General features: G+C 34.1%; 96 protein-coding genes and 1 tRNA gene. 69 read left to right on the top strand and 28 right to left on the bottom strand.

Annotation, left to right across the window (positions count from 1 at the left end):
* The 3 genes from A9G48_RS11650 to A9G48_RS07455 all read left to right on the top strand — a co-directional run.
* Positions 1-690 (top strand): DUF6708 domain-containing protein (locus A9G48_RS11650; protein ID WP_176702006.1); only part of this gene is annotated, 690 nt, incomplete at its 5' end.
* Positions 691-781: 91 nt separating this feature from the next.
* Complete coding sequence (locus tag A9G48_RS11645; protein ID WP_155268310.1) at positions 782-928, top strand: hypothetical protein; 147 nt, start codon at positions 782-784, stop codon at positions 926-928.
* Positions 928-2,169, top strand: a complete 1,242-nt coding sequence (locus tag A9G48_RS07455) for a hypothetical protein (protein ID WP_034944363.1) — start codon at positions 928-930, stop codon at positions 2,167-2,169. Before A9G48_RS11645 ends, A9G48_RS07455 begins: the two co-directional genes overlap by 1 nt.
* 431 nt (positions 2,170-2,600) lie before the next feature.
* On the opposite strand, the gene A9G48_RS07450 is transcribed toward A9G48_RS07455, so the two are convergent.
* Positions 2,601-2,686 (bottom strand) — tRNA-Leu (locus A9G48_RS07450).
* A 7-nt stretch (positions 2,687-2,693) separates the two neighbouring features.
* Entirely contained in the window at positions 2,694-3,059 is a 366-nt protein-coding gene (gene secG / locus A9G48_RS07445; protein WP_034944360.1) for a preprotein translocase subunit SecG, read from the bottom strand.
* 183 nt (positions 3,060-3,242) lie between these two features.
* Between secG and thiI the strand changes: the two genes are divergently transcribed.
* The 4 genes from thiI (at position 3,243) to trmL (ending at position 7,463) form a co-directional block, all read left to right on the top strand.
* Positions 3,243-4,703, top strand: coding sequence for a tRNA uracil 4-sulfurtransferase ThiI (gene thiI, locus A9G48_RS07440; protein WP_034944353.1), 1,461 nt, complete (start codon positions 3,243-3,245; stop codon positions 4,701-4,703).
* 127 nt (positions 4,704-4,830) lie between these two features.
* Positions 4,831-5,550: a response regulator gene (locus A9G48_RS07435; RefSeq protein WP_034944350.1), complete on the top strand. Its 720-nt coding sequence runs from the start codon at positions 4,831-4,833 to the stop codon at positions 5,548-5,550.
* Between the two features lie 34 nt (positions 5,551-5,584).
* Complete coding sequence (gene cpxA, locus A9G48_RS07430) at positions 5,585-6,958, top strand: envelope stress sensor histidine kinase CpxA (RefSeq protein WP_034944836.1); 1,374 nt, start codon at positions 5,585-5,587, stop codon at positions 6,956-6,958.
* A gap of 19 nt (positions 6,959-6,977) precedes the next feature.
* Positions 6,978-7,463, top strand: a complete 486-nt coding sequence (trmL, locus tag A9G48_RS07425) for a tRNA (uridine(34)/cytosine(34)/5-carboxymethylaminomethyluridine(34)-2'-O)-methyltransferase TrmL (RefSeq protein WP_065568601.1) — start codon at positions 6,978-6,980, stop codon at positions 7,461-7,463.
* Between the two features lie 193 nt (positions 7,464-7,656).
* Here the strand turns inward: trmL and efp are convergent, their stop codons facing one another.
* Entirely contained in the window at positions 7,657-8,223 is a 567-nt protein-coding gene (efp, locus tag A9G48_RS07420) for an elongation factor P (protein ID WP_034944346.1), read from the bottom strand.
* A gap of 33 nt (positions 8,224-8,256) precedes the next feature.
* Between efp and epmB the strand changes: the two genes are divergently transcribed.
* The 6 genes from epmB to nudC all read left to right on the top strand — a co-directional run bounded on the left by epmB (position 8,257) and on the right by nudC (position 12,903).
* Positions 8,257-9,282 carry an EF-P beta-lysylation protein EpmB gene (epmB, locus tag A9G48_RS07415; protein ID WP_034944345.1) on the top strand — a complete coding sequence of 342 codons (1,026 nt, stop codon included), beginning with the start codon at positions 8,257-8,259 and terminating at the stop codon, positions 9,280-9,282.
* Between the two features lie 332 nt (positions 9,283-9,614).
* Positions 9,615-9,755, top strand: coding sequence for a 50S ribosomal protein L34 (gene rpmH, locus A9G48_RS07410; protein ID WP_034944344.1), 141 nt, complete (start codon positions 9,615-9,617; stop codon positions 9,753-9,755).
* A gap of 11 nt (positions 9,756-9,766) precedes the next feature.
* Positions 9,767-10,123 (top strand): ribonuclease P protein component, encoded by a 357-nt coding sequence (gene rnpA, locus A9G48_RS07405; protein WP_065568602.1) that lies wholly within the window; start codon positions 9,767-9,769, stop codon positions 10,121-10,123.
* 47 nt (positions 10,124-10,170) lie between these two features.
* Positions 10,171-10,413, top strand: coding sequence for a membrane protein insertion efficiency factor YidD (gene yidD / locus A9G48_RS07400; RefSeq protein WP_034944834.1), 243 nt, complete (start codon positions 10,171-10,173; stop codon positions 10,411-10,413).
* Positions 10,413-12,038: a membrane protein insertase YidC gene (gene yidC, locus A9G48_RS07395; protein WP_034944342.1), complete on the top strand. Its 1,626-nt coding sequence runs from the start codon at positions 10,413-10,415 to the stop codon at positions 12,036-12,038. Before yidD ends, yidC begins: the two co-directional genes overlap by 1 nt.
* A 61-nt stretch (positions 12,039-12,099) precedes the next feature.
* Positions 12,100-12,903 carry an NAD(+) diphosphatase gene (gene nudC / locus A9G48_RS07390; protein ID WP_065576018.1) on the top strand — a complete coding sequence of 268 codons (804 nt, stop codon included), beginning with the start codon at positions 12,100-12,102 and terminating at the stop codon, positions 12,901-12,903.
* A gap of 398 nt (positions 12,904-13,301) precedes the next feature.
* Here the strand turns inward: nudC and hemB are convergent, their stop codons facing one another.
* A complete protein-coding gene (gene hemB, locus A9G48_RS07385) occupies positions 13,302-14,309 on the bottom strand; it encodes a porphobilinogen synthase (protein WP_034944324.1) in 1,008 nt (335 codons plus the stop codon).
* Positions 14,310-14,493: 184 nt separating this feature from the next.
* Here hemB and rpsU point away from each other — a divergent pair, with 184 nt between their 5' ends.
* From rpsU to A9G48_RS07310, 15 genes are all read left to right on the top strand, one after another.
* Complete coding sequence (rpsU, locus tag A9G48_RS07380; RefSeq protein WP_034882800.1) at positions 14,494-14,709, top strand: 30S ribosomal protein S21; 216 nt, start codon at positions 14,494-14,496, stop codon at positions 14,707-14,709.
* Positions 14,710-14,852: 143 nt separating this feature from the next.
* A complete protein-coding gene (dnaG, locus tag A9G48_RS07375; RefSeq protein ID WP_065576017.1) occupies positions 14,853-16,634 on the top strand; it encodes a DNA primase in 1,782 nt (593 codons plus the stop codon).
* Between the two features lie 80 nt (positions 16,635-16,714).
* A complete protein-coding gene (rpoD, locus tag A9G48_RS07370; protein WP_034944320.1) occupies positions 16,715-18,556 on the top strand; it encodes an RNA polymerase sigma factor RpoD in 1,842 nt (613 codons plus the stop codon).
* 73 nt (positions 18,557-18,629) lie between these two features.
* Positions 18,630-19,601, top strand: a complete 972-nt coding sequence (locus tag A9G48_RS07365) for a bile acid:sodium symporter family protein (protein WP_065576024.1) — start codon at positions 18,630-18,632, stop codon at positions 19,599-19,601.
* A gap of 68 nt (positions 19,602-19,669) precedes the next feature.
* Positions 19,670-21,184 carry an inorganic phosphate transporter PitA gene (gene pitA / locus A9G48_RS07360; RefSeq protein WP_065576016.1) on the top strand — a complete coding sequence of 505 codons (1,515 nt, stop codon included), beginning with the start codon at positions 19,670-19,672 and terminating at the stop codon, positions 21,182-21,184.
* A 65-nt stretch (positions 21,185-21,249) separates the two neighbouring features.
* Positions 21,250-21,702, top strand: a complete 453-nt coding sequence (gene uspA, locus A9G48_RS07355; RefSeq protein WP_034944314.1) for a universal stress protein UspA — start codon at positions 21,250-21,252, stop codon at positions 21,700-21,702.
* 177 nt (positions 21,703-21,879) lie between these two features.
* Positions 21,880-22,635 (top strand): SDR family NAD(P)-dependent oxidoreductase, encoded by a 756-nt coding sequence (locus tag A9G48_RS07350; protein ID WP_034944310.1) that lies wholly within the window; start codon positions 21,880-21,882, stop codon positions 22,633-22,635.
* A 142-nt stretch (positions 22,636-22,777) separates the two neighbouring features.
* On the top strand, positions 22,778-23,107 hold the full coding sequence (locus tag A9G48_RS07345) for a hypothetical protein (RefSeq protein WP_034944307.1): 330 nt from the start codon (positions 22,778-22,780) through the stop codon (positions 23,105-23,107).
* Positions 23,108-23,447: 340 nt separating this feature from the next.
* Complete coding sequence (gene thrA / locus A9G48_RS07340; protein ID WP_065576015.1) at positions 23,448-25,904, top strand: bifunctional aspartate kinase/homoserine dehydrogenase I; 2,457 nt, start codon at positions 23,448-23,450, stop codon at positions 25,902-25,904.
* Complete coding sequence (gene thrB / locus A9G48_RS07335; protein WP_034944300.1) at positions 25,905-26,843, top strand: homoserine kinase; 939 nt, start codon at positions 25,905-25,907, stop codon at positions 26,841-26,843.
* Positions 26,844-26,953: 110 nt separating this feature from the next.
* Positions 26,954-28,243 (top strand): threonine synthase, encoded by a 1,290-nt coding sequence (gene thrC, locus A9G48_RS07330; RefSeq protein WP_034944298.1) that lies wholly within the window; start codon positions 26,954-26,956, stop codon positions 28,241-28,243.
* 230 nt (positions 28,244-28,473) lie between these two features.
* Positions 28,474-28,926, top strand: a complete 453-nt coding sequence (gene nrdR, locus A9G48_RS07325) for a transcriptional regulator NrdR (RefSeq protein WP_034944295.1) — start codon at positions 28,474-28,476, stop codon at positions 28,924-28,926.
* 11 nt (positions 28,927-28,937) lie between these two features.
* A complete protein-coding gene (gene ribD, locus A9G48_RS07320) occupies positions 28,938-30,047 on the top strand; it encodes a bifunctional diaminohydroxyphosphoribosylaminopyrimidine deaminase/5-amino-6-(5-phosphoribosylamino)uracil reductase RibD (protein ID WP_034944828.1) in 1,110 nt (369 codons plus the stop codon).
* 786 nt (positions 30,048-30,833) lie between these two features.
* Positions 30,834-31,649 carry a DeoR/GlpR family DNA-binding transcription regulator gene (locus A9G48_RS07315; RefSeq protein ID WP_034944292.1) on the top strand — a complete coding sequence of 272 codons (816 nt, stop codon included), beginning with the start codon at positions 30,834-30,836 and terminating at the stop codon, positions 31,647-31,649.
* Position 31,650: 1 nt separating this feature from the next.
* On the top strand, positions 31,651-32,619 hold the full coding sequence (locus A9G48_RS07310; RefSeq protein ID WP_034944289.1) for a sugar kinase: 969 nt from the start codon (positions 31,651-31,653) through the stop codon (positions 32,617-32,619).
* A gap of 227 nt (positions 32,620-32,846) precedes the next feature.
* Here the strand turns inward: A9G48_RS07310 and hemW are convergent, their stop codons facing one another.
* A complete protein-coding gene (gene hemW, locus A9G48_RS07305) occupies positions 32,847-33,980 on the bottom strand; it encodes a radical SAM family heme chaperone HemW (protein ID WP_034944286.1) in 1,134 nt (377 codons plus the stop codon).
* 192 nt (positions 33,981-34,172) lie between these two features.
* Here hemW and A9G48_RS07300 point away from each other — a divergent pair, with 192 nt between their 5' ends.
* The 21 genes from A9G48_RS07300 to yfbR all read left to right on the top strand — a co-directional run bounded on the left by A9G48_RS07300 (position 34,173) and on the right by yfbR (position 56,890).
* Positions 34,173-35,045 carry a D-hexose-6-phosphate mutarotase gene (locus A9G48_RS07300; RefSeq protein ID WP_051825077.1) on the top strand — a complete coding sequence of 291 codons (873 nt, stop codon included), beginning with the start codon at positions 34,173-34,175 and terminating at the stop codon, positions 35,043-35,045.
* 184 nt (positions 35,046-35,229) lie between these two features.
* The gene (rplY, locus tag A9G48_RS07295; RefSeq protein WP_034944284.1) at positions 35,230-35,514 is read left to right on the top strand and encodes a 50S ribosomal protein L25; all 285 of its coding nucleotides are present in this window, start codon (positions 35,230-35,232) and stop codon (positions 35,512-35,514) included.
* A gap of 187 nt (positions 35,515-35,701) precedes the next feature.
* Entirely contained in the window at positions 35,702-37,159 is a 1,458-nt protein-coding gene (gene zwf, locus A9G48_RS07290; protein WP_065568611.1) for a glucose-6-phosphate dehydrogenase, read from the top strand.
* Between the two features lie 16 nt (positions 37,160-37,175).
* Entirely contained in the window at positions 37,176-37,874 is a 699-nt protein-coding gene (gene pgl / locus A9G48_RS07285; protein WP_034944279.1) for a 6-phosphogluconolactonase, read from the top strand.
* Positions 37,875-38,240: 366 nt separating this feature from the next.
* Positions 38,241-38,687 carry a division/cell wall cluster transcriptional repressor MraZ gene (gene mraZ / locus A9G48_RS07280; RefSeq protein WP_034944276.1) on the top strand — a complete coding sequence of 149 codons (447 nt, stop codon included), beginning with the start codon at positions 38,241-38,243 and terminating at the stop codon, positions 38,685-38,687.
* A 16-nt stretch (positions 38,688-38,703) separates the two neighbouring features.
* Complete coding sequence (gene rsmH, locus A9G48_RS07275) at positions 38,704-39,642, top strand: 16S rRNA (cytosine(1402)-N(4))-methyltransferase RsmH (RefSeq protein WP_034944273.1); 939 nt, start codon at positions 38,704-38,706, stop codon at positions 39,640-39,642.
* Complete coding sequence (ftsL, locus tag A9G48_RS07270) at positions 39,632-40,015, top strand: cell division protein FtsL (RefSeq protein ID WP_051825074.1); 384 nt, start codon at positions 39,632-39,634, stop codon at positions 40,013-40,015. Before rsmH ends, ftsL begins: the two co-directional genes overlap by 11 nt.
* Positions 40,015-41,781, top strand: coding sequence for a peptidoglycan glycosyltransferase FtsI (gene ftsI, locus A9G48_RS07265; RefSeq protein ID WP_080715856.1), 1,767 nt, complete (start codon positions 40,015-40,017; stop codon positions 41,779-41,781). The genes ftsL and ftsI overlap by 1 nt, the downstream gene beginning before the upstream one ends.
* Positions 41,782-41,791: 10 nt before the next feature.
* Complete coding sequence (gene murE, locus A9G48_RS07260) at positions 41,792-43,342, top strand: UDP-N-acetylmuramoyl-L-alanyl-D-glutamate--2,6-diaminopimelate ligase (protein ID WP_081299257.1); 1,551 nt, start codon at positions 41,792-41,794, stop codon at positions 43,340-43,342.
* Positions 43,339-44,700 carry a UDP-N-acetylmuramoyl-tripeptide--D-alanyl-D-alanine ligase gene (gene murF / locus A9G48_RS07255; RefSeq protein ID WP_034944269.1) on the top strand — a complete coding sequence of 454 codons (1,362 nt, stop codon included), beginning with the start codon at positions 43,339-43,341 and terminating at the stop codon, positions 44,698-44,700. Before murE ends, murF begins: the two co-directional genes overlap by 4 nt.
* A 15-nt stretch (positions 44,701-44,715) precedes the next feature.
* Positions 44,716-45,798 carry a phospho-N-acetylmuramoyl-pentapeptide-transferase gene (gene mraY, locus A9G48_RS07250; RefSeq protein ID WP_034944266.1) on the top strand — a complete coding sequence of 361 codons (1,083 nt, stop codon included), beginning with the start codon at positions 44,716-44,718 and terminating at the stop codon, positions 45,796-45,798.
* 23 nt (positions 45,799-45,821) lie between these two features.
* The gene (gene murD, locus A9G48_RS07245; protein ID WP_065576013.1) at positions 45,822-47,156 is read left to right on the top strand and encodes a UDP-N-acetylmuramoyl-L-alanine--D-glutamate ligase; all 1,335 of its coding nucleotides are present in this window, start codon (positions 45,822-45,824) and stop codon (positions 47,154-47,156) included.
* Positions 47,153-48,304: a cell division protein FtsW gene (gene ftsW / locus A9G48_RS07240; RefSeq protein WP_051825073.1), complete on the top strand. Its 1,152-nt coding sequence runs from the start codon at positions 47,153-47,155 to the stop codon at positions 48,302-48,304. The genes murD and ftsW overlap by 4 nt, the downstream gene beginning before the upstream one ends.
* Positions 48,304-49,356 carry an undecaprenyldiphospho-muramoylpentapeptide beta-N-acetylglucosaminyltransferase gene (murG, locus tag A9G48_RS07235; RefSeq protein ID WP_034944260.1) on the top strand — a complete coding sequence of 351 codons (1,053 nt, stop codon included), beginning with the start codon at positions 48,304-48,306 and terminating at the stop codon, positions 49,354-49,356. Before ftsW ends, murG begins: the two co-directional genes overlap by 1 nt.
* A 174-nt stretch (positions 49,357-49,530) precedes the next feature.
* Positions 49,531-50,982 carry a UDP-N-acetylmuramate--L-alanine ligase gene (gene murC / locus A9G48_RS07230; RefSeq protein WP_255309151.1) on the top strand — a complete coding sequence of 484 codons (1,452 nt, stop codon included), beginning with the start codon at positions 49,531-49,533 and terminating at the stop codon, positions 50,980-50,982.
* A gap of 2 nt (positions 50,983-50,984) precedes the next feature.
* The gene (locus A9G48_RS07225) at positions 50,985-51,893 is read left to right on the top strand and encodes a D-alanine--D-alanine ligase (RefSeq protein WP_034944806.1); all 909 of its coding nucleotides are present in this window, start codon (positions 50,985-50,987) and stop codon (positions 51,891-51,893) included.
* A 12-nt stretch (positions 51,894-51,905) separates the two neighbouring features.
* Positions 51,906-52,751, top strand: coding sequence for an FtsQ-type POTRA domain-containing protein (locus tag A9G48_RS07220; protein WP_051825071.1), 846 nt, complete (start codon positions 51,906-51,908; stop codon positions 52,749-52,751).
* Positions 52,752-52,760: 9 nt separating this feature from the next.
* Positions 52,761-54,014, top strand: coding sequence for a cell division protein FtsA (gene ftsA / locus A9G48_RS07215; protein WP_034944257.1), 1,254 nt, complete (start codon positions 52,761-52,763; stop codon positions 54,012-54,014).
* An 81-nt stretch (positions 54,015-54,095) separates the two neighbouring features.
* A complete protein-coding gene (gene ftsZ / locus A9G48_RS07210; protein WP_034944256.1) occupies positions 54,096-55,235 on the top strand; it encodes a cell division protein FtsZ in 1,140 nt (379 codons plus the stop codon).
* Between the two features lie 66 nt (positions 55,236-55,301).
* Positions 55,302-56,216 carry a UDP-3-O-acyl-N-acetylglucosamine deacetylase gene (gene lpxC, locus A9G48_RS07205; protein WP_034944255.1) on the top strand — a complete coding sequence of 305 codons (915 nt, stop codon included), beginning with the start codon at positions 55,302-55,304 and terminating at the stop codon, positions 56,214-56,216.
* A gap of 80 nt (positions 56,217-56,296) precedes the next feature.
* On the top strand, positions 56,297-56,890 hold the full coding sequence (gene yfbR, locus A9G48_RS07200) for a 5'-deoxynucleotidase (protein WP_065576012.1): 594 nt from the start codon (positions 56,297-56,299) through the stop codon (positions 56,888-56,890).
* A gap of 179 nt (positions 56,891-57,069) precedes the next feature.
* Here the strand turns inward: yfbR and citG are convergent, their stop codons facing one another.
* The 13 genes from citG to A9G48_RS07135 all read right to left on the bottom strand — a co-directional run bounded on the left by citG (position 57,070) and on the right by A9G48_RS07135 (position 70,458).
* Positions 57,070-57,957 (bottom strand): triphosphoribosyl-dephospho-CoA synthase CitG, encoded by an 888-nt coding sequence (gene citG, locus A9G48_RS07195; protein WP_081299256.1) that lies wholly within the window; start codon positions 57,955-57,957, stop codon positions 57,070-57,072.
* A 109-nt stretch (positions 57,958-58,066) separates the two neighbouring features.
* Positions 58,067-60,955, bottom strand: coding sequence for a DNA translocase FtsK 4TM domain-containing protein (locus A9G48_RS12195; RefSeq protein ID WP_141672975.1), 2,889 nt, complete (start codon positions 60,953-60,955; stop codon positions 58,067-58,069).
* A 459-nt stretch (positions 60,956-61,414) separates the two neighbouring features.
* A complete protein-coding gene (gene rsuA, locus A9G48_RS07185; RefSeq protein ID WP_034944252.1) occupies positions 61,415-62,104 on the bottom strand; it encodes a 16S rRNA pseudouridine(516) synthase RsuA in 690 nt (229 codons plus the stop codon).
* A 21-nt stretch (positions 62,105-62,125) separates the two neighbouring features.
* Positions 62,126-62,857: a class I SAM-dependent methyltransferase gene (locus A9G48_RS07180; protein WP_065576011.1), complete on the bottom strand. Its 732-nt coding sequence runs from the start codon at positions 62,855-62,857 to the stop codon at positions 62,126-62,128.
* The gene (gene prlC / locus A9G48_RS07175; protein ID WP_034944247.1) at positions 62,844-64,871 is read right to left on the bottom strand and encodes an oligopeptidase A; all 2,028 of its coding nucleotides are present in this window, start codon (positions 64,869-64,871) and stop codon (positions 62,844-62,846) included. The genes A9G48_RS07180 and prlC overlap by 14 nt, the downstream gene beginning before the upstream one ends.
* Positions 64,872-64,966: 95 nt before the next feature.
* Positions 64,967-65,224, bottom strand: a complete 258-nt coding sequence (locus tag A9G48_RS07170; protein ID WP_034944245.1) for a BolA family protein — start codon at positions 65,222-65,224, stop codon at positions 64,967-64,969.
* 90 nt (positions 65,225-65,314) lie between these two features.
* Positions 65,315-65,587, bottom strand: coding sequence for an STAS domain-containing protein (locus A9G48_RS07165; protein ID WP_034944243.1), 273 nt, complete (start codon positions 65,585-65,587; stop codon positions 65,315-65,317).
* Positions 65,588-65,592: 5 nt separating this feature from the next.
* Positions 65,593-66,237, bottom strand: coding sequence for a phospholipid-binding protein MlaC (mlaC, locus tag A9G48_RS07160; protein WP_034944241.1), 645 nt, complete (start codon positions 66,235-66,237; stop codon positions 65,593-65,595).
* Positions 66,238-66,246: 9 nt separating this feature from the next.
* Positions 66,247-66,819 carry an outer membrane lipid asymmetry maintenance protein MlaD gene (mlaD, locus tag A9G48_RS07155; RefSeq protein ID WP_034944238.1) on the bottom strand — a complete coding sequence of 191 codons (573 nt, stop codon included), beginning with the start codon at positions 66,817-66,819 and terminating at the stop codon, positions 66,247-66,249.
* 10 nt (positions 66,820-66,829) lie between these two features.
* Positions 66,830-67,609 carry a lipid asymmetry maintenance ABC transporter permease subunit MlaE gene (gene mlaE / locus A9G48_RS07150; RefSeq protein ID WP_141670303.1) on the bottom strand — a complete coding sequence of 260 codons (780 nt, stop codon included), beginning with the start codon at positions 67,607-67,609 and terminating at the stop codon, positions 66,830-66,832.
* On the bottom strand, positions 67,609-68,424 hold the full coding sequence (mlaF, locus tag A9G48_RS07145; protein WP_065576010.1) for a phospholipid ABC transporter ATP-binding protein MlaF: 816 nt from the start codon (positions 68,422-68,424) through the stop codon (positions 67,609-67,611). The genes mlaE and mlaF overlap by 1 nt, the downstream gene beginning before the upstream one ends.
* A gap of 290 nt (positions 68,425-68,714) precedes the next feature.
* The gene (locus tag A9G48_RS07140) at positions 68,715-69,314 is read right to left on the bottom strand and encodes a methionine ABC transporter permease (RefSeq protein WP_442903340.1); all 600 of its coding nucleotides are present in this window, start codon (positions 69,312-69,314) and stop codon (positions 68,715-68,717) included.
* Between the two features lie 85 nt (positions 69,315-69,399).
* On the bottom strand, positions 69,400-70,458 hold the full coding sequence (locus A9G48_RS07135) for a methionine ABC transporter ATP-binding protein (RefSeq protein ID WP_034944229.1): 1,059 nt from the start codon (positions 70,456-70,458) through the stop codon (positions 69,400-69,402).
* A 273-nt stretch (positions 70,459-70,731) separates the two neighbouring features.
* On the opposite strand from A9G48_RS07135, the gene A9G48_RS07130 reads away from it, so the two are divergent.
* Complete coding sequence (locus A9G48_RS07130) at positions 70,732-71,580, top strand: MetQ/NlpA family ABC transporter substrate-binding protein (protein ID WP_218057835.1); 849 nt, start codon at positions 70,732-70,734, stop codon at positions 71,578-71,580.
* Between the two features lie 50 nt (positions 71,581-71,630).
* On the opposite strand, the gene A9G48_RS07125 is transcribed toward A9G48_RS07130, so the two are convergent.
* Positions 71,631-71,960, bottom strand: a complete 330-nt coding sequence (locus tag A9G48_RS07125) for a rhodanese-like domain-containing protein (protein ID WP_065576009.1) — start codon at positions 71,958-71,960, stop codon at positions 71,631-71,633.
* A 123-nt stretch (positions 71,961-72,083) separates the two neighbouring features.
* Complete coding sequence (gene pepN / locus A9G48_RS07120; RefSeq protein ID WP_065576008.1) at positions 72,084-74,717, bottom strand: aminopeptidase N; 2,634 nt, start codon at positions 74,715-74,717, stop codon at positions 72,084-72,086.
* A gap of 157 nt (positions 74,718-74,874) precedes the next feature.
* On the opposite strand from pepN, the gene pncB reads away from it, so the two are divergent.
* The 5 genes from pncB to A9G48_RS07095 all read left to right on the top strand — a co-directional run bounded on the left by pncB (position 74,875) and on the right by A9G48_RS07095 (position 81,100).
* On the top strand, positions 74,875-76,068 hold the full coding sequence (gene pncB / locus A9G48_RS07115) for a nicotinate phosphoribosyltransferase (protein ID WP_034944217.1): 1,194 nt from the start codon (positions 74,875-74,877) through the stop codon (positions 76,066-76,068).
* A gap of 165 nt (positions 76,069-76,233) precedes the next feature.
* Positions 76,234-77,637, top strand: coding sequence for an asparagine--tRNA ligase (gene asnS, locus A9G48_RS07110; protein WP_034944214.1), 1,404 nt, complete (start codon positions 76,234-76,236; stop codon positions 77,635-77,637).
* Positions 77,638-77,923: 286 nt separating this feature from the next.
* Complete coding sequence (locus A9G48_RS07105; RefSeq protein WP_034944211.1) at positions 77,924-79,054, top strand: porin; 1,131 nt, start codon at positions 77,924-77,926, stop codon at positions 79,052-79,054.
* A 299-nt stretch (positions 79,055-79,353) separates the two neighbouring features.
* Positions 79,354-80,505 carry a porin gene (locus A9G48_RS07100; RefSeq protein WP_034944194.1) on the top strand — a complete coding sequence of 384 codons (1,152 nt, stop codon included), beginning with the start codon at positions 79,354-79,356 and terminating at the stop codon, positions 80,503-80,505.
* A 136-nt stretch (positions 80,506-80,641) separates the two neighbouring features.
* Positions 80,642-81,100 (top strand): methylglyoxal synthase, encoded by a 459-nt coding sequence (locus tag A9G48_RS07095; RefSeq protein WP_034944191.1) that lies wholly within the window; start codon positions 80,642-80,644, stop codon positions 81,098-81,100.
* Between the two features lie 282 nt (positions 81,101-81,382).
* On the opposite strand, the gene A9G48_RS07090 is transcribed toward A9G48_RS07095, so the two are convergent.
* A complete protein-coding gene (locus A9G48_RS07090; protein WP_065568628.1) occupies positions 81,383-82,162 on the bottom strand; it encodes a class II glutamine amidotransferase in 780 nt (259 codons plus the stop codon).
* A gap of 1 nt (position 82,163) precedes the next feature.
* Positions 82,164-82,742: a D-sedoheptulose 7-phosphate isomerase gene (lpcA, locus tag A9G48_RS07085; RefSeq protein WP_034944188.1), complete on the bottom strand. Its 579-nt coding sequence runs from the start codon at positions 82,740-82,742 to the stop codon at positions 82,164-82,166.
* A 388-nt stretch (positions 82,743-83,130) separates the two neighbouring features.
* On the opposite strand from lpcA, the gene ribH reads away from it, so the two are divergent.
* From ribH to gorA, 11 genes are all read left to right on the top strand, one after another.
* Entirely contained in the window at positions 83,131-83,601 is a 471-nt protein-coding gene (gene ribH / locus A9G48_RS07080) for a 6,7-dimethyl-8-ribityllumazine synthase (RefSeq protein ID WP_034944187.1), read from the top strand.
* A 4-nt stretch (positions 83,602-83,605) separates the two neighbouring features.
* On the top strand, positions 83,606-84,025 hold the full coding sequence (nusB, locus tag A9G48_RS07075; protein WP_034944186.1) for a transcription antitermination factor NusB: 420 nt from the start codon (positions 83,606-83,608) through the stop codon (positions 84,023-84,025).
* A 21-nt stretch (positions 84,026-84,046) separates the two neighbouring features.
* Positions 84,047-85,108, top strand: coding sequence for a TrmH family RNA methyltransferase (locus A9G48_RS07070; protein WP_065576007.1), 1,062 nt, complete (start codon positions 84,047-84,049; stop codon positions 85,106-85,108).
* Positions 85,109-85,271: 163 nt separating this feature from the next.
* A complete protein-coding gene (nadR, locus tag A9G48_RS07065) occupies positions 85,272-86,207 on the top strand; it encodes a multifunctional transcriptional regulator/nicotinamide-nucleotide adenylyltransferase/ribosylnicotinamide kinase NadR (RefSeq protein WP_051825063.1) in 936 nt (311 codons plus the stop codon).
* A gap of 61 nt (positions 86,208-86,268) precedes the next feature.
* Positions 86,269-87,045, top strand: a complete 777-nt coding sequence (ubiE, locus tag A9G48_RS07060) for a bifunctional demethylmenaquinone methyltransferase/2-methoxy-6-polyprenyl-1,4-benzoquinol methylase UbiE (protein WP_034944185.1) — start codon at positions 86,269-86,271, stop codon at positions 87,043-87,045.
* A 14-nt stretch (positions 87,046-87,059) separates the two neighbouring features.
* Positions 87,060-88,601 (top strand): ubiquinone biosynthesis regulatory protein kinase UbiB, encoded by a 1,542-nt coding sequence (gene ubiB / locus A9G48_RS07055; RefSeq protein WP_065568631.1) that lies wholly within the window; start codon positions 87,060-87,062, stop codon positions 88,599-88,601.
* 72 nt (positions 88,602-88,673) lie between these two features.
* Positions 88,674-88,889 carry a twin-arginine translocase TatA/TatE family subunit gene (gene tatA, locus A9G48_RS07050; RefSeq protein ID WP_442903339.1) on the top strand — a complete coding sequence of 72 codons (216 nt, stop codon included), beginning with the start codon at positions 88,674-88,676 and terminating at the stop codon, positions 88,887-88,889.
* Between the two features lie 3 nt (positions 88,890-88,892).
* Positions 88,893-89,231, top strand: coding sequence for a Sec-independent protein translocase protein TatB (tatB, locus tag A9G48_RS07045; protein WP_051825061.1), 339 nt, complete (start codon positions 88,893-88,895; stop codon positions 89,229-89,231).
* Positions 89,231-90,001, top strand: coding sequence for a twin-arginine translocase subunit TatC (tatC, locus tag A9G48_RS07040; RefSeq protein WP_034944181.1), 771 nt, complete (start codon positions 89,231-89,233; stop codon positions 89,999-90,001). The genes tatB and tatC overlap by 1 nt, the downstream gene beginning before the upstream one ends.
* A gap of 46 nt (positions 90,002-90,047) precedes the next feature.
* Positions 90,048-91,472 (top strand): bifunctional D-glycero-beta-D-manno-heptose-7-phosphate kinase/D-glycero-beta-D-manno-heptose 1-phosphate adenylyltransferase HldE, encoded by a 1,425-nt coding sequence (gene hldE, locus A9G48_RS07035; RefSeq protein WP_034944178.1) that lies wholly within the window; start codon positions 90,048-90,050, stop codon positions 91,470-91,472.
* Between the two features lie 287 nt (positions 91,473-91,759).
* Positions 91,760-93,112 carry a glutathione-disulfide reductase gene (gorA, locus tag A9G48_RS07030; RefSeq protein WP_065576006.1) on the top strand — a complete coding sequence of 451 codons (1,353 nt, stop codon included), beginning with the start codon at positions 91,760-91,762 and terminating at the stop codon, positions 93,110-93,112.
* Between the two features lie 100 nt (positions 93,113-93,212).
* Here the strand turns inward: gorA and A9G48_RS07025 are convergent, their stop codons facing one another.
* A complete protein-coding gene (locus A9G48_RS07025) occupies positions 93,213-94,562 on the bottom strand; it encodes an MFS transporter (protein ID WP_034944171.1) in 1,350 nt (449 codons plus the stop codon).
* Positions 94,563-94,795: 233 nt separating this feature from the next.
* Between A9G48_RS07025 and A9G48_RS07020 the strand changes: the two genes are divergently transcribed.
* From A9G48_RS07020 to mnmE, 3 genes are all read left to right on the top strand, one after another.
* Complete coding sequence (locus tag A9G48_RS07020; protein WP_065576005.1) at positions 94,796-95,359, top strand: DNA-3-methyladenine glycosylase I; 564 nt, start codon at positions 94,796-94,798, stop codon at positions 95,357-95,359.
* Positions 95,360-95,371: 12 nt separating this feature from the next.
* Positions 95,372-95,986 (top strand): YdcF family protein, encoded by a 615-nt coding sequence (locus tag A9G48_RS07015; RefSeq protein WP_051825059.1) that lies wholly within the window; start codon positions 95,372-95,374, stop codon positions 95,984-95,986.
* A gap of 109 nt (positions 95,987-96,095) precedes the next feature.
* Positions 96,096-97,457, top strand: a complete 1,362-nt coding sequence (gene mnmE / locus A9G48_RS07010) for a tRNA uridine-5-carboxymethylaminomethyl(34) synthesis GTPase MnmE (protein WP_034944163.1) — start codon at positions 96,096-96,098, stop codon at positions 97,455-97,457.
* A gap of 100 nt (positions 97,458-97,557) precedes the next feature.
* Here mnmE and A9G48_RS07005 read toward each other — a convergent pair whose 3' ends face one another.
* The 5 genes from A9G48_RS07005 to A9G48_RS06985 form a co-directional block, all read right to left on the bottom strand.
* Positions 97,558-98,436: a DUF6216 family protein gene (locus A9G48_RS07005; protein WP_065576004.1), complete on the bottom strand. Its 879-nt coding sequence runs from the start codon at positions 98,434-98,436 to the stop codon at positions 97,558-97,560.
* A gap of 102 nt (positions 98,437-98,538) precedes the next feature.
* Entirely contained in the window at positions 98,539-99,660 is a 1,122-nt protein-coding gene (locus tag A9G48_RS07000; RefSeq protein ID WP_065576003.1) for a hypothetical protein, read from the bottom strand.
* A gap of 76 nt (positions 99,661-99,736) precedes the next feature.
* Positions 99,737-99,919 carry a hypothetical protein gene (locus A9G48_RS06995; RefSeq protein ID WP_065568639.1) on the bottom strand — a complete coding sequence of 61 codons (183 nt, stop codon included), beginning with the start codon at positions 99,917-99,919 and terminating at the stop codon, positions 99,737-99,739.
* A 30-nt stretch (positions 99,920-99,949) separates the two neighbouring features.
* Positions 99,950-100,834: a putative type VI secretion system effector gene (locus A9G48_RS06990; RefSeq protein ID WP_065576002.1), complete on the bottom strand. Its 885-nt coding sequence runs from the start codon at positions 100,832-100,834 to the stop codon at positions 99,950-99,952.
* Positions 100,835-100,863: 29 nt separating this feature from the next.
* A complete protein-coding gene (locus A9G48_RS06985; protein WP_065576001.1) occupies positions 100,864-101,748 on the bottom strand; it encodes a putative type VI secretion system effector in 885 nt (294 codons plus the stop codon).
* Positions 101,749-101,955 lie beyond the last annotated feature (207 nt).

Raw genomic sequence — 101,955 nt, 5'->3', positions numbered from 1 at the left:
TTCACAGGGATGGGAAGCTTATTAATTAGATTGATTGTTATTATTCTTTTCTTTATATGTGTATTGATAGCAAATTCTGGATTAGTTGCTGTACTTTTTGCTATATTTTATTTTGATACCTATAAAGCACTATTTATTTTTTTATTTTTTGTGTTTTTAATGTGCAGTCAAATATTTATTCAATTTTTTCTTACTTTTTTATTCTGTCCTGAAGATTGTCCTGTTCGCTTTAACCGTAAAACAGGTAAGGTTTATATTTATGACCATTTTCTGTTATATTGTGGTTCATGGGCTACCTTTACTCGCTCGCCCTTTAGAGCTAAAGAGATAACGGTTAAAGAGTTTAATTGGGCAGATATTCAAGGTTGTATGACCTCAGTATCAGTTCCTCTTGCTAGTGGCGGAATGGTTAGAAGCTATCGTCTAGAATGTGTGGTATGTGAGCCTAATACCACTAAAGTGATTGACCATTTTCTGTTGGCTGCTGATACCAGTTTAGGTTATGAGGAATGGATGTGGATAAATAGCTATATGGCTTTTTCTGATAATAATTTGGATGCCGAATTTATGCCAGAAGAAGAATTCACATGGTCAATCAAAGTCAACTGGCCAGAAGAAATCGACAAAAAATCCAAAGCCAGCTCGCTTGAAGAATATCAACAAATAGATGCCGAATATAAAAAAGTATAGTAAATCAATATGTTGATGTGATAAAAGTTAAATTTTTTGTAAAATAGACTAAAATACGTTCATAAGCAAGAAAATAATAAAGGAAATAAAAATGAGTAATTTAAAAGCGGTGATTTGTTTTGCTAATTCAACAGTTCATGGTGGGAAAGTTATTACCGTATCAATAGCTTTAAATGGTCATAAAAGCGTTTGTAGAAGCTCTTTAATCTTATCACTATTAGAAGTAGGAAAAAGCTAATGTCTATAGATTTAACATCACTGCCAAAGCCAATGCCCGAAGCTAAAAAGTTAAATTTAAGATTATGGGCGCTTTTGTTGATTGTGTTTATATTTATTGGCACTATCATTACAGTAGTTGCCAGTTTTTTTTATCGTATCCCAAATGCTCTATTTTTATCGGGAGCTTTTGTTTTCCCTGTGCTTATTTGGGGTGGGCTTTTTTTGTACCGTTTTTATGCTTATAGTTATCGCAAAATTTATAATAATGAATGGAATTTATATCGAGAACAGCGCAAAGAGGAGATGATAAATGATGGGCAAAGAGGTTTATCGGTTTTAGGGTATTCGCTTATCACAGAAAAAGGAACAATCGGAAATGCCGCTGCTTTGATAGATAATCGTTTTTTAATGACTTCAAAACACCATCCTACATGCTCGACTGTTGTTCCCCATACTTCTTTATTTTTAAATAGCGAAATAGATATCAATAACGTTAATGGTTACTTAACATTTTTATTTAATCAGTGGAAAAAAGAACTCAAAAATAAATTTTCCACCCTTTTAGCTCATGAAAATATTCATGTGCGTTTATTTATGGAGATTGGTAAAAGTGTCGAAATAGATAAATTACAAACATTATGGAATGAAACAATAGGAACAATTATTCCTCACCCAGCTAGTTTTGTATTTGAAAAGCCAAGCGATTCAAACACATTTATAGAGTCATGGCTAGATAATGAAGAATATTATAATGATTTACTTCTAATCTTCAATCTACATCTGTTCGATATCCCGACTAAAAATGAAGGTGAATTTGCATCATGGCTTTTTTTAGCCGGTGAAAATACCGATATTAGCGCCTTGTTAGAGGATGACTCTATATTAGTAAAAGTACACCGAAGTGAACAAACTTCATCGTTAAGCCAAACTATTGATAATGCTTTGTTATGGGGTAATGTCAATAATGCAAGTTATGATAGCGTATGGTATAACGGTGTATCTTCAGAGTTAAAAATTAATATTGCCAATTACTTTAATCAAATTGAGTTTAAACCAAAGAATATGTTGAATGTTGAAGGCTCTATTGGTTATGCAGGGCTTTGTTCATATTGGCTATGCTTGTCTTTAGCTATTGAAAATGCTTATAATTCTAAAAGTAACCAGTTGATAGTAATTGGGAAACCTCAAAAAGCTACTGTTTCTGCTGTTTCATGTTCGCAAAACAATAATAAAAGCAGTAGTGATAATGGAATTATTTAACATGGTTTTTATTGAGTAAGATAAAGTTTGCTAAAAGCGAAAGTTATGGTTTTAAATAAAGTGAATTTCGTGTGTGTGCATGAAATTTACTTTTAATGTTAAAAATATCCGAAATTAAAGTAGTTTTTAAGTTAGGTTAGATTTCACGTTTTTTAGACTTTTAGTAAACAAAATGAACCTAGTGTTCTTCTCTGACCAAAAAAGAATTAATCTCTATTCTCCATTATAAAACTAGCCGTTGCATCAATTGTGTTGAGGCTTCCTTCGACCTTTAGTTATATGCTACCGGTATATCTAATTGCAATTTTAAAACTTTTGTTATAAGTGTACTTCATTGATACTTTCAGGATGATAGCATAGCCTTCAAGACTTGTTACTGTTGGATTTGATATACTTTGCAGAATTTAAAAGAATATTACTGTTTATTGATTTGGTGCCGTGGGCGGGACTTGAACCCGCATGCCCTTAGAGCACTACCCCCTCAAGATAGCGTGTCTACCAATTTCACCACCACGGCACTGTTTTTATTCAGGAATATCTGATGTTGGATTTTTACTTGTTGGTTGTTGTGTGATCGGAGCTTTTTGTTCATCTGTATTTTGTTGTGTTGCTACCGGTGCACTTTCATTCGCTTCGATATTATGGAATTCGCTATTTTTACTTGAATTCCCCATATTTGATAATACGATGCTTATAACAAAAAATAGTACCCCTAAAATAGCTGTTGCATGAGTTAAAAAGTTACCACTTCCAGATGAGCCAAATAATGTTGCTGATGCACCAGCACCAAACGATGAACCCATATCAGCACCTTTTCCGCGCTGGATCAATACTAAAATAATTATCACAAGGGCAATAATCAAATAACCTGCAATTAAAAGTCCGTACATTTCAACCTGTCAATTTTTATGTGTTATACAACAAAATTTTATAGATGCGAAATATTAGCGAAAGAGTGACCAACAAGCAAGTATATTTTGCTATTTTCTGTATTTATCGTAATCAATTGTGTGTTTTTGAGGAAAAATAAGTATAATATTGCCATTTTTATATAGTTAGTACGCCTTAGTTTTATGAAATTTATAGTTAAGCTTTTTCCCGAAATTACCATTAAAAGTGATTCAGTTCGTTTGCGATTTATTAAGATATTAACAAGCAATATTCGTAATATTTTAAAGCACCATATTGAGAACGTTGCAGTCGTCCGTCATTGGGATTTTATAGAAGTCCGTCCGAAAGTTGGCAATAGTGAAAATCAAATATTAAATCTATTAATGCGTATTCCAGGTATTCACCATATCCTCGTTGTTGATGAGTTAACGTTTGTTGATCTCCATGACATTTATGAAAAAACATTAGATTATTATGCACCTTTGATTGAAAATAAAACATTTTGCGTGCGAGTTAAACGCCGTGGGCAACATCCTTTCTCTTCCATTGATGTTGAGCGCTATGTGGGTGGCGGACTTAATCAATTTGTTGCTTCAGCCAAAGTTAAATTAACGCAACCTGATATAACTGTTAATTTAGAAGTTGATAAAGATAAATTGTTGCTTGTGAAAGGTCGATACGCCGGTATTGGTGGTTTTCCTACAGGTACTCAAGAAGATGTTATTTCGCTTATTTCTGGTGGCTTCGATTCTGGTGTATCAAGTTATATGTTTATTAGACGTGGCTCAAGGGTACATTATTGCTTTTTTAATCTTGGCGGAAAAACACACGAAATCGGTGTTAAACAAATGGCTCACTATTTATGGGAGCAGTTTGGAAGTTCACATAAAGTTCGTTTTATCTCTATTGATTTTTCTAATGTTGTCGGAGAGATATTAGAAAAAGTTGATGATGGCCAAATGGGCGTTATTTTAAAACGTATGATGATTCGTGCAGCATCTAAAGTGGCTCAGCGCTATAAAGTTGAAGCGCTTGTAACTGGTGAGGCATTGGGGCAAGTATCAAGCCAAACGCTAACAAATTTGCGTTTAATTGATAATGTTAGTGATACATTGGTTTTACGTCCACTTATTACTCACGATAAAGAAACCATTATTAAGCTTGCTCGCCAAATTGGCACAGAAGACATTGCTAAAACAATGCCTGAGTTTTGTGGGGTAATATCAAAAAGCCCTACTGTTAAGGCCGTTAAAGAGAAAATTGAAGCGGAAGAGCAGAATTTTGATTTCTCGATTTTAGATAAGGCCGTTGAAGAAGCCGAAAATATTGATATTCGTGAAATTGCTAAACAAGCTAATACAGTTATTACTCAATTGGAAACGGTTACATCAATTAATCCTGAACATATTATTATTGATATTCGTTCCTATGAAGAACAAGAAGAACAACCACTTGTATTAAATGATGTCGAAATTAAATTAATTCCATTTTACAAATTAGCAACGAAGTTTGCTGATTTAGATCAATCTAAGCAGTATTTACTTTATTGTGATCGTGGTGTGATGAGCAAATTACAAGCACTTTACTTAATTGATCAAGGTTTTTCTAATGTTAACGTATTTAAAATCCAAAATAGACAATAATTTTGTATATTGTTGTTACCGTTTACATATATAATAAAGTTAATGGAGAATATTAAGTTTCATCAAAATAGGATAAATATTAAATAATAAAATAATGTAATGAATTAATAGGATTAAGAGGGTTGTAATGAACAAATTACTTGTAGTTGATGATGATCCAGAAATAGCCTCGTTATTATGTGAATTATTAGAAATAGAAGGATTTGAAGTTGTAACAGCAAACAATGGAGTGCAAGCTTTAGAAAAGTTTGACAGTACTATTGATCTTATTTTACTTGATATTATGATGCCTGAAATGAATGGGCTCAGTGTGTTATCTCAGCTTAGAAATAAATACACTGTACCTGTTATTTTTTTAACCGCTAAAGATAATGAATTTGATAAGATTATTGGGCTAGAGCTTGGTGCAGATGATTATATTTTAAAACCATTTAATGACAGGGAACTTGTTGCCAGAATCAACGCACTTTTACGTCGAAAGCGCTGGGATAATTTAGTCGGAGGCTTTGGGGAAAAATCTATTCAATATACTATTGATAAACTTACTGTTAATCGTAAACAACAATCTGTTTCTTTCGATGATAAGTATATTGAATTAACCGGAACTGAATTTCAAATATTGTTAAAATTACTTGAAAATGCAGGGAAGATAATTTCTCGAGATACCTTGAGCGAAACAGTTTTAGGTAAAGAGTTTATTCCATTAGCTCGTTCAATTGATGTTCATGTATCTAATTTGCGTAAAAAGCTTCCTCCACGTAGTGATGGTTTGCCGTGGATTAAAACTTTACGCTCTAAAGGCTACCTTTTTGTTGTAGACCAAAGTGATGAGCTCTTACATAATTAGGATATTATTTTAAATAAGGAAGGAAATTATGTGGATTTTTGATCGGTTAACTATCAGAATTTTCACTATTTTCTTGCTTACTATAGCTTTTTTTTTGATGCTGATTACGCTATTGCCAAATCTCGATTCTCGAAATTTAACTTATTTGGCAAATAAAGAGAAAGAGATTGGCAATATGCTTGCTAATCAGCTCGAAAAAGAGCTAACTAATATACCGAAAAATAGTTTTCGTTGGTGGATGCGTTTTATTGTTTTGATGGATAACCACCAAAAACCAGGTCAGTTTTTATTTATTGTTACACCAAATGGACAAATTATTACCGCTGATACTAAAAATATAGATCGTATTAGGAACTTTAGTGAAAAGTCACATAATGTTGATGATCCAGCTAAGAAAATCTATGATTCACAAGAGGTTATAGGTCCATTCCTAATTAATTATGCGGGTGCTAATTACCAATTATACGTATTGCAGCCTGCTTCAGATATCCAATCTCAATTTGTTAATTTAATTTTTGATCATCCTTTCTTGCTATTAATTTTAACTATGTTAGCAAGCTCGCCTTTTTTACTTTGGCTGTCTTGGAGTATTGCAAAACCTGCTCGTGGCTTAAAGCAGGCTGCTGATCAAGTTGCAAAAGGAAATTTACGAGAGTGGCCAGAACTTGAAAAAATAGGATCTACTGAGTATAAAGCCACAGGCGCAAGTTTTAATCATATGTTAAGAGAGCTTAAAAGGATGCAGGAGTTACAGCAACATTTATTTTCTGATATTTCTCATGAATTACGTACACCCTTAACTCGCTTACAATTAGCTGCATCTTTATTGCGTCGTAAGCAAGGAGAAAGCAATGAAGTTTCCCGTATTAATAATGAAGCATTAAAACTTGATGCGATGATTGGCGATTTGTTGTCTTTAGCAAGACAACAATATGACAATAATGAAATTCGTGAATTTAACACAATGAATGTGTTATTTAGACAAGTACTTGAAAATGCCTCTTTCGAAGCGGAACAAATTGGTAAAAAATTCTTGGTTATTAATCCACCAACAAATCATACTATTTTATGTTATCCTGTCGCTTTATGCAGTGCTCTTGAAAATGTTATACGTAATGCCTTTCGCTATTCAAATCATGAAATTGTGTTGAATTTTGTTGCTCAGCAACAACACATTACTATCACTATTGATGATGATGGTGTAGGGGTTGCTGATAATGAGTTAGAGCAAATTTTTCGACCTTTTTACCGTACAAGTGAGGCTCGAGATCGTGAAACAGGAGGAACAGGCTTAGGGCTAGCCATTGTATCTAATGCGATCACTCGTGATAATGGTACGGTTAAAGCTGAGAAAAGTCATCTTGGTGGACTTAGAATTGTGATAGTATTGCCAATTCATAAATATTAACTTTTAAAGAGATATAATTGTGTCAAATGCTGCGTTAAATATCGTTTTATTTGAACCTGAGATCCCAGCAAATACCGGTAATATTATTCGCCTTTGTGCTAATACTGGTTTTAATCTACATATTATTGAGCCAATGGGTTTTTTCTGGGATGATAAAAAACTAAGGCGAGCAGGACTTGATTATCAAGAGTTCGTCAATGTTAAACGTTATAAAAATCTCAATCATTTTTTAAACTCGAATCAAATTAATTTAGTCACGCAAGTTTATGCTTTAACAACTAAAGGGCAAAAGTCACATAGCGATGTAAAATATAAAGAAAATGATTTTTTGATGTTTGGACCTGAAACCCGAGGCTTACCTGCATCAATTCTTGATATTTTACCGCAAGATAAAAAAATTCGTATCCCGATGTTAGCGAGCAGTCGCAGTATGAATTTATCTAATTCAGTTGCAGTTGTGGTTTATGAATCATGGCGGCAATTAGATTATTTTGGTGCAAAGTGATTTAGAATTATGAAGTTATAAAATTTTTGTAACTAATTGTTTATTTGTTTCTGATGATAATAAGCTCAGCTGATTAATTTATGAGTTTAAATTAAAGATTATCTTCAATCTTTAAATAAAAAGAGAGGTTATATTATCCTCTCTTTTTATTTCTATATCATTCAGGTATAGAAATAATTATATTAACTAATGTTTATTTAACTCGCGAAACATATTCACCTGAACGCGTATCAACTTTAAGTATTTCACCAATTTGTATAAATAATGGTACACGAACTACCGCCCCAGTTGATAAAGTTGCTGGTTTACCACCTGTTCCGGCAGTATCACCTTTTAAACCTGGATCAGTTTCAATCACTTCGAGCTCAACAAAGTTTGGTGGCGTAACTGCAATCGGTTGACCATTCCAAAGTGTTAAAATACATTCAGCTTGATCGACTAACCATTTAGCATTGTCGCCAACAGCTTTAGTATCAGCAGAAAGTTGTTCAAAAGTCTCATTATTCATGAAGTGCCAAAATTCGCCGTCTGTATATAGATAAGTTAAATTCATATCGACAACATCAGCGGCTTCAACTGATTCCCCTGATTTAAAAGTTTTATCAACTGTTTTACCTGAAAGTAATTTTTTAATTTTCACACGGTTAATAGCTTGCCCTTTACCAGGTTTATAAAATTCATTTTCAACAATTACACATGGCTCGCCATCTTGCATTATTTTAAGGCCGGCTTTAAACTCATTAGTACTATAAGATGCCATAAAAGCTCCAATTATCATTCTGGATTACAAAAAATGAGCCACATTATACAGCAAAAAGTAGAACTACCAAATAAAGATGACTGGATTTTTGATCTTGCAAATGTTGTAACCGATATTAATAAACTGTACTCTTATTTAGAGCTAGATCCTAGTTCAATAACTATTTCGATGTTACAGGCGAAAAAACAATTTCCACTGCGTGTTCCCATGACCTTTATACAGCGAATGAAGAAGAAGGATTATAATGATCCCCTTTTATTGCAAGTCCTTTGTCATGATCATGAAATGATTTATGTTAACGGCTATAGTAATGATCCTTTGCATGAGCAGGATAATGCTATTCCTGGATTACTACACAAATATCATAATCGAGCCTTACTAATAACAAAAACAGCTTGTGCGATTAATTGTCGTTATTGTTTTAGAAGGCATTTCCCTTATCATGAAAATCAAGGGAATAAGAAAAATCTTAATGCTGCGCTTGAATACATTGCCAATCACTCGGAACTTAATGAAATTATCCTTTCAGGAGGGGATCCCTTAATGGCAAAAGATGATGAAATCGCTTTTTTAATAACAGCATTAGAAAAGATTCCCCACATTAAACGGTTACGTATTCATACTCGTTTAGCTGTTGTTATACCATCACGTATTACATGTAAACTATGCCAATTGTTTGCAAAAAGTCGATTACAAATTTTAGTTGTTACGCATATTAATCACCCAAATGAAATTGATGATACTATTGCTAAGGCTGTTTCATTATTAAAACAACATAATGTTACCGTGCTCAATCAAAGCGTTTTATTAAAAAATATTAATGATAGTGCTGATACATTAGCTAATTTGAGTAATAAATTGTTTAATGTTGGTATTTTGCCTTATTACATACATTTATTGGATAAAGTACAAGGAGCTGCTCATTTTATGATAGATGATCGAAAGGCTAGACAGATAATGAAACAACTATCCGAGCAAGTTTCTGGTTATTTAGTACCCAAATTAGCACGTGAAATTGGTGGGGAAAAGAGTAAGCGTGTGTTAGGATTCTGTGATTAATTTGATGATAGCTTTTTATGGTTATTAATTGTGTTGCTACGTTTTGTTCAGAATATAATTTCAATATTTGTAAAATTGTCATTATCTGTCATTGATGATTTGTAATTTTAATGCCCTAACATGATACTTTTATTTGCTTTTGATAGGCGATGTATTATGTTTTTTATTTTATTGTGCCATAGTTGAGTTTTAAAATATTTTCTCATCATTTCATGCATAAAATCTGATTGACGAAAAATAAAATAGCTTCTATAATTCTGACCTCTTTAATTAATGCTGTGGAGTCTATACTCTGCAACTTGTTGATAAATTAGATTTGGATATAAATCGTCATGAAACGCACATTTCAACCATCAGTATTAAAACGTAATAGAACTCACGGTTTTCGCGCTCGTATGGCTACTAAAAACGGTCGTCAGGTTCTTGCTCGCCGCCGTGCTAAAGGCCGTGCTCGTTTGACTGTTGCTAGCTGATTTAAAGTTGAGTGATTAAACTCACTTTTCCTCGGGAGTTGCGATTGTTGACTCCCTTTGATTTTAATCGTGTCTTTGAAGATCCCATTCGCGCTGGGTCTCCTTTTCTTACCTTGGTTGCTCGTAAAAATAATTTGACGTATCCCCGTTTGGGTTTTGCTATAGCTAAAAAACAGGTTAAGCGAGCACATGAACGTAATCGTATCAAACGCCTGGCAAAAGAATATTTTCGACATCGACAACATCAATTACCCAGTATTGATTTTATTTTGATGGCTAAAGCACCGGTTATAAACTTAGAAAATCAACAACTAGTTGTAACATTAGATAAGTTATGCCAACGAATCATCGCCAAACACGGAGTTTAAATAAAATTATATTGATTATCAAACAGCATGTTTTTGCGTTTAATGCATTGATAGTTAATGTTTTTATTTTTTTTGTTCGAGCTTACCAACGTGTTATTAGCCCCCTATTTGGTCCAAAATGTCGTTTTACTCCGAGTTGTTCCCAATATTCAATAATTGCACTAAGACGCTTTGGGTTAATAAAAGGAGGTTGGCTAACGGTCAAACGTGTATTAAAATGTCACCCTTTACATGAAGGAGGAGAAGATCCTGTTCCTCCTAATACTAAAAACAAAAGAGAAAAACACTAATGGCATCTCAACGTAATATTTTAGTTATTGCTTTACTTTTTTTATCATTTTTTATTTGGAAAGCGTGGGAAGAAGACCATGCTCCTAAAGTGCCAATGGCGAACCAATTATCACAAGTGAATGAAGATGATACACCTAATGGTGAGGCTCTTGGTAAAACAATTACTGTAAAATCGGATGTATTATCACTGATCATTAATACCTATGGGGGTGATGTACAGGCTGCTCAGTTGTTGAAATATGAGCAAATACTTCACTCTGGTACGCCTTTCCAACTTTTGACTTCTCGACCTGATTTTGTATATATTGCGGAAAGTGGATTAACTGGAAAAGATGGTCCAGATAATGCCATTCAAGGTGCAAAACGTCCAGTATATCAAGCTCAGCAGACAGAGTATGTGTTAGCTGATGGACAAGATGAATTACGGGTACCATTAACCTATCAAGTCAATGGCGTAGATTATACTAAATATTACGTGCTACATCGTGGTAGTTATGCAATTGATGTTCAGTATACAATTAATAATCAAAGACAAGTTCCCGTTGAAGTGTCTATGTATGGGCAATTAAAACAGACAATTGAATTACCTCATGATGCAGTGACAGAAGGAGGAGGCGGATTAGGATTGAGCGCCTTCCGTGGTACAGCTTATTCAAGTTCTAGTACAAATTATAGTAAATATAGTTTTGATGATATTAAGGATAAAGCTTTATCAGTTAATACCCAAACTGGTTGGATTGCAATGTTGCAACACTATTTTGCTTCAGCATGGGTTCCTGCACAGAATCAAGATAATTTATTTTATTCTCGAGCGACCGCTAAAAATTCGCAAGCAACAATCGGTTTTAAAGGTGAGTCAACTGTTATTCCTGCTGGTAGTACACAAACTATTGGCGCAAAATTATGGTTAGGACCAGAAATTCAAAGCCAATTAAAAGAAACGGCTAATCATCTTGATTTGATAGTTGATTATGGATGGCTATGGTTCTTATCTCAACCACTATTTTATTTATTGAAATTTATCCATAGTTTTATAGGTAACTGGGGCTTTGCAATTATTGTTATCACATTTATTGTTCGTGGTATTTTATTTCCTTTAACACGTGCTCAATATCGTTCAATGGCTAAAATGAAGATATTGCAACCTCGTTTGCAAGCCTTAAAAGAGCGTTATGGTGATGATAGACAAAAAATGAGTATGGAAACCATGGCGCTTTATAAGCAAGAAAAAGTGAATCCATTAGGCGGTTGTTTACCACTACTTATTCAAATGCCAATTTTCTTATCATTATTCTATATGCTAGGGAATACAGTTGAATTACGTCATGCGCCATTTGCTCTTTGGATTCATGACTTATCAGCACAAGATCCTTATTATATTTTACCTTTATTAATGGGTGGTACCATGTTCTTAATTCAGAAGATGTCACCGACCCCTGTTACTGATCCGTTGCAACAGAAATTAATGACTTATATGCCATTAATTTTCACTGTATTCTTTTTATGGTTCCCTTCAGGATTAGTTTTATACTATATTGTAAGTAACTTATTCACAATTGCCCAGCAACGTATTATTTACTGGGAGCTTGAAAAAAAAGGGCTTCATGAGAAGAAAAAGAAATAATTTTATTAAAAAGGAGGAGTAAAAAACCTCCTTTTGTTTTTTCTATTGGGTTTTAATAAATATGAATTTACAACAACAATTTAATTTAAGTGGCAATGAAAAAGGCTATTGGTTTGTTAGCCAAAACGGAAGATTATGGTTACCTAATGGTGAGGTTCCAGTTGGATTTGCTAGTGAATTTGGTTTTGCTGATCAACTTGCTCAACCAATAGGCGAATGGAATGGGCAAACTGCTTGGTTGATTTGCCGAGAAATGGAAAACGAAATGTGTTCCATACGTCCATTCCTTGATGGTGCAGATCAATCATTGTTTAATATGGCAGGGAGGGCTATACAATTATCAGAGTTTTATCGATCGCATAAATTTTGCGGTTACTGTGGTAAAAAAATGCATCTTAGCAAGACGGAATGGTGTTGTTTGTGTGATAACTGTCATCAACGTTATTATCCACAGATATCGCCGTCAATTATTGTGTCGATTCGGCATAAAAATAAAATTTTATTGGCAAAGCATGTCAAACACAATAAAGAAAACTTATACACCGTTTTAGCTGGTTTTATCGAGGTAGGAGAAACAGTGGAAGCCGCTGTTGAACGAGAAGTCTTTGAAGAATCAAAAATTAAAATTAAAAATATTCGTTATATTGGCTCACAACCTTGGCCATTTCCTAATTCTCTAATGATGGCTTATTTGGCAGATTATGATAGTGGTGAAATTGAAGTAGATCCAGTCGAATTAATTGAAGCCAATTGGTATCATTACACAGCGTTACCTAAAATTCCTAATTATGGTACTATAGCTCGGCGTCTGATTGAGGATACGATTATACTTTGCCGAGAATATGACGAGTTTGGCGGTGATTAATTATATTTGTTAGCGTTATTGTCAGCTGTTAGATATTTTATGCTTATTTATGATAGTGAAACGTTTTATATTTAATTTATGCATATTATTAATAACGTTTACATCAACCCCCCCCGCGTTTGGAAATTTTGTTTTTTTTAATCATCTCACATCAAGCAGATTACTAGCGTCCAATTGTATTATCATAAGCATTAACCTTTTTTAATTTGAAGATTATTTTTTTTATAAATTATTATGAAGGGGAAATAATACGTATTTGGAGGGAATTAATTTTGCGAATTAGGGGCAATGTTAACTTAACATTTTTATTAACTCATTTGTTTATCAATCAAAAGCTAATAAATAAAAACGACATTTATGTGAGTATGTCGATTTTATTTATATTCTCATCTTGATTATTAGTTATTTAGCCATTGAGCTACTTGTTTTGCAAAATAGGTTAAGATTCCGTCGGCACCTGCTCGCTTGAAACAAAGTAGTGATTCCATAATTGCCGATTCTTCGTCTAACCAACCATTTTGTATTGCAGATGTTAACATTGCATATTCTCCAGAGACCTGATAAGCAAAGGTTGGTACAGCAAATGTCTCTTTTACCCTACGTACTATGTCTAGATAAGGCATTCCTGGTTTAACCATTACCATATCAGCTCCTTCAGTAATATCTTGATAAATTTCTTGTAAAGCTTCGTTACTGTTTGCAGGATCAAGTTGGTAAGTTTTTTTATTGCCATTTCCAATATTTTTTGCTGAACCAACTGCATCACGGAATGGACCATAAAAACTTGAGGCATACTTAGCAGAATAAGACATAATTTGGGTATTATAAAATCCTTGTGCTTCAAGTTCATCGCGAATCGCACCAATACGTCCATCCATCATATCACTCGGAGCTATAATATCAACACCTGCATGAGCTTGCATCAAAGCTTGTTTGACCAATGCGTTAACAGATATATCATTTTCAACATAACCATTGTTATCAATGATACCATCTTGACCATGAGTGGTATAAGGATCAAGTGCGACATCAGATAATATGCCAATTTCAGGAATTTCTTTTTTTAATGCACGTATAGCTCTAGGAACGAGGCCGTTTTCATTGTAAGCCTCTTTACCGAGGAGTGTTTTTTTGTCTGATTCTATAGCTGGAAATATTGAAAGAACCGGAATCCCCAATTTAGCAACTTGTTCAGCTTCCTTCAATAATACATCAATACTCATTCTATTGACTTGCGGCATGGAAGGGATTGATTGAAGGATGTTGGTGCCTTCAATGATAAAAACTGGATAAATAAGGTCATTAACGGTCAAAATATTTTCAGTAACTAAGCGGCGAGTAAAATCTTGTGCGCGACTACGGCGTAAACGACGTTTGGGATATTGACCAGCAATAAAAAGTGACATAAAAGCTCCTGCTTATTTTTATTAAATTATGGGTAATTATCTATTGCTAAATGATGTTTAGCAAATTAATTTGCTGTATTACAATAATTCGATTTTTTACTTTACAACGTATATTAATTAGAGGTAGAATTGCGAACTAATTTTTAGTCCTTTGTGATATTAACCAATTTGAGGTGAGAGGCACATGCCAGTAATTAAAGTACGTGAAAATGAACCTTTTGATGTAGCGTTACGTCGTTTTAAACGTTCTTGCGAAAAAGCAGGAGTTCTAGCTGAAGTTCGTAACCGTGAGTTTTACGAAAAGCCAACAACTATTCGTAAACGTGCTAAAGCAGCGGCAGTTAAACGCCATGCTAAAAAGTTAGAAAGAGAAAACGCTCGTCGCACTCGTTTATACTAATATTTTTGCGATTATTTATATATCAAATTTAAATTGATATTTAAATCAATTTGTTATTTTTTAATATAAAGAATTCTAACAAGCTGTATATTAGATACGGCTTGTTGTCTTTCTACAATGCCAATATTGGTTGAAATTTTATCATGAAAGGCCAAATTCCTCGCGATTTTATTTTGGAATTGATAGCTCGAACTAGCATTCTTGATGTTATCAGCAAACGCGTAAAAATGAAAAAAAAGGGGAATAACTATTTTGGTTGTTGTCCGTTTCATGATGAAAAAACAGCTTCTTTCTCACTTAGTGAGAAAAAACAGATCTATCATTGTTTTGGATGTGGTGCATCCGGTTCCGTTGTAACTTTTTTAATGCAATATGAACGGTTATCTTTTCCAGAAGCCATTGAAGAATTAGCCAGTATGCAAGGGATTAGAGTCCCTTATGTCGATAACGAACAAAATCAAATAGATCAATCCAAACATATTGAATCTCGTAATGTTCGTCGCGATTTGTATACGTTAATGGCAAAAATAACTAATTTTTATCAAAGTCAGTTATCATTACCAACATCAAAAGAGGCTAATCAATATCTTGAACAAAGAGGCCTTAATAAAGAAATCATTGCACGATATAAAATTGGTTTTGCACCTAACGAGTGGAGATTGACATCACAAAATGTTGTCAAAACTAAAACAGAAGCGGCGCTTTATGATCAAGCAGGTATGCTGGTAACCAATGATAAAGGGAATCAATATGATCGTTTTCGTGGGCGAATTATGTTTCCTATTCGTGATAGGCAGGGTAATGTTATTGCATTTGGTGGGCGAACAATTATAAACGATTCTGCGAAATATATTAATTCACCAGAAACACCCATCTTTCACAAAGGTTTTCAATTATATGGACTTTATGAGGCTCAAGAAGTTAATCGTAATCCTGAGCAATTAGTTGTTGTTGAAGGCTATATGGATGTTGTTTCTCTTGCGCAATATGGCATTGATTATGCAGTTGCTGCTTTGGGTACCTCGACGTCTGAAGAGCATATTAAGCTTTTATTTAGGGCTACCGATTCAGTTATATTTTGTTATGATGGTGATAATGCAGGACGAAGTGCTGCTTGGAGGGCTCTAAATGTATTATTACCTTCTTTAATTGACGGAAAAGAAATCACCTTTGCTTTTTTACCACAAGACGAAGATCCAGATAGTTTGGTTCGAAAAATTGGTAAAGAGGGATTTGAAGCTTATTTAAAAGCGGCCCCAAATTTATCAAAGTTTTTATTTGATGAACTTTTAAAAAAAGTTGATTTAAAAACGGCAGAAGGTAAAGCCAAATTGAGTTCATTAGCTTTACCACTTCTTGATCAAGTTAAAGCAAAAGCATTTCGATTAAATTTATTACAGCAGTTAGGTAGTTATTTAGGGTTGTTAGACGTATCTCAACTTGAACTTTTATTACGTGAAAGCCGTTTTAGTAGTAATGAAAAAACAGTTGAAAAAGTGCATGTTTCACAAATGAAATTAACTACTATGCGCATTTTAATTGGCTTGTTGCTTCAATACCCTAATCTTGCAAAGCAAGTATCTGATATTAATGTTTTACGTAAAGTGAAGATGGCTGGTATTGAAATTTTGATTGAATTACTTGAATTATGCCAACATTACCCAAATATAACAACAGCACAGATATTAACTGAGTGTGTAGATAAACCATTTTATAAACAATTAAAGCGTTTAGCAACATGGGAGTATCATTATCAAGACAACCAAATAGAGTCATTTTTTTCTCATACATTAAAAGAGTTATATGATAATATACTCGCCCAAAGGCAAGATGAACTGATCGCAAAAGAGAGAGTCTCTGGCTTAAGTACCGCAGAGAAAAAAGAACTAGCGACACTAATACTTGTTTTATCAAAAAAAGACTAAATATAGGCTATATACAGAACAGCATTTTTGTTTTGTGTATATAATATACATGACTGAATAACTAAATGTGGACACCTTTTATGGAGCAAAATTCTCAATCACAGCTAAAACTCCTGATCATTCGAGGTAAGGAGCTAGGATACTTAACCTATGCTGATGTTAACGATCACTTGCCTGAAGAGATTATTGATTCAGATCAGATTGAAGATATTATCCAAATGATTAATGATATGGGGATTCAAGTTCTTGAAGAAGCCCCTGATTCTGATGACCTATTACTTTCAGATAATGTCCCTGATGAGGAGGCTGTTGAAGCAGCAACAGCATTAGTACTGTCTAATGTTGAATCAGAAATAGGTAGAACAACAGATCCTGTACGTATGTATATGCGTGAGATGGGGGCTGTTGAACTATTAACACGAGAGGGCGAAATTGATATAGCAAAACGTATAGAAGAAGGTATTAATCAAGTTCAGATTTCGGTATCAGAATATCCAGAAGCAATTACTTATCTTTTAGAACAGTATAATTTAATTGAAAGTGGAGACATTCGTTTATCTGATATCATTACTGGTTTTGTTGATCCTAATGCAGAAAGTTCTACAGATACGCTTCCCGAAAATTTAGAAGAAAGCGAAACAGAGATTGATATTGATGATAGTAATGATGAAAATGAAGATGAAGACGGTGATTCATCTGCAGATGATGATGTGTCCATTGATCCTGAAGTAGCAAGGGCTAAGTTTATTGAGTTAAAAGAGCAACATGATAAAACGTCTGAGGCTATTAAAAAGTATGGACGAGCCCACAAAAAGGCACAAAAAGAGATCGAAAACCTATCAGAAATTTTCAAGCAATTTCGTTTAGTTGGTAAACAATTTGATATTCTAGTTAATAATATGAGAAGTATGATGGATCGAGTAAGAGCACATGAGCGTGTAATTATGAAGATCTGTGTTGAACAATGCAAAATGCCAAAAAAACAGTTTATGACTTATTTTACGGGTAATGAGAATAATATGAACTGGTATACTAAAGCATCAAACTCAAAAGGTGCATTTGCTTCTAACTTAAAAGAGTTTGAAGATCAAGTTGCAGAGCAAGTTGCATTATTACAGAAAATCGAAATAGAAACGAATCTCTCTATTGAGCAGATTAAAGATATCAATAGGCGTATGTCAATCGGTGAAGCGAAAGCTCGGCGAGCTAAAAAAGAGATGGTTGAAGCAAATTTACGTTTAGTTATCTCTATTGCGAAAAAATATACTAATCGCGGCTTACAATTCTTAGATCTTATCCAAGAAGGTAATATTGGTTTGATGAAAGCTGTGGATAAGTTTGAGTATCGCCGTGGCTATAAATTTTCAACTTATGCAACATGGTGGATAAGACAGGCTATTACGCGTTCAATCGCAGATCAAGCTAGAACTATTCGTATCCCAGTACATATGATTGAAACGATTAATAAATTAAATCGTATTTCGCGTCAAATGCTACAGGAAATTGGTCGAGAACCGACGCCTGAAGAGTTGTCTGAACGTATGCAAATGCCAGAAGACAAAATTCGAAAAGTACTTAAGATTGCTAAAGAACCAATTTCAATGGAAACACCTGTTGGGGATGATGAGGATTCACATTTAGGTGATTTTATTGAAGATACAGCACTTGAGCAACCATTAGATGCAGCAACATCAGAAAGTTTACGTAATGCAACTCGTGATATTTTATCTGGTTTAACACCTCGAGAAGCGAAAGTACTACGTATGCGATTCGGCATTGATATGAATACCGATCATACATTAGAGGAAGTTGGTAAACAGTTTGATGTAACACGTGAACGTATTCGTCAAATTGAAGCTAAAGCTTTGCGTAAATTGCGTCATCCAAGCCGTTCCGATGTGTTGCGTAGCTTTTTAGAATAAATTTTATCTTCCTTGTATATCGCCACTTTTGTGGCGATTTTTTTATTCTTGTTAATCAAAGATACTAAAAATGATGAATATATTTCAGCGTTTTAAAATTGATTCATTCTTATTGATTCTAATTTGTGTTGTGATTACAGCTAGCTTTTTTCCTTGTGAAGGACAGGCTAAAACAGTTTTTGAATGCCTTACCACTTTTGCTATTGGCTTGTTATTTTTTATGCATGGTGCAAAACTTTCTTTTCAAGCAATTGTCTCTGGTATAAAAAATTGGCGATTACATTTGTTAATATTTACAACTACATTTGTAATATTCCCTATTTTAGGCGTGATGATGCAGTTACTAGTGCCCACTTTTTTATCACATGATATTTATTTAGGGTTTGTTTATCTTTGTGTTTTACCAGCAACTGTGCAATCAGCAATAGCATTTACTTCAATAGCTAAAGGTAATGTGGCAGCTGCTATTTGCAGTGCCTCAGCATCAACATTATTGGGCGTGTTTATTACCCCGATTTTAGTAGGATTGTTAATACACACTCAAACTTCGGCGTCAATGAACATAATTGATGCAATTATCTCTATTATGCTGAAATTAATGTTGCCTTTTGTTGCTGGGCATTTATCTAGACGTTTTATTGGTAAATGGATAGATAAATATAAAAATATTATTTCTAAAACAGATCGTTTGTCGATTTTATTAGTGGTTTATGTCGCTTTTAGTGATGCGGTTGTTAATGGTATATGGTCGCAAGTTGGTTTTTTATCTTTGTTAAATATTATATTTTTCTCAATTATTCTTTTAGTAATAGTTTTAATTATTACCACTTATAGCGCAAGATTTTTTGATTTTAATAAAGAAGATGAGATTACAATTGTATTTTGTGGTTCAAAAAAGAGCTTAGCAAGTGGTATTCCAATGGCGAGTGTTATCTTCCCCATGTCGATGATGGGTATTTTGATCTTACCTTTAATGATCTTTCATCAAATTCAATTAATGATTTGTGCTTTTTTGGCTGCTCGTTATGCTAAACGAAAAATGTAAAAATTGTTTTGCTCATTAGACTATTCTCAAGGATAATAGAAACGCTATTAACAACAGAAAGATATATTATGTTTCATCTATTTGCAGATTTAGAATTCTCAACCATTATATTATTAGTCTTAGCTTTACTTTTTGTACTCTTTTATGAGGCTATTAATGGATTTCATGATACTGCTAATGCTGTTGCCACTGTTATTTATACAAGGGCATTGAAAGAACAACTTGCAGTTTTTATGGCCGGAGTATTTAATTTTTTTGGCGTACTACTTGGTGGACTTAGTGTGGCTTATGCCATTGTGCATTTGTTACCAACTGATTTATTACTTAATGTAAGCTCTGCTCATGGGCTTGCTATGGTATTTTCTATTTTATTTGCAGCAATCATTTGGAATTTAGGTACTTGGTTTGTTGGTATTCCTGCATCAAGCTCACATACATTAATTGGTTCTATTATTGGAGTAGCACTTGCAAATGCATTGGTTATGGATACATCAATTATTGATGCACTTAATATTCCTAAGATGATTCATATCTTTTTATCCTTGATTGTTTCTCCTGTTGTAGGTCTTGTGATTGCAGGCTTGATGATCTTTCTATTGCGGAAGTATTGGACTCGTAAAAGCCAAAGTAAAAAAAGTAGCAAAAAAAGAGAACGTATTTTCATGACTCCAGAGCAGCGAGAGAAACTTTATGGTAAGAAAAAACCACCTTTTTGGATCAGGATAATGCTTATTATCTCAGCTGCAGGTGTGAGCTTTTCTCATGGTGCTAATGATGGTCAAAAAGGTATTGGTTTATTAATGTTAGTATTAATGGGCATCGCTCCTGCGGGTTTTATTGTTAATATGAATGCGTCTACCTATGATATTACTAATACTCGTAATGCTATTGATAATATTCAAGAGTATTTTATTACTCACAATGATGATCTAACTACAATAATAGGTAAGCAACCAGCATTAGATACAAGTATTCTAGAAGGCGATTTGAATAAGTATCATTGTGATTATTCACATTCATTTATAACACTGAGTATTGCTCATAATTTATTTAATAAAATGAATAATTATGAATCACTCACCGTTGAACAACGTTCACAAGCTAGACGCATATTATTATGTTTATCGGATACTGTTTCGCATGTAGCTAAACAAGCTAGCGTGACAACAGAGGAAAAACAATATTTGAAATCTTTGAATAACGATTTACTTAAAACTGTTGAATATGCGCCGATTTGGATCATTATTTCGGTAGCTTCAGCGCTAGCAATTGGAACAATGATAGGATGGCGTCGTGTAGCTATTACTATTGGTGAAAAAATTGGTAAAAAAGGGATGACTTATGCACAGGGAGTATCGGCACAAATTACTACCGCTTTATCAATTGGGATTGCAAGTTATACTGGTATGCCAGTATCAACAACTCAAGTACTTTCTTCATCAGTTGCCGGAACAATGATTGTTGATGGTGGTGGCGTTCAAAGTAAAACTATTAAAAATATTGCATTAACTTGGATTTTAACACTTCCAATTTCAATTTTGTTATCTGGGGCACTTTTTTGGCTTGCTCAAAAATTGATTTAGTAGTAAAAAGATAATATCACTTTTGAAGTTTTGTCTGACCGTTAAATTGGAAGGAGTAATGTATTATGGCTTATAAACACATCTTAGTTGCAGTGGATTTATCACCAGAAAGTGAACTACTTGTCGAAAAAGCAGTTTCTATGGCCAGACCATATAATGCTCAAATATCATTGATTCATGTTGGTATTAATTATTCAGATCTTTACACAGGTTTGGTTGATATCAATATGAATGATATGAAAGACCGAATTACTGAAGATACACATCTTGCATTAAATAAATTAGTGGATGGCGCTGGCTATCCTATCTCCCATACGCTTTCAGGTAACGGTGAATTTGGTCAAGTATTAATTGAAGCTATTCATGAGTATAACATTGATCTAGTTGTGTGTGGTCATCACCAAGATTTCTGGAGTAAATTAATGTCTTCTGCCCGTCAACTTATCAATAATACTCATATCGATACTTTGATTGTTCCATTAAAAGATGAAGAGCCAGTGGAAGGACCTGCTAAATGAAGTATTAAATACCAGCCCGCTTAATTAGCGGGTTTTTTGTAACTATTTTATAAGGTTGTAGAAAAATTCAGTAAATTATGTACTTTAATATATTTTATTTGATGCTTTCTTTTTTATGTATATTGTAGTTTATGATAATACATCCAAATTGTTATTTAGCCGATAAGGAGATTTTATATGAATATCGCTTTAGTTACAGGCGCATCCTCTGGATTTGGGAAGGCGATTTGCCGTAAGCTTATAGTAGATGGTTATAAAGTTGTAGGTATAGCTAGACGTGCAGATAAACTACAAAAACTTGCAGGTGAATTAGGCGCTAATTTCTTTTCATTACCATTAGATATAACTAAAAAAGATGCAGTAAACACTATCTTATTGCAACTACCAAATGAATTTAAGACAATAGATATTTTAATAAATAATGCAGGTTTAGCATTAGGTTTAGAGCCTGCTTATGAAGCAGATTATAACGACTGGGAAACAATGATTGAAACTAATATTATTGGGCTAGTAAATTTAACTCGACAAATTTTACCCGAGATGGTTGAGCGCAATTTTGGTTATATTATTAATCTTGGTTCTGTAGCTGGTACTTATGCTTATAAAGGCGGAAATGTTTATGGTGCATCTAAAGCTTTTGTTAAACAATTTAGTGCTAATTTACGTGCTGATTTATTAGGTACAAAAATAAGAGTAACTAATATTGAACCAGGCTTATGTGGAGGTACAGAATTTTCAAATGTACGATTCCATGGTGATGATAAGCAAGCTGCTGCTATATATAAAGATGTTGATTATATTACTCCAGAAGATATAGCCAATACTGTTTCATGGTTAGTCAATACGCCAGCACATTTCAATGTTAATTCAATTGAAATAATGCCAGTAGCACAAGCTTCAGCTGGGTTATCCATTTATAAAGAAATAAAGTAATCATAGGACATAATCGGTATTGAGTTATGAGCGCCGATTTTATTCAAAATTAAAATTACATTTGGCAAATAAAATGCACTTGCACTTCTGTTAATGGATTGATATTCTTTTATCTTATAATTTTTGATTGAGGTTCACTGCAATGACATTTTCAGAAGTAACGAAAACATTTGCGACAAGTTTGCCAGGTACTGATAGTTATGTAAAGCTAAGAAAGGCAATGAGAGCATTAATTCAAGAAGATCCAAAAAATGCGTCGGTTTATTTTTTGATTTTTGGATTTGCTCGTACATATGTTATGTTATATGAAGATCAAGAAGTATCACCACAATTTGCCGAAGATAATCAAAAATTAATGTCATCGTATCTTAATATTTTAGATGAAGCATTAAAAAAACAAGATGAAAAATGCATATATCAGGCATTGAATAAAGTTGTTAATGAATACGAAAATAGCAAAAAGGTTTTTTAAAATTACAGCCTGACATGAAAATGTCGGGCTGTTTTGTTTTTAGTTTAATTAAATATTTCTTAGGAAAAATCATGATAATTTTAGTTAATATGACAGGAATTATTGGCACCTTAGGTACTATTACGTAATCTAGGGCGGGTTGATTTTTTCAATAAATATTAAAAAACCCGCCTCCTAAAGGCGGGTTTTTATTTTGCATGGAAATAAAGTAGTCAACCTGTGAAAAAAATTAAAAATAGAATTATCAGACTACAAGATTTTTAATACCTATAAATAAGTTCTAAAAACCATAATTATATATAGTAATGGGCATAAACTAAGATAATAAGTAAGGTGTGATATGAAAGTTTTAAAATTTGGAGGAACATCTGTTGCTAACGCAGAACGCTTTTTGCGAGTTGCAGAAATTATTGAAAATAATGCTAAACAAGAGCAAACCGCTACTGTTTTATCGGCACCTGCTAAAATTACCAACCATTTAGTAGCCATGGTTGAAAAAACGGTTGCTGGGCAAGATATCAAAAGTAACATTTATGATGCTGAAAAGATATTTGCAGATTTATTAGCAGGTCTTGCAAAAGCTCAACCTAATTTTGCTTATGAAGAGATGAAGCATTTTGCTCTTAATGAATTAAATCATGTTAACCAATTACTTGAAGGTATTCGTTTACTCGGTCAATGTCCTGATAGTATCAATGCATCAATTATTTGTCGTGGAGAAAAGCTATCAATTGCTATTATGCAAGAACTTCTCAAAGCAAGAGGCCATACGATCACGGTAATAGATCCTGTTGCTATGCTTATTGCAGAAGGTGATTATTTAGAATCGACTGTTGATATACCTGAATCGACTCATCGAATTGCTGAAATGCACATTCCACAAGACAATTTTATTCTAATGCCTGGTTTTACTGCCGGTAATGAAAAAGGTGAATTAGTTGTGCTTGGACGAAATGGTTCTGATTATTCTGCTGCCGTATTAGCAGCTTGTTTAAGAGCAAATAGCTGTGAAATATGGACCGATGTTGATGGAGTTTATACTTGTGATCCCCGTATTGTACCAGATGCCAAATTACTAAAAACAATGTCTTATCAAGAGGCGATGGAACTTTCATATTTTGGAGCAAAAGTGCTTCATCCAAGAACTATTTTACCTATTGCCCAATTTCAGATTCCTTGTTTAATCAAAAATACAAATAATCCTGATGCGCCAGGCACATTAATTGGTGCTAATATTGTTGACTCAACCACACCTGTGAAAGGTATTACCAATTTAAATAACATGGCAATGATCAATGTTTCAGGTCCTGGATTAAAAGGTATGGTTGGTATGTCGGCACGTGTTTTTTCTGCGATGTCTTATGCTGGCATTTCAGTTGTACTTATTACTCAATCATCATCTGAATACAGCATTAGTTTTTGTGTGCCACAAACAGAACTTTATCGTGCAGAAGAAGCTTTAAGTGATGAATTTTTCTTAGAATTAAAAGATGGATTACTTGAACCGATCGAGGTGATTGAAAGGCTTGCTATTATCTCTGTAGTAGGTGATGGCATGCGTACCTTACGTGGTTTATCAGCTAATTTCTTTACAGCATTAGCCAGAGCTAATATTAATATTGTTGCTATAGCACAAGGTTCATCTGAGCGCTCAATTTCAGTTGTAGTTGATAATGATGTTGCTGTAATGGGCGTTCGTGTTGCGCATCAGATGTTATTTGGTACTGATAAAATGCTTGATGTCTTTGTTATTGGTGTTGGTGGGGTTGGTGGTGCGCTTGTCGACCAAATCGGACGTCAACAGAAATGGCTTAAAAACAAACAGATTGATTTGCGAGTATGTGGTTTGTTTAACTCTAAACACAGCATAACCAATAGAGACGGTATTGATCTTAGTAATTGGCGTGATCAAATCAAACAGAGTGATACTAAATATTCATTAGATAGTATTATTGAGTTTGCCAAATCTAATCGATTACTTAATCCGATTCTCGTTGATTGTACTTCTAGTTGCGAAGTATCTGACAAATACGCAGATTTTTTAGCTAATGGCTTTCATGTCGTTACACCAAATAAAAAAGCAAATACTAGCTCAATGGCCTACTATTTACGCTTACGCCAAGAAGCAGCAAAAAGTAAGCGTAAATTCCAATATGATACTAATGTAGGGGCTGGGTTACCGGTAATTGAAAATCTTCAAAATCTACTTAATGCAGGTGATGAGTTAATCAAGTTTTCGGGAATTCTATCTGGATCGCTTTCTTTTATATTTGGTAAACTTGACGAAGGCATGTCACTGTCTGAAGCAACTAAACTGGCTAAAGAGAAAGGTTTTACTGAACCAGATCCTCGAGATGATCTATCTGGAACCGATGTAGCTAGAAAGTTACTTATTTTAGCTAGAGAATCAGGTTTACAATTAGAATTGGATCAAATCAATGTCGAATCCGTATTACCTCCTGAATATGCACAAGGTAGCATTGATGATTTCATGGCTAAATTACCGCAGTTAGATGCACAGTTTAAAGCAAAATCTGAACAAGCAGCAAAAGAAGGTAAAGTTCTACGTTATGTGGGTAGCATAGAAAACCATCAATGCAGTGTTAGAATTGAAGCTGTCGATAGCGAAGATCCTCTTTATAAAGTCAAAAATGGCGAAAATGCCTTAGCTTTTTATACTCGTTATTATCAACCTATTCCTCTTGTATTACGTGGTTATGGTGCTGGTAATGATGTTACTGCAGCAGGTGTTTTTGCTGATATTTTACGTACAACATCAGGTAAAATCGGAGGTTAAATGACTCATAAATCTTTAACTGTTTATGCGCCTGCATCAATGGCCAATATTAGTGTTGGTTTTGATATATTAGGCGCTGCAATTAGCCCGATTAATGGTACTATGCTTGGTGACTGTATTACAGTTAAATCTGCTAACGAATTTTCCCTTACTAGCAAAGGTCAATTTGTCAAAAAGCTACCACGTGATCCAAAATGTAATATTGTATTTCAATGTTGGCAGCGATTTTGTCAAGCAATGGGTAAAACTTTACCTGTTAGTATGACTCTTGAAAAAAATATGCCAATTGGCTCTGGTTTAGGTTCAAGTGCGTGCTCAGTAGTTGGTGCATTGGTTGCATTAAATGAGTTTTTTGATAAACCTTTTAATGAATTTGAAATGTTATCCATGATGGGAGAACTTGAAGGTCGTATTTCGGGCAGTGTGCATTATGATAATGTTGCGCCATGCTATTTAGGTGGGATGCAACTTATTCTTAATGAGATGGGTATTATTAGTGAGTCAATTCCGCATTTTGATGATTGGTATTGGGTGATGGCTTATCCAGGTATAAAGGTATCAACGGCTGAAGCACGTGCAATTTTACCTGCTCAATATCAAAGGTCTGATTGTGTATCGCATGGTCGCTATGTGGGGGGATTTTTGCATGCTTGTTATACCAAACAACCTAAGCTGGCTGCCACAATGCTTTTTGATAATATTGCTGAGCCTTATCGTAAACAATTATTACCTAATTTTGATGAAACTCAAAAACGGGTTAAGCAACTTGGTGCTTTGTCATCGGGTATTTCAGGTTCAGGGCCAACAATGTTTGTGATTGCAGATAAACTTGAAACAGCTCAGCAAATTGAATTATTACTTAAAAAATATTATTTGCAAAATGATGAAGGTTTTACTCATATTTGTAAAATTGATACTCAAGGAACAAGAGTTATTTAATGTTTACTATAAAAAGTAGAGTTAAATATAACAAAAATGCCAATTATTATTGAACAAGTTGATATTACGAAGAGTGAAATATTACAGCATAAAGATAACCGGAAAATATTATGAAATTATATAACTTAAAAGATCATTCCCAGCAAGTTAGCTTTGCACAAGCAGTTCAACAAGGATTAGGAAGAGGACAAGGTTTATTCTTTCCTCAAGAATTACCTAAATTTTCATTAGCTGAAATTGAGTCGTTATTAAAACTTGATTTTATTACTCGAAGTGCCAAGATCTTATCTGCTTTTATTGGTGATGAGATTAATCATGATGATATGCATAGACTTGTTAAAAATGCATTTCAATTCCCTGCTCCAGTAACTTCTGTAGAAGCAGATATTGGTTCATTAGAGCTATATCATGGACCAACATTGGCATTTAAAGATTTTGGTGGACGCTTTATGGCGCAAGCGTTAGTGCAAGTTGCCGCTGACAAAAAAATTACTATTTTGACTGCTACTTCTGGTGATACTGGTGCGGCTGTTGCTCATGCGTTTTATCATTTACCAAATATTCGCGTCGTGATTTTATATCCAGAAGGTAAAATTAGTCCATTACAAGAAAAGTTATTTTGTACTTTGGGTGATAATATACATACAATTGCTATTCAAAGTGACTTTGATGCGTGTCAAGCCTTAGTTAAAAAGGCATTTGATGATGACGATTTGAAAAAAACAATAGGTTTAAACTCCGCTAACTCAATTAATATTAGCCGATTATTAGCACAAATCTGTTACTATTTTGAAGCTTTTGCACAACTCACATCAACCCAACGTGAACAGCTGGTTATTTCTGTACCGAGTGGCAATTTTGGTGACTTAACAGCTGGTCTACTTGCGAAAACGATGGGATTACCTATTAAACGCTTTATTGCCGCAACGAATGCCAATGATACAGTACCTCGTTATTTAGAAACCGGTAAATGGGAACCTCACACAACCATTGCAACATTATCGAATGCAATGGATGTAAGCCAACCAAATAACTGGCCACGTATCGAAGAGATTTATAAGCGTGAGGGATGGGATCTTAAATCACTCGGTCATGCTACTGTTTCGGATGAAGTTGCTAAGCAAACTGTTTGTGAACTTGATCAAAAAGGTTACTTATCTGAACCTCATGGTGCAATTGCTTATCGAGCACTGCGTGATCAGTTACAAGAGGGTGAATATGGACTATTTTTAGGTACGGCACATCCTGCTAAATTTAAAGAAGTGGTTGAAGATATTTTAGGTAAATCAGTTCCATTGCCTAAAGAGTTAGCGGAAAGAGCAGATATGACATTACTTTCCCATAATATGCCTAATGATTTTGTTAAATTGCGTGATTTTTTAATTAACTTAAATTGGTAAATTTTTCCGTCGCCAAATTGGCGCGGAACTTTTCCATTAATGATAATAACCTCTATTTGTTTATATTCATTAATTAGCTAATTTTACTTTCAAAGCCTCGCCATATTTATTTCCAACGCTCAAATTTACTTATACATGTCTATCTAAAAATAGAAGATATTAACCAAACTTGTTTAAATTATAAATTTCAGCTATTGTAATCCTAATTATGCCATTATAAGGATGTTGTTATGTACTGTCCGTTTTGTAATGCAGATGATACAAAGGTGATCGATTCACGTCTTGTTGGTGAGGGATATCAAGTTCGTCGTCGCCGCCAATGTGTCGAGTGCAATGAGCGTTTTACTACATTTGAAATTGCTGAATTAATTATGCCTAATGTAATTAAAAGTAATAAAGTTCGAGAGCCATTTAATGAAGCTAAATTACGTAATGGTATCAAAAGAGCTCTTGAAAAACGTCCAGTGAGTTTTGATGATATAGAAGATGCGATTACACGTATAAAATCTAAACTAAGAGCAACAGGTGAACGTGAAGTTCCAGCAAAATTAATTGGTGATTATGTGATTGAAGAACTTAAAAGCCTAGATAAAATAGCTTATATTCGCTTTGCTTCGGTTTATTTTAGTTTTGATGATATCGAACAATTTAGTAATGAAATTGCTAAGTTACAACAGAAATAATTTTCCAGATGATGACAAGCAATAACGATAATTTTTATATGCAGCAAGCAATTGAGCTAGCTAAGCTTGGTCGTTTTACAACATCGCCTAACCCTAATGTTGGTTGCGTTATTGTAAAAGACAATGAAATTATTGGAAAGGGTTACCATCAAAAAGCAGGGGAATCTCATGCTGAGGTTTACGCACTGCAAATGGCGGGTGATAATGCTCAAGGCGCAACAGCATATGTAACATTAGAACCATGTAGCCATTTTGGTCGAACTCCACCTTGTGCCGATGCCTTAATTAAATCACAAATCAAACGTGTTGTTATTGCGATGCAAGATCCTAATCCAGATGTTTCTGGTAATGGTATTAATCGATTACGAGATGCGGGAATAGAGGTTGTGGTTGGAGTATTAGCTGATCAAGCTGAATCACTCAATAAAGGTTTTTTAAAACGAATGCGAACTGGGTTACCATATGTACAACTTAAGCTTGCTACTTCTCTAGACGGCAAAGTTGCAATGGCATCGGGGGAAAGCAAATGGATCACATCAACTTTGGCAAGACAGGATGTGCAACAGTTTAGAGCACAGGCAAGTTGTATCTTAAGTACTCGCATGACGGTGCAAACCGATAATGCTAGCTTAACGGTCAGGCATGCCGAATTACCTAATGATATAAAACAAGTTTATCTTGCTGAAAATATTCGACAACCAATACGCATTATTATTGATAGTCAAAATCAACTAACAGGTGATGAAAGACTTTTTAAGCAATTAGGTGAAATATGGTTGGTGCGGAAGCAAGCTATTCCAATCAATAAGCCTAACATTCAATTAATAACTGAATCTTCTCCAAAAAATAATATTGATTTAGTGAATTTACTGACAATGTTAGGTCAAAAAGGGATGAATTCTGTTTGGGTTGAAGCAGGTGCTCACCTAGCGGGAGCATTGATAGAACAAAATTTAGTGGATGAACTGATTATTTATTATGCACCTAAATTACTTGGTCATAATGCATTGGATATGTGTATGCTTCCTAATCTACAAAAGCTCTCATTAGCCCCCCAATTTAAGTTTGAATCAATTAAAATGATTGGTGAAGATTTGCGCGTTATTTTAAAAAGAATATGATTACTGTAGCAAGTTCTCTTATTAAGCTATAAATAAAAGTGCAAATGTCAATTAGTATTGAATAAAATATAAAATAGATCTTATGAATTAGAATGTTATCTCATCGTGAGATAATTAATATCAATTACTTTGCAATATTTTAATAACTTTTTAATATTTTTGATTATTTTAATGTGATCAAGGATATCTTTGGTGATTACGGTATGCTGTGATTGTTGTAAAATATTTAAATACTCATTAGTTTTTGCTGCTATATCAATAATAAAACAAGCAATATTATTACCTTGATCACGATAAATTTTTTGATTAAATCATCTTCATGCCATTTAACACTAATATCGTAATGGTGACTATATTTAAAACCTTATTTGATAAGGTAATATTTTACTCATATGGAAAATTGGAACCATTAATCATTATCAATCTTACTTTTGCATTAATTTTGTTAGCAGTATTATTATACTTTTTGTTGCTGCGTAACTATAAGAACTAAATATACCTAGCTAGAATAACATAGACTTGTAATTTAATTGACGTTTCGAAAGTGAAATTACTGTGAGAAAGATCACAAAAATATACTTTAGTTCTGAAAGTAGAAAATAATTTAAAATTAAAAAATAGCCTTTTAGATGCTAGCTAGTAAACTAGAAACCTTTTGTGCAACGAGTTATACCTAAATTACGTTTAATTATGAAAGTGATTTCTTGTTGACCACTTGTATGATAAATTTTATCATCATTATTCTTAACATATTATTTGTAATATAGGAAATAACAATTGACTAGAGTGTCTTCAGCCCTATTAAAACGTAGATTAGATATTGCGGAAATTATACGAAAAAAAGGTGAAGTAAAAGTAGAAGAGCTATCATACATGCTTAAAGTTTCAACCGTAACTATTCGTCAAGATTTAACCTACTTAGAACAACAAGGGTATTTAAAACGTTTTTTTGGTGGGGCAATTTATTTATCATCTGAAGTATCTTCAAATAAAGCTAGTGCTTTAGGGGCTAATGATTTGCCTCAAATAGATGATAGTTGTGATATTGATTTAGTTAAAAACTGTTTAAGTTATATTAATGATGGTGATACTATTTTTTTAAGTCATGGGCGATTGACAAGAAAACTCATTCCTTATTTACATAGTAAAAAATCATTAACACTGATTATGAATGATATCAATAATGCCCAATTGGCTAATGAATTCACCGATTCAAATATCATTCTTGTTGGCGGACTATTACTTGAAAGTAATATTTTGCAAACTGATATTATTGGTGTTATTTTGCAGAATTATCCAGTTACACATTTCATTATAGAATTAATTGCAATTAATAGTGATAATAACTTAATAATTGAAGATATTGAACAAATTAATGCATATCAGCAAGTAGCAAAAAAAGCGAGTCATCTCATTGGTATTTTACCGCAACGAATTGTTTATAACGATCAGCATTGTATTGGAAAATTGAAAAATATCGATGTCTTGATTTTATCAAAACCAGCAGTAACTGAATATCATCAGCAATTATTGGATTCAAATTTTAAGCAACTTTTTGCAAATAAATTTAGTGTGACTTATCAAAATGCATTGGAGGCATAATATGGGATTTAAAATTTGTACTATTGGAGAACTATTAGTTGAGTTTTTAGCAAAAAAAAAGCATCAACGATTTGATCAAGCAGGCGAGTTTATTGGTCCCTTTCCTAGTGGTGCTCCAGCGATATTTGCTGATCAAGTTGCAAAATTAGGTTTTCCTGTTATTTTTTTTAGCTGCGTTGGTAAAGATACCTTTGGTAAAATGTGTGTTACTCGGTTAAAAAAAGATGGTGTAATTATTGATGGCATAACATCTCATAGTAAAGCTAATACAGGAAGTGCTTTTGTTTCTTATAAAGAATCTAATGAAAGAGATTTTATTTTTAACATACCTAATAGTGCTTGTGGTCTACTTTCATTTAATCTTATCAATGAAAATTTATTAAAAGATTGCACACATTTGCATATTATAGGATCATCGCTGTATTCATTTCGAGCAATTGATGCAGTACGCAAAGCCTTAAACATTATAAAGCAAAAAGGAGGAACTATTTCATTTGATCCCAATTTACGTAAAGAGATGTTTAATATTCAAGAAATGGAACAATCTTTTGGATATATTATAGAATATACAGATATATTTTTGCTAAGTGAAAGTGAAATAAGTTATTTTGCATACAATAATCATGAGACAGAACAAGAAACAGCAATTAATTTATTACAAAAAGGAATTAAGCATATTGTTGTAAAATGTGGTAATAAAGGTGCTAATTATTACGGTTATGATGAAAAAAATAAAATTAAAATTATGCATATAGATGGTTTTAAAACTCAATCTATTGATCCAACTGGAGCGGGTAATTGTTTTGCAGCTACATTTGTAAGTTTAATGTTAGCAGGATTTTCTATTGAAAAGGCATTACAATATGCTAATGCTAGTAGTGCATTAGCGGTATCCCAAAAAGGACCTATGGAGGGTACATCAACATTAATTGAATTAGAACAATTTATCTCCAATTCCAAAGCAAATTAAAAATTGTAAGTTTATTTTATACAAAATAAACAGCAAAAAAGTCCCAATAACAAAGTTATTGGGAAAACATAAGGAATAGGAAAACAATGAAATAAATGCATTGTCAGATATATTATGTACAATTTTTTAGTAAAAGTATGTAATTAAATGTTAATAAATTATTAAATATTTAGATTGTATTATGTTAATTTATTGTAAACACATCATTGAATGAACAATTTGTTTCTCTATAAAAAAATTTCTAATAGCGAATTTAGAAATAGTTTACCATGCTCAGTTATTTGCCAACTTTGTTTATCTTCAACAAGATAATTTTTTTCAATAGCTGATGAAATTTGCTTATCAATAGTATGTAAATGTAAAAAAGTGCGTTGCTCAAATTCATATTTTGGCGTTGGCTCTAATAATCTAAAGCGATTCATAAAAAATTCAAATGGTAATTCTTCTTTAGGTATAGTGTAGGATTTATCTAAATAATGTCCTTTTAAATACCCTTTTGGATGACGAGTTTTTACTGTCCTAATTATTTGCCCATTCGTTTGTGTTATTTTTCCATGTGAACCACACCCAATACCTAAATAATCGCCAAAACGCCAGTAATTTAAATTATGTTGACACCAAGAACCTGCTTTTGCATAAGCCGAGGTTTCATACTGTTGGTAGCCATGTTGTATTAAAAGTTGATGACCTTGTTGATAAATTTCCCATAATTTATCATCATCCGGTAGAATAGGTGGTTTAGAGCCAAAAAGGGTATTGGGTTCAATAGTTAATTGATACCAAGATAAGTGTGGCGGGGCAATATCAATGGCCTGCTTTAAATCATAAAGTGCATCATTTAGTTCTTGATTTGGAAGCCCATGCATTAAATCTAAATTAAAGCTACGCAAATTTAATCTATGGGCTAGTTTACCTGCATTTATCGCTTCTAAAGGGGTATGAATGCGCCCTAAGCTAGAAAGCTTATCTGGTTGAAAACTTTGTACGCCAATTGATATTCGATTTACTCCTGCTTGTTGATATCCTATGACTCTTTCAATATCAACCGAATTTGGGTTTGCTTCAAGAGTAATTTCAGCATCATTATCTATCTGAATAATTTTATTTACTCTTGCTAACAAGTAATCAATTAATTCAGCCGAAAATAAACTTGGCGTACCTCCACCAATAAAAATAGAATGAATGACACGATCGGTACAAAGCTTTGCATCGTGTTTTAAATCTTCAATCAAATGATCTATGTAAGAACTATATTCAGGTGTTTTTTTTATGGTATGAGAATTAAAATCACAATAAGGGCATTTTTGTATACACCACGGCATATGAATATATAAACTAAGGGGAATTTTATACTGAAACATTTGCCGATCCTAAAACTTATAAATATAGCTAGTTTATTCTATTATACAAATATAACGTTATATTAACTCAATTTATAAAAAAAAGCTTATTTAATCTATTTGGTGTTTTTAAATTTTGTGTTAAAAACGTACAATGAATATTAATTTTTCGATATTAATTATCGAGAAAACTTATTTCAAGTAGGAGAAATTATGAGTATTTCAAAAGACATTTTGGATAGTAGTTTGTCAGGTTATTTAATAAGCTCTTCGGTTATTCAGTCTAATTTCAATGAATTACCAATTCTGATAATTAAACATAAAACTTGTACCGCAGCTATTTCACTACAAGGTGCTCATTTATTATTTTGGCAGCCATCAATAGAATTAACACCGGTGATTTGGATAAGCGAAAAAAACTTTTTCAAAAAAGGCAAAGCTATCCGTGGCGGTATCCCAATTTGTTGGCCTTGGTTTGGGCAACTAGGAAATCCTTCACATGGTTTTGCGCGTATTGTTGACTGGACTTTAGAATCTTGCCAAGAAAATGATAATGGAGTTGATCTAATTTTATCACTGACTAATAATCAACAAACTTCGTCTTTTTTTTCAAAACCTTTCAATATTTCATTAAATCTTCATTTGGGGAACACTTGTGAAGTTGGATTGAGTTGTATGGGAGACTTTGAAGCAACTAGCGCATTACATACCTATTTTGGTATAGATAACATTGACCATGTCGTAGTCAAAGGATTAGGTAAATATTATCAAGACCATTTATCAGTTGAAAATAAGCCTAGGACTGTTGGAGAATTAACTTTTAATCAAGAGGTAGATCGTATTTATACCTGTGCTGATAAGCAAATAATTATCACTGATGGGAATCGAACAATTCAGCTAACTAATATTAATTCTAGCGATGTGGTGACTTGGAATCCATGGTCAGAAAAAGCGAAAGCAATGGAAGATTTTGGTGATGATGAATATAAATCAATGGTTTGTGTTGAAACAGCATGTATTAATAAATTATTAACATTATCTTCAACACATAAAACAACCTATGGTTTAAAATTAGAATTGCTATAATCCCATGTATTCAATAATTATATACGTAATCAATAGACTTTGTATCTATAATGAGTGGATTAATTGATTGCGTTTACAAACATAACGCATTATAATCCTCTAGCTTTTTAAAGCACCAATTTGATAGCCAACTACTGGGTCGCCTGTGATTGGTTTTTTGTTTAAACAAATAAGAGAAATAAACATGTTTACATTAAAAGCAGAAGTTAGAAAAGTGCATGGTAAGGGTGCGAGCCGCCGCCTGCGTCACGCTGGTCAATTCCCAGCCATAATTTATGGTGGAGCTGAGGCAGCGATCTCTGTCGTGTTGGATCATAACAGAGTTTTTAATATGCAAGAAAAACCAGAATTTTATTCTGAAGTTTTAACGATTGAAGTTGATGGCAAAGCGGTTAAAGTTAAAGTACAAGCAGTTCAACGTCATCCATTCAAGCCAAAATTAGTTCATATGGACTTTGTGCGCGTATAATTTTATTGTTTAATATAATAAACAAAACTTAAGCAAAAGGTCACCACAATTGGTGACCTTTTGCTTTTCTGTTTTAAAATAAATAAAGGCAAACGCCTATTATTATGATTTATTGAATTAATTGGGTATACACTGACTGTCTAACATAATAAAATAAATCATATTTATATCATTTTAGGAGAAAACCATGTCTGATATCCCGCCTTGCGATTTAGTTATTTTTGGTGCTAAAGGGGATTTGACAAGACGTAAATTATTGCCGTCTTTATATCAATTAGAAAAGTATGGAAAACTACCTGAACAGACAAAAATATTAGGTGTTGGTCGAGCTGATTGGGATCATGCTGCTTATATCGAAGTGGCAAAAGAAGCATTAAACACATTCATGTTAGAACCTTTAGATGAAAATATTTGGAAAAGGTTTAGTCAACGGCTTAATTTTCATAAATTAGATGTTAATGATATATCCGGTTTTGAGGCTTTGAAAAATAAGCTTGATCATAAATACCCTTCTATTTTTTATTTTGCAATGCATCCAGGAGCCTTTGGAACAATTTGTAAGGGGTTAGCAAAAGCAGGATTGAATCAATTACAAAACCGTATTGTCATGGAGAAACCGCTTGGAACTGATTTACAATCTTCTCGTGAAATAAATGATTCAGTCGCTAAATTTTTTAGTGAATCTCAAGTATATCGTATTGATCACTATTTAGGGAAAGAATCTGTTTTAAACTTACTGGCTTTGCGTTTTGCTAATCCCGTTTTTGCTTCTTTTTGGGATCGTAACTCGATTGATCATGTTGAAATTACAGTTGCTGAACAAGTCGGCATTGAAGGGCGTTGGGGTTATTTTGATAAAGCTGGACAAATGCGTGATATGGTACAAAATCATCTATTGCAAATTTTAACTATGATTGCGATGTCACCACCGGCAAATCTTGAAGATGATAATTTGCGCAATGAAAAAATAGCTGTACTTAATGCACTTAGACCAATAAATAAAACTAATATTCATGAAAAAGTAGTTCGAGGTCAATATACATCCGGCTTTATAAATGGTATTAATGTACCAGGATATTTAGAGGAAGACGGTGCAAATAAAGAGAGTAATACTGAAACATTCGTCGCCATTCGTGTTGATATTGATAATTGGCGTTGGGCTGGTGTGCCATTTTATTTACGTACAGGTAAACGTTTACCAAGTAAATGTTCTGAAGTGGTGGTTTATTTTAAACCTTTACCTCTTAATCTTTTTAGTGAATCTTATCCAAAATTACCACAAAATAAGTTAACTATTCGTTTACAACCAGATGAAGGTATGGATATTGAGATTTTAAATAAGGTCCCGGGTTTGGACAGCACACATAATTTACAAACAACCAAACTAGATTTGAGTTTTAGTGAAACTTTTCATCAACATAGCGCTGATGCTTATGAACGATTATTACTTGAAGTAATGCGTGGAAGACAGGCTTTATTTGTACATCGTGATGAAGTTGAAGCTGCATGGAAATGGGTTGATTCAATTATTAATGCATGGGATTGTAAAAAAGAATTACCTAAAACTTATCAAGCAGGGACTTGGGGACCGGTGGCATCTGTTGCTTTAATTACTAAAGATGGACATTCATGGCACGAATTTTGATAAAGGAAACTTAAATATGTTTATATTAAATAAATATGCAAGTAGTCAATTATTGAATGAAGATTTAGCTTCACGCATTATCGGTGCGTTAAAACAGGCGATTGATCAAAAAGGATATGCATCTTTTGCTGTTTCTGGCGGTAAAACACCAATTCCATTATTTACAATACTTAGCCAACAAAGTTTAGAATGGAATCGTATTTTTATTACACTTGTTGATGATAGATGGGTGGATAATACGGATGATGCAAGTAATGAAAAGTTAGTCCTAACTTATTTATTACAAAATAAAGCTAAGTCAGCTAATTTTGTTGGTTTAAAAAATGATTGTGATAACCCATTTGATGGCGCTGAAATTACGGACAAAGTTTTAGATAAATTTCCGATGCCATTTGATGTTTTAATTCTAGGTATGGGCGAAGATGGGCATACTGCTTCGCTTTTTCCTGGTGCGGCTAATTTAGCTGCAGGATTAGATATGAACTCAGGTAAAAAAGTTGTTGGTATGACTCCATTAACAGCACCTCTTGATCGGATCTCCTTAACGTTACCAACAATATTAAATAGTAAAAATATTTATTTACATTTGATTGGTGGTAGCAAATTAAATGTGTTAGAACAGGCTGAAAAAGGTGATGATATTAACCAAATGCCAATTAGGACAATAATTAAGCAAAATCAAACCAATGTAACCGGATTTTGGGCTGAATCTTAAACTATTTAAGTTTGCCGACAATTGTCGGCAAATTTTCAAATTCTCTTTTCAACGATTTTTACTTATTTTTATTAATATTATCATTAACTATCGGAATACATAATCCAATTATAAATTAAGTTAGATATTCCGTTAAGAGATCATTATTTCCTATTTATTTATATCCATTTAACAATTTGAATTTTTTAACATAATAAGTTAAAGACCCTGCAATCAAATATCTACAAATTAATTAATTAAATATCTATTATTTTAGGAATTTTTGTGGTAAAAAGTGGGGTTAAGTGGTAAAACCAATAAAGATATCTATTTTTTTGATTTTTAACAATTAAAAAATAGTAAAATTTTATAAATAATGGTGTTTAAATGTTTAGTGGGGCAATTTTAGTCAATTTAGATAGTAAAGGACGGATGTCTATTCCTACTCGCTATCGTGAAAATTTGTCTGAAGGTATGGTTTGCACAATTGGTTTATATCATTCTTGTCTTACACTTTATTCTATGTTTGAATGGATGAGAATTGAACAGCAGTTGTCAACATTATCTACAATCATTGAATCTGAACGTAGGATTAAACGATTATTATTAGGTTATGCGGCAGAATGCTTTATGGACAATTCAGGACGTATCTTAATACCATCTACATTACGCACTTATGCTAAGTTAGAAAAACATATAATGTTCGTTGGCCAATCTAATAAATTTGAAATTTGGGATGAAGCAATTTGGTATCAGCAAATTAGTGAAGATATTGCTGCACTACCAGTAGATATTGAAAACTTATCTGATAATTTAAAAAATTTAACAATTTAAAAAGAGTAAAAGTTTGATGGATTATCAACATACAACAGTATTATTAAATGAAGCAATAACAGCATTAAATATAAAAAAAGACGGTATTTATATTGATGGTACTTTTGGGCGAGGTGGACATTCGAAATTAATACTTCAGCAACTTGGTCCAAAAGGAAAATTAATCGCTATAGATCGCGATGATCGTGCTCAAAAAGTTGCTTTAAATATAAATGATTCTCGATTTACTTTTATACATGGTGAGTTTTCAAATGTTTATCAGTATGCTGATGAGCAAGGCTTATTAGGCAAAATTGATGGATTTTTGTTGGATCTTGGTGTGTCTTCACCACAGTTAGATAATCCTGAAAGAGGGTTTTCTTTTATGCGTGATGGGCCACTTGATATGCGGATGAATAATCACAAAGGAATGACGGCAAGCGAATGGCTGCTAAATAGCAGTGAAGACGATATAGCATGGGTGCTGAGAACATTTGGTGAGGAAAAATTTGCTAAACGCATTGCACGAGCCATTGTAGAGCAAAATAGAGTTTCACCTATTACGCGTACTTTAGAATTAGCTAATTTAATCGTAAAAATAATACCTAAAAAAGATAAGAATAAGCATCCTGCAACGCGTAGTTTTCAGGCTATCCGAATCTATATTAATAGTGAGTTAGAAGAAGTTGAACAAGCATTAAATAGTAGTTTGCCTTTGCTTGGAAATAATGGACGACTTGCCATAATTAGTTTTCATTCTTTAGAGGACAGAATAGTAAAACAATTTATTAATAAACAAAGCAAAGGTCCAGAATTTCCAGCTGGATTACCACTGACAGAAGAACAAATTAAGCAATATGGAACAGCGAAATTAAAATCGCTTGGTAAAATTAAGCCTAGTAGCATTGAAATCTATAATAATCCACGTTCTCGAAGCGCAATATTAAGGATAGCAGAAAGGAAAAATGAACACTAATCAATACAATGATAATTATCATGATAATACTTATGTTGGCACAGGCAGTCAAAAAAGGTCAACTAAGAGTTTATTTGGCTTGATTATTAGTGATTTTCTTACGCATCAAAAATTTTCATTATTTTTACTGGCACTTATTGTTGCTTCATCTGTTGCTGTTTTAATTACAACTCAGCAGGTTCGTAGACAGTTATTTGAACGTGAGCAACTTTTATTAGAACAAGATGTATTAGAAAGTGAATGGCGTAATTTAGTTATTGAAGAAAATGTGCTTGCCGATCCAAAACGTATTGAAAGTAAAGCTAAAAACCAATTAGGCATGTCCTATGTGGCGCAAAAAAATGAAACTGTTATTGTGATAAAGAGTAAATAATGAAACCAATAACAAAACATAAAAAAGATAGAGCTAAGAATAATAAAATTAATAAACTAAATAGTAAAAAACAGTTTTTTACGCCTAGTCGATTTTATCTTGTCTATTGTTTAATTATTTTTGCGATTATCTGCTTAATGACCAGAATGGCAATTTTGCAAATCATTGAACCAGACAAGCTTATTGCTGAAGGAAATAAACGTTCTCTTCGTCATCAAGAAATGGATGCACCAAGAGCAATGATTACTGATCGCAATGGGCGTGCATTAGCGGTAAGTGTGCCCATGTTTGATGTTTGGGCTGATCCTAAAATTGTAGTGCAAAAAGGTGGCGTGAATCCAGCAGATGCAAGGTGGCAAGGATTGGCAAAGGTTCTTAATATTCCAATGTCAATACTTGAACAAAAGCTTAATAACCCATCGATGCGTTTTGTTTATTTATCAAAACAAATAACACCGACAATATCTGGTTATTTGAAAAAATTAAAATTACCGGGAGTATCTTTTGCTAAAACGTCTAAGCGTTATTATCCAGCTGCTGAAAATATTGCCCAATTGATTGGTTTAACAGATATTGACGAGCATGGCACTGAAAAAGGATCGGAAGGTATTGAAAAAAGTTATAATAAATGGCTAATAGGAGAATCAGGACAACGTATTGTAAGGCGTGATCGGCGTGGTAATGTTATTGAAGAATTAGAACGAATAAATAGTGAAACTGCATCTGATTTAACATTAAGCATAGACGAACGCTTACAATCTTTAGTTTATAGTGAACTTACTCAAGCAGTTGAATTTAATAAAGCAGACAGTGGTACAGCAGTACTGATTGATGTTCATACAGGTGAGATTTTGGCAATGGCAACAAGCCCATCTTATAATCCTAATAATCGTTCATTAATTGATTATGCTTTATTGAGGAATCGTGCAGTGACTGATGCCTTTGAGCCAGGTTCAACAGTTAAACCTCTAGTAGTAATGGCGGCGTTAGAAAAGAAAATTGCAGATTTAAATACGGTTATTGATACGAGACCATTTTATGTAAATCGTTACGAAATTAAAGATGTCTCATATCAAAAATCACTTAATTTAGCCGGTATTTTAGAAAAATCGAGTAATGTAGGGGTAAGTAAATTAGCCTTACAGATGCAACCAGCTGACTTAGTTGAATATTATAGCCGTTTTGGATTAGGACAAACTACAGGTCTTGGATTAGGAGGTGAAGTTAGTGGATCAATTGCGGCCGATAGAACTCGAAAATGGGCAGATATTGAAAGAGCTACATTTGCATTTGGATATGGTTTGAGTGTTACCCCACTACAATTAGCCAGAGCTTATGCAACCATTGGTAGCTATGGTATTTATCGCCCTGTTTCAATAATAAAAGTAACAAAACCTGTCCAAGGTGAAAGAGTGGTACCTGAAAATATAGCTAAAAAAGTGGTTCAATTGATGGAAGCTGTTGCTGTCACTGGAGGTGGAGTTAAAGCATCTATTCCAGGATATAGTGTTGGAGTTAAAACAGGTACAGCAAAAAAGCTATCGGATGGGCGATATGTTAATCAATATTTAGCTTATACAGCAGGTATAGCTCCCGCTACAGCACCAAAATATTCGTTGGTTGTCGTTATTGATAACCCAAAAGCTGGTCAATATTATGGGGGATCTGTTTCTGCACCTGTTTTTAGCCATATCATGGGGGGGGTGTTACGAACAATGAATGTAAAACCGGATCGTCAAGTTGATGGCCAAATGATTATTTATTAATGGGTGGTAAATGATGACTATAATCACATTTAAAACATTATTCAGCTTATTAGGTGGAAATAATAACGAATGTATAGAAGATTTTCCTGTCAATTATTTACGTATTGATAGTCGTATGGTCAAAAAAAATGATGTTTTTGTTGCAATTAAAGGGAGCACTGTTGATGGAAAATCATTTATTCCACAAGCTATTCAAGCCGGAGCTGTTGCTGTATTAATCGAGGCAGATAAAAAATCAGATGATCTTCATATTGATTATATTAAAAAAGGAAAAAGAAATATTCCTCAAGTAAAAGTGTTTCGATTATCTAACCGTATGTCTTATATAGCAAATGATTTTTACCATTCTCCTTCAAAAAAATTATCCGTTATCGGTGTGACAGGGACAAATGGAAAAACTACAGTTACGCAGCTTATAGCTCAATGTGCAACTTTACTAAATGAAAAAGTAGCACTTTTGGGAACCATTGGCAATGGTATTTATAATCAACTTGAACAGTCAGAAAATACAACAACATCAGCAATTGATGTTCAAACATTTTTGGCTGATTTTGTAAAAAAATATGTCAAAATTGTTTCTATGGAAATTTCTTCCCATGGATTAGTTATGAATCGAGTTAAAGGAATAACTTTTGCTGCAACAGTATTTACTAATTTAAGTCGTGATCATCTTGATTATCATAAAACCATGGGGAAATATGCTAAAGCAAAGTGGTCATTATTTAGTCCTGAAACAAAAGATAAGCAAGTTGTCAATTCTGGTAAATCAATTATCAATTATGATGATAAATATGGTAAGCGGTGGATTGAGAAACTTTCACAAGTCACTGCTGTTTCATGTCAACCAAAATCGCTGAGTCATTTAAAAAATTTGAATATTCCGTATGTAGGTGTATCCATGATTGAGTATCATGATAAAGGGGCCAAGATTCATATGGAATCAAGTTGGGGTCATGCTGTTATTTATAGTCGATTATTGGGTGAGTTTAATGTATCAAATTTACTAATGTGTATAGCAACATTATTAACACTTGATTTTCCATTTTTTTCTGTAGTTAACATGGTATCTTTCCTTAAACCTATCTGTGGGCGTATGGAGGTACTACATGCCAATCATCGGCCGACCTTCATTGTTGATTATGCTCATACTCCAGATGCATTGCAAAAAGCTTTACAAGCAAGCCGCATTCATTGTAAGGGATCTTTATGGGTGATCTTTGGTTGTGGTGGTGATCGAGATTCTGGTAAAAGACCATTAATGGGTGAAATAGCGGCACAGTATGCTGATAAAATCGTCTTAACTAATGATAACCCAAGAACTGAAGATGGAATGAAAATTATTAATGACATTAAGCAAGGTTTAGCTGAGAGTAAAAACGTACAGGTTATTATTGATAGAGTTGCAGCTATTACGCAAACTTTTGCTCAAGCCAAGGCTAATGATGTGATTTTAATTGCGGGTAAAGGGCATGAAGATTATCAAATTATTGGAAAAACAAAACATTATCATTCAGATCAAGAAATAGTGAAGCAGCTTCTAGGAGTAGAGAATCCATTATGATTCCATTAACTATAAAACAAATTAAAAACATGGTGGGTGGCGAATCTTATTATATTCAAGATGAAGGTCTTGTAGTTAATTTAATTTGTACAGATTCACGTAAAATTGCTAAACATGCATTGTTTATTGCTCTAGTTGGTGAGCATTTTGATGGGCATTTATTCGCTGAGCAGGCAGTTAAAGATGGTGCTACTGTCGTGATTGTCAATCATAAGCTGGATAAGATTGTACCACAGATAGTTGTGAAAGATACTCGGCAAGCTTTAGGGCAAATAGCGGCTTTTGTTCGACAGCAAAGTCTGGCTAAAATTGTTGCTGTAACGGGATCATCAGGTAAAACATCCGTTAAAGAGATGACCGCTGCAATTTTGCAATGTTGTGGTAACACTCTCTATACTCAGGGAAATTTTAATAACGATATTGGTGTTCCACTGACATTACTGCGATTAACTGAGCAAAATCAGTTTGCTGTCATAGAATTAGGAGCGAATCATATCGGCGAGATTGCTTATACTACTAATATGGTCAAACCACAAAGCGTCTTAATCAATAATATAGCTGAAGCACATATAGAAGGGTTTGGCTCATTTGAAGGTGTTGCAATGGCTAAAGGTGAAATATTTGAAGGGTTATCTCGAGATGGAATCGCTATTATTAATTTAGATAGCTACTGCGATAAATGGCTTAATCAATTAGTAAATAAAACTGTTTGGACTTTTTCATTAAATAATACATCAGCTGATTTTTATGCTAGCGATATTCAAATTTCAGAAAAAACAAAATTTATTTTACATACGCCCAATGGTGAAAGTGAAATTGTATTACCAATAATTGGATTGCATAATGTTTCTAATGCGATAGCAGCATCTGTTTTAGCTCTTTCAGTAGGAGCAGATATCCAACAAATCACAAAAGGTTTAGTAACATTACAACCAGTTAAAGGCCGTTTATTCCCAATCAGATTAAATAAAACCCAATTGATTTGGGATGATTCATATAATGCTAATGTTGGTTCAATGTCAGCTGCTATACAAGTTTTAGTAAAACAGCCAGGATTTAGAGTTTTAGTGGTTGGTGATATGGGAGAATTAGGACTAGAATCTGAAAAATATCATCGACAAATAGGCAAACTTGCTCATGATGAAAAGTTAGATTGTGTGGTAAGTGTTGGCAAATTAAGCTATTTTATTAGTCAGTATAGCGGTGTAGGTCACCATTTTAATAATAAACAAGACGCAGTAAATTTTCTGTTAACGTTATTACGACAATACCCTATTTTAACTATGCTAGTTAAAGGTTCTCGTAGTGCCAAAATGGAAGAAATCATAGAAAAAATTCAATTACACAATTCAAAATGAATCAGGATTAAAATTATGTTGGTGTGGATATCTGAGTATTTAGTTAAATATTTCTCTTTTTTTAATGTTATCTCTTATTTAACCGTAAGGGCAATTTTAGGTCTATTAACCTCATTAACTATTTCATTAATTATGGGGCAAAAAACTATTGATTGGTTACAAAAATTACAAATTGGACAAGTTATTCGGAATGATGGTCCAGAATCACATTTAAGTAAAAAAGGTACTCCAACTATGGGGGGAGTGCTTATTTTAGCATCCATTATATTATCGGTGTTTTTATGGGCAGATCTCCGTAATCCATATGTTTGGGTGGTGTTATTTGTTTTAATTGGTTATGGTGTTATTGGATTTGTCGATGATTATTTAAAAGTAATTCGAAAAAATAGTGCTGGACTTATTGCGAGATGGAAATATTTTTGGCAATCATTTATTGCATTGGTTGTTGCTTTTGGTCTTTATACTTATGGTAAAGATAGTTCGGTTACAGTTTTGCTTGTTCCATTTTTTAAAGATGTCATGCCGCAACTAGGACTATGTTTTATTTTACTAACCTATGTGGTTATTGTTGGAGCGGGTAATGCTGTTAACTTAACCGATGGGCTTGATGGATTGGCAATTATGCCGACTGTTTTTGTAGCTGCAGGGTTGGCTTTGGTTTCTTGGGCTACAGGTAATATTAATTTTGCCACCTATTTACATATCCCCTATATTAAATTTAGTGGAGAGTTGATGATTATTTGTACGGCAATTATTGGTGCTGGCCTTGGCTTTTTATGGTTCAATACTTATCCTGCAATGGTTTTTATGGGGGATGTCGGATCACTTGCTTTAGGTGGTGTTTTAGGTATTATTTCGGTTTTATTGCGACAAGAATTTTTGTTGCTCATTATGGGGGGGATATTTGTAATTGAAACCTTGTCTGTTATTTTACAAGTCGGCTCATTTAAATTACGAGGAAAAAGAATTTTTAAAATGGCACCAATTCATCATCATTATGAATTAAAAGGTTGGCCAGAACCTAGAGTTATTGTGCGATTTTGGATAATTTCATTGATGTTAGTCGTAATTGGTTTATTAACTTTGAAATTACGTTAATTATAATATACCAGGATTAAATTATGATCAGCTATCAAGGCAAAAACGTCGTCATTATTGGTTTAGGCATCACAGGGCTTTCTTGTGTGGATTATTTTCTTTCTCAAAATGTTATTCCTAAAGTAATTGATACCCGTTTATTGCCATCAGGATTAGAACAATTAGATAAACGTGTTGATTACCACTTAGGAGAGCTGAAACTTGATTGGTTGCTTAATGCTGATTTGATTATTACTAGTCCTGGTATTGCTTTATCCATGCCTGAACTAGTACAAGCATCAAAAAGAAATATTGAAATTATAGGTGATATTGAGCTTTTTTGCCGTGAAGTAAACCAACAAAACAATAAACAAATTGTTGCTATAACTGGAGCTAATGGAAAAACTACAGTTACTTCGTTAGTTGGTGAAATTATTAAGTCTTATGGTATAAAAGTTGGTGTTGGCGGCAATATAGGTCAACCAGCATTATCGTTGTTGTCACAGGATTGTGATATTTATGTACTTGAGCTATCAAGTTTTCAACTTGAAACAACAAATAGTTTAAGAGCCACAGTGGCGACAATTTTAAATATTTCAGAGGATCACATGGATCGTTATCCACAAGGTTTAATGCAGTATGTTGAAGCTAAACAACGTATCTATATTAATGCTAAATATTGTGTTATTAATAATGATGATAAATTAACCCATCCAAAAATTGAGCATAGTGATTGCTTCTCATTTGGATTAAGTGTTGGCAATTATCATTTAGATAATCAATATGAACATTTAATTGCTCAAGAACACTCTGTTTTATCAACAAATGTTATGAAACTTACTGGCTCTCATAATTATCTTAATGCATTAGCCGCTTTAGCTATTGTAGATAAATTAGGAATTTCCCGTGAATCGAGCTTAGCAACAATAGCTAATTTTCGTGGATTACCTCATCGTTTCGAATTGGTGTTTGAACAAAATGGCGTGAAATGGATTAATGATTCTAAAGCAACTAATGTGGGTAGTACTGAAGCTGCGTTAAAGAGTATCGTTTGCAATGGTACATTATTTTTATTATTGGGTGGTGATGGGAAATCTGCTGATTTTAAATCATTAGTCCCCTATTTTAAGGAAAGAAATCTTAAAATTTTCTGTTTTGGACGCGATCGCTTTATACTTGCTAAGTTAGCACCTAATGTTACAACGGTTACGGAAACGCTTTCTGAGGCAGTGCAAATTATTGCTAAAAAAGTTGTTTCAAATGATGTTGTTTTACTTTCGCCTGCATGTGCCAGTTTAGATCAATTTAAAAATTATATTGAACGTGGAAAACAGTTTGTACAACTTGCTAAGCAATTTACGCAAAGGAGCACGAAATGACATTTTTATGGATAAAAAAACAAGTTAATCCACATATACCATTTGATAATGATCTACTTTGGACCATACTAGGATTAATGATAATAGGATTAATTATGGTGACATCTTCATCAATGTCATTTAGTGAAAGTAATCCGTTTTTTTATACTCAGCGCCAACTTATTCAGCTTGGTATATCAAGTTTTTTAATGTTTATAACTTTATATATTCCAATACAGCGCTGGCAACAATTTGGCACAGTGCTATTAATTATCGCGATTATTATGTTAGTCGTTGTCTTAGGTATCGGTTCTTCAATTAATGGTGCTTCTCGCTGGATACCATTAGGCGTTTTTAATTTTCAACCTGCAGAACTTTCAAAATTAGCACTATTTTTATTTTTAGCTGGGTATTTGTCGCGTAAATCAGATGAAGTACAAAGTGGCTTTTGGGGTTTTTTTAAACCAATGGTTGTTATGGCAATCCTTTCAATTTTGTTACTGAGACAACCTGATTTAGGCACAGTCATTGTTTTATTCATGGTTACAATTGGTATTTTATTTATTGCTGGTGCTCAATTGTGGCAATTTATTGCTATTTTATTAACGGGTGTTGGTGCAGTGATTTGTCTAATTTTATATGAAGCTTATCGTCTAACTCGCTTACTAACATTTCTTGATCCTTGGAAAGATGCAACTGGATCGGGCTATCAATTAGTTGCCTCTTTAATGGCTATTGGTAGTGGTGGTATAACTGGGCAAGGTATGGGGAATTCAATATTAAAATTAGGTTACTTACCGGAATGCCATACTGACTTTATTTTTTCAATTATTTCTGAAGAATATGGTTATGTTGGTGTGGCAGCATTGCTGTCTTTACTGTTCTTTTTGACATTTAAAGCAATGGCGATTGGTTATCGTGCTTTAAATGATGGTTCGCTATTTTCAGGTTATTTAGCTTGTGAAATAGGTATTTGGTTTGGTTTCCAAACTTTCGTTAATGTTGGGGTAACATCGGGTATGTTACCAACTAAAGGTTTAACATTACCATTTATTAGTTATGGTGGTTCAAGCCTTATTGTAATGAGTATTGCCGTTGCAATATTACTTAGAATAGATTTTGAATTTAGACAAAGACAAGCGCAAGCAAGAATGAGGTCAATAAAATAATGAGGAAATTATTAATTATGGCAGGTGGAACTGGAGGACATGTATTCCCTGGTATTGCTGTTGCGCATTATTTAATGAAACAAGGTTGGGAGGTTAGATGGCTTGGTACTGCGGACAGAATGGAAGCACATCTTGTTCCTGAAAATGGTATTGAAATCGATTTTATCGAGATATCGGGTTTACGCGGAAAGGGTATTAAGAGTTTATTTAAAGCCCCTTATAAAATTCTAAAAGCGGTTTTACAAGCGCGAAGAATTTTAAAAACTTATGCTCCTGATGTTGTTTTAGGCATGGGAGGGTATGTGTCTGGTCCTGGTGGAATTGCAGCTAAAACACTGGGAATCCCTATAGTATTACATGAGCAAAATGGCGTTGCAGGCTTAACAAATAAATGGTTGGCAAAAATTGCGACTAAAGTTTTACAAGCATTTCCTACTGCGTTTCCTAATGCAGAAGTTGTAGGAAATCCTGTTCGTAGTGATCTATTAACAATGGCACCGCCTGAAATAAGATTTAAAGATTCAGAAAGACCAATAAGAATACTCGTCATGGGAGGTAGCCAAGGAGCCAGAATTATTAACGATGTTGTTCCTCAAGTGATAACAGAATTATCTGACAAATATGTTGTTTGGCATCAAACGGGTAAAAGTATGTTTGAATCTGTAATACAAGCTTATCAACACTGTGATATGACAAATAATAAAGTTACTGAATTTATTACTGATGTAGCAGAAGCTTACAATTGGGCCGATATTGTAATTTGTCGAAGTGGGGCATTAACAGTTAGTGAAATAGAAACTGTTGGGATTGGCGCTATTTTTGTTCCATTTATGCACAAAGATCGCCAGCAATACTGGAACGCAAAACCTTTAGCAGATATAGGCGCAGCAGAAATTATAGAACAACCTGATTTTAATGTGAAATCATTATCAAATATATTGTTAAAATTAAGTTATGAAAAGTTAAGTGAAATGGCGATTAAAGCTAAAAGTTTATCTATTGTAAATTCAACAGAAAGAGTGGCAGAAACACTTAAATCAGTGATAAAATAATTAGTTTTTGATATAACTTTATGTAATAATCTTTTCAATTTATTATAGATTAGGTTAATGTATAGGTAAAAATAATATTAATTACAGAAAAAACAGTTAATAATAATTTAGAAAAGCTTTAAAAAGAAATAAAACTAAACATTATTAAACAATAACAAAATATTTAGGGGTTAAATGGTGGATACAAAGGAATTAGTTGAGTTAAGAACAATTATTCCCGAAATGAAACGTGTCAGACATATCCACTTTGTGGGGATCGGCGGTGCAGGTATGGGGGGGATTGCTGAAGTTCTTGCTAATGAAGGTTACAAAATAAGCGGCTCGGATATCTTAGAAAATGCAGTTACTCAACATTTAGAAACGTTAGGTGCTAAAATTATTATTGGCCATGCAGCTGAAAATATACTTAATGCTAGTGTTGTTGTTATCTCATCTGCTATTTCACAAGATAACATTGAAGTAGTTGCTGCTCGTGAATCACGCATACCTGTTATTCAACGAGCTGAAATGCTTGCTGAGTTGATGCGTTTTCGTTATGGTATAGCAATTGCCGGAACACATGGTAAGACAACAACAACCGCCATGGTTACCGCTATTTATGCTGAAGCAAAATTTGATCCGACATTTGTAAATGGAGGTTTAGTTAAAGCCGCGGGAACTCATGCTAAATTAGGTAGTAGTCGTTATTTTATTGCTGAAGCCGATGAAAGTGATGCATCATTTCTACATTTACAACCTATGGTGTCTATTGTTACCAATATTGAAGCTGATCATATGGATACCTATCAAGGTAATATTGAAAACTTAAAACAAACATTTATCTCTTTCTTACACAATCTTCCTTTTTATGGACTAGCAATAATGTGTTATGACGACCCAATTAATCGTGAATTATTACCTATTGTTGGTCGTAAAATTATCACCTATGGTTTTAATGAAAATGCCGATGTTGTTATAAAAAATTATCGTCAAGAACGAGGTATGAGTTATTACACTGTTTGTCGCCCAGGTCATAATGACTTGCATATAGAATTAAATGCACCAGGAAAACATAATGCCTTAAATTCAGTTGCAGCCATTGTTGCTGCAACTGAAGATGGTATTGATGATGAACCAATTGTCCAAGCATTGGCTAAATTTGCTGGTACAAGTCGCCGTTTTGATCTATTAGGTATCTTTCCTCATGTAAGTGGTCAAGATATTATGATGATTGATGATTATGGCCATCACCCAAGTGAAGTTAATGCAACAATCCAAGCAGCAAGAAATGGTTGGCCCGATCGTCGCTTAGTGATGTTATTTCAACCTCATCGATATACTCGAACTCGTGATTTATTTGATGACTTTGCGCAAGTGCTTTCACAAGTAGATGCATTGGTAATGTTAGATGTTTATTCTGCAGGTGAACAACTTATTACAGGTGCTGATAGCCGTTCTTTATGTCGATCTATTCGTAATCGAGGTAAAGTTGACCCAATTTATGTTTCTGATTTAGATTTTTTGCCTCAAATAATGAAAGAAATATTAAAAGGTGGAGATCTGTTGTTAACACAAGGTGCTGGAAGTGTTGGTCGTATTGCTCGCCAGTTGGCCAACGTTGAATTATTTTCGAGAGAGGATTTATAATGGTGGTTGATAAAGTTGCAGTATTGTATGGCGGAACATCTGCCGAGCGAGAAGTTTCACTCAAATCAGGTAAAGCTGTACATGCAGGATTATTGGCAAATGGTATTAATGCACATCTTATTGATACTAAAGATCACTCTATTACACAATTAAAAAAAGAAGGGTATACAAAAGCATTTATTATTTTACATGGACGTGGTGGTGAAGATGGTATTGTTCAATCAATCTTGACTTATCAAAACATTCCTTATACAGGTAGTGATATTCTTTCATCATCACTGACTATGGATAAGCTAAAAACAAAGTTAATTTGGAAAGCACTTGGTCTACCTGTTGCTGATTATGTTATGATTAATAAATCGCAGATGATTGATATTGATGCTATTGTAAGGCAACTTGGATTTCCTTTGTTTGTAAAACCAATTCATGAAGGTTCTAGTGTAGGTATGGCTCGGGTTAATGAAGCATCTGAGTTAAAAACTGCCATTGGCATTGCGTTTCAATATGATGATGCGGTTATGATTGAGTCATTTTTAGCTGGACCAGAATTTACAGTAGCAATTGTAGGTGAAGAAGTTTTACCTACAATTCGTATTAAACCCACTGCCGAATTTTATAATTATGATGCAAAGTATCTATCGAACTCAACGCAATACTTTTGCCCAAGTGGATTACCTGATAACAAAGAACAAGAGATTCGTAAATTAGCACTAGATGCTTATAAGGCCGTAGGATGCAGAGGTTGGGGACGGGTAGATGTTATGTTTGATGCTAATGAAAATCCGTATTTGCTTGAAGTTAATACAGCACCGGGCATGACCGATCATAGTTTAGTACCAATGGCAGCAAAACAATATGGGTGGTCATTTAATGAACTTGTAGCTAGAATCTTAAATTTGGCAACTCTATAATTAACTTTATTTATGAAACAAGTTAGGCAGGCGGCACATAGACGAGAAGATAAAAATAGAAGGCGGCTGCTTATTTTTTGTAATACTGAACAACTGATAGGCTTTTTGTTCTTTATTATGATTATTTTTATTAGTGTTTGGATTGTTCAAAGTGTTAAAGATTGGATGGATGATCCAGAGCAGATGGTATTATCACAATTGACGTTAAGTGGTGAACATACTTATACGTCAGAAGATGATCTTAGAGAGGCTATACTCGGATTGGGGTTACCCAATACTTATATAGGTCAGGATGTAAACGATATACAACAAGAAATACTAAGATTTCCTTGGGTTAAACAGGTTAGTGTACGTAAACAGTGGCCTGATAGATTAATTGTATATATAGAAGAATATAAACCTGCATTTTATTGGAATGATTTATTTTTACTTGATAACAATGGAAATGTGTTTAGCGTACCACTAGATCGTATTTCTGAATTAGAATTACCAAGGCTTTATGGTCCAGAAGGCAAAGCAAAGCCTGTATTAGAGACTTATGTCAAATTAAATGATATTTCCAAAAAATTAGCTAGCAACCAACTGGTTTTGCATATTAAAGCGGCCATAGCGGATGAAAGAAATGCATGGCAATTGATAGTGAAACAATGCATAGGTGATTTTTGCGAGGAAGTTCAGGAATTAAAATTGATGTTAGGTAATGAAAATATTGAACAACGTTATCAACAATTTATTAAATTATTTCCTGAAATACAGTTAAGAATACCAGCAGATGAAAGAATAACGGTCGCTGATTTACGTTATGAGAATGGCATTTCAGTAAAGAGAGAAAAAATGCTGCAGAAGGGAATAAATTAAGGCTGAAATATGAAAGTAACTGAAAAAAAATTGGTCGTTGGACTAGAAGTGGGTACATCTAAAGTTCTCGCTCTTGTTGGCGAAGTTCTCCCCGATGGTATTATCAATATTATCGGCGTTGGTCATTGTCCGTCTAAAGGTGTTGATAAAGGTGGCGTAAATGATTTAGAGTCAGTAGTTAAATCAATTCAGCGAGCAATCGATCAAGCGGAATTAATGGCCGATTGTCAGATATCTTCTGTTTATTTAAGCCTTTCAGGTAAACACATTCGTTGCCAAAATGAAATAGGTATGGTACCGATAGCTGATGAAGAAGTCACTACTGAAGATGTTGAAAATGTAGTCCATACTGCGAAATCTGTTAGAATTTTAGATGAACATCGTATATTACATGTTATTGCACAAGAATATTCCATAGATTTACAAGAAGGAATTAAAAATCCGATAGGTTTGTCAGGTGTTCGCATGAAGGCCAAAGTGCATTTAATTACTTGTCATAATGATATGGCAAGAAATATTGTGAAAGCAGTAGAACGTTGCGGTTTGAAAGTGGATCAACTTATTTTTTCTGGATTGGCTTCAAGTTATGCTGTTTTAACGGATGATGAAAAAGAGTTAGGAGTATGTGTTATTGATATCGGTGGTGGAACCATGGATGTAACAGTTTATACTGGCGGTGCCTTACGTCATTCTGTTGTAATCCCTTATGCAGGTAATGTTGTTACTAGTGACATTGCTTATGCATTTGGTGCTCCACCGATGGATGCTGAAAATATTAAAATTCGTTATGGTTGTGCTGTTGGTTCTTTAATTGGTAAAGATGAAGTTATTGATGTTCCAAGTGTAGGAGGAAGGCCATCACGTTCATTACAACGTCAAACTCTTGCAGACGTTATTGAACCTCGTTATTCAGAATTATTGTCATTAGTGCAAAAAGAATTATTAACGCTTCAAGATGAGCTTAAAAAGCAAAATATAAAATATCAATTAGCTGCAGGAATAGTTTTAACTGGTGGTGCAGCGCAAATAAAAGGGATGGTTCAATGTGCTGAAAAAGTTTTTCAAAATCAAGTCCGTATTGGACAACCACTGAATATTTCAGGATTAACCGATTATGTACAAAAGCCTTATTGTTCAACAACAGTAGGATTATTGCATTACGGAAAACAAAGTTTATTAAATGATGATAGCAAAGATAATAGCAAGTCATCATTAAAAGGGATAGCTAAACGATTGACCGGTTGGTTTAAAAAAGAATTTTAGCTAATATATTTCAAGAACTTCGTGGACATTGTTGGCGGCTATCTGTACAATGTTCTCAGATTGTATATTTGGAGATAAGTTATGTTTGAGCCTATGGTTGCAGATGATGAACCAGCAGCAGTCATTAAAGTTATTGGTGTCGGTGGTGGTGGCGGTAATGCTGTCGAACATATGATTGCTGAGCATATTGAAGGTGTTGAATTTTTTGCAGCAAATACTGATGCACAAGCATTAAAAAGAATTAAGGTAAGTCAAACTATCCAGATCGGCACTAACGTTACTAAAGGACTTGGTGCAGGAGCTAATCCTGAGGTGGGTAGGAACTCAGCAGAAGAAGATCGAGAGGTTATTCGCAGCGCAATTGAAGGTGCGGATATGGTTTTCATCGCTGCAGGAATGGGGGGGGGCACAGGCACTGGTGCAGCTCCTGTAGTTGCTGAAATAGCAAAAGAATTAGGTATTTTAACGGTGGCTGTCGTCACAAAACCTTTTGGTTTTGAAGGTAAAAAACGAATGGCTTTCGCTGAACAAGGTATTGCTGAATTAGCAAAACACGTTGATTCACTGATTACTATTCCAAATGATAAATTGCTTAAAGTTTTAGGTCGCGGTGTTAAATTACTTGACGCTTTTGCTGCTGCAAATGGGGTTCTAAAAGGCGCGGTGCAAGGCATAGCTGAGTTGATTACTAAACCAGGTCATATAAACGTAGACTTTGCTGATGTTAGAACAGTGATGTCTGAAATGGGGTATGCTATGATGGGGTCTGGTCGCGCAAGTGGTGATAATAGAGCTGAAGAAGCAGCTGAAATGGCGATTTCAAGCCCATTACTTGAAGATATTGATTTATCCGGTGCTCGAGGTGTATTGGTTAATGTAACCGCTGGTTTAGATTTAGGTTTGGAAGAATTTGAAACCGTAGGTAGTACTGTTAGAGCTTTTGCGTCCGATAATGCAACAGTTGTCGTTGGAACAACTTTCGATCCTGATATGTCAGATGAAATTCGTGTAACGGTGGTTGCAACAGGTATTGGAATGGATAAACGCCCAGAAGCAAAAATCACTAAGCCGATTCAACAAAACTCATTATTTGGCCAAAGTAATACTTTGGGAAAACAAGAAGAGAAATTAGCTAAAGTGGTGAATGAACAATCAATTTCACCTCTTGAAGAAAATAAAATTTTAGATATTCCTGCTTTTATTCGTAAGCAAGCGAATTAAGAGTGAACTTATTTGGATTTTTATTGTCTTATATCAATAGAAACAAATAAAAATAGTAGGTGCCAAGTGAAACAAAGAACATTAAAAAAGACAATTCAAGCAACTGGTGTTGGTCTTCATACTGGCAAGAAAGTTACTTTGACGTTGCGTCCTGCACCTGAAAACACAGGTGTTATTTATCGACGTACTGATTTAAACCCATACGTCGATTTTCCAGTTGATGCAAAATCAGTGCGTGATACCATGCTTTGTACCTGTCTGGTGAATGAAGATAACGTTCGAATCTCGACTGTTGAACATATTAATTCTGCATTAGCTGGGCTTGGTATCGATAATATTATTATTGAGGTAAACGCACCAGAAATTCCAATTATGGATGGAAGTGCAAGCCCATTTGTATATTTATTGTTTGATGCAGGTATTATTGAGCAAAATGCACCTAAAAGATTTTTACGTGTTAAAGAAACTGTCCGTGTTGAAAATGGCGATAAGTGGGCCGAAGTTAGACCTTATAGTGGATTTAGGTTAGATTTTACTATTGATTTCCATCATCCAGCTATTGATAACAGTTCACAACGCTACCAGTTAGATTTTTCATCTGAATCGTTTATTCGTCAAATAAGTAGAGCGAGAACATTTGGTTTTATGCGCGATATTGAAGCATTACAATCAAAAGGTTTGTGTCTTGGTGGTAGTTTAGATTGCGCTATTGTTGTTGATGATTATAAAGTTTTAAATGAAGATGGTTTACGTTTTGAAGATGAGTTTGTGCGTCATAAAATGCTCGATACAATCGGTGATTTATACATGGTAGGTCATAATATGATCGGTGAGGTAGTTTGTTATAAGTCTGGGCATGCACTAAATAATCTATTATTGCAAGCATTATTAGCGAAACAAGATGCATGGGAGTATGTGACATTCACTGATGAGCAGGCTGTTCCTCTTGCATTGGGGACTCAGCAGCTTGTTTTAGCATAACCTTTTCGATTAATTATTATTTATAAACGCTTCCATTTCTAATGGGAGCGTTTTTATTTTATTGTTAAAGAGAAACTAGCATGAATAATAGTCATTTTTTTGCTCATTTATCACGATTAAAATTGATTAACCGTTGGCCTTTAATGCGCAATGTAAGGACTGAGAATGTGTCAGAGCATAGCCTTCAAGTTGCTTTTGTTGCTCACGCCTTAGCAATTATTAAAAATAAACGATTTAATGGTAAGATAAATCCGGAAAGGGTAGCTTTATTAGCAATGTATCATGATGTATCAGAAGTTATTACTGGCGATCTTCCAACTCCTACGAAATATTACAATCCACAAATAACAGTTGAATATAAAAAGATTGAAAAAATTGCACAAAATAAGTTAATTAATATGCTTCCAAAAGAACTACAAGATGATTTTAGAACACTTATTGATGATGATTATTATGGTGAGTATGAAAAGAGTATAGTAAAACAAGCAGATGTATTATGTGCTTATCTAAAAACAATTGAAGAATTAAGTGCCGGTAATAATGAATTTAAATTAGCAGAACAGCGTTTAAAAAAGACATTATCAGAGCGTAACAGCCCTGAAATGAATTATTTTTTAGAAGTATTTGTTCCAAGTTTTAGTTTATCTCTAGACGAAATAACAATGGATAAATAGAGTGGGGATAAAAATTTTTCTTGGATAATCTCTCTTAACCTTAGATTTATTATGATGCTCTTTTAAGAAAATAAAGCATCATCTTTTAACTGACTAAATTAAAAAGCTATTATTAAAAGGAATAATTGTTGAATGGAATCAAAAAATAATCGTTAGTAATTATTTGTTATTTTGATTGGTTAGTAGTGAGATAAGAACCACGTAATTGCAATTAAATCGGCAGAACCCCCTGGGCTTAGGTTGCGCTTTATTAGATCATTATCAAACTTATTTAAATTTTGTAATCCATTTGGGTGTGTAATACCACCTTGTAAAATGAGTTGTTTTGCCTGTTTTTGAACAAAATCTAAACCATCGATTCCACCTCTTGAAATTAAATTAGTATCTTGATTATAGGCTAATAGATATAATAGTGCTTGCAATAAACTTGTTTTTTCATCATAACCACTCTTTTGCATGGTTTGAAAGATAGGCAATGAAATATTTCGAACAGTCGCATATCCTGACTCAGCTTCTCCTCTTGCACCAGAAAAGTGATGAAGTTTAAATAATTTTTCTCCAACAGAGCATGGACGATTATTTTTTTTTAACTCATTGGCGACAATCCCTTGGCAAATAGTAGAAACTTGACCACAAATATTTTTAATGTTGATTGGCAAGTTTAACTGTTCTAATTTACCAATTGCACCAAGTAATAATCCAAAAGCAAAAATGCCACCTTTATGTGTGTTTACTTGATTTGTCGCACTAAACATAGCTTGCTCGCATTGAATACCAATAGGTCTAATACCAGCTAAGAACTGTTGATTGTTCAACTGAGCCGATATCTTACCATATTGATAAAAACGCTCAAACCAGACGCAAATAGCTTTAATGCTTTGCACAAAAGTTTCAAAGTCCATATCATTATGTGCACCACTATTATTCATATCAACCAATCCAGGCTTGGGTGATAAACAGATCTCTTTTATTAATGCTCTTATCGCTAATTGTGCATGCAAACATCGATTGTGATCATTGTTGAGTTCTAATTCTAACAATGCTATTTGTTGTGAATAATCACTCATTATTAATGGTTACCTATTTGTAAGATATATAATAGATTTTAGTAATGCTTAATATAAAGATTGCCAATTTATAGGTTTAAAAGAAATGGCCAGTCTTAATACATTAAAATCAATAATCGCTATGCGATGGTGTAGCCAGAACTTCTCTATTACCATTATGACTAGGGGGGCTAATAATGCCTTCAACTTCCATTTGTTCGACAATTCGAGCTGCTCTATTATAACCGATACGAAATTTCCGTTGCACACTAGAGATAGAAGCTCTTCGTGTTTCAACTACAAAAGCCACCACTTGATCGAAAAGTGGATCGAGCTCTTCCTCTAGCATATTTGAACCACTATTATCACTATCATCAGAGGAAACAGTGACATTTTCAATATATTTAGGTATTCCGCGTGCTTTCCAATCTTGTACTACAGCGTGAACCTCTTCATCTCGTACAAATGCACCGTGAACACGAATTGGAATGGAGCTATTAGGGGCTAAATAAAGCATATCCCCCATACCAAGTAATGATTCTGCTCCCATTTGATCTAAAATAGTACGAGAATCAATTTTACTTGATACGGTAAAAGCGATACGAGTTGGTATATTTGCTTTGATTAAGCCCGTAATGACATCCACCGATGGGCGCTGTGTAGCTAGGACTAGATGAATACCTGCTGCTCGCGCTTTTTGAGCAAGCCGTGCAATTAGTTCTTCTACTTTTTTGCCTACAGCCATAATTAGATCAGCAAACTCATCCACCATGACGACAATATATGGAAGTTTTTCCAGAGTCGGCATATTAAGATCCATGCTATCGGTTGGTTTCCAAAGTGGATCAGGAATAGGTCTACCCATTTCTTCGGCTTGCTTAATCTTTTCGTTATAGCCAGCAATATTACGTACACCTAATGCCGACATGAGACGATAGCGACGTTCCATTTCATTTACACACCAATTTAAGGCGTTAGCTGCATCTTTCATATCGGTAACTACTTGAGTTAACAGGTGTGGTATGCCTTCATAAATAGAGAGTTCAAGCATTTTTGGGTCAATCATAATAAACCTGACATCTTCAGGTTGCGATTTATATAAAATGCTTAAGATCATGGCATTTACACCAACCGATTTACCAGAACCAGTAGTACCAGCAACTAATAAATGTGGCATCTTGGCTAAATCAGCAACTACTGATTGACCTGCTATATCTTTACCTAATACAACAGTAAGTGGTGATTGAGCATTTTTAAATTGTGGGCTATCTAAAACTTCTCTGAAGTAGACAGTTTGTCGATTTTTATTTGGTAATTCAATACCAACATAAGGTTTTCCTGGAATGACTTCAACCACACGTACAGAAGGCATAGATAGTGAACGGGCCAAATCTCGATCCAATGTTGAAATACGGGCAGCTTTAATGCCAGGAGCTAGTTCGATTTCAAATCGTGTAATAACTGGTCCAGGCATGTAATCAACTACTTTAGCTTTAACACGATAATCAGACAAACTTTTTTCAATAAGCTCAGACATTGTATTTAATACGGAATGATCTACTTCAATTCGAGTTGTAGATGGTGCTGTTAATAAATTTAAAGAAGGTAACGGTGTTGTTGGTTTGGGTAAAGGTTTATTATCACGTTTTAATAATGGATGAATTAAGCTATCTTCACTGCCCTCCTCAAAAGAGGATAGAGTTTGAATGTCGTCAATTACCGGATTTGCTTTTTTTAATGCTTCAGTATCAACGTATTCTTGTTCTTCTTCTGTCTCAATAATCTCATTAAAAATATTTTCTTCTTGTATAAACGGCAACTCATTTTCTATTGCTGATATTTCTTCAACTGGTTCCAATGGTACTGGCGTATTATTTAATTTTATTTCGGATTCGTGATGTGACAACGTAAATAAAGACTTACTTGGAGCATCAGAAATTTTATATTTTTCAGATTCTTCAGAAAAAGATTTTTCCTCTGATGTATTGTGTTGAATTATTTGTTTGATTTGCTCTATAGATGAGGATAATGATTGATCTTGCGTTTGCGTAACATTATGCGAATCCATATTTTTAATAATTGATTCTAAGCGAGATAATATTTCACTAGGATCAATTTCTTTTTTGATTGTGTTAATGTTTAACGGCTTATGTGTCGGTGATTGTTCACATGATTCAAGTAGTTCTGTTGTGGTATCGATTAATTTCTTATCTTCTTCACTTGATCTTGATGTTTCAGAAAGAGCAGGATCAATCATAGCCAAATTATTTAAAGTATTATCATTTTTATAAGCGGTAGTTTCAAACTTTGCTTTTTTATTGGTAGATAATTCTGAATCAATATTTTCTTTTTCAAGAGGAATGGTGATCCGCTGTTCTTCATTTTCTTTTATAGATGTTTTATTGGTTTGATTCGTTTTTTTCGATGAAAGTAGCCACCTGATTGGGGCTAATAATATCATGACAAAAGCACCTAACTTTTCAATTAAATTAATCCATGATAATCCTGTTAATAAAGTGACGCATGCTAAACAAATGCCAAGTAAAACCAGTGACAGAATGAAGTTATTCATAAGTGGCAAAAGATTTTCAACTACTATTGCGCCGAGATACCCCCCCGCCCCAAATTGTTCAGCATCACGGATATTTAATGAAAAAAAACCAGTAGAACTAAATATAAAAGCTAAAACACCTATAATCCGAAAGGATATGCTGAAATAGTTAACAGGATCATTAGCATGTTTATAAAAATGTACTGATAATTGCGAACATATAAATATAATTATAAAGGGTAAGCTATAAGCAATAAAACCAAAAAATTGAAAAAAAATATCGCTAGCATAAGCACCTAAGTAGCCACCAAAATTACTAATTGGCGAGTGCCAAGCTGTACGAGACCAGCCTGGATCTGATGTATTGTATGAAAACTGTGATAAGAATAAGCAAATAGATAATCCTACCATTGTAATTAGGATAAATTGGAAAATAATCTGCTTTTTTGTAATTTTTGGCTTTTTCAAACACGTACCTAAATACTATCTTTATTAAATTTGTTGGCATTTTATCATAAAAAGCTTCTGCTCAAAGAGAGAATACCACTTAAAACCAAATTTATTGTTGGGTTATTATGCAATAGCTAACAAGAAAATATTAAGTATTATGTTGTTTTAGATAAAATATTGTTATTATCTTTTTTTAACATTTTTATGCTGAAAAAAGTTTCACTGCACTAAAATTACATAATAATGTTTTACCTACTATAGATCATTTAGTGGAGCTATTTTCAAGCATTGTTGAAGCAGTATGGAAAGAAAACTAAAATCGACACAATATATACCGATTAAGCTCGTACGAAAAATCGAATTTTATTATATAAAGTGTATATCAATATAGATAATAAAAGTAGTTTAAAGCAGCTCGCAATAGAAAACGAATATTATTTCGAAGCGTTCTGCTTTTTAGTTATAAATTATTAGATGTTAACCAAATGATTCTATCTCTGTTTGTGTTAGCGGTCGATATTCTCCTTCTGGGATATCAACAATTACCTTACCTATTTGTTTGCGATGCAATTGAACAACATGGTTATTAACTGCTGCAAACATACGTTTAACTTGATGATATCGTCCTTCGCTAATGGTCAATTCAGCATGAAAGTCATCAATAATATTTAATTTCGCTGGTTTGGTAAGTGATTTCTCATTTTTTAATTGGATACCATTTTTAAATATATCAATCAGTTCAATATATAATGGCTGTTCAACTGTGACGGCATAGACTTTTTCGCAATGATGTTTGGGTGATGTAATACGGTGTGACCACTTACCATCATCAGTAAGCAGAACAAGTCCTGTAGTATCAAGATCAAGTCTACCTGCTGCATGTAATTTTTCAGGCATCGGTTCATCAATAAAATAAAGTATAGTAGGGTGGTCAGGATCGTCAGTCGAGCAGACATAGCCTTGTGGTTTGTTGAGCATGAAATAGCGTTGAGCTGTAACTTGCTCAATTTGGTAGCCATCATATTGAACAATCTGCTCTGGCGATAATTGATAAGCACCTGATTTTATAATTTCACCATCGACAGTCACTTTTTTAGCTTTGAGTTCTTTAGTTACAATAGTGCGGCTAGCGCTTAAGTGATGAGCGAGAAATTTATCTAATCGCATAATTTAAACAATATCCTTGTATTACTCTAGAGGTGTGTATATATCAAAACGGTGATTTTTAGTTTTAATTTCGGCCGTCGGTTTTTGGTCGGCTAAAAAAGGAGCATAATCGGGCCTTTTTACAACTACACGTTTTTTGGCAAGTTGCCTTGCGGGTTCTAATAAGCTATCTGCATCATTATCACTGCCCACTAATTGTTGAAAAATGCGCATCTCTTTTTTGACAAGCGCACTTTTTTGTCGATGTGGAAACATTGGATCGAGATAAATAACATCAGGTTTTTTAGGGTAAGTACTCAATCCCTCAATGCTTGAATGATAAATTAAACGTAAATGTTGCTCAAGCCAACTACCGATTTTGGGATCTTGGTAGGCACGCTGCAAGCCATCTTCTAGCAATGCAGCAACGACAGGATGTCTTTCAAACATAGTGACATGGCAACCGATTGATGCTAAAACAAATGCATCTCGACCAAGCCCTGCTGTGGTATCAAGAACTGTAGGTAAATACTCACCTTTGATACCTACTGCTTTAGCAATTGCTTCGCCACGTCCACCACCAAATTGGCGACGATGAGCCATTGTTCCAGAAACAAAGTTTACGCATATTGCCCCTAGTTTTGGTTCGTCAGTTTTTTGTAACTCAAGTTGATTGTTTTGGGTAACAAGAGCGAATGGAAGATCAGCATGTGTGGATAACCACTGCTCAGCTAATAATTTTAGCTGAGCAAAGTTAGAATTAGTGGATACCATAATGACGAAGTAATGCTTCAAGTTGAGGTTCACGGCCTCGGAAGTTTTTAAATAATGTCATAGGCTCATCGCTACCACCTTGTGACAAGATGTTATCAAGAAATGCATTGCCTGTTTTAGCGTTGAAAATACCTTCTTCTTCAAAACGTGAAAATGCATCAGCAGATAATACTTCTGCCCATAAATAGCTATAATACCCTGCAGCATAACCACCAGCAAAGATATGGCTAAATGCGTGTGGAAATCTTCCCCATTCAACGGTAGGAACAACAGCAACTTGCTTTCTTATTTCAGCCAATGTATTTAATATATCAGGATCTTTTTGTGTATGTAATTTAAAGTCAAAAAGACCAAATTCCAATTGGCGTAAAATAAATAGTGCTGCTTGATAGTTTTTAGCATCTAGCATCTTTTCTAACATATCAGTTGGTAGCGGTTCACCAGTTTGATAATGCCCAGATATGAATGCAAGCGCTTCAGGTTGCCAGCACCAGTTTTCTAAAAATTGACTTGGTAATTCAACAGCATCCCATGGCACCCCATTAATACCAGAAACTGACGAAGTATCAATTTCGGTTAACATGTGGTGTAAACCATGACCAAATTCATGGAAAAGGGTTGTGACTTCGTCGTGTGTAAATAGTGCTGGTTTATCACCAACAGGGCGATTGAAGTTACAAGTTAAATAAGCAACGGGTTTTTGTACATGACCATCAGCAAAACGCATACGACCAATACAATCATCCATCCAAGCACCACCACGCTTATGTTCACGTGCATATAAATCAAGATAGAAACTACCTTTTAACTCACCATTTGCGGCAAAGAGATCATAAAATTTAACTTCAGGATCCCAAACTTCAACGCCTTGTCGCTCTTTGGCTGTAATACCAAAAATGCGATGCACTACTTCAAATAAACCATTAATAACTCGTTGTTGAGGGAAATAAGGACGCAATTCTTCATCGTTGATAGCGTACAAATGCTGTTTTTGCTTTTCACTATAATAAGCTATATCCCATGGTTTGATGTCACTTGCGCCAAAAAACTCATAAGCATAACGTTTAAGATCTGCTAACTCTTTTTCACCTTGAGGTTTAGCTTTTGTGGCTAAATCATTTAAAAATTCGAACACTTGTATAGTTGATTTTGCCATTTTTGTTGCGAGCGATTTATCAGCATAAGTATTAAAGCCTAATAACTGTGCAAGCTCATTACGTAATGCTAAAATTTGCTTAATGATATCAGTATTATCCCATTTTCCTGCATTTGGTCCTTGATCTGATGCACGCGTATTATAGGCTTGGTAAAGTTCAAATCGTAAATCACGATTATCACAGTAGGTCATGACGGGAAGATAACTTGGTATATCTAAGGTTAGTAACCAACCCTCTTTATCTTTTAATTTAGCCTGTTCTTTTGCGGCAGAAAGCGCACTTTCAGGCATGCCAGATAGTTCTTTGATATCGGTAATTAATTTTGACCATCCCATGGTGGCATCTAGCACATTGTTACTATATTTTGAGGATAATTCGGATAATTTTGCGACAATTTCACCATAACGTTTCTGTTTGTCATCAGGTAAGCCAATTCCAGATAATTCAAAATCACGCAATGAATTGTCAACCACTTTTTTCTGTGCTTTGGTTAAAGTAGCATATTGCTCGCTTTCTTTGAGTTGCTTATAAGCTTGATATAAAGGTTTATGTTGCCCAACCCATGTACTGTACTCAGATAGTAATGGCAGACAAGCTTCATAAGCTTCACGTAATTCGGGACTATTTTTAACTGAGTTAAGATGACTAACCGGAGACCAAGCCCGAGTAAACTTTTCATCCATCTCATCAATTGGTTGAATTAAATTGTCCCAAGTATATTGGCTATTTTGCTTTAATACTGTTTCAATGGTATTTCTGCAGTTTTTTAAAGTTTCTTGTATAGCAGGCAAAACATGTTCGGGTTTAATTTGTGAAAAAAGGGGTAATGGTGCATCTGTTAATAATGGATTTGTCATGTAGCGATACCTTTATACAAATGGTGTTGTCTATCGATAAAACACAATATGGTGGCGAAAACAATTAATTCAAGGGATTATTATGCTAAAAATGGTTATAATCCCATCAATTTGCGTTCTCGTTGCCATTCAGTGGGTGTATACGTTTTTATAGAAAGCGCATGGATACGGTTATCATTAATAAATTCTGCCAAAGGAGCATAAATTGCTTGTTGTTTTTTTACTCGACTTAAATCGGCAAATACTTCACCCACCGCAATAACTTGAAAGTGACTTCCATCGTCAGTTAAAACATGGAGATCATCAAGTTCAAGAGAACTTTTTAATTTGTCTATAATTTCTTGTTTATTCATTAGTAATGCTCATCATTAATATAAATGTAGGACTCTTTTGTCAAAAATTTTCAGAAAAACCATGTGTTTTAGTATAAAAGTTAACATTTTTTAAGTATTAATTACAGGTTGTAGATCATACAAGGTAATTAATGTTTGTAGCTGGGGATTAATACCTTTGAGCTTTACATGATATTTATTGCAAAAATAAATTAAAGTTGCGAGCCCTGAAGAATCAACCCGTGGGAGTTGCGCTACATCAATGTATTTTACACCATTTAAAATGGAGTTTTGTGTTGACCATAAATCATTTAAAGAGTGAACATCAAGTTCACCTTGTAAACACAATACTTCTTGTTGTTTTTCTGTTTTTATTCGCGACATTATCACTAGCCTTTTGGTTTAGCGTTTGGGTCTATATTGCGATTTGAAAGTTCATTTAATTGTTTAGTCAATGCATCAATACCATCTCGACGCAAAATAGTTGACCATTCATTTTGTTTGGTGGTGATCATGCTAACGCCTTCGGCAATTAAATCATACGCTTTCCATTCGCCAGTCACTGAATTTTTACGCCATTGGAAATCAATACGCAATGGTTGTTGGTTTTTATTAGGTTGGTTTAATAAAACACGAATAGAGATAAGCGTTTTACCTGTTAAATCTTTTGGTGATTCAACTTGATAAGTTTGGCCATTATACATAGATAATGCTTGAGCAAAAGCTTGTACCAAATAGTTTTCAAAAGCAGCGAAATAAGCTTTACGTTGCGCATCTGTAGCACTTTTATAATAATTACCTAAAATTAATGCGCCAGCATACTTTACTTGTACATAAGGTAATAAATCAGTTCTTACGATCTCTTTCAGTTTGTTAGGGTTTGATTTTAATGTCGCAGATTGTGAATTCATAGTGCTAAAAAGCTTATCAGCAGAAATTTGCATTTCTTTATAAGGATCATTTTCAGCAAATGCTATCGTACTAAATACTAAAGCTAATACTAACACAATCGTTTGTTTCAATTTTGTTAACATGTGAACTCCTTATTCGTCATTTTTATTTTGTGTATCTTGTTGTTTATCTTTATTTGAGTTGCCAACGCCATAGATAAATTGACCGATTAAATCTTCGATGACCATTGCGGGTTTAGTATTATGTATGACAAAACCTTCTTCAAAGTAAGGTGGAATTTTATTTTTTTGCAAAGCGGCGTTGGCTACGCCGTCAGAATCAATATCAAACTCAGTCATTCGATCAAACCCAAGGTTAATATCAATAAATTGTTCGCCTAATAATCCGGATGTTTTAATTGAAAGCGAACTTGAGCTTGGAATTTTGTTGTATTGTGCATCAATATCTATTGTCACATAAGGTTTGTATATATCTTGTTCAGATGAGTGTAGAGTAATATCACTTATACGCCCAATAACCACACCACCAACTTTTATTGGTGAACGTGCTTTTAAACCTCCTATATTATCAAATACAGCATAAACCCGATAAGTGCTATGGCTAGCAAATGATGTTGGATCGGTGACTTTAAAACACAAAAATAGCACTGAGCAAATAACTAGCAACATAAATAATCCAACGGTAATTTCAACTTTACGATTCATCTCTATGACCTCAATGACTAAACATTAATGCGGTTAAAATAAAATCTAACCCCAAAATAACTAATGATGAATAAACAACGGTATTTGTTGTTGCTCGGCTAATTCCCTCTGATGTTGGTACGCAATCATAACCGTTAAACAGTGCAATCCAAGTGCTAGCAATGGCAAATGCAAAGCTTTTAACAAAACAGTTTCCTAAGTCGTGCCACCAATCTACATTGCTTTGAATTGATGACCAAAAAAATCCCGAATCAATACCTTTCCAATCAACACCAACCAACATACCACCTAAAATGCCAACTGCAACAAAAATAGCTGTTAGAAACGGCATGCAAAAAAATCCAGCCCAAAAACGTGGCGCAATGATTCGTCTTAATGGATCAACTGCCATCATTTCTAAACTTGATAATTGTTCAGTTGCTTTCATTAAACCGATTTCAGCCGTTAAAGCAGAGCCAGCACGACCAGCAAAAAGTAGCCCTGCAACAACAGGACCTAGCTCACGAAGTAGCGCAAGGGCAACCATCATCCCTAAACTTACTTCGGCCCCAAAGGTAGTTAGAATAAAATAACCTTGTAAGGCCAAAACCATGCCAATAAAAAGACCTGATACAATAATAATAGTTAAGGATTGAACGCCAACAAAGTAAAATTGTTTAATCAGTAAAGGAAACTGTTTTTTAAATTGTGGTTTACCAATTAATGCCCCAAAAAGCATAACGCAAGAACGACCTATCATCGCAATAATATTAATAATCCATTGTCCTAATTTTGCCAGTAAATTTAACATTATTTTGTACCTCTGCTTAGGTCTAATTTGTAATCTTCAGCAGGATAATGAAAAGGCACAGGACCATCTGCCAAGCCGTCAAGAAACTGTTTTACTCGTAAATCATCATTATCACGTAATTGCTGTGATGTACCACCTGCAATAATATGTTGTTCGGCTACAATGTAAGCATAATCTGCAATACTGAGCACTTCGGTCACGTCATGGCTAACAACGATACAGGTTAATCCTAATGATTGGTTTATTTCAGATATCAGTTTAACAATAACTCCCATAGATATAGGATCTTGCCCAGCAAAAGGTTCGTCAAACATAATTAGATCAGGATCAAGCGCAATAGATCGAGCTAAAGCTGCTCGCCTTGCCATACCACCTGAAAGTTCCGAAGGCATCATTTTTGCGGCACCACGTAAACCAACAGCTTGTAATTTCATTAAGACTAAATTATGCAATATAGGTTCAGGTAATTTGAAGTGCTCACGTAGTGGGTAAGCAACATTATCAAACACAGTTAGATCGGTAAATAAAGCCCCCGATTGGAATAACATGCTCATGCGTTTGCGTACTTCATAAAGTCGGGAGCGAGACATATTTGAAATGTCTTCACCATCAAATAAAATTTTTCCTGACTGCGGTTTTAATTGTCCACCAATGAGCCTTAGTAGTGTGGTTTTACCTATACCTGAAGGTCCCATGATTGCTGTCACTTTTCCTTTAGGGACATTCAAACTCATATTTTTATAAATAGGTCGCGTTCCACGATAAAATGACATATCGTGAATTTCGACTAAATTTTGCTGTAATGTGTTTGTCACAGTGATTTCCTACACGACCAAAATTACGATTGTTTTTATTCTACTTGATATTTTTCAATAAGGAAATCAATTAAAGATATTGTCTATTTATGGATTATTTACAAGCTCAATAAGTTGATAACTTATCCAATATTTATATTTAACGATATAACTAACTTTAAATATTTTGCTTCTTATTTAGTTTTTAAGTTAGAACCCTAAATTACGTTATTTATGGTAACCGTCAAAAAGAGCTACGCCTTTTCCTTTTTATATTAAGGAAGACTTATGTAGGATACCAATAGGTAATTTTATTCGTGTCTTGCTTTACGAGCTAAGTAGTTTCCTGTACTTTGTACCAATTGGATGAAGATAATTAGAATAACCACACAAATATAAGTGACTGTATTATCAAAACGTTGATAGCCGTATGACACAGCTAAATCACCAATACCTCCAGCACCAATGGCACCAGCCATAGCCGTAGCCCCAATTAAACCTATGGTCGCAGTTGTAAGAGTTAAAATTAAAGAACTAAATGCTTCTGGCAACATAAAATACCAAATAATTTGTATTGGCGTTGCTCCCATTGATTGAGCCGCTTCAATAATACCACTATTCACGTCAAGTAATGAATTTTCAACTAATCTAGCAATGTAAGGAGCAACATAAAATGTTAACGGAACAATTGCTGCTATAGTGCCAATAGAGCTATTTACAATGGCCTTTGTTAAAGGTTGGATAGCAACTAATAAAATAATAAAAGGCAATGAGCGAACTATATTAATAATCGGGTTGATAATACGAAACACTCGACGATTTTCTAATAGTCCATAAGGTCTTGTTGTAACTAAGCAAATACCAAGTGGAATTCCGATTAATGAACCTAAAATTAAGGAGAAAACTACCATAATCAGGGTGTCATAGGATGCTTGAACAAATTGTTCAGTGGTTACTGATGTTGCAAAGAAAGAGACCAAATAGTCAATTATAGTATTAAATATTTCCATTTTTACTCATCTCCCAATGTTTAATTTCAGTGACTTGCACACCGCACTCACGTAAGTAATGTACTGATTCTTTGATATTACTATCGTTACCTTTTAGTTGAACAAACATACTACCTAAAACTGTTTTTTCGATTTCTGACATATGGGCAAACAAAATATTGACGATAACTTTTTGTTGCAGTATAAGTGAATTCATCACGGGTTCTGACGCAGATCGTCCTAAGAATTCGAGCTTAAATAATTTAATATTGTCTTTTTTACCTTCTATTTCTAACAAATTTTCCACAACACCATTTGGAATTTGATCGTTGATCACTGAGCTAACAAAATTTTGAGTAGTTTGGTGTTTTGGTTGTCCAAATACGTCAAGTACGTTACCTTGTTCTATAATTTTTCCTTTTTCCATTACTGCAACTTTATGGCAAATTTGTTCAATTACATGCATTTCGTGAGTAATTAACACGACTGTTATTTTATATTTTTGATTGATTTTTTTGATTAAATCTAAAATAGCTTGAGTGGTTTGTGGATCAAGTGCTGAAGTTGCTTCATCGCATAATAAAATATCAGGATCGTTGGCTAATGCCCGAGCGATACCAATGCGCTGTTTTTGTCCACCAGATAGCTCTTTGGGATAGTTGTTGGCTTTATCACTTAATCCAACAAATTCCAAAAGTTCATAGACTTTTTGTTTAATCGAATGTTTATCTTTTTTGATTAAAATTAAAGGAATAGCAATATTTTCAAATACGGTTTTTGATTCAAGCAAATTAAAATGCTGAAAAATCATACCAATTTTTTGGCGTATTTGACGTAATTCAGCACTAGTTAATTGATTTAATACTTTATTTTGAATAATAACATTGCCTTGAGTTGGCTTTTCAAGAAAATTAATTAAGCGCACTAAGGTGCTTTTACCTGCACCACTGTAACCAATAATGCCGTAAATATCCCCTTTACTGATGGTTAAATTAATATCGTTTAAAGCTTGTGTTGTGACGCCATTTCTTTCATATTGTTTTGAGGCATGTTCAAATTTAATCATTATTCATCGCCTATTTATTTTCTTTTAGTTGAATAAGTGCTTGCTTAGCCAATTTGGATAAATTATTTCTTGTAGGTGTTTGGCATATTCAAAGATTGACAATAATTAATGTATCTAACGGTATCACAGGTTAAATTATTGCTCTAATAATCGTTTTTTATATCTTATTCCATATAGTTATAAGATAGAATTACTTGGAATAAATGAACGCTTTTTTCTGTGCTAGAGTGTATTTTATGCTTTAACGCTTAATGTTTATAGAGGATAGCTGAAATGAAAAATGCGTTTATCAAGCAAAAAATATTTAAATACATATCAGTCGTTTTAGTTGCTAGTTTAGCGTTTTTGACTATTGGTTGTGATAATTCGTCTAAACCAGTCGATAATCAGACAAAAAAAGAAATTAGCATGGGCGTATCACCAGGTCCATATAACGATCTTTTTAATGATGCTGTTAAACCCATACTTGAATCAGAGGGTTATAAGGTTAAATTAGTGAATTTTCCGCATTTACTTGAATCAGACGTAGCTTTAAGTGAAGGTAGTATTGATTTAACCGTTGCACAGCACACAGCTTATATGAATGTGTTTAATGCCCAGCGTAAAGCAAATTTAAAACCAGTTGTACATGTACCATCGGTACCTGCGGCAATATTTTCAAATAAGTTCACCTCACTAACGCAAATTTTTTCAGGAGCAAAAGTTGCTATTCCACAAGATGCTTCTAATGCAGCTCGTTCATATAATCTACTAGAAAAAGCTGGTTGGATAAAATTAAAAAATAATACAAATCCTATTATTGTTAGTAAAAATGATATTGCTCAAAATATTGCAGGTATTGAAATTATTGAAATGGATTCGGCCAATATTCCTAGAGTGCTTAATGAATTAGATTTTGCGGTAATTCCAGGTAGCATTGTTTATTCTGCTAATATTGACTCGAACAAAGCATTACTTTCTGAAACCATCATTCCTGATTTGGAAATTATGGTTGTAGTGAATGAAGGAAACGAAAATAGTCGATGGGCTCAAGATGTGAAGCGTATTTATCAATCTCAACAATTTAAAGATTATATGAAAACGCATAACCAAAATGGTTATTGGGTGATGCCTCAAGAATAAGCAATAGCAAGGTAAAGTTATAAAGAAACGCCCGTTTTATTACGGGCATTTTAGTACCTTATCATCTGTTTATCAACCGTTAACGCCCAAGCATCAATCCCCCCTGTAAGATTATAGAGAAAGTTAGGATCAAACCCGTTTTCTGCTAAATAATGAGCAACAGTTAGGCTACGTCTGCCGTGATGACAATAAATAACAATATCGATTTCATCTGGGATTTTATCTAGATATAAAGGGATCATATTCATTGGAATATGAGTTGCGTTACCAATACTGCAAATGGCTATTTCATTGGGTTCTCGTACATCGAGCAGAAATAGATTATTTTGCTGATTTAATTTTTGTGCAAGTTCTGTGGGAGCGATTTCTTTTATTGTCATTATTTAAAACTTATTAAAGTGATTGTAAAAAAGTTTCAGGAAACTATACGTTTTAGTATAAAACTTTAATTTTAAATTTATTAATGGCACCCTGCAACGATATTGCAGGATGCTATTTCCTACTTAGTCTTCTAGTGCCTTGTTAATTTTTTCAAATAAATCTTTAGATAAATTTTCAATTTTTAGCAATGCTTCAAGTGCTTTTTGCATTTGTTGTTGACGCTTTTTGTCATAACGTTTTAATCGAATTAGAGGATCAATAAGCCTTGCTGCAACTTGCGGGTTTTTTTGGTTTAATTCAGTAAGAATCTCAACTAAAAATTGATAACCACTGCCATCTTCAGCGTGAAATGCCACAGGGTTATTATTTACAAATGCTCCAATTAATGCACGGATCCGATTTGGGTTACTGAGTGTAAATGAGCGGTGAGTTAATAATTTTTTCACGGTAGCAAGAACATTTTTTTCTGGGCTTGTTGCGTTTAGTGCTAACCATTTGTCCATAACAAGTCCATCTTGATGCCATTTGTCATCAAAGTTAGCCAATAACTCAGTTCGACAATCAAGTTCAGCTTTTACAGCTACACTCAAGGCGGCTAAACAATCAGTCATATTATTTGCTTGATAATATTGTTGGTTAACCAATGTATTGGCGTACGAATTATCATCGGCATGAGCTAATAAAGTTAAACAACAGTTTTTAAGTGACCGCTTAGCAATATCGTTATGTTTAATTTGATATTGTGATGTTTTATTGTGATGATAAACGGCTAATAATTCATCATAAAGTTCGTTTGCAAAATGAGTTAACAAAAATAGACGCACTTGATGAATTGCGATTGGATCAACCACAGTAAATAAATTTGCCAACTCGTTTTCAGATGGCAAGGTTAAGATTTGTGCAATAAGGAAAGGGTCAGTTTTTTCTGATAACAATACGGCTCTAAATGCATCTAATACTGAATCAGGCAACATTAAATTTTGATTTTCTTGATAATTTTTTACATTCAAGCGAACATATTTTGCTAATAACATTTGAGCTGCATCGTAACGGCTAAATGCGTTAGTAGCGTGTTGCATTAAGAAAATAAGATCATTATCTTGATAATCATAAGTTAACTTAACAGGTGCTGAAAAATCACGTAGTAATGAAATGATTGGTTTTTGAGTTACGTTATCAAAGATAAATTGTTGTTTGTTTTGTGTTAAATTTAAAACATGGTGAACAGATTTGCCTTGGTATTGTAGTGGAATTATTTCACCATTATGTTGATATAACTCGATATCAAGTGGGATATGCAAAGCCTGTTTTTGTGCTTGATCTTGAGTAGCTGGCGTATATTGTTCTACTGTTAAAGTATATTGTTGATTTTTCTCGTCATAATTATCGGTAACGGTTAATTCAGGTGTTCCTGATTGGCTATACCATAATTTAAATTGAGTTAAATCAATACCTGAGGCATCTTGCATGGCTGCAACAAAATCATCACAAGTTGCGGCACTACCATCATGGCGTTTAAAATAAAGTTTCATCCCTGCTTGGAATTTATCTTCTCCTAATAAAGTATGCATCATTCGAATAACTTCAGCGCCTTTTTCGTACACGGTGACTGTGTAAAAGTTATTCATTTCTATTACTTGTTCAGGGCGAATCGGGTGAGACATTGGGCTAGCATCTTCGGCAAATTGAACGGTGCGCAAAAGTTTGACATCCTCAATGCGTTTTACTGCACGAGATCCCATATCAGCGCTAAATTCCTGATCTCGAAATACAGTTAATCCTTCTTTTAAACTAAGTTGGAACCAGTCGCGACAGGTTACCCGATTACCAGTCCAGTTGTGAAAATATTCATGACCAATTACACCTTCAATACCTAGATAGTCATCATCTGTTGCTGTTTGTGGTTTGGCAAGCACATATTTTGAATTAAAGATATTTAATCCTTTGTTTTCCATTGCTCCCATATTGAAAAAATCAACCGCTACAATCATAAAGATATCTAAGTCGTATTCAAGCCCAAAGCGTGTTTCGTCCCAACGCATGGCATTTTTTAAGCTTGTCATAGCCCACTGCGAACGATCTAAATTACCTTTATCAACGTAAATTTCTAAATCAACTTTCCGTTTTGATTGCGTGATAAACTGATCTTTTAAAATATCAAAATCACCAGCAACTAATGCAAATAAGTAAGCCGGTTTTGGAAAAGGATCTTGCCATTGTACCCAATGACGTCCATCGGCAAGTTCGCCTTGCGCTATGCGATTACCGTTCGAAAGTAGATAAGGATAATGTTGTTTATTCGCGGTAATACGTGTTGAAAAGCATGCAAGAACGTCAGGTCTGTCAAGGTAATAAGTAATATGACGGAATCCTTCTGCTTCACATTGAGTACAAAGCGCATTGCCTGATACATATAAACCTTCAAGGGCTGTATTATCAATTGGTTTGATTTCATTAACAATTGTTAAGGTAAATTCGGTAGGAACGCCTTGGATGATTAACCCGCTTGCTGTAATCTGATAATCATGCCATGGTTGTTCGTCAATATTAACAGAAATCAATTTAAGGTCTTCACCATCTAAAATTAAATTGTCCGCTTCATTATTTTTTTTAACAACACGGCTGCGAGCTGTGACGGTTGTTATTTCGGGTGCTAAATCAAAATCAAGATCAATGTTGGTAATAGTAAAATCAGACGCTTTATAATCAAGACGATTTTTGGCAATAGGTTGCGACTCAGGCGTTTTTGTATTCATATTTTTATGACCTTTTGGTTGGTACTCAATTTATATGTTGTGCTATTTCATATTATAACCGATTAAAAACAATCTTATTACATAATTAATCTATATCTTCATTATTATTCTGCTATAATCTTCGGAATTTTATTTAAAGTAATAGCACTAAATTTACATGTTACCAGCGATAATTACATCAATATTAGATACTGATGCTTATAAGTTGCATATGCAGCAAGCTGTATTTCATCACTATCCAAATACAACAGTAGTTGCACAGTTTCGTTGCCGTAGTGATGATTTATTGGGGCAATATGTTGATGAAATAATACATCAAGTCAAATTAATGGAATCATTAGCGCTGTCTGATGATGAATTTAACTATTTATCAAATATTTCTTTTTTTAAATCTGACTATTTAAATTGGCTCAAAAAATGGCGTTTTAACAGTGATCTGCTCACTATCAAAAATGAAAATGGAGTGCTTTCTATTACAATTGAAGGTAAATGGTTAGATGTTATTTTATGGGAAGTGCCATTACTTGCTGTTATTAGTGAGATTGTTCATAAAGATCGTTCACCAAATATTGGCGTTCCAGAGGCACTAGCTAGGCTAAAAGATAAATTAGCATTGTTTAATGAAAAAACAGCTAATATGGATATGTCTGGTTTTAACTTAATGGATTTTGGTACACGTAGGCGTTATTCGTTTGCGGTGCAAGAAGCTGTTGTCAGTTATTTGAAAACGCACTTTAATCACTTCCATAGCACGAGCAATTATTTACTTGCCTATCGTTTAGGGCTCACCCCTGTTGGAACGCAAGCACACGAATGGTTTCAAGCCCATCAACGTTTAAGCACCAATCTTCAAGATTGCCAAAGAAATGCTCTTCAGGTTTGGTTAGATGAATATCCTAATAACTTGGGAGTAGCATTAACTGATTGTATTACAATGGATGCGTTTTTACGTGATTTTAATTTACACTTTGCCTCTCACTACCAAGGACTTCGTCATGATTCGGGTGATTCAATTGAATGGGGAGAAAAAGCGATTGCTCATTACAAACAGTTGGGCATAAATCCGCAAACGAAAATGTTAGTTTTTTCAGATAGTTTAAATTTTGATAAAGCGATTAATATCTACCAACATTTTAATCATCGCGTAAAATTATCTTTTGGTGTGGGTGGGTTTTTAGCTTGTGATATTCCATCAACAGAAACCAATACTAAATCATTGAATATTGTAATTAAATTAACGGAATGTAATAATCAATCTGTTGCGAAACTATCAGATAGCCCAGGTAAAACGATTTCCCAGGATTTAGATTTTATCGATGAGCTAAAACGAACTTTTAGTGTTAAAAATTGATAATAATTTACACTTAACCTATTGTTCATATTAGAAAATAAAAATTAGTAATAAGGATTTTATTATTCAAAAATTCTATTTTGCTATGGAATAACCATTTGAATATATCTGTATTACTTTAAATATTATTTAAACAATTAATTAATGTAGAGATGGATAATTAAAATGACTTCAATTGCTCCTATTGTTGATGTGTTACAAGGCAAAATTGCTGTTGGTAGCACAATTTCGGTTCAAGGTTGGGTAAGAACTCGGCGTGATTCTAAAGCAGGCATTTCATTTTTAGCCGTTTATGATGGTTCTTGCTTTGATCCTATTCAAGCAGTTATTGAAAATAATTTACCTAATTATGAACAAGAGATCTTACGTTTAACGGCTGGTTGTTCGGTTAAAGTGACCGGTAAAGTGGTGGAGTCCCCAGGTCAAGGTCAAAAATATGAATTACAAGCAACGCAAGTTCAAGTATATGGCTTTATTGATGATCCCGAAACTTACCCAATGGCAGCAAAGCGTCATTCGATTGAATATCTTCGTGAAGTGGCTCACTTGCGTGCAAGAACCAATATTGTTGGTGCGATAACGCGTGTACGCCATACGCTTGCGCAAGCTATTCATCAATTTTTTGATGAACGTGGTTTTTATTGGTTATCAACTCCTATTATTACCGCATCAGATACTGAAGGGGCGGGCGAAATGTTCCGCGTTTCGACACTTGATATGCTAAATCTGCCTAAATCTGATAATGGTAAAGTTGATTTTGATAAAGATTTCTTTGGTAAAGAAGCTTTTTTAACCGTTTCTGGACAATTAAACGCTGAAACTTATGCTTGTGCACTTTCTAAAGTTTATACTTTTGGTCCAACATTTAGAGCAGAGAACTCAAATACTACTCGCCATTTAGCTGAGTTTTGGATGATGGAGCCTGAAGTAGCATTCGCTGATCTAAATGATAATGCAAAGCTTGCTGAAGATATGTTGAAATATGTGTTTAAAGCTGTGCTAGAAAAACGAGCTGACGATATGCAATTTTTTGCACAGCATGTCGATAAAGAAGCAATCAATCGCCTTGAAAACTTTATTAATGCTGATTTTGCTCAAGTGGATTACACTGATGCTATTACCATTTTACAAAATTGTGATGTTAAATTTGAAAACCCAGTCAGCTGGGGAATTGATTTAGCTTCAGAACATGAGCGTTATTTAGCTGAACAACATTTTAAAGCACCAGTGGTAGTAAAAAACTATCCGAAAGATATTAAAGCTTTTTATATGCGTATGAATGATGACGGTAAAACGGTAGCGGCAATGGATGTTTTAGCGCCAGGAATTGGTGAAATCATTGGTGGATCTCAGCGTGAGGAACGTTTAGATATGTTGGATAAGCGCATGGAAGAATTGGGACTCAAAAAAGAAGATTATTGGTGGTATCGTGATTTACGTCGATACGGTACTGTGCCGCATTCTGGTTTTGGTTTAGGCTTTGAACGTTTAATTGTTTATGTTACAGGCGTACAAAACGTGCGCGATGTTATACCATTCCCAAGAACACCGAGGAATGCGAATTTTTGAACTTAATAGAAAATAAAAATAAATATACTTATTTATGATAAAAAGCAAATTGATGTTTGGTTATTTTTTGGATGAAAAACAACCAAACAGAAGTGTTTTTCGTCTTAGACATCATATTTAATGAAAAGTTCGCTTGATTTTAAATTTTTTTTATACATAATTTACGCTACTGTAAAAAGTAAATAAAGATAATAGAAATATTATTTTAACTGAATAATTTTTGTACGAAATTAGACGCTAAACTTATAGGAAAAGTGTCTTATTTATAATAACCATGAGGTAAGAAATGAAACGTAATCTATTAGCAATCGCTATTCCAGCACTTCTAGCTGCTGCTGGAGCAAATGCTTCTATCGAAGTTTGGAACAAAGACGGTAATAAAGTTGATTTTTATGGTCGTGTAAAAGCAGCTAACCATATTACTGACCGTGGACACAAAGATGAAGGTGATCACACTTCAGCTCGTTTAGGTATGTCTGGTCAAACTCAAATCACTAACTGGCTATCAGGTTATGGTCGTTGGGAATATGAAACTAAAACTGGTAAAAAATCATGGGATGAAACTCGTTATGCATTTGCTGGTTTAAACTTTGGTGACTTTGGTTCATTTGATTATGGTCGTAATGACGGTGTGTTAAAAGCAATTACTGCTTATACAGACGTATTACCAGAATTTGGTGGTGATGCAGCTAACAACAACTGGAATGTACTTTCATCTCGTACTAAAGCTGTTGCTACTTATCGCAACAATAACTTCTTTGGTTTAAATGATGACGTTAGCTTTGCAGTTCAATATGCAGATAATGGCGACAACTCAAGTACTGTTGATTCTATCAAAGGTAAATCAAGAGAAGCATATGGTGCAAACATCCAATGGCGTATTTTTGATACTGGTTTAACTGCTGGTGCAGGTTATGCTCAATCAACAGTTAGCCAAACTCGCCACAATACTTGGGCTACTGGTCTTAAATATGATAACTACAACGTATATTTCGGTGCTAGCTACTTCCAAAGTAAAATTAAACAAGTTGGTTTTGAAGATGAAGACGGTGATGCATACTCTTCTGATCTTAAAATCAGAGGTATTGAGTTAGTTGCTCAATATGGTATTGATTTAGAAATTGGTCGTTTAACTCCATCATTAGCATATGTTCAACATAAAGCTAAATACAATGAGTCTCATGGTGAATGGTTATATCGCAATGGTTCAATTACTTCACCATTAGCTAAATATGTTTCTGTTGGTGCAACATATGACCTAAACAAAAACTTCAGCGCTATCGTTGAATATCAATTCAATTTACTTGATCGTAAAGATATTGGTGCAGCAGATAACACAGCTCATCAACGTGACCGTCATTTAAATAAACCTGGTACAAAAGATACTTTAGCTCTTGGTTTAATCTACCAATTCTAATTTCTTAGTATCTCAAAAAAGGCACTTTTGTGCCTTTTTTCTCGCCTTTTAAAGCTATTCCTACCTAAAAACACATTTTATGCTTAAAAGAAATTTATTTCTGGAACTAGAATAAAAACGAATTTCGCAGAAATTATCTAACTAATATTGTTTATTAGCAATGTGAGCAATAAAAATCCAATATCTAAATAGTAGATATCACAATAATAATGTAATTGTTAATCACGTTAGCAATTATTTATTAACCGAGAGCAAAGTAATTTGCATCTTTAATAATAAATACCTATGAGGGTAACAAAATGAAACGTAATCTATTAGCAATCGCTATTCCTGCACTTTTAATTGCAGGCACAGCAGGCGCATCTATTGAAGTGTGGAACAAAGATGGTAATAAAGTTGACTTTTATGGTCGAGTTTATGCTTTAAATTATATTACTGATCGTAACAATCAAACTGGCGAAGGCGATAAAACTACGGCACGTTTGGGTATGTCCGGTCAAACTCAAGTTACTGACTGGTTATCTGGTTATGGACGTTGGGAATATGAAACTGCCACTGGTAAAAATTCAGATAATGAAACTCGTTATGCATTTGCTGGTTTAAACTTTGGTGACTTTGGTTCATTTGATTATGGACGAAACGATGGTATATTAAAGACATTAACTTCTTACACTGACGTATTACCAGAATTTGGTGGTGATGCTTCTGATAATGATCTTTACGCATTAACTGCTCGAACTAAAGCTGTAGCAACTTACCGTAACTCAGATTTCTTTGGTTTAGTAAATGGCCTACGTTTTGCTGTACAATATGCGGACAATGGTGATAATAGCTCTACTCGCCACTTCAATACTTTTGAAAGCCACAACGGTCATGATAGTGCTGAAGCATGGGGATCAGTAATTGATTGGGATATGTTTGATACTGGTTTAACTATAGGTGCAGGTTATGCACAAACAGGTGGACATAAAGATGCTAAATCATGGTCTGCAGGTATCAAATATGACAATAATAATGTTTATTTAGCAGCCTTATACATTCAAGGTAAACAAAAATACGGTTGGAACAATGCCTCAAGTACACGTAATGCTGATGATTTAAAAACTAAAGGTTTTGAAGTTGTAGCACAATACGGTATTGACTTTGACATTGGTCGTTTAACACCATCTGTTGCTTATATCCAACATAGAGTTGAAGATGCATCAAGTTTAGCGAGAAGTGGTGACGTGGGACTTAAAGGTGATGATTTAACTAAATATGTTGATATTGGTGTAACTTACGATTTTAACAAAAATCTAAAAGCGCTTGTTGATTACAAAATCAATTTGTTAGATAAAGATGATATTGGCGCTCGTCGCAGTTTATATGGTAGTGACTATAGTGACAGTCATTCAATTGTCAAAGCAAACACTAAAGATACTGTTGCGCTTGGTTTAATTTATCAATTCTAATTAATTGTAATTGTATATCTTCAAAAAGGCACTTCGGTGCCTTTTTTATTGCTACTAATCTTAACAAATATGTCTTGCACTTTAATAGATACTCTGTTAAAAACGTCATAGACAATCATAGAGTAGGATAACCACAATGCTTTATAGCACACGAAAATTAAAGGCTAAAAAAAATATTGCATTAGTTGCGCATGACCATTTAAAAGATTCTTTATTAACTTGGTGTAAGAAAAATTGTGAAGAGCTTTCTCATCATCATTTGTGTGGTACTGGAACGACCGGCACGTTAATTAAAAAAGAAACTGGCTTAAATATTACTCCAATGCTCAGTGGTCCAATGGGGGGAGATCAGCAAATTGGTGCATTAATTGCTGAAGGTAAAATTGATATTCTAATATTTTTCTGGGATCCACTTAATGCTGTACCACATGATCCAGATGTTAAAGCATTATTGCGGTTATCCACAGTTTGGAACATTCCTGTTGCCACAAATCAAGCTACAGCTAATGCATTAATTCAGTCTTCCATTTTTACTCAAGAGGTTGAAATCGAAATACCAGATTATCAAGCCTATCTAGCTGGAAGGATTAAATAAATGTCCATCCCAAATCAGCAAAATAACTAAATAAATATAATTGATAATTTATTTATTTTTTTGAATATATTATTTTTCAATTCGCCTTGTTAACAAGGTTGGATAGAGTGCATTGTTTACTCTGCTCTAAGAGGATTTATTGATCATACCTGTACGGATTATCTTTATGATATATGTATATAAATTATTTTTCAGCATTTGCCATGGATAATATTAATAATTAGGTTAGCCATATTAAGGCTATTTACAATATTAATTTAAGTTAAACCACCAAACCAAGAATTAAAATGCGGAAGATTGATTAACTTCACCATTTTTAAACAAAATTGCTTCATTGGTATTGAGTTTATGCCAAGTCTCATTGGAAGTTAAAGGTAATGTCGAAATAATTGTTACAACATCGTTTGGTGTAGTGTGCTTTTGAAAATCAATTTCCACGTTTTCATCGAGTAGTTTTGCTTTGCCAAAAGGTGCTTTACGAGTTATCCAGTGCAAATTGGTAGTGCAGTAAGCAAATACATATTGCCCGTCAGAAAGCAGCATATTAAATACACCAAACTGACTTAATTTATCGGCACATTGTTTAATAAAATTAAACAACAGCAAATCATTGTTAGGTTTATGGGAATATCTTTGTTGTAATTGATTAATCAAATAACAAAAAGCATATTCACTATCAGTTTCACCTACGGGTTGAAAAAGCCCAGTATCTAAATTTTGATAGTCAGCCAATTGCCCATTGTGAGCAAAAGTCCAGTTTTTCCCCCATAATTCACGAGTAAATGGGTGAGTATTTTCCAGCGCAACACCGCCTCGGTTAGCTTGTCGAATATGTGCAATCACTGCTTTAGACTTTATAGGATATTGTTGAACCATTTTTGCAATTGATGAAAAACTGCAAGGTTCTGGATCTTTGAATGTCCGGCAACCTTTGCCTTCATAAAAAGTAATACCCCAGCCATCTTTATGAGGACCTTTCTCCCCACCACGTTTAATTAGGCTGGTAAAGCTAAAACAGATATCGGTTGGCACATTAGCGCTCATACCCAATAATTCACACATTTCACTTGGCCATCTCTTTTTCAATAAGCATAATTAGAATATGAATCACTTTAATGTGAACTTCTTGTATGCGATCAGCGTAACCTAGATGTGGAACACGAATATCGACATCGGCAAGCCCATTCATCTTACCACCATCTTTACCTGTAAGTGTAATAATTTTCATGTCTTTTTGTTTTGCAGACTCAATGGCTTTTAATACATTAGCTGAATTTCCTGAAGTTGAAATACCTAAAAGTACATCCCCTTTTTTACCAACACCTTCAACATAGCGAGAAAAAATATAATCAAACCCAAAATCATTACCCACACAAGAAATATGGCTTACATCAGATATTGCAATCGCGGGATAAGCTGGACGATTATCACGAAAACGACCAGTTAGCTCTTCAGCGAAATGCATGGCATCACAGTGAGATCCTCCATTGCCACATGAAAGAACCTTACCTCCATGTTTAAATGAGTCAGCAATTAGCACTGCAGCTTTTTGAATATTTAAAAGATTATTGTTATCAGAAACAAAATTAGTCAATACATCAATTGCTTGATTTAACTCATTACGAATATTGTCAATGTACATCAATATTACTCCATCAATAATTTAATCTATACACCATTGTAATTCGTTAAAAACAGCTTGCAAGAGATAATCGAAAAATAACATTATTTTATCTAAATGTATTAGTTTTTTTCCATATATAAAAATTAAAAAAATTTGGACATGGAAAGTCTGTGATTAAAATTTAGTCTTTATATTATTATTTCTAAAATATTTAAACTATCTAAATACAACATTTTCAATTGTTAAATTTATTGTATCTACTTTTAAAAAATTAAAAGGATAGATCTCGGTTGCAACGCTATTTGCTAATAGGATAAGCCTTTAATTTGTGATACAATTTAAGAATAATTTTTTCACCGAAAGTAATAATGAAATTGCATTTAAAATCAATGAATAAGGAATAAATATGCAAACAATTGAAGGAAAAGTTTCTGCACCAAAAGCTAAAGTTGCCATAATAGTGGCTCGTTTTAATCATTTCATAAACGAAAACCTTGTTAATGGTGCAATTGACGCATTAACGCGTATTGGGCAAGTAGAAAATAAAAATATTACGGTTATTTGGGTACCTGGTGCTTATGAAATCCCACTTACAGCTAAAGTTGCTGCTCAATCTAAAAAATATGATGCTATTGTGGCATTAGGAACAGTGATTCGTGGTAGTACAGCACATTTTGATTTTGTAGCTGGTGAATCAAGTTCAGGATTACTAAGCGCAAGTTTAGATTACACCATTCCAGTCGGATTTGGTATTTTAACTACTGAAAGTATTGAACAAGCTATTGAACGTGCAGGCACAAAAGCGGGTAATAAAGGCTCAGAAGCAGCATTAACTGCACTTGAAATGCTAAACATTATTAAAGCAATTAAGGAGTAATTTAGTGGCATTAGTCAATCCTCGTCGTAGAGCAAGAGAGTGTGCAGTACAAGCAATTTATTCTTGGCAAATTTCCAGAAATGATCTTGCTGATGTTGAGGCAAGTTTTCTTGCTGAACAAGATATGAAAGGAGTTGATGCTAAGTATTTTCGAGAACTATTAAATGGCGTTGTTAAAAATAGAACTGATTTAGATGAAAAGATGGCGCCTTTCCTCACAGAACGTACCGTTGAAGAACTTGGTCAAGTTGAATTAGCCGTATTGCGAATTGCACTTTACGAATTACTTAAACGCCAAGATGTTCCTTATAAAGTTGTGATTAACGAAGCTATTGAATTAACCAAAACATTCGGTGCGGCAGATAGTCATAAATTTGTTAATGGCGTATTAGATAAATTAGCGCCAACCATACGTACACGGTAACCGATTAAATGTGAGATTAATATGAACGACAATAACGAACAAAAAAAACCAACCGTTTTTTATACTAAAAAAAGCGAAACAAAAAAATATTCTCGTTCAACAAAAGAGAAAAAAATAAATTGGAATAAAAAATTTAAAGATGATTCATTTCAGTCTAATACTCAACTAGAACGAAATGATCGTATTGAAACTTTTAGACCTAGAGCTGGAAAATCTGGTTTTGTAAGACAAAATATTGTTGTTGAAATTAATCGCACTCAATCACGATCATTAATTGACAATAATTCCCCATGGCAAAAAAAAGTGCGTGACAACGAACAAACGCCAACCTTTGGCTATGACGGGTATCGTCAACGTAAAGAAGAAACACTGGTTTATAGCGAAAACAGTTGTAAAGCCGTTTTCAAACATCGACGCTCAGCCATTGTTAAATTGTTTATTATGCAAGAAATGACCTATCAGTTTAAGGATCTAATAAACTGGCTAGTTAAACAACGTTTAGGCTATGACATTGTATCTAATGAACAAATTTCTAAAATAACCCAGACACAACATCATGGTGGAGTTTGTTTAATTGTTAAAAAACGTGCTTCGCTTACATTAGTGGATTATTTAGAAAGTAATAGTGATAAAGATGACGATTGTGTTTTAGCGATTGATGATATTAATAATCCTCATAATCTAGGAGGATTAATACGAAGTGCTGCATTTTACAATGTTAATGGTGTCATATTACGTCAAACAAACCTGCTCGAAAGTGGGGCAGCTATGCGAGTAGCAGAAGGAGGCATTGAGGCAATTAAATCAATCAAAAGCGATGATTTTGTTGCTTCACTTGATATGCTTAAACGACATGGTTATCAAATTGTTGCACTATTGCCTTGTCAGTTAAAATCAATAGCATCAAGTGAATTACATCAAATTACATTTAATAAAAAGATAGCTATTGTAATTTTTCAGCAAATTAACATGAAGCTAATAAATAATGCTGATGTAGTTATACATCTAAAAGGTAACGAAAATATGCCTGCACTTAATATATCTGTTGCAACAGGGATTTTATTATCTACATTACCAAAGTGATCCTACCCTTAAAAAATTCTATTTTTATTTTGACCACCGCAGACTGAGGTGGTCAAAAATATCTCGCTTCGATTATAAATATGTCAAATAGCATCAATTGGTTAGAAAATGCATTTTAATTCTGTACATTGTTACACAATTTTTAAATGTGTTGGTAAGTATCATGGTTTCAAAAAATAAAGTTGGTTTAATTTTTGGTAAGTTTTATCCTTTACACAGTGGGCATATTTACTTGATTGAAAAAGCAATAAGTCAGGTCGAAGAGCTTCATATCTTTCTTGGTTGTGAAGAATCACGAGATAAACAGCTTTTTGATAAAAGCCATTTACCAAAACAACCACAAGTCAGTGATCGGTTCTCATGGTTAAAAAAAACCTTTAAAGATCGCCACAATATCCATATCCATATATTAGATGAAGCAGGTATTGAATATTACCCAAATGGCTGGAAAGATTGGAGTGATCGCGTCAACCGAATTCTTGATGAGTATAAAATCAAACCAAACGTTATTTTTACTAGCGAACCTCAAGATGCTAAAAATCATGAAGTTTATTTTAATTGTCCAGCTGTAATTATTGATGCGGATCGAAAGTTCATGAATATCAGTGCAACACAAATCCGTAAACACCCTTACAAAAATTGGTCTTTTATTGCGCAAGCAGCAAAACCTTTTTTTGTTAAAAAAGTTGCCATTATTGGTCAAAATAGGTTTTGTGGCTTACCAATTCAACTGGCTAATATTTATAATACTGAATATGTTTCCAATGGCTATATTAATTATATTGAGCGAGAAATTTCCACGCAACATAATAGACGTTATTTAAATGAAACTGACTATATTAAAATTGCTATGTTACATGTCGAACGAATTAACAATGCTGAATTGACTGCAAATAAATTACTTTTTACTTCAATCGACTTTGACACACTAGCTCGATACTACAGCCAAATTTTTCAAAAAGAGCATGAAGTGTTAAAAGCCCTAACAGAGAGTTATCATTTTGATTTAGTTATTTATGAAAAGGATTTAGATCCTAAACAGTCAGCATTAGAACATTTTGAAACTGTTACCAAAATGGTTGATACATTACTGATTTAGTTCATCACATTTATAATGGCTTATGCTAAAATAGGCTAAATCTTTGTGATAGGTAAATTTTATGTCTCAATCTTCTGACAAACAAGATAATACAAATCAAGAAAAAATTGATTTTGGCTATACGCAAGTCCCAAAACAAGAAAAAGTAAAACGTGTTGCTGAAGTATTTCACTCCGTTGCCGATAAATATGATGTTATGAATGATCTCATGTCATTTGGTATCCATCGAATTTGGAAAAAAGTGACTATTGAATACAGTAGTGTACGTAAAGGGCAAAAAGTTTTAGATCTGGCTGGTGGAACAGGTGACTTAACGGCAAAATTCTCGCAGCTGGTTGGTGATGATGGATTAGTTGTGTTAGCTGATATTAATGAATCGATGTTAAAAGTAGGGCGAGATAAACTTCGAGACAAAGGCTTATTTAAAAATATTGAATATGTACAAGCTAACGCCGAGGAATTACCTTTTGTGGATAACTATTTCGATTGTATTACAATCTCATTTGGCTTACGGAATGTCACTGACAAAGAAAAAGCATTACGATCCATGTGGCGAGTATTAAAGCCTGGCGGTCGTTTATTAATCCTTGAATTTTCCAAACCACAATATCAAATTTTAAATAAAGCTTATGACTTATATTCATTTACCATGTTACCATTAATGGGCAAAATTGTGGCAAATGACTCTGAAAGTTATCGCTATTTGGCTGAATCCATTCGTATGCATCCTGATCAAAATACATTGAAAAAAATGATGGAAGAAGCCGGATTTGCTAATGTGAAATACCACAATATGACAGGTGGAATTGTAGCGTTACATACTGGATTTAAATTTTGATGCGATGAGACATAATGACATTTTTTCGATTATATAAAATATTAACACTATTTCGTGCTTATCAACTAAACGAACTGTTACCAAATCATCGTTCATCTAAATGGTTACGCTTTTTATTGCTATGTTTATTTTGGGTTAAACCTAAAGCAAAAGAGCAAGCCATTGGCGAACGTCTACGCCAAGCGCTACAAGAGCTAGGACCTGTCTGGATTAAGTTTGGGCAAATGATCTCAACTCGGCGTGATGTTTTACCGACAGATATAGCAAATGCCTTAGCAAAATTACAAGATCAAGTTGATCCTTTTGACGGTAAAAGAGCTCAACAAATGATTGAAGAAGCACTTGGACAACCAATTGACTATTATTTTGCAGATTTTGATCAAAAGCCCTTAGCATCAGCATCCATTGCACAGGTACACACAGCGATCTTAAAACGTAGTCAAGCTGAGGTAGTTATTAAAGTACTACGGCCTGATATTTTGCCTATTATTCAAGCTGATATTCGTTTAATGTATTTTGCTGCCAAACAATTTACAAAGCGAATAAAATCAGGCGAAAAATTGCATACAGTTGAAATTGTGCATGATTATGAAATGACACTACTAAAAGAGTTAGACTTACTGCAAGAAGCTTATAATACGGATAAGTTACGTGCTAATTTTATTAATAGCGATATTTTATATATTCCTTATGTCTATCAAGATTTTTGCCGGAAGAATATCCTTGTTGAAGAACGTATAAAAGGCGTTCCCATTGCAGATATCGAGCAACTCAGACAAAATAACGTCAATATGAAGCTACTTGCTGAACGTGGTGTACAAGCTTTTTTTACACAAGTATTTCGTGATAACTTTTTTCATGCAGATATGCATCCTGGTAATATCTTTGTGGATATCACTGATCCAAACAACCCGCGTTATATTGGTATAGATTGCGCTATTGTGGGTAAGCTAACTGAAGATGATCAACATTATCTGGCGGAAAACTTTCTAGCATTTTTTAATCGAGATTATCGAAAAATAGCAGAAACTTACATTACATCCGGTTGGGTGTCTGACTCTACTGATCCTATCGCCTTTGAAATGGCTATGCGTAATGTTTGTGAGCCAGCTTTTGCAAAACCACTAGCTGAAATCTCATTCTCTCAGATATTGCTTCAATTATTTAAAGTTGCCAGAAAATTTGAAATGGAAATTCAACCACAATTAATTTTACTACAAAAAACCTTATTTTATATTGAAGGATTAGGTCGCCAGCTCTATCCAGAGCTTGATTTATGGCAAACAGCTAAACCCTTTTTAGAAAAATGGTATGAAGAAAAATATAGTGTAAAAAAAATATTGCAACAAGCTTGGGATTCACTACCACAATGGCGTACAGTTATTCCTGAGCTGCCAGCAAAAATAAACGATTACCAACGAATAACAAAACAGATGAACAATCAATTAAAACTTATCAATGAAAAATTACAACAAAGTAAAAAGCATGAACGTAATTTATATGGTTTATTGGCGTTAATATTAGCTTTATGTATAACAGTGCTTATTGTCCGTTAAATGAGCTATTTGGGAATCTTATAATTTAAGTGTATAATTGGACAATTACCCCACGTTGGAGATATTATCATGATGCCAAGCTTACCCCAACTACTCATATTAATTGCCGTTATTGTATTGTTATTTGGAACGAAAAAATTACGCTCATTAGGATCGGATCTTGGGGCGTCAATCAAAGGTTTTAAAAAAGCAATGAGTGATGACGATGACAAAAAAGAAAGTGATTCTATGCAAAAGATCGACAAGATAGATTCATCAAATGATGATAATGGCACTAAAAAAGAGTAGCCTGTGTTTGATATCAGTTTTGGTCAATTACTATTAGTATTAATTATAGGACTGGTTGTATTAGGACCAGAACGTTTACCTATTGCCATAAAGACAGTTGCTGGTTGGATAAAAGTACTACGCCGTATGTCAGCAACTGTACAACTAGAGTTAAATAAAGAGCTCAAATTGCAAGAATTGCAAGACAGCCTAAAAAAAGCGGAACTAAGTGGTTTAAAAACGCTAACCCCAGAAATTCAAGAATCAATTGATGATTTAAAACGTGTGACAGAATCACTACAAAAAGAGATCGATTCAGCAACGCAAATAGATACTCACACTCATTTAGATAAAGATAAATAATGACAGACGACGCAACTCAACCTCTAATTGGACATCTTGTTGAACTTAGAACACGACTATTACGCTGTATTATCTGTATTTTACTGGTATTAGTTTGCTTACTTTATTTTTCAAATGATATTTATCGCATTGTTGCCAATCCACTTATTAGCCAATTACCGCAAGGCAGCAGTATGATAGCAACGGACATTGCCGCACCGTTTTTTACACCCATTAAATTGACTGTTGTAGCGGCAATATTTATCTCGATTCCTTACGTACTGTATCAAGTTTGGGGGTTTATCGCACCAGCCCTTTATCAACACGAAAAACGTTTAGTAATGCCACTGATTATATCGAGTACTATTTTGTTTTACATTGGTATTGCTTTTGCTTATTTTGTCGTATTTCCACTAGCTTTTTACTTTTTTATTCACACAGCACCTATTGATGTAGCAATTAATACTGATATCACCAAATATCTTGATTTTGTCATGACACTTTTTATTGTATTTGGATTTGCTTTCGAAGTGCCAGTTGCCATTATATTACTTTGTTGGACAGGCATAACAACGCCTAAAAGCTTACGCAAAAAACGCCCATATATTATTGTTGGGGTATTTGCTATAGCTATGTTTGTCACACCACCAGACGTATTTTCACAAATCTTATTAGCGGTACCTATCTGTTTACTGTTTGAAGTTGGCACTTTTTTTGCCCGTTTTTATCAGCCACGAAAAAACGACAATACAGAAGATGACGACAGTTATGAATCTGATAAAGATAGTTAACAGATAAAAGATGAATTAACTGAATAATTAAGGATAACAAGTCATAATGAACACATCATTACCTGATTTTAACCATGCTAATGTATTAGTTGTAGGCGATATTATGTTAGATCGCTATTGGCATGGAGGAACCAACCGTATATCGCCTGAAGCACCAGTACCTGTTGTCAAAATTGATTCGCTAGAAGAAAGACCAGGTGGTGCTGCGAATGTCGCAATGAATATCACTTCGCTTTGTGGTAATGTGCGTTTAATTGGGTTAACTGGTATTGATGAACCGGCTAAAATTCTTAATGAACAATTAAGTAAACACCATGTTCAATGTGATTTTGTCTCTGTCTCAACGCATCCTACCATTACTAAATTACGCGTATTATCCCGTAATCAACAATTAATTCGTATTGATTTTGAAGAAGGATTTGGCAATGTTGATGCAAGCCCAATTCTTGAGCGCATTCAAACAGCGCTGGCAACCCATAAAGTATTAGTACTTTCGGATTATGCCAAAGGAGCACTATCTGCGGTTCAATCAATGATTAAACTTGCTAATCAAGCCAATATACCAATCTTAGTTGATCCAAAAGGAACCGATTTTGAACGTTATCGTGGGGCAACCTTATTAACACCTAATATGTCAGAATTCGAAGCCGTGGTTGGGCATTGTCAAACTGAAGAAGAAATTGTTGAAAAAGGTTACCAACTCATCAAGCAATATGATTTAAAAGCCCTATTAGTGACACGTAGCGAAAAAGGCATGACCTTATTACAGTTAGGTAAACCAATTTATCATTTACCGACTCAAGCAAAAGAAGTATTTGATGTAACAGGTGCTGGTGATACTGTAATTGCTACATTAGCCGCAGCTTTAGCAGCTGGTCTCTCTTTAGAAGAGAGCTGTTTTTTAGCCAATGCTGCAGCTGGTGTCGTTGTTGGAAAACTAGGAACTTCAACCGTTTCTCAAGTAGAACTTAGCAATGCTATTCGTGCACGAGTTGATGACGGTTTTGGCGTAATGACAGAAGAAGAGCTAAAAGAAGAGGTAAAAAAAGCACGCATGCGTGGCGAAAAAATTGTCATGACTAATGGGTGTTTTGACATATTGCATGCGGGGCATGTTTCTTACCTTGCTAATGCTAGAAAACTTGGTGACCGCTTAATTGTTGCAGTTAATAGTGATGCTTCGGTTAAACAATTGAAAGGGGCATCAAGACCAATTAACCCACTAATGCAACGTATGATCGTCTTAGGTGCACTAAATTCAGTGGACTGGGTTGTACCGTTTGAAGAAGAAACCCCACAACGGCTTATTGCTAATATCTTACCCGATGTCTTAGTTAAAGGTGGTGATTATAAACCAGAAGATATAGCAGGAGGGAAAGAAGTTATCGCTGCTGGTGGAAGCGTTAAAGTACTTAATTTTGAAGATGGTTGCTCAACGACTAATATTATTAATGCGATCAAAAACCGCTAAAACTTAACTAACTTAATCTAATCGGCTTCTTAGCTAAGTAGCCGATTTTTTCAATATCATACTAATTAGCTTCTTATGTTTTTCTTTGTGTTAATTGATAAAGATAGACATAAGCATAAACAAAGTATTCACTCAACTTAACCTAATAATAAAATGAATTTTTATAGATTATTAAGATAATTGATAGTTGATATCTATTATAAAATTTTAAAATTAATGCTTTTTTTATGCATTACTTTGTGTAAAGCTAGTGCACAGTTTAGGGAAAAGATGACAGAGGATATTTAATGACTAAACATTATGATTATATTGCTATTGGCGGCGGTAGCGGAGGGATAGCATCAGTTAATCGAGCGGCGTCTTATGGGAAAAAGTGTGCCATTATTGAAGCAAAATTATTAGGTGGAACCTGTGTTAATGTTGGTTGTGTGCCCAAAAAAGTCATGTGGTATGGTGCTCAAATTGCAGAAGCGATTAAACATTATGGTCCCGATTACGGTTTTGATACCACTATTAATCAATTCAATTGGGATAAATTAATTGCTAGTCGAACTGCTTATATTGATCGCATTCATCAATCTTACGATCGGGTACTTACTAATAACAAAGTTGACGTCATTCAAGGGTATGCAAAATTTGTTGATTCTCACACCGTTGAGGTAAATGGCGAACACTATAGTGCTAATCATATTCTAATTGCTGTTGGAGGAAAACCAAGCATTCCCAATATTCCAGGTGCGCAATATGGCATTACTTCAGATGGCTTTTTTGCTCTAAAAGCCTTACCAAAACGTGTGGCAGTTGTTGGTGCAGGTTATATTGCTTGCGAAATAGCAAGCGTATTACACGCCTTGGGCGCGCAAACTCATCAATTTGTTCGCAATGCTACACCACTACGATCTTTTGATCCGCTTATTGTTGAAACCTTAATGGAAGTTATTGCTACTGAAGGGCAACAACTACATACTTTTGCGATTCCAAAATCGGTAATTAAAAATAGTGATGGTTCATTAACATTAAATCTTGAAAATGGCGAAAGCTACACAGTTGATTGTTTAATTTGGGCGATTGGACGTGATCCAGCAACAAATGACATGAATTTACAGGCAGCGGGAATTGAGGTTGATAATAAAGGTTTTATCATCGTCGACAAATACCAAAACACCAATGTTCCGGGCATCTATTCTGTCGGTGATGATACAGGCGCTATAGCGCTAACACCTGTTGCGGTTGCTGCAGGACGTCGCTTATCAGAAAGATTATTTAACAATAAACCTAATGAGCATCTAGATTACAGTAATATTCCGACCGTCGTATTTACTCATCCTGCAATTGGAACAGTAGGACTGACTGAACCAGAAGCAATACAGCAGTATGGAGAAGAAAACGTAAAAGTGTATAAATCAACATTTACAGCAATGTACACCGCAGTCACACAGCATCGACAACCTTGTCGAATGAAATTAGTATGCGTGGGGAAAGATGAAAAAATTGTTGGTATTCATGGCATTGGTTACGGAATGGACGAAATGTTACAAGGCTTTGCTGTCGCACTTAAAATGGGTGCAACGAAAAACGACTTTGATAATACGGTAGCGATTCACCCAACCGCTGCGGAAGAATTTGTTACCATGCGTTAAAAAAATTGTGGCACTAATAATAAAAAAGCAGGGCGTTGGCCCTGCTTTTTTATTAATAACCTGTTATGATTCATATTGTTATTATTAACCCGTTTACTGATTAACGATTTACATCACCCAGCCAACCATTTTTAGCTAATGGATAAAAACCTACTCCAACGGCAATTAACGCCACAAACGAGATATAAATACCAGCACCAAGATAACTATATTGACCTAATAAATGCTCAGGGCTTAATAGATAAATAGTTAATGTTGGTGTAAATGCACTAAATAGCGCATAGGCTAAATTATACGAAAATGACAAACCTGAATAGCGGATTGCAGGTGGAAAAGCCCTTGTGCCAACTATTGCTGTCATGGCAACTGAACCAATAAATAGCCCAAATACAGCCCAAATCAGATAAAGTTTAATTAAAGACATATTTGGAGACAAAGAGCTATAAAATACAATGCTCATAATAGCAAGCCCACCCCAGTTAATCAGCATGGTTTTGCTTGTACCTAGTTTATCTTCTAACCAACCAAAAATAATACAACCGATAGTTAATGTTAACGCTGCAATACAGCCACCAATGCGCCAATCAAGATTAGCAAAATGGTACATACCGCCTACAATACGACCAGGCGTAATTAAAATACCCACCATAATGGCGGTCGATAACGACCAAGTCAAAAGCGCCACAATCACGCAGGCTGTTTTATGTTTTTGAAGCACAGTAACCACAGGAATCTTTTTCTCGATCGCTTTACGTGCTGCTAACTCTTTAAAGATAGGAGTTTCGGATAAAAAACGACGTAAATAAACCGAAATAACCCCAAAAATGCCACCAATAATAAACGGAATACGCCAAGCGTAATCTAAAATATTCTCGGTAGTAAAACAAAGATCAATAATAATGGTTACAATAAAACCAAGCAAAATACCACCAGTAATACCTGAAGTTAACGTACCGATACCTAAACCATAACGTTGCTTTGGCACATGCTCAGCAATAAACACCCAAGCCCCTGGCATTTCACCACCAATTGCGGCACCTTGAAGCATACGCATTACTAATAATAACAAAGGTGCAAAAATGCCAATCATGTCATAAGTTGGCAAAACACCGATAATAAATGTTGGTAATGCCATCATTGCCACGCTTAAAGTAAACATTCGCTTACGTCCCACTTTATCGCCAAAGTGCGCCATAATAATGCCGCCAACAGGACGAACCAAATAACCCGCTGCAAAAATCCCCCAAGCAAACAAATCTAACGTTAATGGTGATAAAAAATGCGGCAAAAATAGAGGTTTGACAATGGTATCGATATAAAGAGCGTAGATAACAAAATCATAAAACTCTAACGTACCCCCCAAAGAGGATAAAACTAACGTTTTAAAATCCTGACGATTTAATGGTCGAGCACTTGGCTGCCATTGCGTGTTAATTTCAAACTGACTCATGACAAAACCTTATTATTAAATTACGATAGAAAATAAAAAATCTACCTTTTATTGATCTAAGCTAAAAATGTGAAATTTATTCTGCCATAAAACAATCTTCTTTTTTTCATCATAAAAAAATTTAATATATACAACAAATCTGCTTATTTGATTTATAATCCAACCAATTTATGCTTAAAAAATCTAAATCTCAATAAAGCATAAACAATAACGAATAGGTTGGATAAAATTTGATGAAAAATAATAAAAAAGTACGCTGCAGTTGGGTCTTGAACGATCCAATATACATCGATTATCACGATAACGAATGGGGAATCGCTCAATATGATAGCCTTAAGCTATTTGAGAAAATTTGCCTTGAAGGACAACAAGCGGGATTATCGTGGATCACTGTTTTGAAAAAACGCGATGAATATCGACGTTGCTTTTTTAATTTCGACCCACAAAAGATTATTCAGCTAACGCCTGAAGACATTGAACATCTTTTAAAAAATAAAGGACTAATTCGTCATCGTTTAAAGCTAAATAGCATTGTAAAAAATGCTCATGCTTATTTAAAGATGCAAAAAAGTGGTGAAGATTTCTCGCAATTTATTTGGTCATTTGTTAATAATAAACCAATTATTAACCATTTTAACGACAAAAGCGAAGTACCAGTAAGTACTGATATATCAGAAAAAATGTCAAAAGCGCTAAAAAACAAAGGATTTACATTTGTTGGTTCTACCATCTGTTATGCTTTTATGCAGTCCATGGGATTAGTTAACGATCATTTTGAAAATTGTTATAAAAAATAAAGGAAAAAATGGATGATAGTAAAATCAATAAAGTATGGTATAGCCTTAATATTAGCCTATTTTATTATTGCTAACATTGCGATTTATACTTCTTCGTTACAAAAACCAATAAAAAATGCCGATACCGTAGTTGTATTGGGATCACAAGTGATTAATACACCTGCCATAGCTCCACCTACTTTAGCCGAGCGTTTAAATATTGCCATAAATTATTTACAAAATAACCCACAAACCAACGTTGTTGTTTGTGGCGGACAAGGCAAAGACGAATCTGCAACTGAAGCTAGTGTAATGGCTCAATATTTAATTGAAAAAGGGATCGATGCTAATCGAATTTATCAAGAAGACAAATCAACCCGAACAGCCCAACAATTTATCTATGCAAATCGTATATTACCCTTAGGCAAAACGGTTGTGGTAACCAATGATTTTCATTTATTGCGATCGCTAATGCTTGCTAAACGTTCAGGAATTAACGAAGTATCAGGTTTAGCGGCGCCATTAGATTTGACTAATGGCGATAAATATATCGCATTAATAAGAGAACCCCTAGCACTAGCAAATTCTTGGTTATTTGACCACCCAAGCGATAGCATAAAACCAGAAAACTCATTATTAACTCAATAAACTAACTAAAACTATCAGCGCATAGTGGCAAAACCAAGGACAACTGCTGTTTTTGCCATGCTTCCATGATATTATTAACCATTAAAATTTAAATCAGCTACAGATCAATATGAAATCAGATACAATTGTTGCACAAGCAACGCCACCAGGTCGTGGTGGTGTAGGTATATTGCGCATTTCTGGACCCAAAGCCCAAGCCGTGGCTCAGGCAGTATTAGGGCAAATACCCAAACCAAGGTATGCGCATTATCTTCCTTTTTTAGCTACAGATGGCACAACCTTAGATGAAGGTATTGCGTTGTTTTTTCCTAATCCACACTCTTTTACAGGCGAAGATGTACTTGAATTACAAGGGCACGGTGGTCCAGTTATTTTAGACTTGCTTTTAAAACGAATACTTGAGATCCCAAATATTCGTATTGCAAAACCGGGCGAGTTTTCAGAGCGAGCCTTTTTAAACGATAAATTAGATTTAGCTCAAGCCGAAGCCATAGCTGATTTAATTGATGCTAGCTCAGAACAAGCGGCAAAATCGGCGATATCATCCTTACAAGGTGTATTTTCTAAAAAAGTGAATGCATTGGTTGAATCCTTAATTCATTTACGCATATTTACTGAGGCAGCAATCGACTTTCCTGAAGAAGAAATTGACTTTCTATCTGACGGCAAAATCGAAGCACAACTTAATGAAGTGATTGCTAGCTTAAGCGAAGTTCGGCAAGAAGCTAAACAAGGATCATTGTTACGAGAAGGCATGAAAGTAGTCATAGCAGGGCGTCCTAATGCTGGAAAATCAAGCTTACTAAATGCCTTAGCTGGACGTGAAGCTGCCATTGTGACTGATATTGCTGGCACCACGCGCGATGTACTACGTGAACATATCCATATTGACGGCATGCCGCTACATGTTATTGATACCGCAGGTTTACGTGAAGCTAGTGACGAAGTGGAACGAATCGGCATAGAGCGGGCTTGGCAAGAAATTAAACAAGCCGATAGAGTACTGTTTATGGTTGACAGCACAACCACAACCGAAACCAACCCCGAAAAATTATGGCCTGAGTTTATTGAACGCTTACCTAAAAATATGCCAGTAACCGTAATTCGTAATAAAGCCGATTTAACGGGTGAAAAGCTAGGGTATAGTGAAGTAAATGGCTACTCACTAATTCAGCTTTCAGCTCGAACGGGGGAAGGTGTTTCACTATTACGCAATCACCTAAAACAAACAATGGGCTTTACCAGTAGCACAGAAGGTGGATTTTTAGCACGTCGCCGCCACCTTCAAGCACTTGAAAAAGCCGCTGAACACTTAAACAATGGTAAACACCAGCTAATTACCTTTCACGCAGGTGAATTGCTAGCCGAAGAGCTAAGACTAGCCCAAGAAGCCTTAAGTGAAATCACCGGAGAATTTACTTCTGATGATTTATTAGGCCGTATATTCAGTTCGTTTTGTATTGGTAAATAAGGTTAATGATTGATAGCTTTGCATTTTAATTATAATTGATTAAAACTTATCAAAAGAGAGCGGAATAAATGGGATATTTTACTCAATATCCTAAAATACATCATGGCTTTTTACGACCTCTTCTTTTCCATTTTTTGGTTCTATGCCATTTAATCTGCATTCTTATATCAAAAACTAATGCTAATTTAAATATTCTTACTAATACATAAAATAACGTAAAACATATTCCCAAAGTTATTGGAATGAAAAAGGCCTTTTGCTCATTAACTATTTTTGATATTTTTTTTTGAGACTCTTCAGAGTTAAAGTGTTCACAAATTATTTTTGTGGTTGTGAAAGATACCTTATGGTGCTCAGCCCATTTTTTTTCATCAAAGCCGGTTTCATTACACATTGAAGCATTTAAATACCATGTGCTATTGGTAAAAGGTATAAATGCATACTGGGAGTTTTTGGCATAATTATTAGATACCCAAAACCATGGTTCATTTTTTTCTACTTTGATTAGGGCTGAAGAAGTAAAAGAAAAATTAGTACACATAAGAAATACAATAAATAAAATGAGTAAAACAATAAAGTTACAAAATATTTTCCATAACGTTATTTTTGGGTAGGAAAGGGTTTTAATATTGAAATGTGGCTTAATTTTAATGATTTGACTTGCTGCCACTCCGTTTCTATGTAACCACTTTTGATATTTTTTAATCTGTTCATAACTCGTCGCTGATACGCCATACAACGTATTAAAGTGAAATATATCTATGTTCCTTTTATGAAACCTTTGCAAGTTAGTATTCGAAAATTCCGAATATTTTTTACCTAATATAAACATCAAAATTCTATTTTTTATCAGAAAATAAATCTTCCATTTATAAATAAAAAATACCGCTATTACAGCAACGATAAAGTATAGAATATATTCAAAATAAGGTAATTGAATTAAAGCTAAAATCTGATTATCAACTGTTTCTTTTGTCACTTTATTAAACCGATTCTTATTGTTAAAAAATTGCTATCTACATAAATTAAAAATTTTATTTTTTCCATAACTATGCTTTTTTATTGAAAAAAACTTATTCACTCACAAAACAGCAATCACTGAACTTAGCCATTGATTTTGGGTTATAGATGTAATTAAATTATTTTTATGGGAAGCAATGACCGATTCACAACCTAATGCTAATGCGAGCCAATATGAAAGTTCGTCTTGATTGCCCCCAATTCTTTGTAACTTATTAACATCCTCTAATTCAATGTGATTTTTAGACAAATTGATTAACACTTCTTTTTCTTGCTTGTTAGTTAAATTAGCAAGCCAAAGTTGATTTACTTGTTTGATTACTGGTTGCATATCAACCATTTGTTGAAAAGCAAGCTGTAGATCGCTTGTGAACATTGGTCTTAAAATTTCAACTAGGGCAATATCAATACCCATATCTTGGTAATGTGATTTTTTCACAAGCAAGAAAGCAGTTAAAAAACTTGAACTTTGTGACTTAGTATTATCGACAATAATTAATTCAAGCTCAGGTTCTGTTGTATCCACCCATTTAGTTAACTGTTCTACATCAATTTCATTTTCGATTTTCTGCGATAGCGAATAACGCTGTTTGATTCCGATCTTTTGATAAGCTTGACTAATTGTGTTTTCAATACAAATATCAGCATGTTGTGATGAATAAACAGTAATATTTATTGATTCTGTTTTCGGAAGTTTATTTAGTACAGAACGCATTGAAACAAACAAATCTTCGATAGAGTGTGCTGTATCAAATTTATCATTAAAGGTTAATGATTTATTTACTTCAGCACTTATATTTGAACCATTATTAAGTATTTTGTTTGCAGTTACTTGGTTAGGTAAAACATAAAAGCTATCAAGAACAACCAATGATTGCATCGCCCATTTTTGCCAATTTTGTTCGATATTTTTTTGTTCTTGTTGCCATATATTATATTCTTCTTGGGCAAGCCCATAAAAATAGATTCGAATACTAAAAGCAATTCCTCCAATAATTAAGGTAATCAGTGTCGAACCTACCCAATAAGTCCACTGAGAGCTATAACTACTGTCTGGCCACAATCTGGCTAGTATAAAACTCGTAATAAAAAATAACAGGGTAATAAACATTCCCCATGTTCTCCAATGTAACTTTGCTGGTGGTTTTGCAATGTTGCTAACGTTAGGTTTAGACCAAGACATACTATCTAACTCTATAATTTATTAATGATTAATATTACTTAAGGCTATAGGTATATTATCTATAACTATAATCTTATTACGTTAAAATATATCTAAGATACATTTTTATGGTGAAACAACTTAAATCAATACGTATTATGGTGCCACCAATACTGGTAAATTCATCGCCCCAGCAGGGTAATACTGGGGGGGTTGCGTTGCGTCGCCATGATTTATCGACCATTTGATTTTGAATTTTATAAAAGGTTTTTAGGCTCATATTTGTACGTAGTATTCCTTATTAATCTTTTTAATAATAAAAAAGATTACTATCATATATTTTGTTTATATAGTTAGTTTTAGGTTTTTGATTATTTGACTTATATTTTCCTTGAAACTTTAATTTCCAACATTTTCTATTGGTAAATTTTCTTAAATCGATCCTTGATATTTTTTTAAAGTTTAAAGCTTTAAAGATTTGTTCGGCAATTTTCACTTTAGTTTTAAAGCTGTCTTTTAATGCAATAATAAAACCAATAACAGCAAAACTACCAAAAGCAATTGAAGCAGCTGAAATATTGTTTTTATAATTATTACTCAAAGTAACTACGTCATCTAAATCATGATAATATATATATATGCCCGTCACGACTATCAGTGCAATCATCAAAGTCATAATAGTACATTTAAGGCAAAATACAGAATAAGCCCAACGCCCTCGAAAACAGTTAGGGCAAACGCTGATGATCCTCTCATCAGGTTTGGCAATAGCATAGAGTTCGTAATGGTCGTTTTGCCATTCGGCAACGACAATCACTTCATCCCCTGGTTGAAACGGGCAATCACCAAGCCAACCACGGTAAATTTCATCGCCAATTTGAACATTAACAAAATTAGCCTCACGTAAAACAGGGTCATCTTCTGGCAAACCTGTTAAACCAACTTGCCCGCGTAAGGTACCAATAATGGCGCCCATTCGCGCTGCTCTATTGACTCGCTCCATGGATTCTTGCATATTTTGGTAGGATTCAACTTCAAACGCTTGTTGCTGTGTTTGTAAATCAATGCGTATTATGGTGCCACCAATACAGGTAAATTCATCGCCCCAGCAGGGTAATACTGGTGGCGTTGCGTTGCGTCGCCATGATTTATCGACCATTTGATTTTGAATTTTATAAAAGGTTTTTAGGCTCATATTTGTACGCAGTATTCCTTATTAATCTTTTAATAATAAAAAAGGTGATTATCCTTAATTCTCGAATTATAGGTAATTTTAGGAGTTTGCTTATTCTCTGTATATTTACCTTGTCGTTTTAACTTTCTAACTTTTTTATTAGTGAATCTCCTTAAATCAATCCTTGATATTCTTTGTAAATTTAGAGCCCTAAATATTTGTTCGGCTATTTTCACTTTAGTTTTAAAGCTGTCTTTTAAAGCAACAATTAAACTGATAATAGCAAAAGAGCCAAAAACAATGCCAAAAGTACGAAAATTCCTAATAAATCTTATATCTAAAGATAATACCGCATCTAAACCATAGGAATAGATATCAAGGCAAGTAAAAAATAACAATATTATTGATAAAGTCAAAACGGTACACTTTGCGCAAAAAATAAAATAAGCCCAACGTCCTCGAAAACAGTTAGGGCAGACGCTGATCATCTTCTCATCAGGTTTGGCAATAGCATAGAGTTCGTAATGGTCGTTTTGCCATTCGGCAACGACAATCACTTCATCCCCCGGTTGAAACGGACAATCGCCAATCCAACCGCGGTAAATTTCATCGCCAATTTGAACATTTACAAAGTTGGCTTTTCGAGGCAGTGGTTCAACTCCAGCCTCACCAGTTAGACCCACTTGCCCCCGAAATGTGCCAATAATTGCGCCAATTTTTGCTGCTCTATTTAATCTTTCAACGCTTTCTTTAACGTTTTCATATGATTCGACCTCAAATTGGCGCTTTTCTTCTTGTAAATCAATGCGTATTATGGTGCCACGAATACTGGTAAATTCATCGCCCCAGCAGGGTAATACTGGGGGGGTGGCGTTGCGTCGCCATGATTTATCGACCATTTGATTTTGAATTTTATAAAAGGTTTTTAAGCTCATATTTGTACGTAGTATTCCTTATTAATCTTTTTAATAATAAAAAAGATTACTATCATATATTTTGTTTATATAGTTAGTCTTAGGTTTTTGATTATTTGACTTATATTTTCCTTGAAACTTTAATTTCCAACATTTTCTATTGGTAAATTTTCTTAAATCGATCCTTGATATTTTTTTAAAGTTTAAAGCTTTAAAGATTTGCTCGGC

Origin of the sequence: Gilliamella sp. wkB18, from assembly GCF_001690875.1 — a bacterium.
Classification (GTDB): Bacteria; Pseudomonadota; Gammaproteobacteria; order Enterobacterales; family Orbaceae; genus Gilliamella; species Gilliamella apicola_A.
Note: the sequence above shows the minus strand (reverse complement) of the source record. Positions and strands in the feature narration are given on the sequence as shown.

Bases quoted from the DNA above. Each gene is read 5' to 3' on its own strand.
- A9G48_RS11645 (WP_155268310.1), top strand. From the start codon at position 782: ATGAGTAATTTAAAAGCGGTGATTTGTTTTGCTAATTCAACAGTTCAT.
- A9G48_RS07455 (WP_034944363.1), top strand. From the start codon at position 928: ATGTCTATAGATTTAACATCACTGCCAAAGCCAATGCCCGAAGCTAAA.
- secG (WP_034944360.1), bottom strand. From the start codon at position 3,059: ATGTACGGACTTTTAATTGCAGGTTATTTGATTATTGCCCTTGTGATA.
- thiI (WP_034944353.1), top strand. From the start codon at position 3,243: ATGAAATTTATAGTTAAGCTTTTTCCCGAAATTACCATTAAAAGTGAT.
- A9G48_RS07435 (WP_034944350.1), top strand. From the start codon at position 4,831: ATGAACAAATTACTTGTAGTTGATGATGATCCAGAAATAGCCTCGTTA.
- efp (WP_034944346.1), bottom strand. From the start codon at position 8,223: ATGGCATCTTATAGTACTAATGAGTTTAAAGCCGGCCTTAAAATAATG.
- epmB (WP_034944345.1), top strand. From the start codon at position 8,257: ATGAGCCACATTATACAGCAAAAAGTAGAACTACCAAATAAAGATGAC.
- rpmH (WP_034944344.1), top strand. From the start codon at position 9,615: ATGAAACGCACATTTCAACCATCAGTATTAAAACGTAATAGAACTCAC.
- yidC (WP_034944342.1), top strand. From the start codon at position 10,413: ATGGCATCTCAACGTAATATTTTAGTTATTGCTTTACTTTTTTTATCA.
- nudC (WP_065576018.1), top strand. From the start codon at position 12,100: ATGAATTTACAACAACAATTTAATTTAAGTGGCAATGAAAAAGGCTAT.
- hemB (WP_034944324.1), bottom strand. From the start codon at position 14,309: ATGTCACTTTTTATTGCTGGTCAATATCCCAAACGTCGTTTACGCCGT.
- rpsU (WP_034882800.1), top strand. From the start codon at position 14,494: ATGCCAGTAATTAAAGTACGTGAAAATGAACCTTTTGATGTAGCGTTA.
- dnaG (WP_065576017.1), top strand. From the start codon at position 14,853: ATGAAAGGCCAAATTCCTCGCGATTTTATTTTGGAATTGATAGCTCGA.
- rpoD (WP_034944320.1), top strand. From the start codon at position 16,715: ATGGAGCAAAATTCTCAATCACAGCTAAAACTCCTGATCATTCGAGGT.
- A9G48_RS07365 (WP_065576024.1), top strand. From the start codon at position 18,630: ATGAATATATTTCAGCGTTTTAAAATTGATTCATTCTTATTGATTCTA.
- pitA (WP_065576016.1), top strand. From the start codon at position 19,670: ATGTTTCATCTATTTGCAGATTTAGAATTCTCAACCATTATATTATTA.
- uspA (WP_034944314.1), top strand. From the start codon at position 21,250: ATGGCTTATAAACACATCTTAGTTGCAGTGGATTTATCACCAGAAAGT.
- A9G48_RS07350 (WP_034944310.1), top strand. From the start codon at position 21,880: ATGAATATCGCTTTAGTTACAGGCGCATCCTCTGGATTTGGGAAGGCG.
- A9G48_RS07345 (WP_034944307.1), top strand. From the start codon at position 22,778: ATGACATTTTCAGAAGTAACGAAAACATTTGCGACAAGTTTGCCAGGT.
- thrA (WP_065576015.1), top strand. From the start codon at position 23,448: ATGAAAGTTTTAAAATTTGGAGGAACATCTGTTGCTAACGCAGAACGC.
- thrB (WP_034944300.1), top strand. From the start codon at position 25,905: ATGACTCATAAATCTTTAACTGTTTATGCGCCTGCATCAATGGCCAAT.
- thrC (WP_034944298.1), top strand. From the start codon at position 26,954: ATGAAATTATATAACTTAAAAGATCATTCCCAGCAAGTTAGCTTTGCA.
- nrdR (WP_034944295.1), top strand. From the start codon at position 28,474: ATGTACTGTCCGTTTTGTAATGCAGATGATACAAAGGTGATCGATTCA.
- ribD (WP_034944828.1), top strand. From the start codon at position 28,938: ATGACAAGCAATAACGATAATTTTTATATGCAGCAAGCAATTGAGCTA.
- A9G48_RS07310 (WP_034944289.1), top strand. From the start codon at position 31,651: ATGGGATTTAAAATTTGTACTATTGGAGAACTATTAGTTGAGTTTTTA.
- hemW (WP_034944286.1), bottom strand. From the start codon at position 33,980: ATGTTTCAGTATAAAATTCCCCTTAGTTTATATATTCATATGCCGTGG.
- A9G48_RS07300 (WP_051825077.1), top strand. From the start codon at position 34,173: ATGAGTATTTCAAAAGACATTTTGGATAGTAGTTTGTCAGGTTATTTA.
- rplY (WP_034944284.1), top strand. From the start codon at position 35,230: ATGTTTACATTAAAAGCAGAAGTTAGAAAAGTGCATGGTAAGGGTGCG.
- zwf (WP_065568611.1), top strand. From the start codon at position 35,702: ATGTCTGATATCCCGCCTTGCGATTTAGTTATTTTTGGTGCTAAAGGG.
- pgl (WP_034944279.1), top strand. From the start codon at position 37,176: ATGTTTATATTAAATAAATATGCAAGTAGTCAATTATTGAATGAAGAT.
- mraZ (WP_034944276.1), top strand. From the start codon at position 38,241: ATGTTTAGTGGGGCAATTTTAGTCAATTTAGATAGTAAAGGACGGATG.
- rsmH (WP_034944273.1), top strand. From the start codon at position 38,704: ATGGATTATCAACATACAACAGTATTATTAAATGAAGCAATAACAGCA.
- ftsL (WP_051825074.1), top strand. From the start codon at position 39,632: ATGAACACTAATCAATACAATGATAATTATCATGATAATACTTATGTT.
- ftsI (WP_080715856.1), top strand. From the start codon at position 40,015: ATGAAACCAATAACAAAACATAAAAAAGATAGAGCTAAGAATAATAAA.
- murE (WP_081299257.1), top strand. From the start codon at position 41,792: ATGATGACTATAATCACATTTAAAACATTATTCAGCTTATTAGGTGGA.
- murF (WP_034944269.1), top strand. From the start codon at position 43,339: ATGATTCCATTAACTATAAAACAAATTAAAAACATGGTGGGTGGCGAA.
- mraY (WP_034944266.1), top strand. From the start codon at position 44,716: ATGTTGGTGTGGATATCTGAGTATTTAGTTAAATATTTCTCTTTTTTT.
- murD (WP_065576013.1), top strand. From the start codon at position 45,822: ATGATCAGCTATCAAGGCAAAAACGTCGTCATTATTGGTTTAGGCATC.
- ftsW (WP_051825073.1), top strand. From the start codon at position 47,153: ATGACATTTTTATGGATAAAAAAACAAGTTAATCCACATATACCATTT.
- murG (WP_034944260.1), top strand. From the start codon at position 48,304: ATGAGGAAATTATTAATTATGGCAGGTGGAACTGGAGGACATGTATTC.
- murC (WP_255309151.1), top strand. From the start codon at position 49,531: ATGGTGGATACAAAGGAATTAGTTGAGTTAAGAACAATTATTCCCGAA.
- A9G48_RS07220 (WP_051825071.1), top strand. From the start codon at position 51,906: ATGAAACAAGTTAGGCAGGCGGCACATAGACGAGAAGATAAAAATAGA.
- ftsA (WP_034944257.1), top strand. From the start codon at position 52,761: ATGAAAGTAACTGAAAAAAAATTGGTCGTTGGACTAGAAGTGGGTACA.
- ftsZ (WP_034944256.1), top strand. From the start codon at position 54,096: ATGTTTGAGCCTATGGTTGCAGATGATGAACCAGCAGCAGTCATTAAA.
- yfbR (WP_065576012.1), top strand. From the start codon at position 56,297: ATGAATAATAGTCATTTTTTTGCTCATTTATCACGATTAAAATTGATT.
- citG (WP_081299256.1), bottom strand. From the start codon at position 57,957: ATGAGTGATTATTCACAACAAATAGCATTGTTAGAATTAGAACTCAAC.
- rsuA (WP_034944252.1), bottom strand. From the start codon at position 62,104: ATGCGATTAGATAAATTTCTCGCTCATCACTTAAGCGCTAGCCGCACT.
- A9G48_RS07180 (WP_065576011.1), bottom strand. From the start codon at position 62,857: ATGGTATCCACTAATTCTAACTTTGCTCAGCTAAAATTATTAGCTGAG.
- prlC (WP_034944247.1), bottom strand. From the start codon at position 64,871: ATGACAAATCCATTATTAACAGATGCACCATTACCCCTTTTTTCACAA.
- A9G48_RS07170 (WP_034944245.1), bottom strand. From the start codon at position 65,224: ATGAATAAACAAGAAATTATAGACAAATTAAAAAGTTCTCTTGAACTT.
- A9G48_RS07165 (WP_034944243.1), bottom strand. From the start codon at position 65,587: ATGTCGCGAATAAAAACAGAAAAACAACAAGAAGTATTGTGTTTACAA.
- mlaC (WP_034944241.1), bottom strand. From the start codon at position 66,237: ATGTTAACAAAATTGAAACAAACGATTGTGTTAGTATTAGCTTTAGTA.
- mlaD (WP_034944238.1), bottom strand. From the start codon at position 66,819: ATGAATCGTAAAGTTGAAATTACCGTTGGATTATTTATGTTGCTAGTT.
- mlaE (WP_141670303.1), bottom strand. From the start codon at position 67,609: ATGTTAAATTTACTGGCAAAATTAGGACAATGGATTATTAATATTATT.
- A9G48_RS07140 (WP_442903340.1), bottom strand. From the start codon at position 69,314: ATGGTAGTTTTCTCCTTAATTTTAGGTTCATTAATCGGAATTCCACTT.
- A9G48_RS07135 (WP_034944229.1), bottom strand. From the start codon at position 70,458: ATGATTAAATTTGAACATGCCTCAAAACAATATGAAAGAAATGGCGTC.
- A9G48_RS07130 (WP_218057835.1), top strand. From the start codon at position 70,732: ATGAAAAATGCGTTTATCAAGCAAAAAATATTTAAATACATATCAGTC.
- A9G48_RS07125 (WP_065576009.1), bottom strand. From the start codon at position 71,960: ATGACAATAAAAGAAATCGCTCCCACAGAACTTGCACAAAAATTAAAT.
- pepN (WP_065576008.1), bottom strand. From the start codon at position 74,717: ATGAATACAAAAACGCCTGAGTCGCAACCTATTGCCAAAAATCGTCTT.
- pncB (WP_034944217.1), top strand. From the start codon at position 74,875: ATGTTACCAGCGATAATTACATCAATATTAGATACTGATGCTTATAAG.
- asnS (WP_034944214.1), top strand. From the start codon at position 76,234: ATGACTTCAATTGCTCCTATTGTTGATGTGTTACAAGGCAAAATTGCT.
- A9G48_RS07105 (WP_034944211.1), top strand. From the start codon at position 77,924: ATGAAACGTAATCTATTAGCAATCGCTATTCCAGCACTTCTAGCTGCT.
- A9G48_RS07100 (WP_034944194.1), top strand. From the start codon at position 79,354: ATGAAACGTAATCTATTAGCAATCGCTATTCCTGCACTTTTAATTGCA.
- A9G48_RS07095 (WP_034944191.1), top strand. From the start codon at position 80,642: ATGCTTTATAGCACACGAAAATTAAAGGCTAAAAAAAATATTGCATTA.
- A9G48_RS07090 (WP_065568628.1), bottom strand. From the start codon at position 82,162: ATGTGTGAATTATTGGGTATGAGCGCTAATGTGCCAACCGATATCTGT.
- lpcA (WP_034944188.1), bottom strand. From the start codon at position 82,742: ATGTACATTGACAATATTCGTAATGAGTTAAATCAAGCAATTGATGTA.
- ribH (WP_034944187.1), top strand. From the start codon at position 83,131: ATGCAAACAATTGAAGGAAAAGTTTCTGCACCAAAAGCTAAAGTTGCC.
- A9G48_RS07070 (WP_065576007.1), top strand. From the start codon at position 84,047: ATGAACGACAATAACGAACAAAAAAAACCAACCGTTTTTTATACTAAA.
- nadR (WP_051825063.1), top strand. From the start codon at position 85,272: ATGGTTTCAAAAAATAAAGTTGGTTTAATTTTTGGTAAGTTTTATCCT.
- ubiE (WP_034944185.1), top strand. From the start codon at position 86,269: ATGTCTCAATCTTCTGACAAACAAGATAATACAAATCAAGAAAAAATT.
- ubiB (WP_065568631.1), top strand. From the start codon at position 87,060: ATGACATTTTTTCGATTATATAAAATATTAACACTATTTCGTGCTTAT.
- tatA (WP_442903339.1), top strand. From the start codon at position 88,674: ATGCCAAGCTTACCCCAACTACTCATATTAATTGCCGTTATTGTATTG.
- tatC (WP_034944181.1), top strand. From the start codon at position 89,231: ATGACAGACGACGCAACTCAACCTCTAATTGGACATCTTGTTGAACTT.
- hldE (WP_034944178.1), top strand. From the start codon at position 90,048: ATGAACACATCATTACCTGATTTTAACCATGCTAATGTATTAGTTGTA.
- gorA (WP_065576006.1), top strand. From the start codon at position 91,760: ATGACTAAACATTATGATTATATTGCTATTGGCGGCGGTAGCGGAGGG.
- A9G48_RS07025 (WP_034944171.1), bottom strand. From the start codon at position 94,562: ATGAGTCAGTTTGAAATTAACACGCAATGGCAGCCAAGTGCTCGACCA.
- A9G48_RS07020 (WP_065576005.1), top strand. From the start codon at position 94,796: ATGAAAAATAATAAAAAAGTACGCTGCAGTTGGGTCTTGAACGATCCA.
- A9G48_RS07015 (WP_051825059.1), top strand. From the start codon at position 95,372: ATGATAGTAAAATCAATAAAGTATGGTATAGCCTTAATATTAGCCTAT.
- mnmE (WP_034944163.1), top strand. From the start codon at position 96,096: ATGAAATCAGATACAATTGTTGCACAAGCAACGCCACCAGGTCGTGGT.
- A9G48_RS07000 (WP_065576003.1), bottom strand. From the start codon at position 99,660: ATGTCTTGGTCTAAACCTAACGTTAGCAACATTGCAAAACCACCAGCA.
- A9G48_RS06995 (WP_065568639.1), bottom strand. From the start codon at position 99,919: ATGAGCCTAAAAACCTTTTATAAAATTCAAAATCAAATGGTCGATAAA.
- A9G48_RS06990 (WP_065576002.1), bottom strand. From the start codon at position 100,834: ATGAGCCTAAAAACCTTTTATAAAATTCAAAATCAAATGGTCGATAAA.
- A9G48_RS06985 (WP_065576001.1), bottom strand. From the start codon at position 101,748: ATGAGCTTAAAAACCTTTTATAAAATTCAAAATCAAATGGTCGATAAA.